Origin of the sequence: Micromonospora sp. NPDC048986 (assembly GCF_040649335.1) — a bacterium.
Classification (GTDB): domain Bacteria; phylum Actinomycetota; class Actinomycetes; order Mycobacteriales; family Micromonosporaceae; genus Micromonospora; species Micromonospora alfalfae.
Window position 1 is genome coordinate 232381 of the sequence record NZ_JBEZFJ010000005.1, and the last position, 113870, is coordinate 346250.

Annotated in this window: 96 protein-coding genes and 2 riboswitches (1 of these 98 running past the window's edge); of the genes, 44 read left to right on the plus strand and 52 right to left on the minus strand. The window is 71.0% G+C overall.

Annotated elements, in window-relative coordinates; genetic code table 11:
• The first annotated feature begins 14 nt into the window (after nt 1-14).
• Genes AB0B94_RS13350 through AB0B94_RS13360 form a run of 3 tightly spaced genes read left to right on the plus strand, consistent with a single transcriptional unit; the run spans nt 15 to nt 3491 of the window.
• Nucleotides 15-1028, plus strand: coding sequence for a Wzz/FepE/Etk N-terminal domain-containing protein (locus AB0B94_RS13350; protein ID WP_357275998.1), 1014 nt, complete (start codon nt 15-17; stop codon nt 1026-1028).
• Between the two features lie 31 nt (nt 1029-1059).
• Entirely contained in the window at nt 1060-2640 is a 1581-nt protein-coding gene (locus tag AB0B94_RS13355) for an oligosaccharide flippase family protein (RefSeq protein WP_357276010.1), read from the plus strand.
• On the plus strand, nt 2637-3491 hold the full coding sequence (locus AB0B94_RS13360) for a sulfotransferase (protein ID WP_357276017.1): 855 nt from the start codon (nt 2637-2639) through the stop codon (nt 3489-3491). Before AB0B94_RS13355 ends, AB0B94_RS13360 begins: the two co-directional genes overlap by 4 nt.
• 158 nt (nt 3492-3649) lie before the next feature.
• Here the strand turns inward: AB0B94_RS13360 and AB0B94_RS13365 are convergent, their stop codons facing one another.
• Genes AB0B94_RS13365 through AB0B94_RS13375 form a run of 3 tightly spaced genes read right to left on the minus strand, consistent with a single transcriptional unit; the run spans nt 3650 to nt 6862 of the window.
• Nucleotides 3650-5131, minus strand: coding sequence for a hypothetical protein (locus AB0B94_RS13365; protein ID WP_357276021.1), 1482 nt, complete (start codon nt 5129-5131; stop codon nt 3650-3652).
• Nucleotides 5128-5907, minus strand: coding sequence for a sulfotransferase (locus AB0B94_RS13370; RefSeq protein ID WP_357276028.1), 780 nt, complete (start codon nt 5905-5907; stop codon nt 5128-5130). Before AB0B94_RS13370 ends, AB0B94_RS13365 begins: the two co-directional genes overlap by 4 nt.
• Nucleotides 5900-6862 carry a hypothetical protein gene (locus AB0B94_RS13375; protein ID WP_357276042.1) on the minus strand — a complete coding sequence of 321 codons (963 nt, stop codon included), beginning with the start codon at nt 6860-6862 and terminating at the stop codon, nt 5900-5902. The genes AB0B94_RS13370 and AB0B94_RS13375 overlap by 8 nt, the downstream gene beginning before the upstream one ends.
• Nucleotides 6863-7120: 258 nt before the next feature.
• On the opposite strand from AB0B94_RS13375, the gene AB0B94_RS13380 reads away from it, so the two are divergent.
• From AB0B94_RS13380 to AB0B94_RS13440, 13 genes are all read left to right on the plus strand, one after another.
• Nucleotides 7121-8401 (plus strand): glycosyltransferase, encoded by a 1281-nt coding sequence (locus tag AB0B94_RS13380; RefSeq protein WP_357276050.1) that lies wholly within the window; start codon nt 7121-7123, stop codon nt 8399-8401.
• On the plus strand, nt 8398-9417 hold the full coding sequence (locus AB0B94_RS13385; protein WP_357276054.1) for a sulfotransferase: 1020 nt from the start codon (nt 8398-8400) through the stop codon (nt 9415-9417). Before AB0B94_RS13380 ends, AB0B94_RS13385 begins: the two co-directional genes overlap by 4 nt.
• 3 nt (nt 9418-9420) lie before the next feature.
• Entirely contained in the window at nt 9421-10332 is a 912-nt protein-coding gene (locus AB0B94_RS13390) for a sulfotransferase (RefSeq protein ID WP_357276061.1), read from the plus strand.
• Nucleotides 10333-10418: 86 nt separating this feature from the next.
• Nucleotides 10419-11096: a hypothetical protein gene (locus AB0B94_RS13395; protein ID WP_357276067.1), complete on the plus strand. Its 678-nt coding sequence runs from the start codon at nt 10419-10421 to the stop codon at nt 11094-11096.
• Nucleotides 11097-11272: 176 nt separating this feature from the next.
• Nucleotides 11273-12091: a basic amino acid ABC transporter substrate-binding protein gene (locus tag AB0B94_RS13400; protein ID WP_357276075.1), complete on the plus strand. Its 819-nt coding sequence runs from the start codon at nt 11273-11275 to the stop codon at nt 12089-12091.
• 77 nt (nt 12092-12168) lie between these two features.
• Nucleotides 12169-12963 (plus strand): amino acid ABC transporter permease, encoded by a 795-nt coding sequence (locus tag AB0B94_RS13405; protein WP_238668494.1) that lies wholly within the window; start codon nt 12169-12171, stop codon nt 12961-12963.
• A gap of 5 nt (nt 12964-12968) precedes the next feature.
• Nucleotides 12969-13775, plus strand: a complete 807-nt coding sequence (locus AB0B94_RS13410; protein WP_357276094.1) for an amino acid ABC transporter ATP-binding protein — start codon at nt 12969-12971, stop codon at nt 13773-13775.
• Nucleotides 13776-14086: 311 nt separating this feature from the next.
• Nucleotides 14087-15091 carry a multicopper oxidase domain-containing protein gene (locus tag AB0B94_RS13415; RefSeq protein ID WP_357276103.1) on the plus strand — a complete coding sequence of 335 codons (1005 nt, stop codon included), beginning with the start codon at nt 14087-14089 and terminating at the stop codon, nt 15089-15091.
• Between the two features lie 23 nt (nt 15092-15114).
• Nucleotides 15115-19053, plus strand: a complete 3939-nt coding sequence (locus AB0B94_RS13420) for a ThuA domain-containing protein (RefSeq protein ID WP_357276110.1) — start codon at nt 15115-15117, stop codon at nt 19051-19053.
• An 8-nt stretch (nt 19054-19061) separates the two neighbouring features.
• On the plus strand, nt 19062-20591 hold the full coding sequence (locus AB0B94_RS13425) for a plastocyanin/azurin family copper-binding protein (protein WP_357276114.1): 1530 nt from the start codon (nt 19062-19064) through the stop codon (nt 20589-20591).
• Between the two features lie 32 nt (nt 20592-20623).
• A complete protein-coding gene (locus AB0B94_RS13430) occupies nt 20624-21601 on the plus strand; it encodes a hypothetical protein (RefSeq protein ID WP_357276118.1) in 978 nt (325 codons plus the stop codon).
• A gap of 287 nt (nt 21602-21888) precedes the next feature.
• A complete protein-coding gene (locus AB0B94_RS13435; protein WP_357276124.1) occupies nt 21889-23100 on the plus strand; it encodes a helix-turn-helix transcriptional regulator in 1212 nt (403 codons plus the stop codon).
• Between the two features lie 511 nt (nt 23101-23611).
• The gene (locus AB0B94_RS13440; protein WP_357276755.1) at nt 23612-23890 is read left to right on the plus strand and encodes a hypothetical protein; all 279 of its coding nucleotides are present in this window, start codon (nt 23612-23614) and stop codon (nt 23888-23890) included.
• A gap of 204 nt (nt 23891-24094) precedes the next feature.
• Here the strand turns inward: AB0B94_RS13440 and AB0B94_RS13445 are convergent, their stop codons facing one another.
• Nucleotides 24095-25228, minus strand: coding sequence for a DUF1996 domain-containing protein (locus AB0B94_RS13445; protein WP_357276132.1), 1134 nt, complete (start codon nt 25226-25228; stop codon nt 24095-24097).
• A 229-nt stretch (nt 25229-25457) separates the two neighbouring features.
• Nucleotides 25458-25994, minus strand: coding sequence for a hypothetical protein (locus AB0B94_RS13450; RefSeq protein ID WP_357276137.1), 537 nt, complete (start codon nt 25992-25994; stop codon nt 25458-25460).
• A 203-nt stretch (nt 25995-26197) separates the two neighbouring features.
• On the opposite strand from AB0B94_RS13450, the gene AB0B94_RS13455 reads away from it, so the two are divergent.
• Nucleotides 26198-27448 carry a L,D-transpeptidase gene (locus AB0B94_RS13455; protein WP_357276141.1) on the plus strand — a complete coding sequence of 417 codons (1251 nt, stop codon included), beginning with the start codon at nt 26198-26200 and terminating at the stop codon, nt 27446-27448.
• A 140-nt stretch (nt 27449-27588) separates the two neighbouring features.
• The gene (locus AB0B94_RS13460; protein WP_357276144.1) at nt 27589-27972 is read left to right on the plus strand and encodes a MerR family transcriptional regulator; all 384 of its coding nucleotides are present in this window, start codon (nt 27589-27591) and stop codon (nt 27970-27972) included.
• Nucleotides 27973-28066: 94 nt separating this feature from the next.
• Here the strand turns inward: AB0B94_RS13460 and AB0B94_RS13465 are convergent, their stop codons facing one another.
• On the minus strand, nt 28067-29176 hold the full coding sequence (locus AB0B94_RS13465; protein WP_357276151.1) for an ROK family protein: 1110 nt from the start codon (nt 29174-29176) through the stop codon (nt 28067-28069).
• 41 nt (nt 29177-29217) lie between these two features.
• Between AB0B94_RS13465 and AB0B94_RS13470 the strand changes: the two genes are divergently transcribed.
• Nucleotides 29218-30438: an MFS transporter gene (locus tag AB0B94_RS13470; protein WP_357276158.1), complete on the plus strand. Its 1221-nt coding sequence runs from the start codon at nt 29218-29220 to the stop codon at nt 30436-30438.
• 60 nt (nt 30439-30498) lie between these two features.
• Here AB0B94_RS13470 and AB0B94_RS13475 read toward each other — a convergent pair whose 3' ends face one another.
• Nucleotides 30499-31827 (minus strand): alpha/beta hydrolase, encoded by a 1329-nt coding sequence (locus tag AB0B94_RS13475; protein ID WP_357276162.1) that lies wholly within the window; start codon nt 31825-31827, stop codon nt 30499-30501.
• Between the two features lie 86 nt (nt 31828-31913).
• Complete coding sequence (locus AB0B94_RS13480; protein WP_357276166.1) at nt 31914-33290, minus strand: serine hydrolase domain-containing protein; 1377 nt, start codon at nt 33288-33290, stop codon at nt 31914-31916.
• A gap of 237 nt (nt 33291-33527) precedes the next feature.
• Between AB0B94_RS13480 and AB0B94_RS13485 the strand changes: the two genes are divergently transcribed.
• Complete coding sequence (locus AB0B94_RS13485) at nt 33528-34904, plus strand: FAD-dependent oxidoreductase (RefSeq protein WP_357276171.1); 1377 nt, start codon at nt 33528-33530, stop codon at nt 34902-34904.
• Nucleotides 34905-34948: 44 nt separating this feature from the next.
• Here the strand turns inward: AB0B94_RS13485 and AB0B94_RS13490 are convergent, their stop codons facing one another.
• The 6 genes from AB0B94_RS13490 to AB0B94_RS13515 all read right to left on the minus strand — a co-directional run bounded on the left by AB0B94_RS13490 (nt 34949) and on the right by AB0B94_RS13515 (nt 41942).
• On the minus strand, nt 34949-35425 hold the full coding sequence (locus tag AB0B94_RS13490) for a heme-degrading domain-containing protein (protein ID WP_112584538.1): 477 nt from the start codon (nt 35423-35425) through the stop codon (nt 34949-34951).
• A 40-nt stretch (nt 35426-35465) separates the two neighbouring features.
• Nucleotides 35466-36926, minus strand: a complete 1461-nt coding sequence (locus AB0B94_RS13495; protein WP_091406888.1) for an SDR family oxidoreductase — start codon at nt 36924-36926, stop codon at nt 35466-35468.
• 131 nt (nt 36927-37057) lie between these two features.
• Nucleotides 37058-37963 (minus strand): siderophore-interacting protein, encoded by a 906-nt coding sequence (locus AB0B94_RS13500; protein WP_357276185.1) that lies wholly within the window; start codon nt 37961-37963, stop codon nt 37058-37060.
• Nucleotides 37964-37988: 25 nt separating this feature from the next.
• Nucleotides 37989-40088, minus strand: a complete 2100-nt coding sequence (locus AB0B94_RS13505) for an iron ABC transporter permease (RefSeq protein WP_357276760.1) — start codon at nt 40086-40088, stop codon at nt 37989-37991.
• Between the two features lie 5 nt (nt 40089-40093).
• Nucleotides 40094-41077 carry an iron-siderophore ABC transporter substrate-binding protein gene (locus AB0B94_RS13510; RefSeq protein ID WP_357276191.1) on the minus strand — a complete coding sequence of 328 codons (984 nt, stop codon included), beginning with the start codon at nt 41075-41077 and terminating at the stop codon, nt 40094-40096.
• 31 nt (nt 41078-41108) lie between these two features.
• Complete coding sequence (locus AB0B94_RS13515) at nt 41109-41942, minus strand: ABC transporter ATP-binding protein (protein ID WP_357276198.1); 834 nt, start codon at nt 41940-41942, stop codon at nt 41109-41111.
• A 113-nt stretch (nt 41943-42055) separates the two neighbouring features.
• On the opposite strand from AB0B94_RS13515, the gene AB0B94_RS13520 reads away from it, so the two are divergent.
• Nucleotides 42056-45235 carry a BTAD domain-containing putative transcriptional regulator gene (locus tag AB0B94_RS13520; RefSeq protein WP_357276204.1) on the plus strand — a complete coding sequence of 1060 codons (3180 nt, stop codon included), beginning with the start codon at nt 42056-42058 and terminating at the stop codon, nt 45233-45235.
• 1 nt (nt 45236) lies between these two features.
• Here AB0B94_RS13520 and AB0B94_RS13525 read toward each other — a convergent pair whose 3' ends face one another.
• Together AB0B94_RS13525 and AB0B94_RS13530 are read right to left on the minus strand one after the other, a co-directional pair.
• Nucleotides 45237-46064 carry an ABC transporter permease gene (locus AB0B94_RS13525; RefSeq protein WP_238668465.1) on the minus strand — a complete coding sequence of 276 codons (828 nt, stop codon included), beginning with the start codon at nt 46062-46064 and terminating at the stop codon, nt 45237-45239.
• The gene (locus tag AB0B94_RS13530; RefSeq protein WP_357276214.1) at nt 46061-47044 is read right to left on the minus strand and encodes an ATP-binding cassette domain-containing protein; all 984 of its coding nucleotides are present in this window, start codon (nt 47042-47044) and stop codon (nt 46061-46063) included. Before AB0B94_RS13530 ends, AB0B94_RS13525 begins: the two co-directional genes overlap by 4 nt.
• 286 nt (nt 47045-47330) lie before the next feature.
• Between AB0B94_RS13530 and AB0B94_RS13535 the strand changes: the two genes are divergently transcribed.
• The gene (locus AB0B94_RS13535; protein ID WP_357276220.1) at nt 47331-48272 is read left to right on the plus strand and encodes a hypothetical protein; all 942 of its coding nucleotides are present in this window, start codon (nt 47331-47333) and stop codon (nt 48270-48272) included.
• Nucleotides 48273-48641: 369 nt separating this feature from the next.
• On the opposite strand, the gene AB0B94_RS13540 is transcribed toward AB0B94_RS13535, so the two are convergent.
• The 11 genes from AB0B94_RS13540 to AB0B94_RS13590 form a co-directional block, all read right to left on the minus strand.
• Nucleotides 48642-49445, minus strand: a complete 804-nt coding sequence (locus tag AB0B94_RS13540) for a methyltransferase domain-containing protein (protein WP_357276224.1) — start codon at nt 49443-49445, stop codon at nt 48642-48644.
• 32 nt (nt 49446-49477) lie between these two features.
• A complete protein-coding gene (locus AB0B94_RS13545) occupies nt 49478-50248 on the minus strand; it encodes an ABC transporter ATP-binding protein (protein ID WP_238668461.1) in 771 nt (256 codons plus the stop codon).
• Nucleotides 50248-50991 (minus strand): ABC transporter ATP-binding protein, encoded by a 744-nt coding sequence (locus AB0B94_RS13550; protein ID WP_357276229.1) that lies wholly within the window; start codon nt 50989-50991, stop codon nt 50248-50250. Before AB0B94_RS13550 ends, AB0B94_RS13545 begins: the two co-directional genes overlap by 1 nt.
• Complete coding sequence (locus AB0B94_RS13555) at nt 50988-52007, minus strand: branched-chain amino acid ABC transporter permease (protein WP_357276234.1); 1020 nt, start codon at nt 52005-52007, stop codon at nt 50988-50990. Before AB0B94_RS13555 ends, AB0B94_RS13550 begins: the two co-directional genes overlap by 4 nt.
• Complete coding sequence (locus tag AB0B94_RS13560; RefSeq protein ID WP_357276238.1) at nt 52004-52900, minus strand: branched-chain amino acid ABC transporter permease; 897 nt, start codon at nt 52898-52900, stop codon at nt 52004-52006. Before AB0B94_RS13560 ends, AB0B94_RS13555 begins: the two co-directional genes overlap by 4 nt.
• Entirely contained in the window at nt 52897-54090 is a 1194-nt protein-coding gene (locus AB0B94_RS13565) for an ABC transporter substrate-binding protein (protein ID WP_357276242.1), read from the minus strand. The genes AB0B94_RS13560 and AB0B94_RS13565 overlap by 4 nt, the downstream gene beginning before the upstream one ends.
• Nucleotides 54091-54143: 53 nt before the next feature.
• Nucleotides 54144-54548: a roadblock/LC7 domain-containing protein gene (locus AB0B94_RS13570; RefSeq protein ID WP_030490280.1), complete on the minus strand. Its 405-nt coding sequence runs from the start codon at nt 54546-54548 to the stop codon at nt 54144-54146.
• Nucleotides 54549-54564: 16 nt separating this feature from the next.
• Nucleotides 54565-56952, minus strand: a complete 2388-nt coding sequence (locus tag AB0B94_RS13575; RefSeq protein ID WP_357276249.1) for a nitrate- and nitrite sensing domain-containing protein — start codon at nt 56950-56952, stop codon at nt 54565-54567.
• Nucleotides 56953-57205: 253 nt separating this feature from the next.
• Entirely contained in the window at nt 57206-57757 is a 552-nt protein-coding gene (locus AB0B94_RS13580) for a helix-turn-helix transcriptional regulator (protein ID WP_357276255.1), read from the minus strand.
• A gap of 194 nt (nt 57758-57951) precedes the next feature.
• Complete coding sequence (locus AB0B94_RS13585) at nt 57952-59244, minus strand: cytochrome P450 (RefSeq protein ID WP_357276267.1); 1293 nt, start codon at nt 59242-59244, stop codon at nt 57952-57954.
• A gap of 460 nt (nt 59245-59704) precedes the next feature.
• Nucleotides 59705-62059, minus strand: coding sequence for an AbfB domain-containing protein (locus AB0B94_RS13590; RefSeq protein WP_357276272.1), 2355 nt, complete (start codon nt 62057-62059; stop codon nt 59705-59707).
• Between the two features lie 255 nt (nt 62060-62314).
• Here AB0B94_RS13590 and AB0B94_RS13595 point away from each other — a divergent pair, with 255 nt between their 5' ends.
• From AB0B94_RS13595 to pdxY, 3 genes are all read left to right on the plus strand, one after another.
• A complete protein-coding gene (locus tag AB0B94_RS13595; RefSeq protein ID WP_357276280.1) occupies nt 62315-63331 on the plus strand; it encodes a LacI family DNA-binding transcriptional regulator in 1017 nt (338 codons plus the stop codon).
• Between the two features lie 163 nt (nt 63332-63494).
• Entirely contained in the window at nt 63495-64289 is a 795-nt protein-coding gene (locus AB0B94_RS13600; RefSeq protein WP_238668450.1) for a serine protease, read from the plus strand.
• A gap of 178 nt (nt 64290-64467) precedes the next feature.
• On the plus strand, nt 64468-65319 hold the full coding sequence (gene pdxY / locus AB0B94_RS13605; RefSeq protein ID WP_091406844.1) for a pyridoxal kinase PdxY: 852 nt from the start codon (nt 64468-64470) through the stop codon (nt 65317-65319).
• A gap of 91 nt (nt 65320-65410) precedes the next feature.
• Here pdxY and AB0B94_RS13610 read toward each other — a convergent pair whose 3' ends face one another.
• The 7 genes from AB0B94_RS13610 to AB0B94_RS13640 form a co-directional block, all read right to left on the minus strand.
• Nucleotides 65411-65743, minus strand: a complete 333-nt coding sequence (locus AB0B94_RS13610; protein WP_238668449.1) for a putative quinol monooxygenase — start codon at nt 65741-65743, stop codon at nt 65411-65413.
• A 9-nt stretch (nt 65744-65752) separates the two neighbouring features.
• Nucleotides 65753-68998, minus strand: coding sequence for a DUF87 domain-containing protein (locus tag AB0B94_RS13615; protein ID WP_357276298.1), 3246 nt, complete (start codon nt 68996-68998; stop codon nt 65753-65755).
• On the minus strand, nt 68995-69717 hold the full coding sequence (locus AB0B94_RS13620) for a hypothetical protein (protein WP_357276304.1): 723 nt from the start codon (nt 69715-69717) through the stop codon (nt 68995-68997). Before AB0B94_RS13620 ends, AB0B94_RS13615 begins: the two co-directional genes overlap by 4 nt.
• Complete coding sequence (locus tag AB0B94_RS13625) at nt 69714-70817, minus strand: DUF559 domain-containing protein (protein ID WP_357276309.1); 1104 nt, start codon at nt 70815-70817, stop codon at nt 69714-69716. The genes AB0B94_RS13620 and AB0B94_RS13625 overlap by 4 nt, the downstream gene beginning before the upstream one ends.
• 68 nt (nt 70818-70885) lie before the next feature.
• Nucleotides 70886-72304 carry a PQQ-binding-like beta-propeller repeat protein gene (locus AB0B94_RS13630; RefSeq protein ID WP_357276314.1) on the minus strand — a complete coding sequence of 473 codons (1419 nt, stop codon included), beginning with the start codon at nt 72302-72304 and terminating at the stop codon, nt 70886-70888.
• Between the two features lie 63 nt (nt 72305-72367).
• Nucleotides 72368-73327, minus strand: coding sequence for an acetamidase/formamidase family protein (locus tag AB0B94_RS13635; RefSeq protein ID WP_357276319.1), 960 nt, complete (start codon nt 73325-73327; stop codon nt 72368-72370).
• A 97-nt stretch (nt 73328-73424) separates the two neighbouring features.
• Nucleotides 73425-74447 (minus strand): polysaccharide deacetylase family protein, encoded by a 1023-nt coding sequence (locus AB0B94_RS13640; protein ID WP_357276328.1) that lies wholly within the window; start codon nt 74445-74447, stop codon nt 73425-73427.
• A gap of 450 nt (nt 74448-74897) precedes the next feature.
• Here AB0B94_RS13640 and AB0B94_RS13645 point away from each other — a divergent pair, with 450 nt between their 5' ends.
• From AB0B94_RS13645 to AB0B94_RS13655, 3 genes are all read left to right on the plus strand, one after another.
• Complete coding sequence (locus AB0B94_RS13645) at nt 74898-75977, plus strand: glycoside hydrolase family 19 protein (protein WP_357276333.1); 1080 nt, start codon at nt 74898-74900, stop codon at nt 75975-75977.
• A 273-nt stretch (nt 75978-76250) separates the two neighbouring features.
• A complete protein-coding gene (locus AB0B94_RS13650; protein WP_357276341.1) occupies nt 76251-81866 on the plus strand; it encodes a GH92 family glycosyl hydrolase in 5616 nt (1871 codons plus the stop codon).
• A gap of 94 nt (nt 81867-81960) precedes the next feature.
• The gene (locus AB0B94_RS13655) at nt 81961-82620 is read left to right on the plus strand and encodes a phosphotransferase (RefSeq protein WP_357276347.1); all 660 of its coding nucleotides are present in this window, start codon (nt 81961-81963) and stop codon (nt 82618-82620) included.
• A gap of 69 nt (nt 82621-82689) precedes the next feature.
• Here AB0B94_RS13655 and AB0B94_RS13660 read toward each other — a convergent pair whose 3' ends face one another.
• Entirely contained in the window at nt 82690-83322 is a 633-nt protein-coding gene (locus AB0B94_RS13660) for a TetR family transcriptional regulator (RefSeq protein WP_357276351.1), read from the minus strand.
• Between the two features lie 234 nt (nt 83323-83556).
• On the opposite strand from AB0B94_RS13660, the gene AB0B94_RS13665 reads away from it, so the two are divergent.
• Entirely contained in the window at nt 83557-85059 is a 1503-nt protein-coding gene (locus AB0B94_RS13665; protein ID WP_357276360.1) for an MFS transporter, read from the plus strand.
• A gap of 78 nt (nt 85060-85137) precedes the next feature.
• Here AB0B94_RS13665 and AB0B94_RS13670 read toward each other — a convergent pair whose 3' ends face one another.
• Genes AB0B94_RS13670 through AB0B94_RS13680 form a run of 3 tightly spaced genes read right to left on the minus strand, consistent with a single transcriptional unit; the run spans nt 85138 to nt 86695 of the window.
• Nucleotides 85138-85734: a histidine phosphatase family protein gene (locus AB0B94_RS13670; protein ID WP_357276367.1), complete on the minus strand. Its 597-nt coding sequence runs from the start codon at nt 85732-85734 to the stop codon at nt 85138-85140.
• Nucleotides 85731-86501, minus strand: a complete 771-nt coding sequence (locus AB0B94_RS13675) for a CbtA family protein (RefSeq protein WP_357276372.1) — start codon at nt 86499-86501, stop codon at nt 85731-85733. Before AB0B94_RS13675 ends, AB0B94_RS13670 begins: the two co-directional genes overlap by 4 nt.
• Entirely contained in the window at nt 86492-86695 is a 204-nt protein-coding gene (locus AB0B94_RS13680; protein ID WP_238668435.1) for a CbtB domain-containing protein, read from the minus strand. The genes AB0B94_RS13675 and AB0B94_RS13680 overlap by 10 nt, the downstream gene beginning before the upstream one ends.
• Before the next feature lie 58 nt (nt 86696-86753).
• A riboswitch (cobalamin riboswitch) is annotated at nt 86754-86830 on the minus strand.
• Between the two features lie 320 nt (nt 86831-87150).
• Here AB0B94_RS13680 and AB0B94_RS13685 point away from each other — a divergent pair.
• From AB0B94_RS13685 to AB0B94_RS13705, 5 genes are all read left to right on the plus strand, one after another.
• Nucleotides 87151-88029, plus strand: a complete 879-nt coding sequence (locus AB0B94_RS13685; protein WP_357276379.1) for an amidohydrolase family protein — start codon at nt 87151-87153, stop codon at nt 88027-88029.
• 321 nt (nt 88030-88350) lie between these two features.
• The gene (locus AB0B94_RS13690; RefSeq protein ID WP_091406814.1) at nt 88351-89358 is read left to right on the plus strand and encodes an ABC transporter permease; all 1008 of its coding nucleotides are present in this window, start codon (nt 88351-88353) and stop codon (nt 89356-89358) included.
• 40 nt (nt 89359-89398) lie between these two features.
• Entirely contained in the window at nt 89399-90454 is a 1056-nt protein-coding gene (locus AB0B94_RS13695; RefSeq protein WP_357276386.1) for an ABC transporter substrate-binding protein, read from the plus strand.
• Nucleotides 90454-91272, plus strand: a complete 819-nt coding sequence (locus AB0B94_RS13700; protein ID WP_357276390.1) for an ATP-binding cassette domain-containing protein — start codon at nt 90454-90456, stop codon at nt 91270-91272. The genes AB0B94_RS13695 and AB0B94_RS13700 overlap by 1 nt, the downstream gene beginning before the upstream one ends.
• Nucleotides 91269-92288: an aldo/keto reductase gene (locus AB0B94_RS13705; RefSeq protein WP_357276395.1), complete on the plus strand. Its 1020-nt coding sequence runs from the start codon at nt 91269-91271 to the stop codon at nt 92286-92288. The genes AB0B94_RS13700 and AB0B94_RS13705 overlap by 4 nt, the downstream gene beginning before the upstream one ends.
• 10 nt (nt 92289-92298) lie before the next feature.
• On the opposite strand, the gene AB0B94_RS13710 is transcribed toward AB0B94_RS13705, so the two are convergent.
• Both AB0B94_RS13710 and AB0B94_RS13715 read right to left on the minus strand, forming a co-directional pair.
• The gene (locus tag AB0B94_RS13710; protein WP_357276400.1) at nt 92299-93021 is read right to left on the minus strand and encodes a FadR/GntR family transcriptional regulator; all 723 of its coding nucleotides are present in this window, start codon (nt 93019-93021) and stop codon (nt 92299-92301) included.
• Between the two features lie 7 nt (nt 93022-93028).
• The gene (locus tag AB0B94_RS13715; protein WP_357276405.1) at nt 93029-94426 is read right to left on the minus strand and encodes an enolase C-terminal domain-like protein; all 1398 of its coding nucleotides are present in this window, start codon (nt 94424-94426) and stop codon (nt 93029-93031) included.
• Between the two features lie 431 nt (nt 94427-94857).
• Nucleotides 94858-95075: riboswitch (cobalamin riboswitch) on the plus strand.
• A 192-nt stretch (nt 95076-95267) separates the two neighbouring features.
• Here AB0B94_RS13715 and AB0B94_RS13720 point away from each other — a divergent pair.
• Entirely contained in the window at nt 95268-97586 is a 2319-nt protein-coding gene (locus AB0B94_RS13720; RefSeq protein ID WP_357276769.1) for a ribonucleoside-diphosphate reductase subunit alpha, read from the plus strand.
• A 56-nt stretch (nt 97587-97642) separates the two neighbouring features.
• Entirely contained in the window at nt 97643-98638 is a 996-nt protein-coding gene (locus AB0B94_RS13725; RefSeq protein WP_357276774.1) for a ribonucleotide-diphosphate reductase subunit beta, read from the plus strand.
• On the opposite strand, the gene AB0B94_RS13730 is transcribed toward AB0B94_RS13725, so the two are convergent.
• Nucleotides 98635-99549, minus strand: a complete 915-nt coding sequence (locus AB0B94_RS13730; protein WP_357276411.1) for a MerR family transcriptional regulator — start codon at nt 99547-99549, stop codon at nt 98635-98637. The genes AB0B94_RS13725 and AB0B94_RS13730 overlap by 4 nt on opposite strands.
• A 118-nt stretch (nt 99550-99667) precedes the next feature.
• Between AB0B94_RS13730 and eno the strand changes: the two genes are divergently transcribed.
• Nucleotides 99668-100933, plus strand: a complete 1266-nt coding sequence (gene eno / locus AB0B94_RS13735) for a phosphopyruvate hydratase (RefSeq protein ID WP_357276416.1) — start codon at nt 99668-99670, stop codon at nt 100931-100933.
• Here eno and AB0B94_RS13740 read toward each other — a convergent pair.
• Genes AB0B94_RS13740 through AB0B94_RS13750 form a run of 3 tightly spaced genes read right to left on the minus strand, consistent with a single transcriptional unit; the run spans nt 100915 to nt 102815 of the window.
• Nucleotides 100915-101355, minus strand: coding sequence for an arsenate reductase ArsC (locus AB0B94_RS13740; protein WP_357276420.1), 441 nt, complete (start codon nt 101353-101355; stop codon nt 100915-100917). The two genes, eno and AB0B94_RS13740, sit on opposite strands and share 19 nt — an antisense overlap.
• Before the next feature lie 18 nt (nt 101356-101373).
• Nucleotides 101374-102465: an ACR3 family arsenite efflux transporter gene (arsB, locus tag AB0B94_RS13745; RefSeq protein ID WP_357276424.1), complete on the minus strand. Its 1092-nt coding sequence runs from the start codon at nt 102463-102465 to the stop codon at nt 101374-101376.
• On the minus strand, nt 102462-102815 hold the full coding sequence (locus AB0B94_RS13750) for a metalloregulator ArsR/SmtB family transcription factor (protein ID WP_357276429.1): 354 nt from the start codon (nt 102813-102815) through the stop codon (nt 102462-102464). The genes arsB and AB0B94_RS13750 overlap by 4 nt, the downstream gene beginning before the upstream one ends.
• Before the next feature lie 96 nt (nt 102816-102911).
• Between AB0B94_RS13750 and AB0B94_RS13755 the strand changes: the two genes are divergently transcribed.
• Both AB0B94_RS13755 and AB0B94_RS13760 read left to right on the plus strand, forming a co-directional pair.
• Nucleotides 102912-103409, plus strand: a complete 498-nt coding sequence (locus tag AB0B94_RS13755; protein WP_357276434.1) for an N-acetyltransferase family protein — start codon at nt 102912-102914, stop codon at nt 103407-103409.
• 44 nt (nt 103410-103453) lie between these two features.
• Nucleotides 103454-104845 (plus strand): FAD-dependent oxidoreductase, encoded by a 1392-nt coding sequence (locus tag AB0B94_RS13760; RefSeq protein ID WP_357276438.1) that lies wholly within the window; start codon nt 103454-103456, stop codon nt 104843-104845.
• A gap of 46 nt (nt 104846-104891) precedes the next feature.
• On the opposite strand, the gene AB0B94_RS13765 is transcribed toward AB0B94_RS13760, so the two are convergent.
• Nucleotides 104892-105245 (minus strand): TraR/DksA C4-type zinc finger protein, encoded by a 354-nt coding sequence (locus tag AB0B94_RS13765; RefSeq protein ID WP_357276441.1) that lies wholly within the window; start codon nt 105243-105245, stop codon nt 104892-104894.
• 117 nt (nt 105246-105362) lie between these two features.
• Here AB0B94_RS13765 and AB0B94_RS13770 point away from each other — a divergent pair, with 117 nt between their 5' ends.
• Entirely contained in the window at nt 105363-105953 is a 591-nt protein-coding gene (locus AB0B94_RS13770; RefSeq protein WP_357276448.1) for a TetR/AcrR family transcriptional regulator, read from the plus strand.
• Nucleotides 105954-106076: 123 nt separating this feature from the next.
• A complete protein-coding gene (locus AB0B94_RS13775; protein ID WP_238668420.1) occupies nt 106077-106427 on the plus strand; it encodes a DUF1330 domain-containing protein in 351 nt (116 codons plus the stop codon).
• Here AB0B94_RS13775 and AB0B94_RS13780 read toward each other — a convergent pair.
• The 4 genes from AB0B94_RS13780 to AB0B94_RS13795 all read right to left on the minus strand — a co-directional run bounded on the left by AB0B94_RS13780 (nt 106400) and on the right by AB0B94_RS13795 (nt 108910).
• Complete coding sequence (locus AB0B94_RS13780) at nt 106400-106585, minus strand: hypothetical protein (RefSeq protein WP_357276454.1); 186 nt, start codon at nt 106583-106585, stop codon at nt 106400-106402. The two genes, AB0B94_RS13775 and AB0B94_RS13780, sit on opposite strands and share 28 nt — an antisense overlap.
• Nucleotides 106586-106608: 23 nt before the next feature.
• Complete coding sequence (locus tag AB0B94_RS13785; protein ID WP_357276460.1) at nt 106609-106953, minus strand: acyl-CoA dehydrogenase family protein; 345 nt, start codon at nt 106951-106953, stop codon at nt 106609-106611.
• 79 nt (nt 106954-107032) lie between these two features.
• Entirely contained in the window at nt 107033-107977 is a 945-nt protein-coding gene (locus tag AB0B94_RS13790) for an ion transporter (RefSeq protein ID WP_357276467.1), read from the minus strand.
• Between the two features lie 96 nt (nt 107978-108073).
• Nucleotides 108074-108910: an alpha/beta fold hydrolase gene (locus AB0B94_RS13795; RefSeq protein ID WP_357276477.1), complete on the minus strand. Its 837-nt coding sequence runs from the start codon at nt 108908-108910 to the stop codon at nt 108074-108076.
• Nucleotides 108911-108972: 62 nt separating this feature from the next.
• On the opposite strand from AB0B94_RS13795, the gene AB0B94_RS13800 reads away from it, so the two are divergent.
• Entirely contained in the window at nt 108973-109707 is a 735-nt protein-coding gene (locus AB0B94_RS13800) for a helix-turn-helix domain-containing protein (protein WP_357276482.1), read from the plus strand.
• 33 nt (nt 109708-109740) lie between these two features.
• Here AB0B94_RS13800 and AB0B94_RS13805 read toward each other — a convergent pair whose 3' ends face one another.
• Together AB0B94_RS13805 and AB0B94_RS13810 are read right to left on the minus strand one after the other, a co-directional pair.
• A complete protein-coding gene (locus AB0B94_RS13805; protein ID WP_357276488.1) occupies nt 109741-110253 on the minus strand; it encodes a GNAT family N-acetyltransferase in 513 nt (170 codons plus the stop codon).
• Between the two features lie 136 nt (nt 110254-110389).
• A complete protein-coding gene (locus AB0B94_RS13810) occupies nt 110390-111247 on the minus strand; it encodes an SDR family oxidoreductase (RefSeq protein ID WP_357276493.1) in 858 nt (285 codons plus the stop codon).
• A 96-nt stretch (nt 111248-111343) separates the two neighbouring features.
• On the opposite strand from AB0B94_RS13810, the gene AB0B94_RS13815 reads away from it, so the two are divergent.
• Nucleotides 111344-111739: a helix-turn-helix domain-containing protein gene (locus tag AB0B94_RS13815; RefSeq protein WP_357276779.1), complete on the plus strand. Its 396-nt coding sequence runs from the start codon at nt 111344-111346 to the stop codon at nt 111737-111739.
• Here the strand turns inward: AB0B94_RS13815 and AB0B94_RS13820 are convergent.
• Nucleotides 111736-112692, minus strand: a complete 957-nt coding sequence (locus AB0B94_RS13820) for a DMT family transporter (RefSeq protein ID WP_357276499.1) — start codon at nt 112690-112692, stop codon at nt 111736-111738. The genes AB0B94_RS13815 and AB0B94_RS13820 overlap by 4 nt on opposite strands.
• Between AB0B94_RS13820 and AB0B94_RS13825 the strand changes: the two genes are divergently transcribed.
• On the plus strand, nt 112691-113870 hold the 5' portion of the coding sequence (locus AB0B94_RS13825) for a PLP-dependent aminotransferase family protein (protein WP_357276506.1). 209 nt of this gene lie beyond the right edge of the window; only the first 1180 of its 1389 coding nucleotides appear in the window; it begins with the start codon at nt 112691-112693; its stop codon lies beyond the right edge, outside the window. The two genes, AB0B94_RS13820 and AB0B94_RS13825, sit on opposite strands and share 2 nt — an antisense overlap.

The window sequence follows — 113870 nt, forward strand, 5'->3', positions numbered from 1 at the left end:
CATTGGGGAAAAAGGTGGAGATCGTCGACTACCTGCGGGTCGCCCGGCGGCGCCTCTGGGTACTCGTGGGGGTGCCGGTTCTCGCCGCTGGCGCCGCGGCAGCCATCGTCCTGTTGGCGCCACAGCAGTTCAGCGGGACCGCCTACGTGGCGGCACCGGCCCTGGTGGGCGGCGTGGCCGGGACGCAGTACACCGGTACGCAGGCGGCGAACCAGTTCGTCGCGGCGTTCGGCGCGGCGGTCACCTCGCCCCGCGTCCTCGCCGACGTGGGCGCTGACACGGGGGTGCCGCCGGAGCGGTTGCGCGACGGGCTCGCCATCACCCAGGTCGGCGCGAGCAGCCAGTTGGAGGTGACGTACACCGCAGGCAACCGGGCGACTGTCGCGCCGGTGCTGACCGCGACCACCACCCGGGCGCTGGCCTTCCTCTTCTCCTCCCAGGTCGGCATCGCCACCGGCGAGGTCGAGGCGGCCAACGCCGACGTCACCGCGGCGACCAAGGCGATCGGTGAGTGGGAGAAGGCCAACAAGGTCTCCCAGCCGGACCGGATCTACCAGGCCACGCTGGGTGAACTGACCAGCCTGCGCCAGCAGCAGCTCTCCATGCAGGCGGTTGGCAACGGCCGGGGTGTCGACGCGGCGACCGCCGCGATCACCACCGCCCAGAAGAAGCTCGACGAGCTGGGGCCGAAGCTCCCCGATTACCAGGCCCTGCTCGCCCAGCGGGACGCGGCCACCAATGCCCTGTCCCAGGCGCGGGAGGGGTTGCAGGCGGCGCGGGCGCAGGCCCAGGCCGCCGATCCGAAGCAGGTGACCAGCATCGGCGAGACGCACGAGGTGAGCCGGATGACGGAGCTGGTGCGCACCGTCCTGCCGGTGGGCGGCGCGGGTCTGCTGCTCGGGGTGCTGCTGGTGGGCGTACTCGAACTGCTCTCGCGGGGTCGCGCCGCCGCCCGGCCGGTGGCCCCGGCGGCGAGCACCTCGGCCCCGTCGGCGTCGGCGGAGACCGTGACCGCGGCACGGCCGTGACCGTCGGAGAACGGGCCGCCGGGTGCGTGCGGTGACCGGCGGGTCGCCGGCCGCGCCGGAGGCCGGCGACCAGCAGGTACGCGGCATGGCCCGCGGCGGTGTGCTGAACCTGGGCGGCGCCGTGCTCAGCCAGGTGGCGCTGTTCCTGGTGATGCTGTTGCTGGCCCGGGTCCTGGGTGTACGCGAACTCGGCCGGTACGCCCAGGTCTACGCCGTGCTGTCGCTGCTGGGGCTGCTCTCGCTCTCCGGTTTCCGGGCCGGGTTGACCCGGTTCGTTGCGGTGCACCTCGCCGACGACGAGCCGGCCGCCCTGCGGGGCGCGATCCGGCTCGGGATCGGCATCTCGGCAGTGGCGTCCACAGTGATCGCCCTCGGTCTGGCGATCGGCGCGCCGTGGCTCGCCGACGCCCTGCACGATCCGCAACTCACCACCGGGCTGCGGTTGGCGGCGCTCTGCCTGCCCGCCGCCACCGTCTGCGAGGCCGCGCTCGCGGCCACCCGGGGTTGGCGCACGCAACGGGCCTACGCGCTCATCGGCCAGGTCTACGAGCCGGCCGCCCGGCTGGTGCTCACCGCGCTGGCGCTCGCCCTCGGTGCGGGCCTGACCGGCGCGTTCTGGGCGCTGGTGGCGGCGAGCTGGAGCGCGGCAGGACTCGCCGTCGTGGCGCTCGCCCGGTTGGTGCGCCGGGTGCCCGCCGCCCGGCCCGCGTACCGGCCGGGCGAGCTGTTCCGGTTCTCCACAGTCAGTTGGGTCTCCTCGCTGTCGTCCACCGGGCTGATCTGGGTGGACGCGTTGCTGCTCGGCTTCTTCGACTACGGTCCCGACGCGATCGGCGTCTACCACGTGGCGACCCGGCTGGTCACCATCGCGGTGTTCGTGCTCGCACCGGTCAACGCCTCGTTCGGTCCGCACCTGGCGCACCTCTACCACCAGGGTCGACTGGACGAGGTCCGCCGGATCTACCGGGTCGCCACCGGTTGGGTGCTCCGGCTGTCGCTGCCGGCCTTCGTGGCGTTGCTGGTCTTTCCGGAGCAGTTGCTGCGTCTGGTCGGCGGCCCGGGTCTGGCCGGCGGTGCGGCGGTGACAGTGGTGCTGGCGCTCGGCCAGCTCGTGAACGCCGCCACCGGGCCGTGCGGGACGCTGCTGAACATGTCCGGCCGGGTCTCGGTCAACATGGTGGACAACCTCGCGGCGTTGCTGCTCAACGTCCTGCTCAACCTCTGGCTCATCCCGGCGTACGGCATTCTCGGCGCGGCGGTGGCCTGGGCGGTGTCGCTGGCGGCGGTGAACGTCGCCCGGGTCTGGCAGGTGCGCGCGCAGGTGCACACGGTGCCGGTGACGGCGGGCATGGTCAAGGGCTTGGTCGCCGCGCTGGTCGCGATGGGTGTCGGGTTCGGTGTGCGGTGGTTGGTCGGGGGCGGGACCGCGCAGCTCGTTGTCGGTCTGGTCGCGGTAGTGGCGGGGTACCTCGCCGTGGTGCTCGCCCTCGGGCTCAGTCGGGAGGACGTCATGGTGTTGCGCTCGGTGACCCGCCGAGGTGGTCGACGCGCCCCGGCCGACCCCGCCGACGGTGCCGGTGTGCGAGCCGGCCGCCCAGTGGTCCGCTCGTGAGCGGCGTCGTGCGGCGTCAGGTCACCGACCGGCTGCGTCGGGGGGTTCGTGCGGCGCGGGCCTGGGGGCGCGCGGCGAGGCCGGGGGAGCCCGGTCCGTTGCCCGACTTCCTGGTGATCGGTGGGCAGCGCTGCGGCACCACGTCGTTGTACCACCACCTCGCCGCCCATCCGCGGGTCCGGGTGGCCAGCGGCAAGGAGTTGCAGTACTTCAGCGTCCACCACGCTCGGGGCACGCGGTGGTACCGGGGGCACTTCCCTCGTCTCGCCCCGGGTGAGCGCACGTTCGAGGCGAGCCCCTACTACCTGTTCCATCCGAGCGTGCCGGCCCGGGTCGCGGCGACAGTGCCGCAGGCCCGCTTCGTCGTCCTGCTGCGCGACCCGGTGCAGCGCGCCTACTCGCACTACCTGCACACCCGTTCGTACGGCGTCGAGCCGCTGTCCTTCGCCGCCGCGCTCGACGCGGAGGAGGAGCGGCTGGCCCGGGCAACGCGCGGTGGTCCGGACAGCGCCGCCGCGCACCGGGCGTTGCGTCATTACTCGTACGCGGCCCGGGGCCGCTACGCCGAGCAGTTGGACAGGTGGTTCGCGCAGGTCCCGCGGGAGCGGATCCACGTCGCCCGGACCGAGGACCTGCACACCGACCCGGCCGGCACGTACGGCGACGTGCTGCGCTTCCTCGGCCTGCCGGCCTTCACCCCCGACGCGTTCACCCGGCACACCCGTCGCGTCGAGCGCGGCCCCTCCCAGCTCACACCGGAGCTGCGGGAGCGCCTGAGCGGCCACTTCGCACCGCACAACGCCCGCCTGGCCACCCTGCTCGACTGGCCCGACCCCTGGCCCGCCGCCTAGCGCGCGTTCCCGACGTGCCGCCCCGTCCAGGCCGGGCCCACCCGCCGCCTGCACCCCCGCGATCTTGCACTTTCTGCCCCGACATAAGTTACAGAAGCCGTGAGACGGCAACAGAAAGTGCAAGATCGGCGGGGTGAGGTCGACACCTGCCGTTCGGGTTAGCGGACGGCGGCGAGGATCCGGTCCACCGGCTGGTCGGCGCGGAGCAGGACGGGGACGTCGGTCACTGTGGTGCCACCACCGGCCGCGCCCAGCGGGGCGCCCACCGCCCCGGTCCGTCCGCCCGGTGTCGCCGGCACTGTCACCGGCGTCTTCGACGCCGACCAGAGCACCAGCGTGCTCTGTCCACCGCTGACGAACGCGACCCCGTGCAGTTTGCCGGCCACCGGGGCGGGCAGCGGGGTGACCGTGGCGTCCCGGGCCGCGTCGACCAGGGCGGCCAGCATCCGGCCGGCCTCGCGTTCGGTGCCGTCCGGGTCGAGCAGGCCGTAGCGGACCTCGCTGCCGGCGGCGTTGTTCGGGTTGTACGCCAACGGCAGCCAACTGATCTCGCCGATCCCGCCGGCGGCCAGCAGGGTGACCGTCTTGACCATCTCCGCCGCCCGGCTGGCCGGGTCGCCGTCGCCGTCGCGCCAGAACTGCCCGACCTCCCATGCCTGGATCGCGGCACCCGGCGGTGTGGTGGCGCGCAGGTAGTCCAGCAGCGGGGCCACCCCGCTGAAGTGCTCGTAGAAGTGCACCTGACGGACGTCGACGGTGCGGTCGGTCAGCAGCGACTCGGTCACCGCCAGGAAGCGCAGGCTGCGGCTGTTGGTCTCGGTGCCGAGCGCCCGGCGCAGCTGCGCCTCCCCGGTCACCGCCGGGATCTGCTGCCCCCGGGTGCCGACCCGACGTTGGAAGTACGCCTGGTAGGCGGCGATGGCCTCCGGCACCCGGCCGGCGCGCACCAGCCGGTCGGCGACACCCATGCCGTACGCGACGCTGCTGATGCCGGAGTCGACCACCAGCGCCTTCGGGTCGGTCGCACGGATCGTCTCGGCGGCGGCCCGGACCAGCCGCGCGTACTCCTCGGGGCTGCCGGCCCAGTAGCTCGGCGCGTTGACCTCGTTCTCGACGGCGTACTCCCGCACCCCGTACGGGCCGTAGCGCTGCACCACCGAGCGGACGAACCGCTGGTACGCGCCGAGGTCGGTGGGCATCGCCGACTCGGTCTTCTTCGCCGCGCCCCGGGTGTAGCGGGCGGTGCCACCGGTCGCCCAGCACACGCCGGTGCGGATCTTCAGGTGCAGGGTGATGCCCAGCTCTCTGCTGCGTGCGGCGACCTCGTCCAGCCCGGACCAGTCGACCTGTCCCGAGGTCCGTTCGATCTCGCACCAGGAGATCTCCTCGTACGTCGCCGAACCGGCGAGCCGGCGCAGGTACGGCTCGAACTGCTGGTACCGCGACCAGTCCCAGTGCGCGCCGAACGGGTTGCTCACCTGGCCGGCGGTGCGTCCCGGCGTGCCGCCTGCGGGTGCCGCCGTCGCGGAGGGGGTGGCGGTCGGCGGTGGATCGTCGCCGCCGTCGGTGCAGCCGGCGGTGAGCAGCAGCGTGGCGGCGACGGCGGTGGCGACCGCGCGCAGCCGGCCGGGGCGGGTCACCGGTAGCCCAGCGCGCGCAGGGTCGGACCGGAGAAGACCCAGACCAGCAGGCGGAGGAACGGGTCGAGTTCGCGGCGGTAGCTGCCCACCCGGGAGCCGTAGATCGGCGCGGTGTCACCCACCGCCGCGCGTCGCCGCTCCGCCTCGGTGGTGTACTTCCGGGCCACGTCGTGCTGCTTGCTGTCGTAGTCGAGGATGCCGTCCTCCCACGGCTCGCCGAGGAACTCGAACAGCGCGCGCATCGTCTTCTCCGGCTCGCTGACCGCCTGCTCGTAGCGCAGCTCGTAGTAGCGGTCCGCGGGCAGGGTGGCGCCGACGGCCCGCGCGGCGCGGATGTAGCGCGGCCACTTCACCACGCACTTCACGGCGGACCAGTAGCCGAACCGTTTGCGGTGCGAGACCACCACGTCGCGTCCGTCCCGGATGAGGTGCACGATCTGGGCGTCCGGGAAGACCTCGGTGACGAAGTCGAGGGACATGGCGTACAGCGGGGTCTTGTCGGCCCACCGGGTCTTGCCGCGCGCGGCGGCGTAGTCGGCGTGCACACCGCCGAAGAAGTCCCGGATCCGGCGCAGCCAGTCCTCGCGCGGAAAACCGAAGCGGGCCAGTCGTTCCCAGTCCCGGCCGACGATCCGTCGCAGGTCCGGCAGGAACCGGGTCTCCGGGCCGCAACTGATCCGCGAGTGCGAGTCCAGGACGAGGCGCACCATCGTGGTGCCCGACCGCTGGCAGCCGACCAGGAAGATCGGCGCGGTACGGGTTCCGGTCTCAGCCACTGTCGACCGCCTTCGTCGTCTCGGGTCGGACGTCGGCAGCGGCGCGGTCGAGCCGGTCGGTCAGCTCGTCGCAGCGGGCCCGGACGCCCCTGTCGATCGGTAGCCGTCGGTGCCCCGCCGCGTGGTGCGACGCGCGCGGGGCGATGTGCGCGTGCAGCCGGGGATGGTAGGGAAAGTCGAGGAAGGCGCAGAGCCGTCGGAGCTGCGCGGCGGGCTCCGCGACCAGGCTGTCGTAGCGGCAGAGCAGCACGTCGGCCCGCTGGTCCAGGCCGAGTTGGAAGAACAGCGAGTTACGGACGTACCAGAACAGCGCCGCGCCGCTGTGCGGATCCAACCGCTGCGGGTCGTGAGCCCGGATCAGCTCGATGGTGTCGGCGTCGAGGCGCTGCCCCTGCCACCGGCGGCCGATGCTTCCGTCGGCGATCGCGCGCAGGGCCCGCAGGTTGGCGGCACCGAACTTGGCGACCTCGGAGCGGGCCCGGTCGTCGACGTCGCGGTAGACCCAGAGCGCGCGCCCGGGCGTCAGCCCCGGCAGGGCCAGCAGCTCGTCCACGCGGTGGCTCTCGCAGAGCGGCTTGACCAGGACGTACGCGTGCCGGCTGCGCTGGATTGCGGCGGTCAGCACCGGGTCCGGGCGCAGTTGGAAGCGATGGAAGACGGTGGCGTCGTTCTCGTTGCGGACCTCGACCTCTCCGGCGGCGTCCAGGCCCCGGACCAGCATGTTCGTGCCGGAGCGTTGCAGACCGACAAGGTAGACCGGCATCGCCGAGCCGGGCGTCCGGCCGGCCCGCCGTCGCCAGCGTCGCTTCGCCACTGCGGTGCCGATCCGGTCGATCGGGTTGAGGCGGTCCTCCTCGATCAGCCGTCCGATCCCCTCGGTACGCGCCCAGCGAAGATGCCGCCGGACCCGCCGCGCGGTGTACGCGAGCGCGGAGACCTCGTCGTCGGCTGTCACGGTCCTCCTCGTCGGACACCGTTGCGGCCCTGCACCAGAGCGGGTGTGACCGGCGGCAGCCAGGCTATCGGGAGATCATGGCGGGAGGCCAGGCCGCGGACCGCACGGGCAGACGAAGATCACCCGTTCAGCCACATGGCAAACGTGAGCTGGACTCGCCGACCTGCCCTGCATACCGTGGGCCCTGGCCGGGGCGGGCAGATCCCGGTCATCACCTCCGGGCCCGGTTCGCCCGAGCGACGTGAGCAGGGCGAGTCGATGCGCGTGCTGCATGTGAACAAGTTCCTCTACCGCCGTGGCGGCGCGGAGGGGTATCTGCTCGATCTCGCCGACCTGCAACGGGTTGCCGGCGACACTGTCGCCTACTTCGGCATGAGCCACCCGGAGAACCAGTCGCCGCTGCCGTACTCCGCGCGGTTTCCGTCCGAAGTGGAGTTGGAGCCGGCGCCGAGCGGGGTGCGCCCCCGCGCGGTGGCCGTCGGCCGGATGCTGTGGTCACCGACGAGCCGCCGCGGGCTGGCCCGGGTGATCGACGATTTCCGGCCGGACGTGCTGCACCTGCACAACATCTACCACCAGCTCTCCCCGTCGGTGCTCGCCGCGGCCCGCGCCGCCGGTGTGCCGTGCGTGCTGACCCTGCACGACTACAAGCTCGCCTGCCCGAGCTACCAACTGTTGGACCGGGGCCGCCCCTGCCAGGCGTGCGTCACCGGTGGCCCGTTGCAGGCGGCCCGTCGCCGTTGCAAGGACGGGTCGCTGTCGCGCAGTGGCCTGCTCGCCGTCGAGTCCTGGTTGCACCGGCAGTTCGACGCGTACGACCCGGTGCAGCTCTTCGTGAGCCCGAGCGAGTTCCTGGCCGACGTGATGCGCCGCGCGGGTGTCTACCCGGACCGGTTGCGGGTGGTCAACCACTTCGTCGACCTGACCGGTGTCGCGGCCAAGCAGACGCCCGGCGGCGGTGTCGTCTTCGCCGGGCGGCTGGCTCCGGAGAAGGGTGTCGACGTGCTGATCGAGGCGGCCGCCGCGCTGCCGGACGGGGTAATGGTGGACATCGCCGGAGACGGTCCGGCCCGCCCGGAGTTGGAGGCGCTCGCCGCGCGGCGGGTGCCCGGCCGGGTCCGGTTCCACGGCCGTCTCGACAAGCCGCGCCTGCACGAGCTGATCCGGTCGGCGGCCGTGGTCGCCGTGCCGTCCCGGTGGCACGAAAACCAACCGATGGCGGTGCTGGAGGCGTTCGCCTGCGGTGTGCCGGTGGTCGCCACCGACCTGGGCGGGCTTCCCGAGCTGGTCCAGCCCGAGGTGGATGGTCACATTGTCGCCGCCGATGCGCCGACGGACCTCGGCGCTGCGCTGAACGACCTCCTGGCCGACCCGGAGCGGGCTCACCGGATGGGCCGGGCCGGGCGGGCGAAGATCGCCGCCCAGTTCGCCCCGGACCGGCACCTGGACCGGATCCGTGGGCTGTACGCGGAGGCCGCGGAGGCGTCGCCGTCGCGGCGGCGCACCAACCGGGCCGCCGGTGGGGGAGCGGCCCGGTGAGCCCGGTACGGGTGCTCTACCTCGCCGGCAGCGGTCGCAGTGGCAGCACGCTGGTCACCACGGTCCTGGGACAGTTGCCGGGCTTCTTCGCGGCGGGCGAGCTGCGGTACCTGTGGCGGCGCGGCATCCTGGAGAACCGACAGTGCGGCTGCGGTGCCCCGGTCGCCGACTGCCCGCTCTGGGCGCGGGTGCGCGCCGACCTGACCGACGCCGACCCGGCCGCGATCGCCGCCCGGTTGGCCCAGCGGCTGCGGCTGCGCGGACTGCCCGCACTGCTGCGCCGCCAGCGTCGGGGGCAGCCGCCGGTCGCGGGCCACCCCGACGACACGCAACTGGCCCGGCTCTACGCCTCGATCGCCGAGCACGCCCTGGCCGGTCGGTCGGACGGTGTCATCGTCGACTCGTCCAAGCTGCCGCCGTACGGTGCCCTGCTCGGCAGCCTGCCCGGCATCGACCTGTACGTCCTGCACGTGGTGCGCGACCCGCGCGCCACCGCGTACTCCTGGCGTCGCCGACGCCGGCTGGACGGGCGCGCCGACGATGAGCTGATGAGCCGGCCACCCGTTGGCAAGGCCGCGCTGCTCTGGCTGGTCTGGAACACCGCGACAGTGCGACTGTGGGGCGACCGCCGTCGCGCGCCGGGCCGCTACCTGCGGGTGCGGTACGAGGACTTCGTCACCGACCCGGCCGGCGCCACCGCACGGATCGCCGGCTTCGTCGGCGCGACCCCCGACGAGCTTCCGTTTCCGACACCGGCCACGGTGCGGCTCACCCCCACCCACTCGGTCGCCGGCAATCCGTCGCGGCACCGCACCGGGCTGGTCGACGTGGTCGCCGACACCGAGTGGCTGACCGGGCTGCCCACCCGCGCCTACGTCGTGGTGACCGGGCTGACCGCTGTGGCCCTGTCCCGGTTCGGCTACCCGCTGCGCCGCCCGGCGGCCACCTCTCCCGCCGCCCGCCTCGCCGCGGACCCGGCCGGCTCCTCGTCACCCGCCACCCGGCAGGAAGGCTGAACGATGCTCTCACTGGTGGTGGGCACCGGTCGCTGCGGTTCGACACTGGTCCAGGAGTTGCTCTCCCGCCATCCCGCTGTCGGCTTCGTCTCCGGTCTGGACGACAAGCTGGCCCGGCTCAACCCGAAGGGCAGGTTCAACGGCGCGCTCTACCGGCGTTCGACGCCGCGCCCGGCGGGGATGACCTCGCTGCGGCACAGTCGACGGTTGCTGGAACGCGGCCGGCTCCGGGTGGCGCCGTCGGAGGCGTACCACCTGCTCGACCGGCAGGTGCTGGCCGGCTTCTCCCGACCGTGTCGGGACCTGATCGCCGAGGACCTGACCCCGTTCGTGGCCCGGCGGCTGCGGGCCTTCTTCGACGAGCGGATCGCGCGGCAGCGCTGTCAGCAGTTGGTGCAGCACGTCACCGGGTGGCCGCGGACCGGCCTGCTGCACGCCGCGTACCCGGAGCTGCGGGTGGTCAACGTGGTGCGCGACGGCCGGGCGGTGGCCAATTCGTGGCTCCAGATGGGCTGGTGGGACGGCTGGCGCGGGCCGGACAACTGGATCTATGGCCCGCTCCCGTCCGACCTGCGGGAGGAGTGGGTCGAGTCCGGTCGCTCCTTCCAGGTGCTCGCCGCGCTGGGCTGGAAGATGCTGATGGACGCCTTCGCGCAGGCCCGGCTGCGGCACCCGGCCGACCAGTGGCTGGACGTGCGCTACGAGGACTTGGTCGAGCAGCCGCGCGAGCAGGTCGGCCGGATGCTCGACTTCCTCGGCCTGAGCTGGTCGAGCGCCTTCCAGAAGGGCTTCTCCCGGTACGACTTCACGATGGGCCGGGCGGAGGCGTACCGGGACGAACTCAGCCCGGCGCAGCTCGCCGCGATCGAACGGGTGCTGGAGAAGTCGCTGGCCGAGTGGGGCTACCCCGTCTAGCGGGCGGGTGTCAAAGCCCTCGCTATCGACGGACGACACGGTGGCGGTTAATCTTTGGCCCCACACCATCGATGTGAGGAGATGCGATGGCGCGCCGCACCGGCCGACCCTCCTACCAGTTGGACAAGGCCGACGTGCGCCGCCAGCGCACAGTGCGCTTCGCGGCCGTCGCGGGCGTGGTCGCACTGGTCACCGCCCTCCTCGGTGGGTTGATCGGCTACCAGGTGGGCCGTCCGGACGCCACCGAGGCGACCATCGCGAGCATCAAACAGGAAGAGGCGAAGCGGGACGCCCAGCAGATCGTGGAGCTGATCGATACGGCTCGACGGGTCCGCGACCAGGTCGCCCCGGTCCTGGCGGGCATCAAGACGGAGACGACCGGCGGACGTGCGCCGGATCCGACGAAGGCCCGCCAGTGGCAGGAGGTCATGCGCCAGGCGGCCGAGCCGTTCGCCGACCCGCCGTCGGGGGCCACCGCCACCAACGTGGCGCGCGGAGGGTTGCGCGGAGCGGTCCAGCAGGCGTCGCTGGCCGTCGACGCCTACGCGCTGGCGGCCAGCGTTCCGGCGGCGCAACGTGCGGCAGTGCTGGACGTCACCGCGCGGCAGGCGGCCGAGGCCGCGACGATCTGGTCGGTCGCAGCGACCCAGCTCGATCAGATCAGCGTCGACTCCGGCAAGGGACACCAGCACGTGTTCCTGGACACAGATCCCCACGAGGGGGCCCTCACCCCGGACGGGGCGGCCGAGGGAACCGGTGGCTGAGGCACATTGCGGGGCAAGTGTCGGGTTTGCCGGCGGAGGCCGCCGGGTCGGGGCGGCCGAGTGGTCACTGTGTGATCTGGGGGCGGTGCGCCGGATCGGGTACGGTCGCTTATCGCAAAGTCTATGAACCAGATTGGCTTTCTGTGCAATGGAAGCCGAATCGGAGGGACACAGCCGTGAGGTTCCCAAGCGCCGTCCGTCAGGCCGGCCTCGTCGTGGCCGTCACCGCCCTCGCGTTGACCGCGGGTTGTGCGAAGAAGGACGACAGTGAGGTCCAGGCGAGCGGCGTCAAGCTGGTGGCGGCGGGCAAGTTGACGGTCTGCACCCACCTGCCGTACCCGCCGTTCCAGTCCAAGGACGCCAGCGGCACGGTGACCGGCTTCGACGTCGAGATCATGGATCTGGTCGCCAAGGAGCTCGGCGTCGAACAGACGATCATCGACACCCCGTTCGAGGGGATCAAGTCGGGCCAGGACCTCAACACCGGCAAGTGCGACGCGGCCGCCGCCGGCATGACCATCACCGAGGAGCGGCGGAAGGTGGTCGACTTCTCGGATCCCTACTTCGACGCCACCCAGGCGATGTTGGTGAAGACCGGCAAGACGTACAAGTCGCTCGACGACCTCAAGGGCAGGAAGCTCGGCGTCCAGGCGGCCACCACGGGTCGTGACTACGCCAAGAGGTTCGAGGCGGAGAAGGGCCTGAAGCTCGTCGAGTTCGAGGACCTCGCCGCCCTCCAGCAGGCCGTCTCCAACGGCCAGGTCGAGGCCGCCATCAACGACCTGCCGGTCTGGACCGAGTACCTGAAGAAGAACCCGGGCGGGTTCGAGGTCGCCGCCGAGTTCGACACCGGTGAGCAGTACGGCTTCCCCGTGAAGAAGGACGCCAACCCGGAGTTGCTCAAGAAGATCAACGAGGTGTTGGCCAAGGCCAAGCAGGACGGCACGTACAACACGATCTACGAGAAGTGGATCGGTAAGCGGCCGAGCGTCTGAGCGCCGCGCAGTACCGGAGGGCGCGCGTCCCGCGCGCCCTCCGACGTCGGTAACCTCCGGGAAGGCAACGAGCGAACGTGAAGCTGCGACGCCGCCAGCGGGAGCGGCTGTCCCTCGGGCTCCAGTACCTGGTCTTCATCGCCATCATCGCCACGGTGCTCGTCGCCGCGGACTGGGACAGGCTGGCCGACGCGTTCTTCCGCGTCGACATCATCAAGTCGATGTTCCCGACGATCATCACCGTCGCGCTGCGCAACACCATCCTCTACACGCTGGGCGCGTTCGCCTTCGGCCTCGTGTTCGGCACGGTCCTGGCGCTGATGCGCCTGTCCCGGGTGGCGCCGTACCGCTGGGTGGCGACGGCGTACATCGAGCTGTTCCGGGGGCTGCCCGCGCTGCTGGTGCTCTTCCTCGTCGGGTACGGCATCCCGATCGCCTTCCCGGAGCGGGAGATTCCGGGCGGGGTGTTCGGTTCGATCGCGATCGGCCTCGGGTTGACCGCCGCCGCGTACATGGCGGAGACGATCCGGGCGGGCATCCAGGCCGTGCCGAAGGGGCAGATGGAGGCGGCGCGAACCCTCGGCATGTCGCACTTCACCGCCATGCGCACGATCGTCATCCCGCAGGCGTTCCGGATCGTGATCCCGCCGCTGACGAACGAGCTGATCCTGCTCACCAAGGACTCGTCGCTGGCCTACGTGCTCGGCGTGACGGCACAGACGATCGAGATCACCAAGTTCGGTCGGGACATGCTCAACGACCGGGTGAACGCGACCCCGCTGCTGGTGGCCGGCCTCGCCTACCTGGTGATCACCCTGCCGCTGTCGCAGGTGGTACGACGCCTCGAACTCCGCTACGCCAAGGCTCGGTGACCCCGATGACGACCGCTCCCTCCCGCCCCGCCGTGGAGATCCGCGACCTGCACAAGTCCTTCGGGCCGCTCAAGGTGCTCAAGGGCATCGACTTCGAGGTCGGCCAGGGCGAGGTGGTCTGCGTCATCGGGCCGTCCGGCTCCGGCAAGTCGACACTGCTGCGCTGTGTCGACCTGCTGGAGGAGCCGACCGCCGGCAAGATCTGGGTGAACGGGGTCGAGATGACCGACCCGGACGTCGAGATCGACGCGGTCCGCCGCGGCATCGGCATGGTGTTCCAGTCGTTCAACCTGTTTCCGCACCTGACCGTTCTGAACAACCTCACCATCGCCCAGCGCCGGGTGCTCCGGCGAGGTCGGGTCGAGGCCGAGAGGGTCGCCCGGGACAACCTGGAGCGCGTCGGGCTGACCGACAAGGCCGACGCCTTCCCGGCGCAGCTCTCCGGCGGGCAGCAGCAGCGGGCGGCGATCGCCCGGTCGTTGTCGATGGAGCCGAAGCTGATGCTCTTCGACGAGCCGACCTCCGCGCTCGACCCGGAACTCGTCGGCGACGTGCTCACCGTCATGCGCAAGCTGGCCGAGGACGGCATGACGATGATGGTGGTCACCCACGAGATGGCGTTCGCCCGCGAGGTTGCCGACCGGGTCGTCTTCATGGACGGTGGCGTGGTGGTCGAGCAGGGGCCGCCGCAGGAGGTGCTGGGCGCGCCGAAGCACGAACGGACCCGCGCGTTCCTCGCCCGGGTCCTCGACCCGACCCACGTCGCGCAGCTCGGTGGGCCCGACCGGACGGGCCCGCAGTCGGCCGGCTGACCACGGCCACGATCTCTGACACAGCTTCCGCACGTCTGCCCGCCGGGCTGCCGCATTGACGGCAGCCCGGCGTCTGCTTGTGTGTCAGCTCTATGTCAATCGACGGACGTCGTGATGTCAAGGTAATCTTTTTGCAATCAGAGCTGTACTTTCATCGATGGATTACATAAGTTGCTGTCATCCATAGAAAGCTTTGAGTCTTCCGAGCAAAGATCGCGACGAGCCTCACCCTCAGTCGTGCCACCGCCCCCGTGCTCGGGTCGATGCACCCTGCCCTCGTCGCGTCTTCGCCCGGTTGGGAACGGAGACCCATGGACGATCACGCTGGTGGTCCTCACCGCCACCTGTCCCGCAGATCGCTGATCGCCACCGGCGCGCTCGCCGCCGGGGCGTTGGGCGCGTCCGCCCCAACCATCGGCACCGCGTTCGGCGGCAGCCCCGCCCGGGCCGCCGCCGGTGTCACCAAGAAGATCACCATCTACGCCGAGCAGTTGCCCGGCAACCTGTTCGGGTACGGCCTGGCACCCGGCCAGGCCACCGTTCCGGGCCCGGTCCTGGAGATGTACGAGGGTGACACGCTGGAGATCACCCTGGTCAACACCACCACCCAGCGGCTGTCCATCCACCCGCACGGGGTGGACTACAGCACCGAGTCCGACGGCAGCCCGTTCAACGCCTCGTTCAACAACCCGGGCGAGACGCGGACGTACGTCTGGCGTTCGCACGAGATGGTGGCGGCGGCGGGCCGACGGTACATGCCGGGCAGCGCCGGCTACTGGCACTACCACGATCACGCGATGGGCACCGACCACGGCACCGGCGGTGTCGCGAAGGGACTGTACGGGGCGCTGATCGTCAGACGGCGTGGCGACATCCTGCCGTCGAAGCAGTTCACCGCGGTGTTCCACGACATGATGATCAACAACAAGATGGCCCCGGCGACCCCGATGTTCGAGGCGAACCTGGGCGAGCGCGTCGAGTGGATCGCCATCGGCCACGGCAACCTGTTCCACACCTTCCACCTGCACGCGCACCGCTGGGCGGACAACCGCACCGGAATGTTGGAAGGGCCGAGCGACCCGAGCCTGGTGATCGACAACAAGGACCTCAATCCCGGCAGCTCGTTCGGTTTCCAGGTGCTGGCCGGGGAGGGCGTCGGACCGGGCGCGTGGATGTACCACTGCCACGTGCAGACGCACTCCGACGGCGGCATGGCCGGGATCTTCCTGGTGCGCAACGCCGACGGCAGCATGCCGCCGGGCGCCGAGGAGGCGATCCACCGGTTCCAGGGCCACACCCACACGCACGGAAGCTGACCGAACCGAAAGTGGGGACGGGCATGACCAGAAAACTACGACGAACCCTCGCCGCGGTAGCGGCCTTGGCGACACTGCTCCCGGCGACGACGGCCGCCGCTGCCGCACCACGAACGGCGGTCGCCCCGCAGGCGGCGCAGCCGCAGCAGACAGCGGTCCTGGTGTTCCACGGCCCGGTGGCCGAGCAACAGGACCCGGTTTCGCGCGCGGTGGACACCATCAAACAGCTTGGTGCCGTTCATGACATCGATGTCACGGCCACCACGGACCCGGGCGCCTTCACCGCGGCCGGGCTGTCCGCGTACCGCAGCGTTGTCTTCCTCTCCGCGACGGGCGCCGCGCTGAACCGCGACCAGGAGTCGGCGCTCCAGAACTACGTCAAGGCCGGCGGCGGTTTCGTCGGCATCGCCGACGCCGCCCGAGCCCAGGTCGACTCCACCTGGTTCACCGGGCTGATCGGCACCCGCCCGGCCGGCGCCATCCCGGTCGCCGAGCCGGTGACCCGGGTGACCGCCAGCGGCGAGAACCCGCCCAACGAGACGAAGGAGAAGCTGACCGACGGCGACGCCAACACCAAGTGGCTGGTCCGCACCCCGACCGCCTGGGTGGCGTACGAGTTGAGCGCACCAAAGAAGATCACCGGGTACGCGCTCACATCGGCCAACGACTCCTCCGGTCGGGACCCGAAGGACTGGACACTGCAGGGCTCCACCGACGGTCAGAGCTGGACCGACCTGGACCGCCGCACCGGGCAGACCTTCCCGGACCGCTACCAGACCCGACGGTTCGACATCGCCGCGCCGCAGGAGTTCACCCGCTACCGGCTGAACGTCACAGCGAACAGCGGTGAACCGCTGGTCCAACTCGCCGACCTGCGCCTGTTCACCGGCAGCACCACCGCCCCGGAGCCGCCCGCTGTGAACCGCGCGGTGGTGAACATCCTGGACCGCAAGCACCCGGCCACCGCGTCGCTGCCGCTGACCCTCACCCGGTCGGACCGCTGGGAGAACTGGGACCCGAACCCGATCGGCACCGTGCACACCCTCGCCCAGGTCGAGGAGCGGCACTACAACCCGGGGGCGGCCGCCAACGGCGCCTTCCACCCGGTGTCCTGGTGCCGGGACTACGACGGCGGCCGGTCGTTCTACACCGGCATGGGCCACACCGAGGGCAGCTACGGCGAGGAGGCGTTCCGCACGCACCTCGCCGGCGCTCTCAACTGGACCACCGGTCGGGTACGCGGCGACTGCCAGGCCACCATCGCCGCGAACTACAAGGTGGAGCGACTGACCGCAGCGAACCAGACCGGGCAGCTGGACCAGATCGGCGAGCCGCACGGGCTCACCATCGCGCCGGACGGCACTGTCTTCTACGTCGGCAAGGCGGCCTGCCCGAGCGGCCCGATCGCTGACTGGAACGACCCGAAGGTCGGCCTGGGCTGCGGCACCATCCACTCCTGGGACCCGCGAACCAAGCAGGTCAAGCTGCTCACCACCCTGGAGGTGATGGGCAACCGGGGCAGCGGCTCAGAGTTGGTCAAGAACGAGGAGGGTCTGCTCGGCATCGTGCCCGACCCGAAGTTCGCCGATAACGGCTGGCTCTACGTCTACTGGATGCCGCACGAGTCGGTCGACCGGGTGAAGCGGGTCGGTCAGCGGACCGTTTCGCGGTTCACCTACGACCGGCAGGCGCAGACCATCGACCAGGCCACCCGCAAGGACCTGTTGCAGTTCCCGGTGCAGGTCCACAGCTGCTGCCACGCCGGTGGCGGCATGGCGTTCGACGCCAAGGGCAACCTTTACGTCGGCTCCGGCGACAACAACTCCTCGGAGGGGTCGCAGGGCTACGCCGGCAACAACTGGACCCAGGAGTACCAGGGCATCTCGTTCCAGGACGCCCGCCGCACGTCGGGTAACACCAACGACCTCGCCGGCAAGATCATCCGGATCCACCCGGAGGCCGACGGGACGTACACCATCCCGGAGGGCAACCTGTTCCCGCCGGGCACCGAGAAGACCCGGCCGGAGATCTACGTGATGGGCGTGCGCAACATCGCCCGCCTCCAGATCGACCCGGTGCACCAGTGGCTGACCGCCGGCTGGGTCGGCCCGGACGCCTCGTCGCCCAGCCCCACCCTCGGCCCGGCGAAGTACGAGACGGCCACCATCATCACCTCCGCCGGCAACCAGGGTTGGCCGTACTGCATGGGCAACCGGCAGCCGTACCGCGACCGCAGCAACACCGACGCCACGGTGCTGACCGGCTGGTACGACTGCGACAACCTGAAGAACACCTCGCCGCGCAACACCGGACTGGAGGACATCCCGGCGGCCCGGGACAACATGATCTGGTATTCGCCGGACGGCGGCGGCCCGGTGTTCCCGAAGCGGACCGACGGCAGTGGCCTGCCCACCTACGTGGCGGCCGACGCCACCTACACGCAGCCGTACCTGCGCGGCGGCGGGCAGGCAATCATGTCCGGCCCGACCTACCACCGCAGCCTGGTCGACACCGCCAGCGGCGTGGCGTGGCCGGAGCACTGGGACGGCAAGTGGCTCATCGGCGACCAGTCGAACGCGTCCAACCGGATCGCTGTCACCGTCGACCCGGCCGGCGTGCCGCAGGCCGCCCCACCGGTGTACGCCGAGTCGCTGCGGGCCATCATCCCCGGCGGCAACGGCGACAACCGGTTGCAGAGCTGGATGGACGCCAAGTTCGGCCCGGACGGCGCGCTCTACCTGCTCGACTACGGCGGCGGGTTCTTCAGCCTGCACGCGAACCAGAAACTGATCCGGATCACCTACACCGGCGGGGCGCCCACCCCGGCGCCGGCGGCGACATCGGTCGCCGTGCAGAACAAGCCGCTGACCATCGCCTTCACCGGTTCCCGCTCCGGCGGCGTCAGCCACCGCTGGGAGTTCGGCGACGGCGCCACGTCGACCGAGGCGGACCCCCGGCACACGTACGCCACTGTCGGCACCTACACCGCGAAGCTCACCGTCACCTACGCCGACGGTCAGACCGCGACGGTGCAGACCACTGTGACGGTGGGCTGCGCGGTGCCCGACGACCGGTCGACGGTGTGGCTCGGCGACACCGACACCGGGGTGCCCAGTCGCACTGTCGGGCAGGGCTGCACCGCCAACGACCTGATCGACGACGAGAGCACCTGGGATGACCACAACGGTTTCGTCCGGCACGTCACCGCGGTGGCCCGCGCGTTGCAGGACGACGACCTGCTCAGCAGCCGCGAAGCGGGCACCCTCACCCGGCTGGCCGCCGCGTCGGAGATCGGCCGCGACGGGCACACCGGGTACGAGCCGCTCTTCGACGGCACCGCCGAGTCGCTGCGCGGTTGGCAGCAGGCGCCGTCGGGACAGTTCGGCATCCAGCCGGACGGGTCGCTGCGCTCCAGCGGTGGCCTGGGCATGCTCTGGCACACCAAGGAGCTGGGCGACTTCTCGCTGAAGTTGCAGTTCCGGGACATCGCGCCGGGCACCGGCCGGGCCAACACCGGGGTCTTCATCCGGTTCCCTGATCTGCGAACGCCCCTCGACCAGCGGCCACCGGACAGCTGCGGCACTGTCGGGTCGGCGCGGACCTCGCCGGCCTGGATGGCGATCTACTGCGGACACGAGATCCAGATCTACGACGGTGACACCGGTGAGCCGCAGAAGACCGGCTCGGTCTACAACTTCGACCCGGTGCCGCTGGCCCAGGCCGGCATCACCCCGAAGAACGAGTGGAACGACTACGAGATCCGCGTCGTCGGGCAGCACTACACGATGATCCGCAACGGCGTGGTGATCAACGAGTTCGACAACACACCCGGCAAGCAGTCCTCGCGTGCCGGCGACCCGCCGACCGACCTGCGGCAGTTCCTGCGTGGCTTCATCGGTCTGCAGAACCACGGCGACAACGACCTGGCCGAGTTCCGCAACGTCCGCGTACGGGAACTCTAGGAGAGACGATGACCCGACGACTGAAGGCCGCGCTGGCGGCGCTCCTGCTCACGGTGATCCCGTTGGCCGCAGTGCCCGCCTCCGCCGCCCCACGCGTCGCCGCCGACCAGGTGTTGACCTGGACCGCCGACGACAGCATCACCCGATACAAGTCCGCGCCCACCACGGCGGTGGCCGGAGCGACCACGATCATCTGGGAGAACAGCGCAGCAACCGGAAACACCACCGGGATGCCGCACACCCTGACCTTCGACACCAGCACCGAGGGCTACAACCACGACGTCACACTCAACATCCTGGCCAGCCCGTTCGACGCCAACGACGGCCGCCATCAGGCGACAGTGACGCTGACCCCGGGCCGGTACCGGTACTTCTGCTCGATTCCCGGCCACAGCTCGATGGTCGGTGAGCTGGTGGTCACCGAGGGCGGTGGCGGTGGCGACACCACCGCGCCGACAGTGACCGCCGTGGTCTCCGGTGACCAGGACCAGGACGGCAACTACCTCGGCGCGGCCACTGTGACAGTGACGGCCACCGACGCCGACTCCGGGGTCCAGACCGTCGAGTACCAGGTCGACGACACGAGCTTCCTGCCGTACACCGAGCCGGTGCGGGTGACAGCGATCGGCGACCACGCGGTGCAGTTCCGCGCCACCGACGAGGCCGGCAACACCAGCGCCGTCGGCTCGGTGGCCTTCCGGATCGTCGAGCCGGGGGAGGAGGACACCACCGCGCCGGTGGTCACTGCCGCACTGGCCGGCGACCGCGACGGCGACGGCAACTACATCGGTACGGCCACCGCCACGTTGACCGCCACCGACAGCGGATCCGGCGTCGCCACCATCGAGTACTCGTTGGACGGGGCGGCCTTCACCGCGTACACGAACCCGATCGTGGTCAACGCGGCCGGGATGCACATGCTGCACTACCGGGCCACCGACGTCGCCGGGAACACGTCGGCGGAGCAGATGGAACATTTCACGGTGGTCGAACCGCAGGCCGAGGACACGACTCCACCCACTGTCGCCGCCACCGTGGCCGGTGACCGGAACGACGACGGCGGATACGTAGGCGGCGCGACGGTCACCGTCACGGCCACCGACGCCGAATCCGGCGTGGCGAAGATCGAGTACGCGCTCGACGCCGGGGGCTGGACGGCGTACACCGCTCCGGTCGCCGTCCGCGCACCCGGCGCGCACACAGTGAAGTACCGGGCGACCGACACGGCGGGGAACTCCTCCACCGAGCAGTCGACGTCGTTCACAGTGGTGGTCGACGACGCCGACCGCTGCCCCGACTCGGACACCCGGGCCACCGTGATCATCGACGGCGGTGACACCGGTGTGGCCAACGTTGACACCGGCGACGGCTGCACCATCAACGATCTGATCGACGAACACGCCGACTACCCCGGCCACGCCGAGTTCGTCCGCCACGTCGAAGCGGTCACCGCCGCGCTCGTGACCGGCGGCACGCTCGACCGGCGGCAGCAGGGCGCCATCGTCCGGGCCGCGGCCCGATCGGACGTCGGCGCATGAGTCCTCGAACCTCACCGAAAGGGAGTACCCCGATGCCCGGACGTACCGTCGCCAAGCTCGCCACAGTGAGCGCCTTCATCGCGGCCTCGGTGCTGGCCGTGGCACCCACCGCGCACGCCGACCTGGTCACCCACTGCATCGGCACCGGCGGCGCGGTGACCGTGCCCAACGACCTGCTCGTCCCCGCCGGCGAATCCTGCGCGCTCACCGGCACCACGATCACCGGCAACGTCACCGTCGCAGCCGGGGGCAACCTGGTGGTGACCGGTGGCCGGGTCAGCGGTGAGGTACGCGTCGCCGCCGACGGGTACCTCGACGCCACCGACACGACAGTCGACGGCCAGGTGGTGCTCGCGGCCGGGGGGTACGGCATCTTCCTCTCCGACGCCCGGACCGGCACCGTGACAGTGCGGCCGAAGGGCAGCGCGACGATCGACAGCTTCCTGTTCGCCGAGGGGGCGACCGTCGCCGGGAACGTCACTGTCGGTGCCGGTGAGGTCCGGCTCGACGGGGGCACCCAGGTGGAGCGCAACGTCAGCAGCACCGGCACCTACTACACCGACCTGCACGACTCGTTCGTGGACGGCACGCTGTCGGTGCTCAACAGCGCCACCGGCAGTGTCGTGTGCGGCAGTGCGGTGCGCGGCAAGGCCACGTTCGCCGGCAACCTCGGCGGCGTGCAGGTCGGCCCGAACGGCGGGCTCGACAGCTGCGCCTCCGGTGGCTACTGGGGTGCTGACGTCAGCATCACCAGCACCACCGGTGGTGTCACGGTGGACGACAACATCATCAACGGCCAGTTGACTGTCACCGGCAACGACCCGGTCGCCCAGGTGGCCGCCAACAACCGGATCCGCGGTGGCGTGACCGGTGACCAGGCGGCGTCGACCACCAACCGGGCGGCGCGGGTGGCCGCTCCAAATCGTGAAGAGGCCGGCGACCAGCGGGCCGAGGTCCGCCGTACCTCGGCGGTGCAGGAGGCCACCGAGGCGGGCGCAGCCCGGCTCTGACCGATCGACGCGGCGGTGGCCGGTCACCCCGAACCGTGGGGGTGATCGGCCACCGCCGTCGTAACGGGTCGGACCGTCGCGAGCCGCGCTTGCGTGGCGGTGTGCCCACGACGCGGAGCTGACCAGCGACGGACAAACCCCAACGTCAGAGATGAGTGCGGACGGGGTCAGCCGGAGCGCCCAGAACGTTGAGGCGAGGGGTTATGAGGATCTTGGCTGGTCGGTAGCGTTGATGCAACGTTGGCCCTGGATACGGCTGGTGCTTTCGCCCTCTGAGGAGGTTCGGGATGGATTCCTTGCCGGAACTGACTTTCGGGCAGCGGTTGAAGGTCTACCGTGAGCGGTCCGGGAAGACCCGTGCGGTGCTCGGCGGGCTGGTCGGTCGCAGCGCCGAGTGGGTCAAGGCGGTGGAGACCGATCGGATCCTGCCGCCGCGCATCCACATGCTGGACCGGATCGCGCGTGCTCTCAAGGTCGAGGTGTCTGCCCTTGCCGGCGAGTTGGGGGCCCGGTCCGCTGTGGTCAACGGGCCGGAGCACCCGGCGCTGGCGTCCGTCCGGGACGCGGTGAACCGCTTCGCAATGTCCGACGAGCTTTCCCCGGAGTCGTTGACGAGCCTGCGGGGGCGGCTTGCGATGGCGTGGCGTGCGCGTCATCAGGCGTCGGATCACCGCACCGTGCTGGGCGGGTTGTTGCCGGGGTTGCTGCGTGACGTTCAGCGCGCCGCGTTGGCATACGAGGGTGATGAGCGTCGGCAGGCTCAGGCCCTGTTGGCGGAGACGTTTGGGCTGGCGCAGATGTTCCTTGCCTATCAGCCCGCCGCCGAGGTGTTGTGGCGGGTCGCGGACCGGGCGATGGTAGCGGCGCAGGAGTCCGGCGACCCGGAGGCGGTGGCGTGCGCGGGGTGGTTCCTGTGCCAGGTGCATCGGGATGCCGGTGACTGGGACACCGCGATGGCGGTGACAGTGGACCTCCTGTCGGCGCTGGAGTCGCGTGCTGCCGACGGGAACACGAATCTGTTCGCGCTCTGGGGTGCGTTGAACTTTGAGGCCGCCTACACCGCCGCCCGCGCTGGTGAGGAAGGTAGGGCCTGGCGGTACTGGGATCGCGCGGATCGGGTGGCGCAGCGCCTGCCAACGGCCTTCTATCAGCCGCAGACGTCGTTCTCGCAGGTCATCATGGGCGCTCATGCGGTGACAGTGGCGGTGGAGTTGCAGAAGTCCGGTGAGGCGGTGCGACAGGCGCGCCGTCATGATTCCGCGGCGATCCCGTCTAGGCCGCGCCGGGCACGCCATCTCATCGAGGTCGCGCGGGCGCACTACGGCAAAGACGACAAGGAAGCTGCCGTGTCGACCCTCCGACAGGCGTACGAGTCGGCCCCGGAGACGATTCGCTTCAATGGGTACGCCCGCCAGATCACCTTGGATCTGCTCGACGGCCCCCGTTCCACCCGTGACGACGCCCGTGACCTCGCAGTCAAGGTCGGGCTGCTCTCGTGATTCAGGGGTAGAAACCGTACCCATTCCGTCCCGCGACTCACCGTAGCTTCTTGCTCACGGGATGCGGCGGGTGGTGCGGGTATCGCCTGGTCGCCGCGTCCCCTCAGCGTCGAGGGCGGGAAGTCGTCCTCGTGCTCGAACGAGGGAGAGTCCGTGCGGCGCGTCTCGTATGACGAATACCTCTCGGCCACCGCGCTGACTCTCGCCCGCAGGCACAAGCCGGTGTGGTCGTGGCGGCTCTGGCGGCGTGTTTGCCGCTGCGGAGCAGACCTGCCATGCCGTGCCCGGCACCGGATTCCGATCAGTCGTGGTCACTGGCCACCGGAAGGTGAGCAGTGAGTAGTCGGCAGCAGAAGGCGTTGATCGCGGTCCGTGTCGGAGGGCTGGACGGCAGGAGTAGCGGCTGCCGGGCGACGTGGGCATGGCTCACGTCGTACCCCTGCTGGCAGGTCGGATGGGCGACCGGTCGGCGGACGCCGACGAGCGCCGCCGGCCTCCTGGCGGGTGCGCGATGACCGTCCACGGCCCGGTCATGCCGATCTGGAGCTGCGGTGGTTGCGGCCTGCCCTGGCCCTGCGCGACCCGCAAGCGTGAGTTGCGCGCGGAGTACGCGGATGCTCCGGTGTCGCTGGCGCTCTACCTCGGGTCCTACCTGGTGCAGGCGACCGAGGACATGCAGTGGACACCGGCCGGTGTACTGCACCGCCGATTCCTCGGATGGACCAGGGACGCCGAGCTGCCGAATCCAGCAGTGCAGCAACCGTGCCAGTCCGCCCGAGCCAAGCCCTAGCGACGGACGCCCTGGCCGGGCCCGTGTCGCCGCCGCCCGGCCCGTGCTTGCGGGGCGGTGCCGGCGTCGGACGGTCGGCCTGCCGCGCCAGTAGCTGGTCACGCGAGGTCTCCGGCGTCCGGTTCGACCTGGTAGCTGAACCGTGCACCGGAGACCTCGCCGCCCGCTGTCGCCGATCGGCGACGGCACTCAGGCCGGGTCAGCTCAGAAGTTGCCGGCCGAGTTGCACTTCACGCCCTGGTCGAGGCAGTTGCGCACCCGTGCGGCGAGCGCCTCGTCCTTCCAGGCGTTGAAGAAGTCCGCGTGCATCGAGAACGACGTGCCGGACGCGAGGGTGATGCCGTCGGTGTTCGCGCTCAACGGGTACGAGATCACAAAGGACACCGAGGGGACGGGCACCGGGTGGCTCTTCGGGCACGCCCCGGTGTGGTCCCCGTTGGCCATGTGCGCCTTGTGGTCGGGGCTGTCCAGGTGCTTGCCGTCCCAGCAGTCCGGGAAGGTGATCTGCCGGACGATGTTCGCGGTCTTGGCGCAGACCGGGAACGTCTTGTCGGCGCTGCGGCCGATCTCGCCGCCGATGCCGGCGCACCAGAAGTGGTTGCCCTGCTTGTCCGGGGTGTCGACCTGGTTCTTGGCGTTGCCGGTGATCATTCGCAGGCCGAACGGGAAGGGCTGAGTCCGGCTCGGGTCCTTCAGGCGGGAACCGTAGTAGACGGTCACCTCCTTCGGGTCCACGACCTTGCCGTTCTGGTACATCGTCGGCACCCAGTAGGCGGACTGGTCGTCCGGCGAGTTGCAGGTGGTCGCCGTGGACGCCCGCAGCGATTCGGCTGTCGAGTTGGCGTCGGTCGACTTGTTGCCCCAGAACGTGTGGTTGTGTGAGCCGCCCACCAGCTTCGGCAGCACGATCGGATCGTCGCTGTTGTGGTGGCTGGTCGTACAGCCGACGTTGAATTCGGGCACCTTGACGGGGTTGCCGGTCACCGGCTTGGGCTTGCGCGCGAAGAACGCCTTCGTCGCGGCGGCCTGCGCGGCGGCGTCGATGGTGATCCAGCCGCCGGACGCGGTGGGCGGGGCGGCGCTGGACGCCGGGCTTGGCTTGCCCGGCGCGGACGGGGTGGCCGAGGTGCCCGGGGCGCTCGGCGTGGCCGACGGGTCGCCCGGGGCGGTGGCCGTCGGCGGCTGAGGGTCGGACGAACCGATGCCGGTGTCGCTGGACGGGCCGGACGCGCCGGGCGTGCCCGGCGCCTCCTTGCATCCGCCGGCGAGCGCCACGCTCATCAGCAGCAGTGCGGTGACGGAACGACGGTGTCGAGGGGTGGATCGGAGATTTATCAACGGGGGCGCACCTTTCTTCCGAGAGGGAAGAATACGAGTCGACCCCCCGCTCGTTTCCAGGTGAAACGATTAATTCTCCCTTAAATAGCGCTCAGCGATTGCCTGGTCGGCGCTGTGGAGCCGGCGCGGTATCGGCTCAATCTCAATTCTTTGTTTTCTCTCCGAAAACCGTAATCGGCGGCCGCGGCGGCACTCTGCTTTCCTGCCGGATCCCCGACCGCCGTTCCGCTCAGCACTTGTCGCGTGCCTTGCGCAGGAAGGCGTCCCGGGACATGACCTTCGTGTCGTCATGCCCGCGTGGCGCCAAGACGTGGTCCGGGCCGATGCGCGGCAGGTCCGCGAGGGTGAAGTCCACCGAGATGGCCTTACGGCGACTTGACCCGTCGAGGGTGTAGGTGACTCCAGGGCGCAGTTCGGTGAGCAACTGGACGTCCACCTCCACGCCTGGTTCAGGCCCTGGGAAGTCGACCGGCTCGTCGACCTCCCAGCCCTCCGGTGGTTGACCGAACAGGGTGACTTCCACGACCTCGGTCGTGGGTTGGCCGCTGACGTCCCACTGGATCAGTGGTCGCTGGCCCGGTTCACCCTGGTGGTCGTTTTCGAACACGCCGAGCTGCGCGAAATCGTCGTCGCACGTGACCAGCACGCCGACCGGCCGGCCGTCCTGGACGGCGAGGGCGACCAGCGGCTCGTCCGGCGGGGTGCAGGCGGTAAAGAGGAGGAGGGGGAGCGCCAGCAGAATCAGTGGACGTCGTCTTCTGCCCATGTCGGCAGCCTTCCATCACAGCATCACGCTTCGATGGCCCGAGGATCACGAAAGGGAGGCGCTGCCGACGCGTGTCGCGGCGAAGGGTTCCCCCCTTCGCGGCCTGATTTCCGGAAACAGCGCAGCGCGCCGTCGACGCGGAGAGAATTGCCGCCACGGAACACGCGGAAGCCGGGGGACGTTCGATGGGTTTACGAAGGCGTATGGCGCTCGTGGCGGTGACCGTCGCGGCGACACCGCTGGTCCTCGGTGGGTGCACGACCGAGCGGAAGGCCGCCGTGCGTCCCGCCGAGCGGGTGGTGCCATCGCCCGAACTGACCCTCACGCCCGCCGATCTCTCCCGGAACGTGCCGCTCAGCGCCGAGGTGGTTCCGCTCGTCACGGGCGGAGAGATCACCGCCGTGCGCATCGTCGACGACACTGGCACGCTGGTCCGGGCGGAGCCGCGCGAGGACGGCTCGGCCTGGGTGCCTACCGCTCCGTTGCGGCCGCAGCGCACCTACACCGCGGCGGTGACCGCCACCGCCGACTCCGGGCGCACCACCACCCGAACCACCACCTTCACCACCGCGGCCGCGTCGACGAAGCCGCAGGTGACCAGCACCCTGTACTTCGCCGACGAGCAGACGTACGGCACTGCCATGCCGGTGACCATCGGTTTCGATCCGCCCATCGCCAGGGCAGCCCGCGCCGACGTGCAGCGTCGGTTGTTCGTCACCACGACGCCGGCCCAACCGGGCGCCTGGTCCTGGGTGGACGACGGCAGCCAGGTCTACTACCGGGCTCCCGACTTCTGGCGGCCCGGCACGACCATCAGTGTCCGGGCCGGCCTTGAGGGCCTGCCGATCGGCGAGGACCAGGTCGGCGACGCCGACCGCACCGCGACGTCCCGGATCGGACGGCAGGTGGCGCTCGAAGTCGACAACGCCACCAAGCAGATGCGCGTGCTGCGCGACGGCAAGCTGATCCGCAGGATCCCGGTCAGCCTCGGCAAGCGCAGCACGCCAACGTCCAGCGGCAAGATGGTGATCATGGAGAAGCACCAGAACACCACGTTCGACACGCGGGGCGAGCCGAACGGCGGCTACGTGGTGAACGTCAAGGACGCGCAACGGCTCACCTGGGGCGGCGAGTTCATCCACGGGGCACCCTGGTCGGTGTCGGATCAGGGACACCGCAACGTCTCGCACGGCTGCACGAACATCTCGGCGGCCAACGCCGACTGGTTGATGGGCGTCACCCAGGTCGGTGACCTGGTCACCGTCACCGGCACCGAGGTCCGGCTCCAGTCGGGCAACGGCTGGACGGCCTGGAACACCAGTTGGGGCCAGTTCGTCAAGGGCAGCGCACTGCCCGTACCCGCGGATCTTCGACCGGCCCCGGCCCCGGCCCCGCCTGCGCGTGCGGTCGCCGGTGGCGTGCCGGCGCCGGGGCCGTCCGGCTCCGGAGGGTGAACCACCGGGCACCCGGCGGGCTCTCGCCGGTTGCCCGGCAGCCCTACCCTCCGGGCCATGACGTACGAGCTACGGTGAACCTGACGCGTACGTGAGGGAAGAGGCTGTGTGGCTGGCGTCACCGGCCGGGGGAGGGGTCGATGCGGATCGGGGAACTCGCCACGAAGACCGGGGTGTCGGTACGAGCCCTGCGCTACTACGAGGAGCAGGGCCTCCTTTCTGCCGCACGCAGCAGTGGCGGCCAGCGCCACTACCTCGACGACGCGGTCGACCGGGTGTACCTGATCCAGATGCTGTACGCCGCCGGCCTGTCCAGCCGAACCATCCTGGACCTGCTGCCCTGCGTCGACGCCAAGGTCAACACACCGCAGTCGCGGGCCATGCTCCGCGCCGAACGCGACCGCATCGATCGGCAGATCACTCAACTCCGGCAGGCGCGCAAGCGGCTCGACGAGGTCATCGCGCTCAGCGAGAGCCCGGCCAGCGGTTGCACCCGAACGGACACCGCAGCCCCGGCGGCGTAACGACGCGGCCGATGGCGCTGTCGCCACCCGCCGCCGTCCGACCTCGCGGCGATCGGTGGCAGCTCGGCGGGCGTCGCTCGGCGCGTCGAGCTGCTCAGCCGCCAACGATCAAGGAATGGGCCAGCTCCGGGATGCCGTGATGCTGGTCGAGAACCTGCATGGCGGCGCCCGCGGCGATCACGTCGGCGCCGAGGCTGGACAGGGCCACCCTGGTGCTGAGCCAGTCCGCGCGCCGGGCGTCCGCGCCGACGGCCTCGGTGACCGCCGCGAGATAGGTCTGTGGGTGCCGGAGGAGGTCCGCGCCCGCCAGCACCACGTGGGCGAGGTCGAGGGTCTGGAGCAGGTTTACGACCCCGACGGCCAGCACGCGGGCGGCCTGTGCGACGTCTCCGGCCGCGGCGGCGCGCTGGTGCACGATCTCCAGGCATCCGTGCCGGCCGCAGACGCAGCGGGGGCCGGTCAGGTCGACAACAGTGTGGCCGAACTCGCCTGCGTTGGTGTGCGCCCCCCGGTGGGCCGCGCCGCCCAGCCAGAAGCCACCGCCGATGCCGGACTCGACCATGATGAGGGCGGCGTCGCCGAACGTCGCGCCGTGCCGCCAGGCCTCGGCCGTGATCCCTGCTGTGACGTCCTTGTCCAGGTGGACGGGGAGGCAGAGGCGCTTCTCGGCGATCTCGCGCAGCGGTACGTCGTGCCAGTGCCGCAGGCCGTGGGCGTCCCGGACCAGGCCGTTGGCGTGGTCGAGTGGGCCGATCATGCCGATGCCCAGCCCGGTGAGCCGGCTCCGCAGGTCGCCGATGCCGGCCATCGAGTCGATGCCGACGCTCAGGGCGTCGAGGAGCTGCTCCGGCGTGAAGTCGCGGGGCAGTGGGCTGACCGCCGAGTGGCGCACGGTGCCGGCCAGGTCGACCAGGACGAGCCGCAGCGTGCGTCGGGCCACGTGGGCGCCGATCGCGTACCGGCTGTCCGGGACGAGTTCGTAGACGGTCGCGGGCTTGCCGATGCCCGGCCGCCGGACGCCCGCGGGGCGGATCAGGCCGCCGGCGGTCAGCCGGGCGATGACCTTGGAGACCGCCTGTGGTGTCAGGCCGGTGGCCTCGACCACTGTCGAGCGCTCGAACGTGCGAGCCGTGCGCCCCACCGTCATGACCAGTGCCTCGTTGTAGCCGCGCAGGAAGCTGACGTCGGCAGTGACGCGAGTCATCTCACCACCCTATTACGCAACGCTGTTGCTAAATTTTTTCGGTGATCGAGTTGAGTAGAGGTCGACGGCTGGCGGCGCTGGCTGCTCTGGCACTGGGCGGCGTCGCTGTCGGCCTGACCGAGTTCGTGGCGATGGGGCTGCTGCCCGACATCGCCCGCGGTCTGCTCCCGCACGAGTACGCGCAGTCGTCGTCGGACGCCGTCGCTCGGGCGGGCTGGATGATCACCGCGTACGCGCTCGGCGTGGTCGTCGGCGCGCCTCTGATCGCCGCGTTGAGCGCGCGCCTGCCCCGCAAGAAGCTCGTCCTCGGGCTGCTCGTGCTGTTCGCCGTCGGCACTGTCGCGTCCGCGCTCGCCCCCACCTTCGACCTGGTGCTGGTGGCCCGGTTCGTGGCGGCGCTGCCGCACGGCGCGTACTTCGGTGCGGCCGGCCTGCTCGCGGCGACCCTGATGGGTCCCGGTAACGAGGCCCGTGGTTTCGCCACCGTGCTCGGCGGTCTGACAGTGAGCAACCTGGTCGGCGTACCCCTCATCACGCGGCTCGGGCAGGCCGTCGACTGGCGGGTCGCGTACCTGGTCATCGCCGGCTTCTTCCTGCTCACCCTGCTGGCGGTGCTGGCGGTCGTTCCGGAGGTCGCCGCGGCTGTCGACGGCTCGCCGGCCGCCGAGTTGCGGGCGCTGCGGACCTCGCAGGTCTGGCTGGTCGCCGCGACCGGCGCGGTCGGTTTCGCCGGCTTCTTCGCTGTGAACACCTACATCGCACCGGTCACCACCGACGTCACAGGCCTCTCCGCCGCGACGGTCCCGTGGACGTTGGTCGCCGTGGGTCTGGGAATGACCGTCGGCAACGCCCTGGGCGGCTGGCTGGCCGACCGCGACCTCCAGCGGAGCATGGTCATCGGGTTCGTGGCGATGATCGTGAGCATCGCCGTGTTCAGCCTCGTGGCGTCGACCCGCGTCGGTCTGTTCGTGGGCGCGTTCCTGGTCGGTGCGACAAGCCTGTATCTCGGTCCGGTCCTGCAGGCGCGCCTGATCACCGTCGCCCCGGGAGCGCAACTGATGGGCGCGGCGGTCAACCAGTCGGCAATGAACATCGCGAACAGCCTGGGCGCCGCGCTGGGCAGCGTCGCCATCGCCGCCGGACTCGGTTACCTCGCGCCGGCCCGGGTGGGCGTCGTCCTGGCGGTCGCCGGGTTGATCCTGGGGCTGGTCAGCTTCGCCGTCGGGCGACGCGTGCGCGAGCGGGTCCCGGCCACCATCTGACGCGAGCGGGTCCCGGCCACCGTCTCGACCGGAGGTGGCCGGGCCGTCCGCGAGACGCGGTCAGAAGTCGTCCACGCTGACCGTCACCCGGTCGGTGCTCGATCTCCAGTTGGGCACGTTGATCACCTCGTGTCCGCCGCCGCGTTGGCCCACTGTGATCCGGACCAGGCCGCTGTGTGCCGGCGTCGCCGGGATGAAGACGTCCATGCCGGTGATGAAGGTCTGGCTGAAGAACTCCGGCAACGGGGCCGTCAGGTCGGTGACGCCGTCGCTGCCGTCGTCGAAGGCGAAGATGCCGATCGTCCGCTTGGCGCGCGGCGTGTTCGCGGCGTTCAGGACATCCCTGCCGTTGATCCAGAGGCGGTCGCCGGCGTCGCCCTGGTCGCCCCACCACTCCTTCTGCCGTTGGATGGTGAGCGCCGTGTGCCGGTCGCTGGTCTCGACCAGGCCGCTGAGGCCCTCGCCCGGCTCGCTGGTCGCCAGGCGCAGGAACGAATCCGAGCGGAGGAACGGCTGGAAGTAGAAGTGGTGCGTCGCGGCGCCCGGGCGCACGATGGCGAACTCGTAGCGGGCCGTGGCGAGCACCGGGAGAGGGCCGAAGGAGCCGTCGCCGCCGAGTGGCAGCCGATGCGCGGGCCGGTGTGACAGCCGGCCGCCGGTCAGCGGGCTGACCGGGTAGACCTCAAGGGTCGCGCCGGTGACACCGACGTTGCTCGGGAAGAGCACGGCGCGGCCGGAGACCCGGGCGGCGCCGAAGAGTTGCGGCACGATCCGCGTCGTGTGGGGTGCTCGGCCCCGGAGGAAGCCGAAGATCTCGGTGAACGACTCCGCCGACGACACGGTCTGGGTGTGCGACTGCTCAGGCAGGTGCACGTTTGTCGCGCCGACGACGGCGCGGGCCGGGTCACCCTCCCCCCAGATGGCGAGGGTGGGCACACCACCGGGCGGGGAGGTCGCGGTGCGCCCGTCCAGGTTGACGTAGTGCGCGACCCGGAGGGCACGCTCCGGTGAGCTGTTGAGATAGCCCTGCGAGACGAAGGTGCCCAGCGAGTGCGCGACGAGGTCGACCCGGTCCGCGCCGGTGGCCGCCAGCAGGCGGGAGATCCGGGCGTCGAGTCCCGTGTACACCTGGGGAAGGATCGTCGCGACGTTCGGCGAGTCGTACTCGTGGGCTTCGACGATGTCGATCGGGTACCCGTTGCTGGCCAGCCGTTTGGCCTGGGTCTCGAACTGCGCCGCCGACCCGGCGCTGCCGTGCACGAAGATCACTGGACGGTGTGTCGGTGTGGCGGCGGCTTCGGCGGCGCGTGGAGCGGCGACTGCGGACAGGCTGGCCGCGAGGGCGACCCCGGCCACCACGGAGAGCAGGCTCCGGCGAGATGTGTGCATCGATCCTCCACCAGGACGGACGAAGTATTTGCACTACTAGCGCAAGTATCGTGTCAGGGTGGGGCGCGATGGTCCACACCTGCCAGTCAGTTCACCTTCGTGGCGAGCAGGTCGCCGACGGCGGCGCGGACCGGGTCGGGGTTCGACCAGCTCCAGTTGGGGTGCGCGCGGTTGGTGAGCAGCGCCAGGACGAGTTTGCGGTCGGGCGCGACCAGGAGCGAGGGGCCGGCGAATCCGGTGTGGCCGAAGGTCCGGGCCGAGGCGAGCTTCCCCATGAACCAGCTCTGGTCGAGGACGACGCCGAGGCCGTGCGCCGAGGTCCGGTTGGGGCGCTCGGGGTCGATGGCGGGTTTGCCGGCGTTGTGGTTGGTGAGCATCCGGCGCACCGTCGCCGCGGCGAGGATCCGCTTGCCCTGGTGGGCGCCCTCGTTGAGGAGCAGCTGACCGATGGCCGCGAGATCGGTCGCGGAGGCGAAGATGCCGGCGTGACCGGCGATGCCGCCGAGGTGGTTGGCGACGTCGTCGTGGACGACGCCACGGAGCAGCCCTCTGGACGAGCGGGCGTCGGTGGCGACCAGTCGGCTGGCCTTCGCGGCGCCCGACAGCCAGCTGTTCGGGTTGAAGCCGGTGTCGCGCAGGCCGAGCGGGCCGGTCAGGTTGGTCTTGAGCGCCTGGTCGAGCCGCTGGCCGGTGACCTTCTCGACGATCTTGCCGGCGACCATGAGCCCGACGCTGGAATAACGGAACGTCTTCCCCGGAACGGCGCCGGAGACCAGCGGCGTGCCGAGCACGGCGTTCCAGCGGGCCGCGTTGTCGGGCAGACCGGTGACAGTGGCGCCGACGGGAAGACCGCTGGTGTGGGTGAGCAGCATCTCGACGGTGATCCGCTCCTTGCCCGCGCCGGTGAAGGCGGGCAGGTAGTCGCGCACCGGAGCGCCGAGGTCGACACGGCCCTTGTCGACCTGCTGCAACAGCAGGATGGCCGTGTACACCTTGGTCACCGAGGCGAGGTCGAAGATGGAGTCCCGGCGCATCGCGACGCGCTGGTTCGCCGCGAGCAGCTTCGGGCCCGCCGCATAACGCAGCGCCTCACCGACCGCTGTGTGCACCGTCACCTTTCCGCCCACCACGACGAGAGCGACCGCACCGGGAAAACCCTTGTGTTGCACGGTCTGCGGGGTCGCGGGCAGGTGTCGGCGGAGCAGGGCTGTCACGTCCTGCGCGTAGCCGGCCTGACGGACTGGCGGGTTGCCGCCGACCGGTGCGTCCGGTGCCCTCAGTGGTGGCCCGGCGTCTCCCGCCGGACCAAATCCGACCCGGCTGCCGGTGGCGCCCGTCCCGGTCGTCGCGTCGCCAGGGCCGGCCGAACCGGGGTTCGGCGTGCCGGTGGCACCGCAACCGGTGAGGGCGGTGGTCGCGGCGGCCAGGCCGGCCCCGAGCAGAGTTCGACGTGCAACGGGCATGCCGGAGATCGTGACAGCCGGCCGGAGGACGCGCCACCTGACCGGTCCGAACGTCGGACGCGTCCGGCCCATCGGTCAACAGGTGGTCATCTGGCAGACACAGCCGGTTGCCGTTCAGATGATTGTGCGACGATCGGCGGGCAAAACGTCGACCTACCGTCCACCGGTCTGTCCGCGCACGGTCGCGGACAGTGACCGGGGGAGGGCACACACCCCGTTACCCCCTTGGAGAGCACGATGTCCCTCTCCCCGTCCCGGGTCTTCGCAGAGCTGAATGCGGCTCGACCCCCTGAGCAGCCGTCCCCGACGATGGGCACGGCCGTCGTGGTGGGCGGCAGTGTCGCCGGTCTCCTGGCCGCCCGGGTGCTGTCCGACCACGCCGACAGCGTCGTCATCATCGACCGGGACGACCCGCAGGTCACCGGCGCGCGGCCCGGCGTACCCCAGGGGACGCAGCTGCACGCGCTGCTGCCCGGCGGCCTCTTCCAACTGGAGCGCCTGTTTCCCGGATTCCGCGACGAGGCACTGAAACGCGGAGCGGTCGAGGCGCCGCCCACGGCCCGGCGCAACTACCTCGACGGGCGTCTGAAGGTCGTCGTCCCCGACGACGCCGACAGTCTGGCGGGCAGTCGACCGCTGCTGGAAGGCCTGATCCGCCAGCAGGTGCTCCGACTGCCCAACGTCAAGACGATCACCGCCCGCGCCACCGGCCTCGTGTTCGACGGCACCGCTGTCACCGGGGTCCGCTGTGAGGTCGGTGGGGTGCCCGGTGTCGAACGCGCTGACCTCGTGGTGGACGCCATGGGGCGGTCCAGCCGACTCTCGGACTGGCTGGAGCAGGCCGACTGGGACCGACCGGTCACCCGGCGGATGACAGTGCACCTCAACTACGCGACCGCCCTGTTCCGCCGCCCGGAGGTCACCCCGGCCTCGACCGTCGTACTGGCCCTGAACACGCCGAGGACGGCGGTGGACGTGGCCGGGGCCGCGTTCTTCGCCATCGAGGACGGTCGGTGGATGGCAATGATGGCCGGTTACGGCGACGACCGTCCGGGGCGAACCGCTGATGACTTCGTCCGCCGGCTGCGCGAGCAGTTCCCGCCGGAGTTCGGCGAGGTCGCCGACCAGGAGATGATCGGCGACGTCCAGACCTACCACCATGCCGACAGTCGACGACGGGACTTCCACGCGCTCAAGCGGTTCCCGGCCGGCCTGATCAGTGTCGGTGACGCCGTGGCGTCGTTCAACCCGGTGTACGGGCAGGGCATGACGGCGTCGGCCCTGCACGCGGCCTGCCTGTCGACGTACCTCCGGTCCGGCCCGGACCTGCGGGCGCCCGCGCGCCACTACCTGGCGCTCCAGAAGGTGGTGGTCGACGCCGCCTGGTCGCTCTCCACCTCGGCGGACCTGGCGTTGCCCCACGTGGACGGGCCCTACCCGCGCGGCTACCGGTTCTCCCGCTGGGCCAGCAGCCAGGTCATCGCCGCGACCATCACCGACGTGGCGACCGCGCGGCGGTTCAACGACGTCGTCTCCATGCGCGAACACCCGCACTCGCTGGCCCGCCCCGGCGTGCTCCTGGGCGCCCTGCGCGCCAACCGGCGCGCACGCTGAGCGAGTGACCCGGCGGCCTCGCCTGCGAGGCCGCCGGGAACGCTCTACCGGGGGAGCTTGCGGAGGATGTCGACCACGAAACGGTGATCGTCCAGCTGCGGCAGCCCGGAGACACCGACCCAGCCCACCACACCGGTGCCGCGAACCCGCAGGGGTACCGCGCCCCCGGCCGCCGCGTACCGAGAGGCCGGCAGGCCGAACCGCTCGGCCAGCGTCACCTGCTTGTCCTGGCACAGCCGGGCCATGTAGAGCGAGGAGTGCTCGAACCGCATCACCACCCGCCCCTTGCGGCGCAGCCACGCGTCGTTGTCCGCCGTCGACCCCGGCAGGCCACAGTGGAACAGCTGCCGCCCGGCCCGCCACACACCCACCGAGACCGGCAGCCGCTGCTCGGTCGCGGCGGTGACGGCGAGCATCCCCAGCTCGTACGCGTCGGTCTCGGACAGGCCCGCGAGCTCCAGCTCGTTCTCCTCGCGCAGCAGCTCGTCCAGCGTCGGCCACGACTCACGGTCAGCTGACATGTCTCTTCTCCTCATCGTGCGAAGGCGATCATCGGGGCGATCACCAGGCGCAGGGCGCGTAGTCCTTCAGGAAACAGCCGTACAGGTCCTCGCCCTGCTCGCCCCGGACGATCGGGTCGTACACCCGGGCCGCGCCGTCGACCAGGTCCAGGGGCGCGTGGAAGCCCTCGTCGGCCAGCCGCATCTTCGTCGGGTGCGGACGTTCGTCGGTGATCCAGCCGGTGTCGACGCTGGTCATCAGGATGCCGTCGGTCAACATCTCCTCGGCGCTGGTGCGGGTCAGCATGTTCAGCGCCGCCTTGGCCATGTTGGTGTGCGGGTGCCCCGGCCCCTTGTACCCGCGGCCGAACTGGCCCTCCATCGCCGACACGTTCACCACGTACTTGCGGCGGGCCGACGCGGCGGCCATCACCGGGCGCAACCGGCTGACCAGGACAAACGGCGCTGTGACGTTGCACAGTTGCACCTCGAGCAGCTCGACCGGGTCCACCTCCTGGACCCGTTGGACCCAACTGTTGACCGAGTCGAGGTCGGGCACGAGGCCGCCGGCGTCGATGGCCGTGGACGCCGCGATCCGTTCCGGCGAGGCCGAGCCGCTGGTGAGCGCCAGCGCGGTGAGCGCGTGCGGGGTGAGCGCTGTCGACTGTGGCCCGGCGGTCAGGCTGCCCACCGGGCCGCCCTGCCCGTCCGGCTTGGCGAACGTGATCAGCTCCGGCAGCGGGCCGTCCGGCAGGGCCGCGGCCTCGGCGGCGATGAGCTGCGCGTACGCCCCGGGGGACCGGCGGACGGTCTGCGCCGCGTTGTTGATCAGGATGTCGAGGGGGCCCTGGCTGCTGACGTCGTCAGCCAGGGCGATCACCTGGGCGGGGTCGCGCAGGTCGATCCCGACGATGCGCAGCCGGTGCAGCCAGTCCGCGCTGTCGGGCATCGCGGCGAAGCGGCGGACCGCGTCGTGCGGGAACCGGGTCGTCACCGTCGTGTGCGCGCCGTCGCGCAGCAGCCGCAGCGCGATGTACATGCCGATCTTGGCCCGGCCGCCGGTGAGCAGCGCACGCCGGCCGGTCAGGTCGGTGCGGGCGTCGCGGCGCTCCCGGTTCAACGCGGCGCAGGACGGGCAGAGCTGGTGGTAGAAGGCGTCCACCTCGCGGTAGCGCTGCTTGCAGACGTAGCAGCCGCGGGGATTGTGCAGGAAGCCGGCAGTCTCGCCGGCGACGGAGGACGCGAGCGGAATGCCCTGCGTCTCGTCGTCGATCCGCCCGGGAGCGCCGGTGGCGGTGGCCTCCGTCACCGCGCGGTCGGCGGCGAGGATGGCGTCCCGTCGCTCCTCCCGCCGCCGCTGCTTGATCACCTTGTAGAGCCGGGCGGTGGCCCGCTGCACCTGCACCACGTCGGGGTGGTCGGAGGGCAGCGCCTCCAACGCCTCGAAGACGCTGAGGCAGGCCTCCAGCCGGCTTCGGTCAATGCCCTCTTGACCGTTTTCGGTAATGTTGTCCACCGTCATGCGTCGTTGTCTCGTCCCGTATCCCGTGCCGGCTCCAGCCGGTCCGCCCCAAGTCCGACCCGAAACGGTACGCGCCTCACCGCCTCCGACGCACCTCACGGCCGTCCGGCGTGGTGCGCCTCGCGGCGCTGTCAGTCGGCGTCGGCGCGACCGAGACGCCAGTAGCCCATGAAGGCCACCGCCCGCCGGTCCAGGCTCCGCTCGGCGACCAGGTGCCGGCGCAGGGTACGGATGACGCCGGCCTCCCCGGCCAGCCACGCGGAGAGCGGTGCCGAGGCCGCCTGCTCGGGCACCTCCCACAGGAGTTCGGTGTCCACGTCGACGTCCGGCACTGGTTGGGCGGCCGTCGACGTGCCGGGGGCCAGCAGTTCCCCGGCGGCCGCGACGACGGCGGGCACCAGCCTGCTGCCGTACCCGTCGGCGCCCCGGGCCAGCCAGCGGACCTCGACGCCGGGCGGCGCGAGCAGCGGTAGCACGTCGGCGGCGTCGGGCACCTCCAGCACGACAGTGCCCCGGGCGTCGAGGGGGAGCCGCTCGCAGATGCTGCTGATCGCCGGCACGGCGGTCTCGTCCCCGGCCAGCAACAACGCGCCGCCGGTGGACTGTCGAAACTCGACCCCGCCGTGGTTGCCGTCGAAGCCGGCATCCGGCCCGACCAGCGCGATCTCGTCACCGACGCTGGCCCGCCGAGCCCAGCGCGTCGCCGGACCACTGTCGCCGTGCAACACCAGGTCGACGTCCACCTCGGCCAGGTGCGGGCGGACCGCCCGCACGGTGTAGGTGCGGATCGGGTTGCGCAGGTGCGCGGGCAGGGCCCGCCACGTCGCGTACCAGTCCGGGCCGTCCGGCAGGGTCGCCCGGTCCTGACCGGGCAGCGGCAGCGCCAGCTTGATCCGCTGGTCGTAGCCGTTGTCGGCGAAGCGGTCCAGGTTCGCCCCGGTGAAGGTCACCCGGGTGAAGGACGGGCTCAGGCGGCGTACCGCGCGGACGGTGACGGCGAACACGCGCCACGGGGCGATGGGCAGGGTCTCGGTCATGGTGCCTCTCTCGACTCGGGCGGCTCTACCGGGTGGTGCTCGCCACGGCGCGGGAGCGCCACAGCAGCCAGACGAAGTACGGGGTGCCGATCATGGCGGTGACCAGGCCGGCGGGGATCTGGGCCGGCGCGATGACCGTCCGGCCGAAGGTGTCGGCGATGCTGACCAGCGCCGCGCCGAGCAGCGCGGCCACCGGGAGCACCCGGGAGTGCCGGCCGCCGACGAGCGCCCGCGCGGCGTGCGGGGCGACCAGACCGACGAAACCGATGACCCCGACGGCCGAGACGGCGGTGGAGGTGAGCAGCGCCGCCGCGCCGAGCGCGATCAACCGGGTGCGTTCCAGCCGGACACCCAGCACGCGGGGGGTGTCGTCGTCCAGCGCCATCAGGTCGAGCTCCCGGCGGGCGGCGACAACCGCCGGGGTGAGCACCAGCAGGGCGATCAGCACTGGCAGCACCTGGGTGGGCGTCCGACCGTAGGTGGAGCCGGACAGCCAGGTCAACGCCTTCCCGGTGTTCCACGGGTCGAAGGCCACCACCAGGTAGGTGATGACCGCCATGCCGCCCTGCCAGGCCCCGAAGCCGATCAGCACCAGCCGGTCGGAGCTCAGTCCGCCGCGCCAGGCCAGGCCGTAGACCAGCGCGAACGCCAGCATCGCGCCGAGCCCGGCGACGCCGGAGACGGCCCACACCCCGGCCAGCGGCACGAAGGTGAGCAGGGAGACCGCCCCGAGCCCGGCGCCCGCTGTGATGCCGAGGATGCCGGGTTCGGCCAGCGGATTGCGGCAGACCGCCTGCACTGTGGTGCCGGCGACAGCGAGCGCCGCGCCGGCCAGGACCGCCGCGGCGACGCGCGGCCACCGCTGGTCCAGCACAAAGGTGTACGCGGGCCCGGTGGTGCCGTTGACCCAGTTGACGACGTCACCGAGCAGCACCCAGGTGTCACCGGCGAGCATGCCGACCGTCACGGCGCAGACGGTCAGGACGGCGGTGACGGCGACGACGACGCGGTGGAAGGCTGCGGAACGGACGGCCGCGTGCCCGCCCGGCGGACGGCGGGTGGGGCCGGCGTCGCGGTGCCGGCGGGCCAGCCAGATGAGGATCGCCGCGCCGAACACGGTGGTGACCACGCCGGTGGGGATGTCGACCCCGGCCTGCCCGCCCATCACGGCTCGCAGCAGCACGTCGGAGCCGAGCACGATGATGACCCCGGCGATGCCGGACAACGGCAGCAGGACGCGGTGCCGGTGCACCCCCGGCACCACCGGGGCGAGCAGCCGGACGATCACCGGTGCGCACAGGCCGACGAAGCCGACCGGGCCGGTGAGGGTGACTGCCGCGGCGGAGAGCAGCACGGCCAGCACCATGACGGTGAGCCGGGTGCGCCGCACGTCGAGGCCGAGCACTGTGGCGGTGTCGTCGCCGAGGGCGAGGATGTCGAGGCGGTGCCCGAGCAGCACGAGCACGACGACGGCGCCGACGATCACCGGGGCGAGTTGGGTGAGCGCGGTCAGGTCGCTCTGCACCAGCGAGCCGTTCCCCCAGGCGAACAGCCCGATGGTGGCCTGCTCGAACAGGAGCAGCAGCAGGGTGGTCACCGACCCGAGCGCCAGCGCGGTCGCCGAGCCGGCGAGGATCAGCCGGGTGGTGCCGGCCTGCCCACCCGAGGACATCGCCATCACCAGGCCGGCGGCGGCCAGCCCGCCGCAGAAGGCCAGGCCGCCGGCGGGCAGCGCGGGCAGTGCGAGGCCGAACGCGGCGACGGCGACGATCGCCAGGTGGGCGCCCGCGTTGACCGCGAGGGTGTCGGGGGACGCGAGCGGGTTGCGGGCGATCGACTGCAACGCCGCCCCGGCGAACCCGAGCGCCACGCCGATGGTGAGCCCGGCGAGCAGCCGGGGCAGCCGGGACGCGATCAGGACGCGGGCCGCCTCGTCGTCGGCGCCGGTCGTTAGGCGCAGCAGGTCGAGGGCGCCGACGTTCGAGGTGCCCTGGGTGAGGTGGACCGTGCCGACCACCAGCAGCAGCAGGATCGCGGCGACGAAGACGACGGCGATGCGGGGCACGGCCGGGCGTCCGCCCGGAGCCGGCCGGGTGGCCGGCTCCGGACGCGGGGGCGCGTTCAGCACGCTCACACCGTGTACGTCTTGACGAGTTCGTCGATGTACTGCTTGCCGGAGAGCGGACCGCCGAAGGTCCAGATGCCGTTGGGCATCCTGTGCAGGTTGCCCTTCCGCACGAAGGGCAGCGACGTCCAGATGGCGTTGCCGGCGAGGCCGTCGGCGAACACGTCGTCGCCGTCGGAGGCGTTGTAGAAGAGGTGCATGTTCGGGTCCTTCAGGACCGTCATGCCCTCGACGTCGGTCTGACCCAGGCCCCACACCTCGTCCGTCTTGCCGGTCCAGGCGTTGGTGAGGCCGAGTTGGATGCCGATCTGGGAGACCAGCGCGCCAGTGCCGAACATCCGGATGCTGACGGTGCTGCCCTCCTTCCAGCCGTCGGCGATGGCGAACGGACGGCCGGCGGCACCCGCGTCGGTGATCTTCTTCTTGCCGTCGGCGATGGCCGCGTCGAAGTCGGCGAGCAGCTTCTCCGCCTCGGTGGTCTTGCCGACCGCCTTCGCGATCATGTTGAGGTCGGTGCGCATCCGGGCGAGGTTGTCGGTGGCGTCACTGCCCTTGGCGACCACCACTGGCACGAACTTCTCCAGTTGACTGACGATGGCGCCGCCCCGGTCGTCCTCCATCACCACGAGATCGGGCTGGAGGGCGACGATCGCGTCGACGCTGGGTTCCCCGCGGACCCCGACGTCCTTGACGCCCGGATCGAGCTTCGCGGAGGTGACCCAGGTGCCGTAGCCCTTGGGGTCGGCGACACCGACGGGCATGACGCCGAGGCTGACCAGCAGTTCGACCTCGCCCCACTCAAGCCCGACGACCTTGGTCGCCGGCGTCTTGAGGGTGATCTCCTTGCCCCGGCTGTCGGTGACGGTGACCGGACCGCCGGACGCCGAGGCGGAGGCGTCGGGGGCCGCGGCGTTCTCGGTGGTGCCGCAGGCGCCGAGCGTCAGCGCGGCCACGACGGCGATGAGGGCTGTGAAACGGGTACGGGTCATGACGGTCTTTCTCTGCTGTGGATGGGGGTGTTCAGACCAGGGCGCGGATCTGGTGCCGCCCGACCGGCCGGGTGGTGACCAGTCCGTTGACCGGATCGGTGGTCACCTCGATGCGGATCCCGTATGTCTCGGTGAGGGCGTTCTCGGTGAACACCGTCGCCGGGGTGCCGGTGGCGCGGACCCGGCCCTGCTGCAACAGGACCACCTCGTCCGCCACGGCGGCTGCCTGGTTGAGGTCGTGCAGCACGACGCCGACGGCGACGCCGTGATCGTCCGCGAGGTCACGGACCAGGTCGAGGATCTCCACCTGGTAGCGCAGGTCGAGAAACGTGGTGGGTTCGTCGAGGAGCAGAACCGGGGTGTCCTGGGCGAGGCAGGTGGCCAACCAGACCCGCTGCAACTCGCCTCCGGAGAGTTCGTCGACGGGACGGTCGGCCATCGCGGTGACGCCGGTGACGTCCATGGCGCGTGCGATGGCGGCGGGACCGTCCGGGTCCTCGGTGCGCCAGCGCCCGCGGTAGGGGTGGCGGCCGTAGCCGACGACGTCGCGGACGGTGACCCCGCTGGGCACCGGCCGGCTCTGGGCGAGCAGGGTGACCCGCCGGGCGAACTCCCGGGCCGGGAGACCGGCGGCCGTGACGCCGTCGGCGAGATTCACGATTCCGGCCTCGATCGGGTGCAGCCGGGCCAGGGCCCGCAGCAGGGTGGACTTGCCGCTGCCGTTGGGCCCCACCAGTGCGGTGACGGCACCAGCGCGCAGGTTGATCACCGCACCGTGCACCACCGGCACACCGTGATAGCCCAGACGGAGGTCGACGCCGGACAGGCTGCGCTCCCCGTTGACCGACGCCAACTCGTTCTGCATGAGGTTAGGCTAACCTAACTGAATGCCGGCCTGTCAAGCCGGTCGCCGGACCGTGACAGGCCTGGCGTACCGGTGGTCGTCGGGTCAGTGCGCGCGTGGGGGATGCTGGGTCCGTGCACATCGCGACCCTCGGCCCACTCGCCGTCGACGGCCAGCCCGTTCGGGGTGAACGGCTCGCGGCGGTGCTCCGCGCGCTCCTCGACGCGCGGGGGCGGGCGGTCTCCGTGAGCCTGCTCATGGACGCCGTCTGGGACGGCGCGCCACCGGACGACGCGACCGGCGCCGTCCAGGCGCTCGTGTCCCGGGTACGCCGTCTCGGGCTGCCAGTTGTCGCGGTGCCGGGCGGATACCGCCTGCCCACCGAGCAGATCACCGTCGACGCGGTCGAGGCGCGCACGCTCGTCGATCAGGCCGGCACCATGCTCCGCTGCGGTGACGTCAGTGCCGCCCGCGGCCTGGCCGACCAGGCGCGGGCCCTGTTCCCCGAGGTGCCGGAGTTGGCCAGCGCCGAGGACACCCGCCTGTTCGCGGAGGTCGCCGCGCTGCGCGCGCAGGCGGCACTCGCCGGCGTGGGCCCGTTCGACGAGGTCGACCTGCGCCGACTCGCCGCCCGGACACCGCCGGACGAGCCGTCCGCCGCCCTGCTCGTCCGGGTGCTCGCCGCGCAGGGACGGGAGGCGCAGGCGCTGGAGGTCGTCGAGCGGCTGCGCGTCGACCTGGCCGACCGCTACGGCACCGACCCGTCGCCCGTGATCACGGGCGTCCACCTGGCGTTGCTGCGCGGTGAACTCACCGCACCACCCGTCGCGGCGCCGCCCCGGCAACAGGCGCGGATCACGCTGCCCGCCGCGTGGCGCCGCCCCATGGCCGCCCTCGTGGGGCGCGAGCGGGACGTCAAGGCCGTCACCGACGCGCTCGCCGAGACACCCGTCGTGACGGTCGTGGCGACCGGCGGGGCGGGCAAGACCCGGCTCGCCGCCGAGGTGGCCAGACGTACGGCAGCGGGTGGGCAGGCGGTCCGCGTGATCGAACTCGCTGGCCTGCGTTCGCCCGACGAGGTGCTGCCCACTGTGCTCGCCGCGCTCGGCGGTGCGGACACCACGGCGACCGGCGGCAACCTGGGCCTGGAGCGGCGGGTCCTCAGCCCCGAGGAGCGGCTGCGCGCCGTGGCGCCGGACCTCGACGGGCTGGTGGTGCTGGACAACTGCGAGCACGTGCTCGACGCGGTGGCGGTCGTCGTCGCGGACCTGGTCGCGGCGGCCTCGCCGGAGGTCGCGGTGCTCGCGACGAGCCGTGCCCCACTGGGCCTGGTCGGCGAGCTGGTGCACCGGCTGACCGCGTTGCCGGACGCCGACGCGCTCGCGCTGGTCGAGTCCCGGGCGCGGGCCGGTGGCGCCGTGCCGACCTGGGACACCGAGCGGGCGCTCGCCCTGTGCCACCGGCTCGACAACCTGCCGTTGGCCCTCGAACTGGCCGCCGCGCGACTGCGGCACATGCCGATCGACGACGTGCTCGCCGGGCTGACCGACCGGTTCGCGCTGCTCGACGACGCACTGCGCGGCCTGCCCGAGCGGCACGCGAGCCTGTGGGCGCTGGTCGACTGGAGCAGGGAACTGCTCGCCGAAGCCGACCGTGACCTGCTCCAGCGGGTCGCTGTCATCCCCGCGCCGTTCACAGCGGACCTCGCCGCCGCCGTCGCGCAGGCACCGGACGTCCGTCGCGGCCTGGCGACCCTCGTCGAACAGTCCCTGTTGACACTGGTCGACGGGGACGGTCCGCCGCGCTACCGGATGCTCGAAACGGTCCGTGAGTACGGCGAGGCCCGGCTGGACGCGGCCGGTGCCCGGGATCAGGCCATGGCCGGCCTGGTCCGGTGGGCGCGGGAGCAGGCCGTCGCGCTGGCCGCCCGCTTCATCGGCCCCGGCCAGGTCGAGGCGCTGCACCGGTGCGCCGCCGAGCAGGACAACCTGGTCGCCGGCCTGCGGTGGGCAATGGGAGCGGACGACGAGCCCGCCGCCGTCGACATCGCCACAGCGCTGTTCCACCTCTGGTCGGTGCGGGGCCTGCACCTGGAGGTCCTCGCCTGGGCGCGCGGGCTGCTGCACATCGACGACCCGCAGCGGCGGCTGCGGTCGGCGATCCTGCGCGGCGCGGCCAGCGGCCGGCCACTGCCCAACGCCGACCGGCTGGCCTGGATGTGCGTGGTGATCAGCGTGAACGCCGGCGTCAGCGCCGACCTGCGGCCCGCCGTGCTCGCCCGGCGGGCGCTACGGACCCTCCAGACCGAACGCCCCGACGAGGTGTCGTCCCGGATGACCGCCCTCGCGTCGGCGCTGCCCGGCTTCGACGCGTCCGATTTGGAGCAGAGCCTGAAGAGCGCTACCGAGATGGTCGCGCACCCGGACCCGTACGTGCAGGGGCTGGGGCTGTTCGCGCGCGCGGCGGTACGGGAGAACGGCGGCCTGCCGGAAGCGTCGATCAGCGACGCCGAGGAGGCTTACCACCGCTTCGAGGCCGCCGGCGATCACTGGGGCATGGCGATGGCGGCGGGTGCGGTCGGGCAGTTCCTGGTCCCGGGCGGGGATGCCCGGTCGGCCGAGTGGCTGACCCGCAGCGTCCGGCACATGGAGCTGGTCGGCGCCACGCAGGACGCGCGGTCGATCCGGGTGCGGCTGGACGTGCAGCTCGCCCTGACCGGCGACGCGGAGGCGGAGCGGCGACTGGGCGAGACGGCCGCGCTGGGCCAGGCCGAGCAGATCGACGCCGCGCAGGCGCTACTCGGCCTGGCCCACCTCGCCTGGCAGCGTGAGCGGTACGACGAGGCGCTCGCCCGCGCCGACGAGGTGACACGGGTCCTCGCCGGCTGGGTCGGGCCGCAGCCACAGCCGCGCGTGATGCTCCGGGCCACTGCGGCGATCATCTACCTGCGGGTGGCCCAGGTCGGGCGGGTGTCGGGCACCGATGCCACCGTCCAGGCGGCCGCGATGCTGTCGCTCGCCCGCGACGATGCGCTGACCTCACGGGACCTGCCGGTGATCGGGGCGTGGGCGTCGGGCGGCGCGGAGTTCGCGGCGTACCGCGGTGACGTCGACACCGCCCGCGAACTGGCGGTGCTCGCGAAGCGGATCGGCACCCAGATCGAGATGTTCTTCCCCTTTGAGAACGGCGAACGGCTCAACGCCATCCTCGGCAGCGAGGAGCAGCGTGAGCCGTTGCTGGCCGCGTGGCGCGAGCGGCCACCCGCCGCGGCCGTCAGCCGGGTCCGCGAGCTGATGGACGACCTGCTCGCATAGGTCAGATCTTCTTGCGGTACGCCCGCAGGGCCAGCGGCATGAACACCGCGACGAAGCCGGCGCACCAGGCGAGCGTCCACCACACGTGGTTGCCCAGTGGGGTGCCGAGGAACAGGCCACGGACCGAGGCCACCAGGTGGGTCATCGGGTTGACGTCCACGAACGCCTGCATCCAGCCCGGCAGGGTGTCGGCGCCGACGAACACGTTGGACGCGAAGCTCAGCGGCATGATCAGCGCGAACATCACACCCTGCACGGCACCCGCGGTCCGCACCTTCATCGACACCAGCACCGGCAGCCAGCTCAGGCAGAGCGCGAACAGCACCGCCAGCAGACACCCGGCGATCGCCCGGAACGGGTCGGTGTCGATCCGGAAACCCATCACGTAGCCGATCGCGAGGGTCGACACGGTGACGATGACGTACCTGACGACGTCGCCGAGGACCGCGCCGACAAGTGGTGCGGAGCGGGGGATCGGCAACGATCGGAACCGGTCGAAGATGCCCTTGGCGATGTCGGTGTTGAGGTTGACGCCGATCGCGATGGCGCCGGTCGCGATCGTCTGCGCCAGGATGCCGGGCAGCAGGAACTGCAGGTAGTCGTGGGTGGAGCCGGCGACGGCGCCGCCGAAGACGTACACGAAGATGATGAGGAACAGCACCGGTTGCAGTGTGACGTCGATGAGCGCCTCGGGTGTACGCCAGGTCTTGATGAGGCTGCGCTTGGCGAGCGCCAACGAGTGCCGGACCAGTCGGAACGGCCGAGGGTTCGGCGTGGTTGTCGACAGTGCGCGGCTTCGCGTGGGCGCGGTGTCGGTCAGAGTGCTCATGCCGCGACCTCCGTGGGGCGGGTGGTGGTGTCGTCAACGGATGCCGTACGTCCGGTGAGGGTGAAGAACACCTCGTCGAGGCTCGGCAGGTGCAGGGAGAGCTCGGTGACCGCGATGCCGGCCGTGGCGAACCGCGCGACGCTCTCGGTGAGGGCCGCGTCGTCGGTGACCGGCACCGCGAGCACGCCCTTGCGGATCTCGTCGGCCTGCGCGCCGGACCCGACCTGGGTCAGGATCTGCGCGGTGCGGGGCAACTGCGCCGGATCCGACGGTCGGACCTCCAGGGTCTGCCCGCCGACCACCCGCTTGAGCCCTTCGGGCGTGTCGTGCGCGATGACCCGGCCATGGTCGATCACCGTGATCGCGTCGGCGAGCGCGTCGGCCTCCTCCAGGTACTGGGTGGTGAGCAGCACCGTCGAACCGTTGTTGACAAGCGAACGGACGACGTCCCACATGTCCTCGCGCTTGGCCGGGTCGAGCCCGGTCGTCGGCTCGTCCAGGAAGATCACGTCGGGCGAGCCGACGAGGCTGGCGGCCAGGTCCAGCCGTCGCCGCATGCCGCCGGAGTAGGTCTTGGCCGGACGGTTCGCGGCATCGGTCAGGTCGAACCAGTCGAGCAGTTCGGCGGCCCGCCGCCGGGCACCGGCGCGCCCCAGCTCCAGCAGGGTGCCGAACAGCTCCAGGTTCTGCCGCCCGGTCAGGTCCTCGTCGACCGAGGCGTACTGGCCGGTGAGGCCGATGCTCTGCCGAACGCGCTCGGCGTCCCGTACCACGTCGAAACCGCTGATTCGGGCGGTCCCGCCGTCCGGGGTGAGCAGGGTGGAGAGGATGCGCACGGCGGTGGTCTTACCGGCGCCGTTGGGTCCGAGCACCCCGAGCACCGTCCCACGGGGTACGGCGAGGTCCACGCCCTGCAGCGCCCTCGTCTTCCCAAACGTCTTCACGAGGCCCTCGGCCTCGATCACCAGGTCAGCTGTCATGCGTCGAGTCTGCGCGGGCCCGCTGACACCGCCCTGACACGCCACCGACACGGGCCGACAGCGTCTGACACCGGGGCCGAGAGCGCGGGCGGTCAGATCCACACCGATGGTCGGCGTCACGATATGCTGGCCACGGCAGAGCGCCTGCCAGCGCCCGATGTGGTGGCCCACGCCTGACCGCATGCCTGGGGCCAAGAGTCTCCGACTCCGCGCCGATGTGTCGACTTCCGGCGTGCCGGTCACGTCGCCCGTTCGGTGGAGTGCGTGGGGCTGCACCGGAGGCGTCATGTCTGATCCCATCCCCCGACGGACCCCGGCCCCGGGACGCGCCCGCAAGCGCGCCATCCGGGAGCATGCAGCGCTGGCTGGCGTTGCCTACTCGGAGGCGGCCCGGCAACTCGACACGGTCGGTCTCCGGCCCGGCGAAACACTCTCCCGGTACGGGCGGACGATCTATCCGATCGGGTTCGACCCGCATCGCCAACTGCTCGTCGAACGCCGTGAGCGGCGGTCGTTCGAGGAGCGGGTGTCGGACACCAGGCGCGCCGCTGCCCTGCCTCATGGCCGCGCGCAGCACCTCGTCGAGCGGTTCCCGCCCAGCCGGGGGCGTCCCGGCAGCGGGGTGGGCCCGCTCTATCACGGCGAGGGCAGCGAGGAACTGCTCGCGATGCTGTACGTCGTGATCGTGGCCGATTCGCCAGGGTTGCTGCCCGAGGTGGGGGACCTCGCCTGGATCGCGGAACTCGGCGAGGACACAGCGCTCGACACGGCCTGCGCCGAAATCGACCGCGAGGCCCGCCGCCTGCTCGACCAGGAGCCCCTGGCCCTCTGGTCGAGCATCCAGAAGGCGCTGACCGTGGCCGAACGCAGCGTGGACGGGCTGGTCCGCCAGGAGGCGATCCGGCAGACCGCGCTGCTGAGCACGATGATGACGCCGCGACTGGGATACGCGGGTGAGCCGTGGGTTCCGGGGTTGCCCGTCGCCGGGGTCCGGCAGATCCTCGACGCGCTGCTCATCGTCGCCGACGACGGACACGCGCCGGGCACCCGGGTACGCCTGATCACGCAGCCGCAGGACGCGCGGTCGGCCACGATCGTCGGTGCCCGGTGGGGTTCCTCCGGTCCGCCGGTGGGCTATCTCGTGTGGCTCGACGGAGCGACAGCGCCGCTGTCGGCCCGCCCGGACGACCTGATTGTCCTGGCCGACCAGGAGACCACTCCGCGTTGAGCCACGATCTCCGACCATCGGTCCGAACCAGCACACCACCTCGTCGATCATGGAGTTGTGGTGGGCCACAAAAGTCGTTAAAGGTGCTACTTCAGGCACCACAACTCCATGATCCACGAGTCCAGCCCGCCCACGAGCCGCGATCTTGCGCTTTCTGTCCCGACACACTGTCGGCGACCGAAAGTGCAAGATCGGGCGGGTGCGGGTGCGGGTGCGGGTGCGGGTGCGGGCCGGCCGGGCTCCCTCGCGAGGGAGCCCGGCCGGTGCGATCGACGCCGTCGTAGAGCTGTCCGGAGCGCAGCGGGGGGAGGTGCTGCGGCGGGAGAGGTACGGACGGCGTGACCGCGCTCCGCGCGGTGGTCCACCTGCTCAGCTCGGTAGGCGGCCCCGCGTGGAGACGAAGTGGTACGACATGACGGCGAAGCCGGGGTCACTGAGCAGCCGCCGGAAGGCGTGCAGTTGCTGGGGTGACAGCCCGGCCGCCAGCAGGTCCGGCTCCAACTGGCGGGAGTTGGTCTCGTAGAGCGACGTTCCGGTCGATCCGCCGGCCCAGCTCTGCGAGTGCGTGATGGTGTCCAGGTCGGTCAGACCGGCGAGAGCCATCTCGGTGTGTACGTCCTGCGCCCAGCCCAGGTCAGCGCCGTGGTCCTCCAGGACACCCATCATGGCGTCCATGACCTGCGCGAAGAGCTTCGCGGCGTCGTCGCTGGGCGCGGTCAGCACCCGCTGCGGCGCGGTGCAGTCGAACTCCTCGACCACCAGCCACCCGCCGGGCGCGAGCGCGCCGGTGAGCGTGCGCAGGACCCGTCGTCGATCGGGGAGGTGCAGCAGCACCAGCCGGGCGTGGATCAGGTCGAACGCGTCCCCGGGTGGCGGTTCGGTGCGCACGTCGTGCTGGCGTACGTGCAGGTTGCCCTCGGCCACGAGGTGGGTGGGGTCGATGTCGGTGGCCAGCACGTGGCCGTCGTCGCCGACAGCGCGGGCCATCCGCCGGGCCATCGAGCCGCCACCCGCCCCGACCTCCCAGCAGGTGGCGCCCGGCTCCAGCACCGGACGGGCCAGCCGACGCGTCGTGATCGGATCCAGGAAGGACTCCAGGGCGTGCATCTGGGGCACGGCGTCCGGTGCGCCGTTGTCGAACGTGTACGTGTCATCGCTCGTAGCTGTTGTCATCGGTGTCTACCTCTCCATGAAGGGTCGGGTGACTACGGGGTGTCGGCCCAGAGCCGAGGGGTCGGTCGGTTGGCCGGGGGTGGCGCAACGGCGGCGACGCTCAACATCGCCGCCAGTGGGGCCGGATCGCGGCGGGCCTCCGCCGTCGGCCGGTCGTACACCACCCGGCCGTACTCCAGCACCGCCACCCGGTCCGCGAGCTCGATGGCGTGCTGGAGTTGCTGCTCCACGAGCAGCACGGTCAGGCCGTCGGCGGCGAGGCCGTTGACGAGTTCGCGGACCCGCGCCGCCAGGTCGGGCGAGAGCCCCTCACATGGTTCGTCGAGCAGCAGCACCCGGGGCTGGCCGAGCAGCGCACGGGCTATCGCCAGCATCTGCTGCTCACCGCCGGAGAGTTCGCAGCCGCGGTGTCGCAGCCGCACCGCCAGCCTCGGCAACAGTTCCAGGGTCCGGGCTACCGTCCAGCCCTCGCCGCCGGAGGTGGGGGCCCGCCACGGCGCGGCCGCCAGGTGCAGGTGCTCGGCCACCGTCAACCGGGAGAAGACCCGTCGGCCCTGCGGGACGAGACCCACACCGGACTGGGCGATGCGATGCGGTTGCCGGCCGGCGACGTGCACACCGCCGATCTCGACGCGACCGCTGGACGCCCGCACCAGGCCGGCGATGGTGTGCACGAGTGTGCTCTTGCCCGCCCCGTTGCGGCCCACCACGGCCTGGATGCTGCCCGGGCGTACCCGCAGGCTGACCTCGTGCAGGACGATTCCCCCGCCGTAGCCGGCGCAGAGACGATCCACAGTGAGCATCAGGCCACCCCGTCGGCGTAGGCCTGCCGCACCAGCGGCGAGGTACGGATCTCGTCAGGTGTGCCGGCGGCCAGCGTCTGACCGTCGCGCAGCACGGTAACCGTGTCGGAGAGGGCGTACACCAGGTCCAGTCGGTGTTCGACCAGCAACACGGCGACCGCCCGGGGCAGCGCCTGGAGCAACTCGACCAGCCGGCCGACCTCGACGGCGGACAACCCGGCCGCCGGTTCGTCGAGGAGCAGTAGGCGGGGGCGACCGGCCAGGGCCATCGCGATCTCCAACTGGCGTCGTTGCCCGTGCGCGAGGTGCCCGGCGGGCACCGTCGCGACGGCGGTGAGCCCCATCTGATCCAGCAGCGGACCGGCCAGGCGTTGTGCGGCGCGTCGGCGTCCGCCCGGCCACCACGAGCGGCGCGGGATGATCCGTGGCAGCGCGGCCACCACGACGTTCTCCGTCGCGGTGAGCGTCGGAAAGACCGCGGGTCGTTGGTGGATGCGGTTGATGCCCCGCCGGGCCCGGGCTGCCGGGCCGAGTCGAGCGACGTCCCGTCCGTCGAACCGCACCGTGCCGCGTTGCGGCCTGGTGGACCCGCCGAGCACGTTGAGCAGGGTCGTCTTGCCGGCCCCGTTCGGGCCGATCAACGCGTGCCGCTGGCCGTCGTGGATGCACAGGTCCACGCCGTCGAGCGCGGCGAGCGAGCCGTACCGCACGCTGATCTCCTGGGCTTCCAACAGGCCGGTCATCGGTGCAACTCCGCAACGGTGGCCTGATCAGGGGCGGCTGGCCGGTCCGGCCGCAGCGTCGGGACGCCCGGCGGGCGCAGCCGACCCCGGGCCCGGTCGACGCCGGTGGGCAGCAGGTAGACAGTCGCCACGAACAGCGCGCCCAGCACCAGTGGCGCGTGGCCGGGCAGCACCCCGAACAGCCAGTCCCGGACGGCGATGACCAACGCCGCACCCACCAGAGCGCCACCCACCGAGGCGGTGCCACCGATGACGACACCGAGCAGCAGCAGCGCGGACGTGTCGAAGCCGAAGTCGGCGGGGGAGATGTACTGCTGGGCGACGACCAGGAGCGAGCCGGCGGCACCGGCGATCGCCCCGGCGGCGATGTGCGCGCCGGACAGGTGCAGCGCCACCCGGTGTCCGCTGGCCCGCAGCCGCGTCTCGTCGTCGCGGCCGGCACGCAGCACCAGCCCGGCCCGGGTACGCAGCAGCACCAGCACCGCGCCGACCAGCGTGGCCACGACGGCCAGGGCGTACAGGTAACGGGCCTGATCGTCGGCCAGGGCCGGGAGCCCCCAGAACGGGCGGACCGCGGGGATGCCGGCCAGTCCGTCCGTGCCACCGGTCACCGACCGCCACCGCCCCAGGACGATGACGACGAGTTCACCGACGGCCAGGGTGATCATCAGGACGATCACCCCTCGGGCGTGCACGACGAGCGGCACTGTGAGCGCGGCCAGCAGCGCCCCTGCGGCCGCCGCGACGACGAGCTGCACGACGCCGACGTCGGAGACCCGGCTGCCGACCACGGCGCACGCGTAGGCGCCGGCCGCGTACGGTGCGGTCTGGCCGAGGGTGGGCATGCCGGCGACGCCGGTGAGCAGGGCCACGCTCACCCCGACCAGTGCCAGCGCCAGCGTCCGGGCGAGGATCGCCGTGGTGTAGTCGTCGACCATCCAGGGCGCCGCGACCAGGCCGACCAGGACCAGCGCCGCGATGCCGCCCCGAACCCGCCGGATCACCTCGCCTCTCATGCCGTCCTCCACCTGCCGGCCAGGCCGCGCGCCCGCACGGCCAGCACTGCCGCCATGGCGGCGAACAGCAGGAACGGCGCGGCGGACGGCAGCAGCGCCACTCCCAGCGTCTGGATCTCGCCGATCGCGAGCGCGGCCAGCAGGGTGCCCGCCATCGACCCGAGACCACCGAGGACGACCACCACCAGGGAGAGCAGCAGCACCGTGTCGGCGGTGCCGGTGCCGGGGCCGATGATGGGCGCGCCCAGGACTCCGGCCGCGCCGGCCAGCGCACCGGCGGCGGCGAGCACACCGGCCCGGATCCGTGCCGGACTCACGCCCAGACAGGCGACCATCTCCGGGTCGTCGACGGCCGCCCGGACCAGCATCCCGGCCCTGGTGCGTCGCACCACCAGGTAGAGGGCGACGGCGAGCACGGCGGCGACGACGATGAAGACCAACCGGTACGCGGCGTAGCGGTGACCGGCGACCATCACCGACCCCTCCAGGGCCGCGGGCACCTGAACCTGCGGATTGTCGGGCCCGAAGCCGGCGACGAGCAGGCTGCCGCCGGCCAGCGCCACCCCGAACGTCAACAGCGCCTGACTCAGGTGATTGCCGGTGGCGACCGGTGTGAGCAGGCCGGCCAGGAGCACCCCCGTCGCGGCGGCGGCCAGCACCCCGATCGCCAGCGCCAACGCCAAGCTCGCCCAGCCGCCGTCGAGCAGCGCCGCGGCGGTGTACCCGCCGATCGCGTAGAGCAGGCCGTGCGCCAGGTTGAGGATGTTGGCGACGCCGAAACAGAAGACCAGGCCCGACGCGGCGACGAACACGAGCAGCCCGTAGGCGACTCCGTCCAACGCCGGGATCAGGTACGGGTCGATCCGGTTCGTGCCGGCCGCCACAGCTATCACCGGCCGACGGTCGCGAGGTCACCCACGACGGTGTTGGACAGCGCCCGGCCGTCCTGGCGGACCTGCCGCAGGTACCACTTCTGCACCGGTGAGTGCGTGGTGGTGGAGAACTGCCAGGTGCCGCGCGGGCTGGCGATCTGACCGAGTTGGCCGATGGCGGTGTTGATGGCCTCGGGGGTCGGGTCGCTTCCGGCGGCGCCGATCGCCCGGTCCAGCACCGCCGCCGCGTCGTACGAGGCCAGCGCGTAGGTCGTCGGGGAACCGTCGTGCTTCGCCTTCCACGCGGCCACGAAGGCGCGGTTCTCCGCGTTGTCGAGGTCGGGCGAGTAGTTGAGCACCGAGTAGATGTCGCGGGCGGCCTCGCCCTGCGCGTTGAGCACGCCGCCCTCGGTGAGGAACCCGGCCGCGTACAACGGGATGTCCTTGATCTCGGACTGCGCGTACTGCTTCACGAAGTCGACAGCGGCGCTGCCGGCGTAGAAGGTGTAGACGGCCGCCGCTCCCGATGCCTTGATGCGGGCGAAGTACGGGAGGAAGTTGGTGGTGGCCGGGAACGGCGTGAAGGTCGTCTTGCCGTCGGCGTTCGCGAGCTTCCCACCGATCTTGCCGAACGCGTCGGTGAAGCCGCGCAGCTCGTCCCAACCGCCCTGGTAGTCCGGGCCGATCGCGTACACGGAGCCCTTCACGTTGTCGCGGACGTGCTGGGCGATCGCCGCCCCGGGCTCGTCGGAGAGGTACGAGGTGTGCCAGACCCGGGAGACGTCCTTGAGTTCCGGCCTGCCGTTGGAGCCGACCAGCGGCACCTTGGTCTCGTTGAGCACCGGGGTGACCCCGGCGACCGAGCCGCCACCGACGATGCCGGTCAGCGCGGACACCCGGTCCTGCTTGAGCAGCTTGGTCGCGGCCGGGACGGCGGTCTGCGCGCCGTTGCCCTCGTCCGCGACGACGAGGTCCACCTTCCGGCCGCCCAACTTGCCGTCGTGGGTGTCCAGGTAGAGCTGGAAGCCGTCGCGGATCTCCGTGCCGACCGCCTGGTACGTCCCGGACAGCGACGCGAGCAGGCCGATCTTTATCGAGCCGCCGGCGCTCGTGCCCGGAGCGTCGTCGCCGCAGGCCGTGCTGGTGGTCAACACGGCGGCGAGCAGCGCGGCGGTGAGGGCACGGCTGCGCCAAGGCGTGGTGAGAGGCATGTCTAACTCCAGAGGAAGGGGAAGGGGTCTCCGGCGTGGGGGCGCCGGGGTGGTCAGCGGCTGCGGGCGAGCGCCGCCCGGGCAGCGGGGGTCAGCGCGTCCCCGATGCGGTTGGCCAGCTCGGTCATCTCGTAGGACACCTTGCCCACGTCGCACTCGGGCGCGGCGAGCACCAGCAGCGATGCGCCGTCGTTGAAGGCCATGGAGAACATGAAGCCGCCCTCGAGCTGGGTGACGTTGGAGATCACCGCGCCGGCGTCGAAGAAGGCCGCCGCCCCCCGCAGCAGGCTGACCAGCCCGCTACCCGTGGCGGCCAACTGGTCGGCCCGGTCCGGTGGCAGGTCGCGGGTGGCGGCCACCATCAGGCCGTCGCTGGAAATGGCTATCGCGTGGCTGACCTCGGTCGCGCGCGCGGCGAAGTTGTCCAGCAGCCAGCCGAGATCCTGTTGGTCGGTCACGTGCTCTCCTGTCGCGTCATTTGTTACCGAGGTTGATCGGGGTGCGCCGGCGGTTCGCCACGCCCCGCGCGTACGCGGCCATCGCCGTCGCCACCTGCGCCGGGTCGCGGTACTCGGACCGTTGCTGCTGCTGGGGCACTGTCACACCGCCGGGCACGAGGTGCCGTTGCGGCTGCCGTTTGGGCAGGCCGGAGTTCGTGGTCGTGGCGACCTCGGGGGTGTGCGCCTGGGCGGCCGTTCGCCAGGCGTCGTCGGCGGGGCTGGACCACTGCTGGCCGTTCTGACCGTCGACGACGTCGCTCTGGAACCAGTGGTTGACCTGTTCGAAGATGAGCAGCTCCTCGGTGGGCGCGTCACCCCGGTCAGGGGGTGGGGGAGCCGGTCGGAAGACCGGCGCGGCCGGCAGGGTCCGTTCGGTCGGCTGGCGACCGGCGGTGGGCTCGGGGCGCGGCTGGTACGGCGGCGGGCTGGGCGTCCGCGCTGCCCGCCGCGACAGCCTGCCGGGCGCGAGCAGGTACTCCTCCGGCGGCAGCGACCGGATGATCGTCGCGGGCAGTGTCGCCTCGGCGAGGATGCCGCGTCGGGGGCCGCGTCGCAGTTGGACTGTGGCGCCCAGCCGGGCCGCGAGTTGACCCACGACGACCAGGCCCATCGCCCGTACGGCGGCCACGTCGATGGCCGGTGGGTGGGCCAGCAGGTCGTTGAGCTGCTGCATCCGTTGGGTGGACAGCCCCACACCCTCGTCGCTGATCTGGACGATGACGCGGTCTCCCAGGCTCCGGCCGCTCACCCAGGTCTCGCTGCCCGGCGGCGAGTACGTCGTGGCGTTGTCCATGAGTTCGGCGAGCAGGTGCACGACCTCGTCGACGGTCTTTGCGGCCACCGCGACGTCCCCGTCGATCATGCCGAGTCGGACCCGTGCGTAGTGCTCGATCTGGGACAGCGCTGCCTGGAGCACCTGTTGCAGCGGAACGTCGCGCTGGCGTACGCGACCCACGCCGACACCGCCGAGCACCAGCAGGCTGGCGTTGATCCGGCCCATCCGGGTCGCCAGGTTGTCGAGTGTGTACAGCTGGTCGAGCCGGTCGGGGTCGGTTTCGTCCCGCTCGACCAGGTCGACCTGGGCCAGGACGGCGTCGACCAGTCGCTGTTCGCGGCGGCTCAGGTGGATGAAGATGTCGGCGGTGTTGGCGCGCATGACCGCCTGTTCGGCGGCGGTCCGCACGGCGGCCTGGTGCACGGCGCTGAACGCCTGCCCCAGTTCGCCGATCTCGTCGTCGCTGGACGGTTCGAGGGCGGCGCTGGACTGCTGTTGGGCAAGCTTCTGTGGGTCGACGGCGGCGCTGCCGGGCTGTTGGAGCTGGGCCACCACGGCGGGAAGCTGTTCGAAGGCAACGGCGTTGGCCGCGTCCCGTAGCCGGCGCAGCCGTCGGGTGATCTGCCGTGCGACGGCCCAGGTCACCAACGCGGTCAGGATCAGGGCCAGGAGAACGCTGGCTGCCTCGGCCACGGCCCTGCGGCGCTGGTCGGCGTGCGCGGCCCGAACGTCGTCGCGGACCGCGTCGTCGACCCTGGCGCGCAGGTCGGCCAGCCGGGCGGCGCGCGTCTGGGTGGTGGACACCCAGGCGTCGGTCTCCAGTTTCAGCTGCGATCCCGGCTGCGCCCGGGAAACCTCGTCCTGCATCCGTTGCAGGGTCAGCGCCTCCTTGCCGGTGCCGGCCTGCTCCCACCAGATGCCCCACTCGGCTGGGGCAAGGGCCAGGAACGACAGGCTCGACTCGGTGTAGCTGGTGCGGGCCGCTGTGATGTCCTGCTGCATGGCTGGGGTCAGTTCGCCGCCCGCGACGGCGCGTAGCACGGCCACCTGCTGCTGGCCGATGGCCTCGGCAGTCTTCGACAGCGCCGCGGAGGCCCGGATCCCGTCGGCGAGTGGGGCGTCCACCACGCCGTGTGAGACGTTCTCCCGAAAGTTGATGAGGTCGGCGATCGCGATGCGGTAGCTGAAGGTCATCGCCGAGACCGACGCGTGCGTGGCGGTGCGCACCTGGGTGCGCAGCGGGGCGAGGCCGTCCAGAGCCGCGTCGATGCGCCGCAGGAGTGCCGAGCCGGTGCCGTCGTCGGTGGACAGTCGGTCACGCTGCCCGCGGTAGCGGGCGACGGCGTCATCGGTGGCGGCCATCTCCGCGCCGAAGGCGTCCTGCTGCTCCGGTCGGGCATAGGTGAGCAGGTCGGCGGCGGCGATGCGTTCGCGTTGCAGGCGGTAGGCCAGGTCGCCGGCCTCGGCACCGACCTGCGCCAGGATCTGCAGGTCGCTGGCGCGGGCGGTCTGGCGTGCGCTCTCGGTCAGTGCGAGACCGGCGAAGCCGATCACGGCGACGAGTGGGGCCACGACGATGAGGCGCATCCGGCCGGCTATCTTCCAGCCGCGTCGCCGGGTCGGGTAGGGTCTGGCCGCGTGGGACCGGGTGCTCGACGCCAAGATTGACTCCCACGACTCGTCGATGACGGTCTATCCGCACGTTGCCGAATGCAAGTCCCATTCGGCCGGAAGCCGCGCTCGTAGACCAGACCTGGCCGTGGTACAAACTGCCCGTACCAGCATCTGTACCCAACGTCAGCGACCGGTGACGCCGTGCGGTCGAACTGGATTCGCCGGGTCAGCGCTGGTTGTCGAGGGGTTCCACCGACGGGTGCCGCCGCTCCGGTTGATCCGGTTCAGGTTGACCGTTGAGCACCTGGCCGATCAACTCACGCAGCTCGTCGATCGCGTCCACCACGGCGCCCGGGTCGCGCGCGTCCCGCCGTCCACGCTGTCGCGGCACCTGCCGATCCAGTTGAGCTGGTTCCGCCGCGCGAGGGCCTCGGCGACCGTCGGCCGCCAACTGCTCGGCCGCGACCCGTGGCCACAGCGCGGCCAGTCGGCCGCCGGTGCCGAGCACGTCATCGCAGCGCAGTGCGAACTCGTGACTGCCGAACCGGCGACCTGACTCGACCGCCGCGACCGTCTCCCGGCTGAACCGCACCAGGTCCGCCAGGGCTCGTTGGGTAAGACCCCGTTGGACGCGGCAGTCGCGCAACTCCCGTCGGAACCGCTGACTGGCGGCAGAGTGAGCCGAGCTCGACGGGGACGTGTGCTCCATGCGCTCACCTTCGTGGAACGGACATTCAGCGGCGGACACCAGATCGAGATTGGCCGATGAGCTGAACATTCACAGAGGGCAATTCTTAACCCAGGACGTGATGGGTGTGAAGACGTTCACCGGCATGGATCGTCGGCGAAAGCGGGAAAGGTCCTCGCCGGACCCGGTGCCGGCGCTGAGGCGCGCCGGGTGGGGACCTGTCGGCGACGGCCCACCCACAGTCGACCCGTCAGCAGGTCAGCGCCGCTGGCACCCGTGCCCACTCAGGCCGCGTGCACTTCGGCCGTCGCGCCGTCGCGTGCCGCCGGCACGTCCGTGGGCGCCGGGACGTCGATTATCGCGAGCAGCGTGCGGTGCGCACGAAACGCGACATTGGGTTTGTACGAGCGATGTTGCTCCGGTGCCAACCTCAGCCCGGGAATGGCTTCGGCCAGCCGGCTGAGGGCGATTCCGGCCTCAAGTCGCGCCAATCCCGCACCGATGCAGAAATGTGGACCGTGGCCGAACGACAGGTGATTGCCCACATCGGCCCGGTGTGGGTCGAACCGGTCCGGGTCATGGAACGCCGCCGGGTCCCGGTTCGCCGCTCCGATCAACAGCAGGCAACGCGCCCCGGCGGGGATCGTCGCCGCCCCCACTGTGACATCCCGGGTGGTCACCCGCAGCCAACCGTCGATGGCGGGTGCGAACCGGAGCGTCTCGCTCACGAAGGCGGGGAGGAGCCCGGGGTCCGCGGTGATCGCCGACCAGCGCTGGGGAGCGGACAGGGCCTCATCGAGGGCGTGCGCGAGCAACCCGGCGGTGGTCTCGTGGCCCGCGACCAGGAGGTTGAAGGCAAGGCTCGCCACCTCGGGCACCGTCAGCACGCTGTCGTCGTCGTCCCGGTAGTCCAGGGCGCGGCTGATGAAGTCCTCGCCCCGGTGTCCACTGTCCACCCGCTGGCGGACCAGGTCCTCGCAGTAGTGCCAGAACTCCAGCAGGCCCTGCGCCAGGCGTACCTGCTCGGCCGGGTCCGGCTGCCCCCAGACGAGGGCGATCTGACCGTCCGCCCAGCTCCGGATCCGCCCGATGTCGGCGTCGGGCACCCCGAGGATGTCCAGGACCACCAGCAGGGGAAGCTCGGTCGCGAACTCCGGAATCAGGTCGACCTGATCGCCCTGACGGGCGGCGAGACGGGACACCAACTGGTCGACCCGGCGTCGGATGATCGCCCCGTACTCGGCCTCGACCCGCTCGGCGGTGTTCGCGAAGGTCGCCCGCAGGGCCCGCCGGGTGCGCGGGTGCGTCGGTGGATCGGCGGCGGCCGTCGTGGGTGGCGCGTCGATCTGCATGATGACGTTCAGTGCCGGTGGGCACACCTCGTAGACCGGGGCGAGGGTGAGGGCGTTGGCGAATGTCGTGGCGTCGGCGAGGGCCCGCCGGACATCTGCGTGCCGGCTGATCAACCACAGGCCCAGATCCTCGGCGTAGTGCGCCCCGTCGGGATGGTCGAGAATGCGCCGCCACATGCTTGCCGGATCGGTGAGATAGACTCCGGTGAACGGATTCAACCGCATGAAAGCCTCCTGATGCGCCCGGCGCGGAACCGGCAGCGCCCCCATTTAGCGATCCACTTCAGCCGGGCCGATAATGGCGTGCATCTGCCTCTGGCTTTTTACGGTGCGCTTACCGGCCGTACAAGTCAAGATTGATTCTTGTCTATTTATTGGTCGGCATAATTGCGTGTTGCAACAGCCGAGCGAACCTGGCCATATGCAAGTTGCGGCCCGGTCCTTGCCGTGAAGTCGACCCGGCCGAACCGTGCAATCAACGCGCCGCTCTCGCTCATGACCGGGGAAACGACCCCCGAGGCGACGAGTGACGCCGGAGTCCGGTCACCGACCGCGACGGAATTCGCCGGCGAGCCCGGGGCGGGCGGAGTCGGCCCGCGACACCGTCCACGCGTCGCGGGGGTTCCGGCCACACCGGAACCCCCGCGCTTCTTCTTGTCCTGACGGTGCGCTCAGCGCACAGCGGTCACGGTGCCCACGGCGCGGCGACGCTCCAGGTGCTGTCGGCCGTCCACGACGTCGGCGTGTTGTACGCGTCTCCGCCGGCGCCGTTGCTGAGCCAGACCTCCGCGTTGTAGTGCCGCAGGTACCTGCCTCTGAAGTTGTACGACTCCAGCGACACGCCGCTGCCGGTCAGCCCGGTGCGGGCGCACCAGGTGGCGTCCGCGCGCAGCAGCGCGGAGCCGTCGTCGGGCGAGTTGCGGACCCGGGAGTTCTGGTGGCGCAGGTACTGCCCGGGAAAGTTGACAGACTCGAACGAGTAGCAACCGGAACCGGCCAGGCCGGGCCGGATCGCGTACGTGGCGTCGGCCTTGAGCAGGCTGGAACTCGCCGCGTCGACCACCTCCGTGTAGGCCAGGCTGTCCTGGTGGCGTAGGTAGCGGTTGGTGAAGCCGGGCGTGGTCACCCGCAACGACCGGCGGGTGTTGACCGGCAGGGCGACGGGCGCCGAGCTGCCGATGGCCTTCGAGGCGTTGATCAGGGCGGTGTTGGCGGCGCGTACCCGCGCCTGATCCATCTTGATCACCTGTCGGTCGTAGGTGAGGAACCCGTTCAGCTCACCTTCCAGGTCGGTGATCTCGGTGTAGATCGAGGCGCTGAGCCCCTTGCCGAGCATCAGGTTCTGGGTGCCCTGCACCAGCCCCACGTACCGGTCGGTGAGGGCGTTCGAACTGGACTGCCACTCGTACGCGAAGAAGCTGCCGTTCGGGCTGTACTCGTGGCCCGGGGTGTGCAGGCCCAGGCCGCCGAACTCACCGAGCACCGCGATCCGGCTGCTCGACGGCACGGGGGAGTCCGGACCGAGGTAGACGTGCCAGTCGTCGATGTCGCCGTTGCCGGGGTTGCCCAGCGACTGGCAGCAGTTGTGGCCGCTGTGCGGGTTGACCAGACGTGTCGGGTCCTGGTTCTTGATGTTCTGCGCGACCCGCCGGGTGTCGGCGAGGGAGCGCTCGCCCCAGCCCTCGTTGTAGGGCGTGTACGCGATCACGGCGGGTGAGCTGCGATGCTCGTCGACGATCTCGCGTGCCTCGGCCTCGAACTGCGCCTGCTGGGCATCGGTGGGGTCGACGTCCTGTGCGGTCAGCGACGGGATGTCCTGCCAGACCAGCAGGCCGAGCCGGTCGGCGTGGTAGAACCAGCGCTGGGGCTCGACCTTGATGTGCTTGCGCACCATGTTGAAGCCCAGGTCCTTGTGCTTCTGCAGGTCGAAGGCGAGGGCGGCGTCGGTGGGCGCGGTGTAGAGCCCGTCCGGCCAGTAGCCCTGGTCGAGGGTGCCGACCTGGAACACGAACTGGCCGTTGAGCTTGGGGCGCAGCACCCCGTTGACCAGGCCGGTAGTGATCTCCCGCATGCCGAAGTAGTGCAGGGTCCGGTCCACTGCGGCACCGGTGGCGCCGCGCACTGTCACCCGGAGGTTGTAGAGGAACGGGTCGTCCGGTGACCAGCGGCGGGCGTTGGGCACCGGCACGCTGAAGTCGGTGAAACCGCCGGTGGCCGAGCCCACCACTGTGGTGCCGTTCAGCGTCTCGGCGAGCACGCTGTGGCCGCTCACGTCGCCCCGGGTGAAGACCCGGACCCGCACTGTGTTGTCGCTCAGGTTCGGGTAGACGTCCACGCTGCTGATCGAGGCGGCGGGCACCGGCTCCATCCAGACGGTCTGCCAGATGCCGGAGCTGGGGGTGTAGAAGATCCCGCCAGGTGTCTTGGTCTGCTTGCCGATGGCGGGCAGGCTGCCGTTCTGCCGGGTGTCGGTGGGATCCCAGACCTTGACGACGATCTCGTTCGTCCCGGTGGTGAGCTGGGGTGTCACGTCGAATGTGAAGGCGTCGTAGCCGCCGGTGTGCGCGCCGACGCGGACACCGTTGACCCAGACGGTGCTCTGCCAGTCGACCGCGCCGAAGTGCAGCAGGGTGCGCCGATCCGACCAGTTCGCCGGGATGGTGACGGTCCGTCGATAGAACAGGTAGTTGCGGTTGTCGTTGGCTGCCCGTTGGATGCCGGACAGGGCGCTCTCCACCGGGAAGGGCACGTTGACCCGCTCGGGCAGGTTGGTGCCGAACTGCGGGGCGTCGTCGGTCGTCGACTGGCGTAGTTGCCACTCGCCGTTGAGGTTGAGCCAGTCCGGCCGTGTCATCTGGGGTCGCGGGTACTCGGGCAGTGGTGTGCCGGCCAGCGCCTGGCTGGTCCAGGGGGTGCTCAGTGGCGGCGTCTTGGCCGGTGCGGCGTACGCCGGTGAGGCGGGCGCGGCGAGAACGCCGGCGACCAGGGCGATGGCGAGCAGCAGAGGCAGGGCGGGGCGGATGGGGACGTGACGTGTCATGCCGTCTCCGGGGGACGAGTCGCCGCGGGCGGTGCAGCCAGGCCCGAAGCGCGTGGGTGGTGGGCATCGGGTGGTCATTGACGGGGGGCGGGCGTCAGCGACGGATGTCGGTGGGATCTCCACGCGCCAACGGTGACCGGCATATTGACATCCATCATCACCTGTATAACGTTATAGAGCCGCGTCGACCCTCCCGTCAATGCTTGTTCATCAATGCCCGGTCGACCCGCCGGTCGAATTGCCGAAAGGCTGGGGATGGTCGTCAACCTGAAGGACATCGCCCAGCGCGCCGGTGTCTCGCTGGCCACCGTCTCGAACGTGGTGAACGGGTACCGGCCGGTGGGGGAGCGGACCAGGCAACGGGTGCAGCAGGCGATCGACGAACTCGGCTACAGCCCCAACCTCGGCGCCCGGCACCTCCGCCGGGGCCGTACCGGCCTGATCGCCCTGGCCATTCCGGAACTGACCAACCCGTACTTCGCCGAACTCGCCGAGATCGCCATCTCCGAGGCCGCCGCGCTCGGCTACACGCTGGTCATGGAGAACACCGCCGCGGACCGGGAGGCGGAGCTGGCGCTCCTCGACGGCTCCCGGCAGCGCATCATCGACGGCCTGATCCTCAGCCCGGTGCGCATCGGCCGGGAGGAGGTGCTGGCCCGGACGGCCGGCGGCCCGCTCGTGTTGATCGGCGAGGGCGTCTACGACGTGCCACACGACCACATCGCCATCGACAACGTCGCCGCCAGTCACGTGGCGATCCGGCATCTCGTGGCGATCGGCCGCCGCCGGATAGCGTTCATCGGCGCCACCCCGGGAGGTGACCGGCAGTCGGCCCATCTGCGGGTCCGGGGTTACCGGGAGGCCCTGGCGGCCGCCGGCCTGCCGTACCGACCACTGCTGGTCGCCGGCACCGAGGCGTTCGGCCGGCTCGACGGCCTGCGCGCCATGCGTGACCTGCTCGCCCTCGGTGACCCGCCGGACGCGGTGTTCGGCTACAACGACCTGGTCGCCATCGGCGCGCTGCGGGCGCTGGCCGAGGCCGGTCACCGGGTGCCCGAGGACGTCGCGGTGGTCGGGATCGACGACATCGAGGAGGGGCGGTTCACTGCCCCGACCCTCACCACCATCGCCCCGGACAAGAGGGAGATCGGCCGTCTCGCGGTGCGTCGCCTCGTCGCCCGCATCGAGGGCACGGAGGTTGCGGGGCCGCTGACCGTGCAGACCCCGTTCCGGCTTCTCCGCCGGGAGAGCACCGGCACGCCGGACGCCTGACCACCGGTCGCCCACAGGCTCCGCGCCGCACCGCGTGAGATCCATACCGCAGGTGGTACGACCCAGAGAGGATGACCCGTTAGATCTACATACCTCAATATGATGACCGCTATCTCGACTGCGGTGCGCTCACGAGGCGTGCCATCCTGATGCGGAGGAATGCATGGTTCGCTGGCGTACCCTCACTGGCCTGCTGGCCACCGCGTTGGCCGCGGTGACCGCGGCCAGCCTCACCCTCACCGCGCCGGCTGCCGCGGCCGACAGCCCCATGACGCCGAACGTCGTCGGCGGCACCCGCGCCGCTCAGGGCGAGTTCCCGTTCATGGTGCGTCTCTCGATGGGCTGCGGCGGGGCGCTGTACAGCGCCCGGCTGGTGCTCACCGCGGCGCACTGCGTGGGCGCTACCGGCACCAACACCAGCATCACCGCGACGCTCGGGACGGTCGACCTCCAGTCGTCCAGCCGGATCACCGTCCGGTCCAACTACGTCTACCGTGCCCCCGGCTACAACGGCGCCGGCCGCGACTGGGCGCTGATCAGGCTGGCCAGCCCCGTCACCGGGCTGAGCACGCTGCCGATCGCCAGCACCACCGCGTACGACAGCGGCACCTTCACGGTGGCTGGTTGGGGTGCCGCGCGGGAGGGTGGCGGCCAGCAGCGCTACCTGCTCAAGGCGAACGTGCCGTTCGTCAGCGACTCCACCTGCAACGCCAACTACGGCGGGGATCTCATCCCCGCGCAGGAGATCTGCGCCGGCTATGCCAGCGGCGGCACCGACACCTGCCAGGGTGACTCGGGCGGCCCGATGTTCCGCCGCGACGCCTCCAACGCCTGGATCCAGGTCGGCATCGTCAGCTGGGGCAACGGCTGCGCCCGGCCCAACTACCCGGGTGTCTACACCCAGGTGAGCTACTTCGCCTCATCGATCGCCTCGGCCGCGGCGAGCCTCGGCGGCTGACCGTACGACGGGGACGGCCGCCCAGCGTGTCGGTCGCCCCGCCACCGCTCGGGCGGCCCGGACGACACGGTCCGGGTCGCCCGTCAGTGCCGTCCCGCCGACCGGGCGGCGAGTGGGCCACCCGACAGATTCGGCGGGCCGTCGCTGCGCCGCCGGCCGTAGCGGCGATGATGGGCCGGTGAAGATCCTGTCCATCCAGTCGTCGGTCGCCTACGGTCACGTCGGCAACTCGGCTGCGGCCTTTCCGCTGCAACGCCTCGGGCACGAGGTCTGGCCGGTCCTGACTGTGCACTTCTCCAACCACACCGGGTACGGCGCGTGGCGGGGCCCGATGCTCCCGGCGGCGGACGTGGCGGAGGTGATCGCGGGCATCGAGGACCGCGGGGTCCTCGGCAGCGCCGACGCGGTGCTCTCCGGCTACCAGGGCGACCCCGCCATGGGCGCGGTGATCCTGGACGCGGTGGCGACGGTGAAGGCGACCAACCCGGCCGCGGTGTACTGCTGCGACCCGGTGATGGGCGACGCCGGCCGGGGCATGTTCGTCCGGCCGGGGATTCCGGAGTACCTACGCGACACCGTCGTGCCCCGCGCGGACATCATCACGCCGAACCACTTCGAGCTGGACTTCCTCGCCGGTCGCACCACGAACTCGCTGGCCGAGGTGCTGGACGCGGTCGACGTCGTGCGTGCGACCGGGCCTCGGCACGTCCTGGTGACCAGCGTGCTCCACGGCGATCTGCCGCCGGACTCGCTGGAGGTGGTGGCGGTCTCCGACGAGGGCGCCTGGGCGGTGACCACGCCGTTGCTGCCGATCAACCCGAACGGTGGGGGCGACGTCACGGCGGCGCTGTACCTCGCCCACCTGTGGACGACCGGCTCACCAGCTACCGCGCTGGAACGCACCATCGCCTCCGTCTACGCCGTGCTCGAGGCCACTCTCGCGGCCGGCACGCGGGAGATCCAGCTGATCGCGGCGCAGGACGTGATCGCCGACCCGCCGGCCCGGTTCACCGCCCGCCAGCTGCGCTGACGGCGGATAGCGGACCGCGGGCCGGCTGCGTCGACCGCGGCTCGCGGACCGGCTGCCGTGACGACTGTTCTGGACCGTTGGCCGGTGGCGGTCAGCGACCCTCGGGAACGGCCATCTCGCCGAGCAGCGACCAGTCCTCCTGCGGCACCGTGGCGTTCACGATCCGCGGCGTCTCGGCCAGGTACTGCGGCAGGGTCTCCTGAGCCGTGCGGAAGTGCGCGGACTGGACATGGGCTCCGCCGGCCTGGTCGTCGCGGAACGCCTCGACCAGCACGTACTCGGTCGGATCGTCCACGCTGCGGGACCAGTCGAACCACAGGCAGCCCGGCTCGGCCCGGGTCGCCTCGGTGAACTCGGCGGCGATCTGCGGCCACCGGTCGGCGTGCTCGGCCAGGATCCGGAACTTGGCGGTAATGAAGATCATGACCCCAGGCTACCCAGCCGGGCGGGCGCGGGCGACAACCTCCTCGGGGGTCAACGGCGCTTTCGGGTGGTGCGTCAGGCACAGCGGGGTTCGGACCTTCACGAACGAGAACCCCTCCCCGGCGGCGTAGAACTCGCCGCTGTTGAGCAGGCCGATGTCCGGCAGCCGCCCGCCCTTGGCCTCGGCGAGCTGCCGGGCCGCGTCGATCTGTGCCGGCGCGTTGAGCAGCCCGAAGAACTGCGTCGTCGCGTTGCCGGAGATCTGGTTGTGCAGACCCTTTGGCGCCTGGGTGGCGAAGACCAGGCCGAGCCCGTACTTGCGGGCCTGCGAGGCCAGCGCGATCGAGCTGGCCGTGCAGGCGGTGGTGCCGGTCGACGGCGCGAGCGTCTGCGCCTCGTCCATCACGAACAACCCGCCCAGCGGTCGGTCACCGGCGGGGTGCCGCTTGATCCAGGCGAAGAGCGCCATCTGCAACTGGTTGACGAAGCTCTGTCGCTCCTGGTCGGAGGTGAGGCCGACGAAACTGATCACCGACATCCGGGCCCGCCGCCCCGCCGAGGGCGTCAGCAGCAGCCCCGGGTCGGCGGGCGCGCCGACCCCGCCGAAGAGCGGATCGGTGACCATCGCCGCCTTGAGCGCCTCGGCCAACTCCTCGGCGAGCTTCCCGGCGCGGGCCAGCCGACTGACCCCCTCGGGCAGATCGGCGAGGAACTCGGTGAAGCCGGGCAGGCCGACCATCCCACTGCGCGCGTACGCCTGGAGGGCCTCGGTGAGGACGGCCTTGCCCTGCTGGGCGAGCCGGCTGGAGCGGTCCACGCCCGCCCGTGGCGCGAGCGCCTCCACGGCGGAGCGGACGGCCTGGTCGAACTCGTCGGGCCAGTCCCGCAGTGAGGTGAAGTCGGGCAGTGGCTGGAAGCTCAGCGGCCGACCGGCGGTGACCCGGGGCGTCCACACCACCACCTCGGTGTGCGCGAGGTAGTCGGCGGCGCGTTCGGCGTCGCCGGGGCCCCAGCCGCCCGGCGGGTCGGGCCACGGGTCGCCGAGCCGGGCCAGGTCGTTGTTGGGGTCGAGCACGATCGCGGAGACCCCCTCGCGGGCGCACTCCTCGACCAGCCGGCGGATCAGCACGGTCTTGCCCGAGCCGGACCCGGCGAACACGACGGCGTGGCGGCGCAACGACTCCAGGGCAACCGTGAAGGGGTGACCGCCGTCGACGGTCCGTCCCAGCCCGACGGCCCGACCGCCCTCGCCGACCGCGGGGTCGGCCGGGTCAGCGGGTACGGGCTCGGCTGCCGCACCCGTCGACACGTCGGCGGGGACGTCGGCGGCCGGCGCGTTCGTCGGGTCGGATTCGCTGCCGCCCGACGGTGGCTCGTCGTCGGGCGTCGGCGGCTGGTCACCGCCGCGGGTGCCGTCGGGCCCGGGCAGGACCGCGCGGAACAGCTCGGTGCCGCTGGCCGGGCGGCGGGCCACCAGCCACTCCTGCAAGGCGGTGGACGGTTCGGCCGCCATCACCCGCAGCGCCGCGAAGACCCGCAGGTCCGCCTCCGGCACCGCACACCGCAGGCCGCCGGCCGCGTCGAAGCCTGTCAACACCTCGGTCGTACGCTTCCCGGTGGGCCACGGACCGTTGCGCAGCAGGATCAGCCGCCGTTGTGGCAGGTCCCGGTCCAATCCCGCGAGGGTGCAGGCGGCCTTGACCCGGGCGGTGACGGCGACGGCATTGGGGTGCGCGACGGCCCGGAAGCACCAGTGCGCCTCGTTCTCGGTGGCCTCGTCGAGCACCTCGATGAGCCGCCCGTGCAGCGCCGGCTTGCGGCCGGGCGGCGGATCGTACTTGTAGGTGGCGCCGGTCGGCGCCTGCTCGGCGATCCAGGCGGCCAGGCCGGCGGCGAGCAGCGGCGGCATGTGCTCGTCCTCGCTCTTCGGGTCGACCGCGGCCGACACGTCGGCGGCCTCGACCAGTTCGGCGAACCGTACGTCCAACTCGTGCAGGCGGCGCTCGTCAGTCGTCGGATCGGCGGCGACGCCCCGGGCGGTGCTGACGGTCGGCGTCGAGTCGGCGCCGTCGATGAGCCGATCCAGCTCGATCACGTCGTCGCGATCACGGCACCAGGCGATGTGGCGGTCCACCCGGCGGAGCAGGGCGCGTGGCGTCAGGGTGGGTGCGTCGGCGAAGGCGGCGGGGGCGATCGGCCAGGTGGGGTGCGGTGGCCCGAAGAACATGCCGGCGAACGCGGCGGAGAGGCGCTTCGCCACGATCGCCTGCCCGATCTCCGGGGTGGGGATCCGGTCCGGCAGGGTCGCCGTACGGAAGCGGTCAGCGACCGGGGTGGGCGCGCTGCGGCTCATCAGCACCCAGGTGTCCGGCAGGCACGAGACGACGACAAGCGTGCGGCGGGTGATGTCGCGCAGCTTGAGCAGGCCGTCGGCGATCGGGCCGAGCACCCTGGCCTGGCCGTCCTCCAGACCCTGATGCTGGTTGAGCAGTGAGGTGCTGGTCTGGGCGAACAGCGTGTCGAGCTGGTCCACGGCGATGACAGTGGGGTCCAGGGTCAGGGCCATCAGTCGGGAGATGTCCTGCACGACCTGCTGGGGGGTGCGGATCGCGGCGCTCAACCCCCACGCCGCCCGTGCGGCCGGGTCACCGGCTTCGGAGATCAGGTGGGCGTAACCGACGTCCTGTGCCTCGAAGTCGATGGCGCCGTGCAGGACGAGCGCCCGCGCGGTGTCCTGGGCGTCCCGCCCGACCTCCCGGTCGCGCTCGCGCAGCGCCCAGATGAAGGTGTCGAGCTGCGCACGGGTCACCGGTTGGGCGCCGGCGACCGCGTCGCGAACCTCCACCGGCAGGCCGAGCTGGGGGGTGAGTCGACGCAGGAAGGTCTTCAACTGGGTGCCCCAGCCGACGTGGGGGCGGCCCATGCCCTCCACCAGGGCCAGGGCCACGCTCTCCCAGAACGTCTTGCCGCTGACCATGTCGACGAGGAAGAAGTAGCCGCCGTCGCCCTGGATCCGTTCCCGCACAGCGCCGAGCAGGTGCGTCTTGCCGGCGCCCGCGCGGCCCTGCATGGCCACGCCGAGTGGCATGCTCGTGTCGTCGGTGCGGGCCCGCGCCACCCCGCGCAGGATCTCCGCGGCCACCTTCTCGTGCAGCTCCGGCACGTTGTGCGGGCTGGGTCGCCAGACGTCGTCCGGGGTGACCGCCGGGTTGAGACTGACCGCTTCCAGCGCGGCCCGCTGGTCGTCCGAGATCATGCCGCGCCGATCGCCAGGGCGTGGTTGTCCTCGTTCCCGATCCGGACGGCCGCGGCCCGGTCCCGTGCGGTCAGTGACTTGGTGTTCGCCACCGGGATGATGCGGACGTCCTCCCGGCCGACCATCGCCCGCAACGCCGCGTCGAGGGCGGCCCGGTCGGTGTCGGCGAGCCGGTCGCGGACGTCCGCGAGGCCGACCCATGCGCCCGGCGCGGTGGCCAGATCCCGGTACGCCGAGCGAACCAGCGCCTCCACCGCTGGCACCGATGCCGGTGCCGGCACCGATGCCGGTGCCGTCACCGGTGCCGCAGCGGTCGGTGCTTGGCGCGGTGACTCGCTGGTCGCCGGTGCCGTCTCATCGGTCTGCTTGAAGAAGTCGCCGTGGCTGACCCGGAGCCGGTCCAGCGAACGGTGCAGGTTGGACAGGACGACGAACAGCGACCGGGTCGTCGAGCCGCCCTGCTTCGGCGGCGCGGCGGTGTGCAACTGACGTGCCACCCGCCAGCCCTCGTCGGTCAGCTCGTGGGCGAAGGGCCGGTGCGTCCGATCGGTGTCCACCAGGCCCAGGTCGACGAGCTTCTTGTTGTCCTTGCCGGTCAGCGTGAAGCCGGCCAGCTCTTTCAGCTCGACGTTGGTGAGTCGGCGTGCCTCGACCATCAGCACCACGAGGGCGTTGATCTGGTTCGGCGTCAGGTGCGGGACGTCCGCCGGGCTCGTCATGATGTCTCATCTCCGTGGGGGTCCGTGCCGCCCGCGCGCCGCCGGGCCAGCAGTCGACGGATCCCGTCGACCACCGCCGGCGCGTCGGTGAGCACCTGCTCGTTGGTGAAGCGGAGCACGTCCAGCCCGAGGAGTTGCAGCTGGACGTCTCTCCGCCGATCGTTGGCGAAAGCGATTCGCCCACGATGCTCCGGGCCGTCCACCTCGACCGCAAGACCCTCCGTGGGCCAAAACAGATCCAGACGGTACGCCGTGGCCAGGACGTGCCACTCGTAGGTCTGGTTCCACCGCCGGCCGCGCGCCCAGTCGTGCGGCGCGAGCGCGCGTTCCAGGGCCTGCTCGGCGGCGCTGTCCGAGCGGGGCACGCCAGCGATCGGCGGCCAGGCCAGCACCGTCGACTCCGGCGCGGCGGCGATGGCCGGGATCTGATCGGTCGGGCCGGCCAGCTCGGCGAATCGCGCCGGCACCGGCATCGGCACCGAGCGCACCCGGTCGGCGTGGCGCAACGGTCCGCCGGTCAACCACACAGTGAAGCCGCCGTGCCGCACGAGCCACTCGGCGGCGGCCACCAGCGTCCGCTCGGCGTCGGCGTCCAGGTCGGGCAGCGCCACGACGAGTACGCAACCTTCCCGGTCGTACGCGTCGGCGATCACCCGGGCGAGCCCGGCGGCGCGTACCCCCGGGGCGAAGCGGGACCGGCCGCCGGGGCGGTGCGGGCCGCGCAGCCCCCGCTCGGCGAGGTCGGCCAGGAACGGGCCGAAGTGCCGGGAGCGGGCGGCGGTACGGGCCGCGAGTGCCCGAACCGCCGCCACGCCCAGCATGCCTTCGCCATCGACATGGTCGGCCCCCGTCAGCCAGCGGGGGAACATCGCCAGGGCCGCGGTGTCCAACTGGTCGAGCAGTGTGTCCACCAGGTCACCGAGGGGGAGTGTCACGGTGGGCCGGTAGTGCACGATCGCGGGCGCCGCCGGTGGTAACGGGTCGAGTGCCACCCGCAGCAACTCCGGGTCGATGCCCGGCAGGTGACTCACTCGCCCCGTCGGCGGGGCAGCCCACCAGGCCCTGCTGGCGTCGCCGTTGGCCCGGACGGGGTGCGCCATGGCGGCACCCTACGACACTGACGGGCGCGACCGGGGACCCCTCGGTGGCGAGGCGGTCCGCTCGCCGCTCAGCGCAGCCGGCGGATGTCACCGTACGCGCGGTAGTAACCACCGCGGCTGGACTCGCGCACCTCGGTCACCAGGTAGCGGGCGCCCGGCTCGCGGATCCCCTTGGGGAACTGCACCGACCAGTCGCGCCGGTAGCCGTCGGAGAGCACCTGAACCCGCAGCCGCCCCCGATCGTCCAGGCACTGCACGACCACGCCCGCGCCCGAGTCGCTGGTCACCTCGACGATCGTCGGTTGCGCCTGCTGGGGCGCCTGGCGGGGGGCCTTGATGTCGCGTACCTCAGGCACGTTCCCGGCCTGCGCCGCGCGGATCGCCGGCTCGCTCGCGTCGATACAGGCCAGATGGCCGCCGGTGGTCACCACGTAGAGCCGGTCGTCGTGGTACTGCATGGAGTACGCCGAGCCGCAGCCGGTGCCGAGCTTCCACAGCCGGGTGCCCGCCGCGTCGAAGCAGTAGATCGAGGACTGGCTGTCACCGGCGAAGACGAACTCGCCGCCCTCGGCGGTGGCGCAGGAGAAGACCGGGGCGTCGCACAGGTAGGTGCGTTCGGGGCGGCCCGACTTGGACAGCCGCACCACCTGGCGGCTGCTGGTGCCGGCGAACACACTGCCGTGCTCCTGCCAGCCGAAGAGCACCGAACCGGTGGTGGTGTGCCACAGCTCGCTGCCGGTACGCCACTCGTAGCCGGTCACTCCCTGCGAGTGGCCGTGGTAGATGGCGTCGTCGTCGCACCGCACCATCCAGGCCGAACGCCCCCGACCGGGGCGACGCCACAAGAACTCGTCCTCGTGGTCGACGGCGGTGATCCCGCCGTCGGCGTCGGAGACGCCGAGGACGCCGTCGTGGATGTCCAGCCAGTAGATGTCGATCTCCGGCGCGATGGCGTACGCCACCCGGGGCACCTTGCCGGACAGGTCGTAGACGTTGCCGTCGTCGCAGCCGGCGTAGAGCCACGCGTCGTCGGCGACTATGCACTTCACTCCGTCGGGAAGGCGGACCTGGCTGCGCACCTGGGCGTCGTGGTCGAGCGTGGTGATGACCCCGTGCTCGTTGCCGACCATGCAGTGCCGCCCGTCGACGAAGATGCCGAAGGCGGGGGCGCCGGAGTCGTAGCGCCAGAGCACCGGGGCGGTGTGGGCGGTGGAGCGGGTGCTCACGATCTGCCGCCGCGACACTGTGCGCTTCTGGCGGACGCCGGGGACCGCCGGCGCGTAGCCCTTGCGGACCTTCTCACCGATCTTCTTCGCCGCGGCGGCCCGGGCCCGGGTGTTGTCCGGATAGGCAGTGGCCTTGACCTGCCCCTGGTCGCCGATCCGGCCGAAGCGCACAGTCAGCGTGGCGTTGTCGACGATGACCTCGTAGAATTTGTGCGCACCGTCCACTTCGGACAGTTCGAGGTAGGTCGTCTCCTGGGACATGGGGGGCCTCCGAGGGGTCAGCGAGCGGCGCGATCCGGCCGGCGCGGCGACAGTGAGCACACGCTAACGGCGCCCCCCGACAGAATCGGCGTCCGGCCAGCGCAGCGCGTCGTCACGGAGCACCGCGTGCGCGCCGACGCTCTGGTTGACGATCTGCGTCACCCGCACGTCGACAGCGACACTGGCCAGTGCCGCCGCGTCCGGGCGGCTGAGGCCGTGCAGCCGCTGCATCAGTGTCAGCATCGAGTCCAGCGCGGCGAACGTGGCGTCGTCGAGGGAGGCGCCGACGCCCAGGGTCAACCATGCGTCGGAGGTACGGGCCACCGGGCCGGTGACCGGAAAGTCGTCGCGCACGTCGAAGGTCAACGTCACCTCGTCCATCGGACACTCGATCGCGGTGCCGCCGACCTCGCCGTCACCCTGTGCGGCGTGCCCGTCCCCGACCGAGAACAGCGCGTCGTCCACGGGGATCGGCAGCAGGAGGGTGCTGCCGGCGGTGAGGTCCCGACAGTCCAGGTTGCCGCCCCAGGGGCGCGGTGGGGTCGTCGAGTGAAGCCCCGGCTCCGCGGGTGGCATGCCGAGCACTCCCATGAAGGGCCGCAGCGCGATCGTGTGGCCGTGCTGGTTGCGGCCGGTCATCGTCACCGGGTCCAGCGCCCAGGCGTGCACCACCTGTTGATCCTGCACGCCGTAGTGCTGGTTGAACCCACTCGGCCAGCCGCCGGCCACCGTGGTTCCCCAGCGGGCCGGGACGACCTCGTCGATGCGTACCGCGAGGGTCTGGCCGGCGCGCGCACCGCGGACCGCGACCGGACCGACCAGCGCGTGTCCGTGGTCGGGCCGGTGCTGCGCGACCCGGGGCCGGTCCCGGTTCGGCCCGCCCGGGTACGGGCCGGCGGACCACCAGCAGTCCAGGGTGCGATAGGTGACGGTGTCGCCGGGATCGATGGTGAGCACCGGCGGGAGGTCGGGGGAGAAGTGGCCGTGCAGGCTGTCGTCCCCGGGCGTGAGGCTGTGTCGCATCAGTGCAGGCTAGTGGCTGCTGGTCCGCGCGCCGGGTCGCCAGGGTGCGCGGTGGGTGCCGGGCGCACCCACCGCGCACGACTCAACCTGGGCGATGTCAACCCGAGGTGCAGGAGCGAATCTGTGGGCGGGCGCTGCTGTTTCCGTTCGTCATCGTGGTGAAGCCGAAGGTGTTGCCGCTGCCGTTGGACCGCATGGTCATGACGGTGCCACTGCTGTCCCAGGTGGCGGTGCCGTTCCAGATGGTGCTGACCCGTTGCGGCGAGGTGATGGCCACGACCACCGTCCACGTGCTGGCGCCGCTGACCGTCACCGACGTGTTGTACCGGTCGCCCCAGACGTTGGGGGTCGTGGCGGTCGCGGTGCAGGTGCCGCCGGCGGGCGGCGGGGTGGTGGTGGGCGGCGGGGTGGTGCCGTCGGGCGCGACAGCGCGGCCGGTGGACGGCGAGATCATGCCGGGGCACAGGTTGCGGCTGGTCAGGTTGGCCATGATCTGGGGGATGGCGTCGCGGGTGTTCTGGATCCCGTCGTGCATCAGGATGACCTGACCGGCCTGGAGTCGGCTCGCGTTGGCCACGATCTGGCTGACGCTGGCGCCGTTCCAGTCCTGGGAGTCCACGTCCCAGATCACCTGGCGCATGCCCAGCGACGACGCGACGGACTGCAACGTGGAGTTGGTCTCGCCGTACGGCGGCCGGAACAGCACCGGCCGGCTGCCGGTGGCCGACTGGATTGCCGAGCTGGTCTGGGAGAGGTCCGACTGCATCTGAGCCTGGCTCATCGAGGTCATGTGGGCGTGGTTCCAGCTGTGGTTGGCCACCCACATGCCGGCGGCCACCTGTGCCTGCGCCGCCGACCGGTTGTTCTGGACGTTCTGCCCGACGTTGAACATGGTGGCCCGTACGCCGTTGGCGCGCAGCACGTTGAGCAGTGCGCTGGTGCTGCCGGTCGGACCGTCGTCGAAGGTGAGCCCGACGTAGCCGTTGCAGGTGGCGGCGCTCGACGGGGTGGAGGTGGCGGCGAGGACGACGCCGCACATGGCGACGGCGGTGGCGAGGACGGCGAGCGCCGCGCGCAACCGCCTGGACCACAGGGCCGTGCGGGGGAAGAGCCTGCTCATCTGGTGCCCCTTCGCGCAGACCCGGACGTGCCCCTGCGTGCGGGCAGCGCAGTCCGGACAGGTGTGGACAAGTGGGTAGGTGGAGCGGAAACCGCAACGAAGCCGATCGCATTGACCCCAATGGATCGAAGTATTACAGCGAGAATTCCAACGCGTCAACAAGTTCCGGAAAATCCCCGGAACAACGCAGTGGGCTGTTTGGGGGCTGGCCAGGCGCGCCCCGGCTGAACCGACGATTCGTCGAACGAATCGGTTGGTCCGCATGCGACGTGATCCGGAAAGCGGCCGGAAATATCGACCCTGGGCAGCCGGGTCCGCCCGTCGCGCCGGGCGCGGTCCGTCGCCCTGGCCGCAGAGAATAGTAAAGGTTGTGAACAGAAGATGTTACAGTCACTGCTGTCGATATCCATCAGGGTTTCGGCCAGTGAGGTCCCAGGAAGGAGTGATCACATGACGAGACTGCGCGCGCTGGTCGCGCTGGCGGCACTGATCGTCACCGGCGGGCTGGTGGCGGTCATCCCGGCCACTGCCGCGTCGGCGGCGGCCTGCTCGGCATCGTGGCAGGCCTCGGCCGTCTACTGGGGAGACGCCCAGGTCTCCCACAACGGCCGCAACTACCGGGCGAAGTGGTGGACCCAGAACGAGGCGCCGCCGGGCACGACCGGTGTCTGGGAAGATCTCGGCGCGTGCGGCGGGGGCACCACGCCGCCCACCGGAGGGACCTGCTCCTACCCGAACTGGACCGCCGGGACCTGGTACGCCGCCGGGGCGATCGTGCGCTACACCAACGGTTCGTACTACATCGCCGAGCACGACAATCCGGGGTACGACCCCGTCGTCAGCACCTGGTACTGGGAGCCCTACACCTGTGGGGGTCAGCCACCGACGACTCCGCCGCCCACCAACCCCGGCGGCTTCGTGGTCACCGAGGCCCAGTTCAACCAGATGTTCCCGGGTCGCAACTCGTTCTACACGTACTCCGGGCTCGTCGCCGCGCTCAGCGCCTACCCGGCGTTCGCGCGCACCGGCAGTGCCACTGTCCAGCGCCAGGAGGCCGCCGCCTTCCTGGCAAACGTCTACCACGAGACCGGCGGGCTCGTGCACATCGTCGAACAGAACACAGCGAACTACCCGCACTACTGCGACCCCGGCCAGTCGTACGGCTGCCCCGCCGGGCAGGCCGCCTACTACGGGCGGGGGCCGATCCAGCTCAGCTGGAACTTCAACTACAACGCCGCTGGCAACGCCCTCAACCTGCCGCTGTTGACCAACCCGTGGCTGGTGCAGACCGACGCCGCGGTGGCCTGGAAGACCGGTATCTGGTACTGGATGACCCAGAACGGGCCGGGCACCATGACCGCCCACAATGCGATGGTCAACGGCGCCGGGTTCGGTCAGACGATCCGCAGCATCAACGGCTCGATCGAGTGCAACGGCGGAAACCCCGCCCAGGTGCAGAGTCGCGTCACCAGGTACCAGCAGTTCGTCGGCATCCTCGGGGTGTCCGCCGGAGCCAACCTCTACTGCTGATTCGTGGCCGGGCCTCGGCGTACGTCGTCGGACGGCGTCGAGGCCCGGCGCATCGACCGCCGTGGCCCGGTGCGGGCGGCGGCCGTTCGGCGCGATCAACCCGTTGACACGGCAGTGCTGCGCCCGGAACTATCAGCGGCAGTCCACAGGCCCGGCTCCCGTTGCTCACGAAGTCTCATGACAACGATGTCAGGGCTCGACCCACCACCGGCTCCACACTGCCCAGACGTTCGACGTACTCGACCCGGTTCGAGTCGAAAGGCTCCGTCCCTCATGTCGCACACCCCCCTTGCGCGTTCCCTCTCACCCCGCCTGATCGCGGCGACGACAGCCGCCCTGCTACCGCTGGGCCTGCTCGTCGCCGCGCCGCTGGCGAACGCCGCCCCCACCTCCGCCCCACCGGGCAACTTCACCTCCTCGTTCGAGTCCGCCGACCCGCAGCCCGCCACCAGCACAGTGGAGGTCGGCCCGAACGGAAAGCCGCTCCAGGCCAACCTGAGCGGCACCGTCGCCACCCTGCCCGGCAGCCTGCTCGGCCAGGTCAGCGCTGTGACCGCGAGCGCCGAGAACCAGCCGCGAGAGATCGCCGCGAACCTCACTGACGACGATCCGTCGACCAAGTGGCTCGCGTTCGCGTCCAGCGGCTGGGTGACCTACCAGCTCGCCAAGCCGGCGACTGTGGTGCGCTACTCGCTCACCGCGGCCGACGACGCGCCGACCCGCGACCCCAGGGACTTCGTCGTCCAGGGGTCGAACGACGGCAGCACCTGGACCGACCTGGACAAGCGTGCCGGTGAGAAGTTCAGCGGGCGCTTCGCCACCAGGACGTACAGCTTCACCAACCCGAACGCCTACGGCTTCTACCGGCTCAACGTCACCGCGAACTCCGGTGACTCGCTCCTGCAGCTCGCCGACTGGAACATCAGCGACGGCTCGGGCGTCCGCCCGCCGGCCACCCCCATGGTCAGCGAGGCGACCTCCGGTCCGAACGGCGGCTACACCACGAAGCCGGACGTCGGGTTCACCGGACTGGCCGCGCTGCGCTATGCCGGCGGCGCCGAGAACAACGGCCGGTCGTACGCGACGAACAAGCTCTTCGACGTCAGCATCCCGGTCGGGCCGAAGACCCGACTGTCGTACAAGATCTTCCCCGAGTTCACCGGCGGGGACGGCCGGTACCCGTCCACCTACACCGCCGTCGACCTGCACTTCACCGACGGCAGCTACCTGACTGATCGCTCGGCCACCGACCAGCACGGCTACCCGCTCACCGGCGCCGGTCAGGGTGCGGCGAAGGTGCTCTTCGCCGACCAGTGGAACCTGGTGCAGGCCGACCTTGGCGCCGTCGCGCGCGGCAAGACGATCGACCGCATCCTGCTCGCCTACGACAATCCGCAGGCCACCGGCGAGACCCGGTTCCAGGGTTGGCTCGACGACATCGAGCTGACGGCCGCGCCGGCGTCGATCGACGGCTCGAAGCTGACCAACTACGTCGACACCCGACGGGGCACCAACTCGACGGGCGGCTTCTCGCGCGGCAACAACCTGCCGATCACCGCCGTGCCGAACGGGTTCAACTTCCTCACCCCGGTGACCGACGCGACCTCCGACTCGTGGGAGTACGAGTACCACCGGATCAACAACGAGGCCAACCTGCCCATGCTCCAGGGCCTCGCGATCTCCCACGAGCCCAGCCCCTGGATGGGTGACCGCAACCAGATGTCGGTCATGCCGGTCGTCGGTGGCGGGCCGCTCACCGGTCAACCCGCCGGCCGTGCGCTCGCCTTCAGTCACGACGACGAGACGGCGCAGCCGGACCTCTACCGGGTCACGCTTCAGAACGGCCTGGTCGCGGAGATGTCGCCCACCGACCACGCCGGGATCATGCGGTTCACGTTCCCCACCGGGCAGCCGACCGGAAGCCTCGTCTTGCACAACGGCACGTTCACCATCGGCACTGACGGCACGTTCACCGGTTGGGTCGACAACGGCAGCGGCCTGTCCGCCGGTCGTAGCCGGATGTTCGTCTCCGGTGTCTTCGACCGGGCGCCGACGGCGTCCGCCGCTACCTCGGCCACCTTCGACATCTCCGGGTCGCGGGAGGTGACGATGCGTCTCGCCACGTCGTTCCTCTCCGTCGACCAGGCGCGCCGCAACCTCGATCTGGAGGTCACCGGCAAGAGCTTCGACCAGATCCACGCCGCCGCGACGGCCGCGTGGAAGGACCGGCTCGGCCGGGTTGAGCTGCGGGGCGCCTCCGAGTCGCAGCTTGTCACCATGTACTCGAACCTGTACCGGCTGAACCTCTACCCGAACTCGCAGTCGGAGAACACCGGCACCGCCGCCGCGCCGCGCTGGCAGTACGCGAGCCCGGTCTCGGCGCCGACCGGCGCGTCGACCCCCACCCGGACCGGCGCGAAGATCGTCGACGGGCAGATCTACGTCAACAACGGCTTCTGGGACACCTACCGCACCGTGTGGCCCGCCTACGCGCTGCTGTACCCGGACGTCGCCGCCAAGATCTCCGACGGGTTCGTCCAGCACTACCGCGACGGTGGCTGGATCGCCCGCTGGTCGTCCCCCGGCTACGCCGACCTGATGACCGGCACCAGCGCGAACGTGGCGCTGGCCCAGGCGTACCTCACCGGGGTCAAGCTGCCCGACCCGCTCGCGGCCTACGACGCGGCGGTCAAGGACGCGACAGTCGCGTCCGGGCGCAGCGCTGTCGGACGCAAGGGCATCGAGAGCTCCCTGTTCCTCGGCTACACGCCGACGTCCACCGGTGAGTCGGTGTCCTGGGCGTTGGAGGGCTACATCAACGACTTCGGCATCGGCAACATGGGTGCGGCGCTCGCCAAGGACCCGGCCACGCCGAAGTCGGAGCGCGCCCGGCTCACCGAGGAGTCGCGGTACTTCCTGGAGCGGGCCCGCAACTACGTCCACCTCTTCGACCCGAAGACGAAGCTCTTCCAGGGCCGCGACGCCGCCGGCAACTTCCTCGCCGGTGACCCGCTGGACTGGGGTGGCGTCTACACCGAGACCAACGGGTGGAACTTCGCGTTCACCGCCCAGCAGGACGGCCAGGGCCTGATCAACCTGTACGGCGGGCAGAAGGCGCTGCGGGACAAGCTCGACGCGTTCTTCACCACCCCGGAGAACGCTGACCGCCCCGGTGGGTACGGCGGCGTCATCCACGAGATGCTCGAAGCGCGCGCGGTCCGGATGGGTCAGCTCGGCATGAGCAACCAGCCGTCGCACCACATCCCGTACATGTACAACGTCGCCGGCGCGCCGGCCAGGACCCAGGAGACGGTCAGGGAGATCCTGCGGCGTCTCTACGTCGGCAGTGAGATCGGCCAGGGCTACCTGGGCGACGAGGACAACGGCGAGATGTCGTCGTGGTACATCCTCAGCTCGCTGGGCATCTACCCGTTGCAGGCCGGGTCGTCCGAGTGGGCGATCGGCTCGCCGCAGTTCACCAGGATGACAGTGCGCCGCAGCAGCGGCGACATCGTCGTCAACGCGCCGAACAACAGCGCGGCGAACGTCTACGTGCAGGGCGTGACGGTGAACGGCAAGAAGCAGCGCGGCCTGTCACTGGACGTCGCGACGCTCGCCAAGGGCGGCACCATCGACTTCCAGATGGGTCCCCGGCCGTCGTCGTGGGGCAGCGGCAAGAACGACGCGCCGCCGTCGCTGACCACTGGTGACGAGGCGCCGAAGCCGTTGCAGGACGTCACCGGCCCCGGTCTCGGCGCCGCGAGCGCGACCGGCGGTCAGGACGCGTCGAAGCTGTTCGACGACTCGTCGACCACGCAGTTGACCTTCACCTCGGCGACCCCGCAGATCACCTGGGCATTCCGTGGTGGCAAGCAGAAGCCGAAGTACTACACGGTCACGTCCGGGTCCGGTGCCGGCGATCCGGCCGACTGGCGCCTGCAGGGCTCCAACGACGGCCTGACCTGGACCACAGTGGACTCGCGCACCGGCCAGGTGTTCCCGTGGCGCAACCAGACCCGCCCGTACTCGATCGACAAGCCGGGACGGTTCGCCCAGTTCCGCCTCGCCGTCACGAAGACCGTCGGCGCCGCGCAGACCAACCTGGCCGAGGTCGAGTTGCTCGCCGGAGGTGACCTCGACCTCGGCGGCGGCGACATCACCGTCACCGCTGCGGACGGCGTGCCCGCGATGAGCGGCGTACCCGTCTCGGTGCCGTTGGCCACCGTCACCGGTGGGGACGCCAACGGCTACCAGGCCACCATCGACTGGGGTGACGGCACGCCGGTCACCGCGGGCACCGTGACATTGAGCTCGCGGGCCGTCTATCGCATCGCCGGGTCGCACGCCTACACCACTGCCGGCTACCACCAGGCGAACGTCACGGTGACCGACGGCGCAAGCCAGAGCTCCGCGACGGTCGGCGTCGAGGTGGCGTACGCCCCGGCCTCCGGTCTCACCGCCGCGTTCGACAGCGTCTGCGTCGGCGACGAAGGGGCCCTCGCGGCGGACTGCGACGCCAAGTCGTGGGCGTACTCGCGGGCCGCCCTGGCGGCCGGCGGTGTCACCCAGGGCCAGTCGCAGCAGGTTCCCGGGACCGGGCTGCGGTTCACACTGCCGGTGATCCCGGCCGGGCAGCCGGACAACGCCACCGGCAACGGGGCGACAGTGGTCCTCAACCTCCCGGCGGACGCGAAGAGCATCTCGTTCATCGGCGCCGGAACGCAGGGCAACCAGAGCACCACCGGCACTGCGACGTTCAGCGACGGCAGCACGGCCAGCATCCCGATCCAGATGAGCGACTGGACGCTGGGCGGCAACGCCAACGGCACCCCGTCCTACGGCAACGTCATCGTCGCCCGGACGGCGTACCGGTTGCAGGGCACCAGCCGCGACGGTGCCCAGCCGTTCCTCTTCGCCACCGCGCCGTACCAGATCCCGGCGGGTAAGACGCTGGCGTCGGTGACCCTGCCGACGCAGAGCGGTGACCCTCGCTCGGCGGGCCGCATCCACGTGTTCGCCGTGGCCAACGACGGAACGCCCGCCCCGGCGCTGGCGACAACCGTCCCGAAGAACCAGACGGCCACCGCCGGGCAGGCCCTCGCGGCGAACCTCGGTGCGGTGACCGGCGGCGTTCCCGCTACGACGGGCTACCGCGCCCGCGTCCAGTGGGGTGACGGCACGGTTCCGGACGACGTGACGATCGGCGAGTCCGGCGCGATGAGCGGCCGGCACACCTACCCACGGGAGGGCACCTACACGGTGCGCGTCACCGCGTGGGACACGCTGTCGAGCAGCACCGGGTCCTTCACGGTGACTGTGGCTCGGGGCGGATCGCAGCCGGCGATCGCGCTGTCCGCGTCCGGTGCCGTCACCACCGGTGACGCGATCACCGTCAACGGCAGCGGCTTCGCGGCCGGCGAGCAGGTGACAGTCAGCGTCGGCACCGACCCGGGCCGGAGCATGAAGGTCGCCGCCTCGTCGACGGGGACGGTCCGCGCCTCGGTGCCGACCTCCGGTGACGCGCAACCCGGCCGGTACGCCGTCACCGCGACGGGCGCGTCCTCGCGTACCCCGGCCACGGCCACCGTCCAGGTGACCGGAGAGCCGGAGGCGCGAACCTACCGGCCGCGGGTGGCGCTGTTGACCACCTCGGGCCCGCGTGGCACGTCGATCATGCTCGACGGTTCCGGGTTCGCGCCGAACGAGGTGGTAACGATCGCCTTCGGGACCGGACTGGCGGTCAGCACCGTGCGCGCGAACGGTGACGGCGTCATCTCCGGCGCGACGGTCAGCGTCCCGGGGGCGGCGAAGGCGGGCGCGACCAGCGTCACGCTGAACGGCGCCACGTCGGCGACGAAGGTGTCCCGACCGTTCACCGTCACCGGCTAGCACCGAGCCGGGACAACGCAACAGCGTGGGGCGGGCCGTGATCACGGCCCGCCCCACGCGCGTGTCGCGCACCCCACTGTTAGCGTCGTCCGCCATGGCCGATCACGCGCTGCTCGCGTCGGGGCGCGACGCCGACGTCTACGCGCTCGACGGGTCGCGGGTGCTGCGCCGCTACCGCCAGGGCGGGGACAGCACGCCCGAGGCGGCGTTGATGGCGTACGTCGCGGCGGCCGGCTACCCGGTGCCAGTGGTGCACGACGCCCAGGGGCCCGACCTGGTGCTCGAACGACTCGACGGCGAGACTCTCCTGGCGTCGATGCTCGCCGGGCGCACCGGCATCGGCGCGGCGGCCGAGCTCCTTGTGGGCCTGCACGACCGCCTCCACGCAGTGCCGGCCCGGTTCAGTGCCGACCCCACGGTGCGCGTCCTGCACCTCGACCTGCATCCACAGAACGTCATGGTGACCTCGCGCGGGCCGGTGGTCATCGATTGGCGTAACGCGAGCGAGGGGCCGGCCGATCTGGACGTGGCCATGACCGCTCTCATCCTCGCCGAGGTGGCGGTCAGCCCGGACCCGCAGCTCGCTGATCTTGCCCGGAACGGCCTCAATGCCTTTCAGCGGCGTGCCGAGCCGCCCCGGGCCAGTCAACTACGGCATGCCGTGGGCCTGCGCCGGGTCGACCCCGCGCTGTCCGCCGTCGAGAAGTCCGCGGTGGGTCGCGCCGCCGCCCTGGTCCACACCCGCGGCGGCTGACCGGCCGTGGTGGCGCTGGCGGCCCCGAGCGGCGTTCGCCGGGTCTCGGGGTCCGGCTCTCGGCCGGGCTCAAGAAGGCGGCAGTAGCGCGTCGACCAGGTCGCGCAGCGGCCCGACCAGGTCCTGTTCGGTGGCAGAACTCAGCGGTTCCAGCCGGATCGACGATCGCAGCACCGCGACGCCGATGCCGGCGGCGAGGACCATCTGGGCGCGGAGCAGAAGCTGTTCGCTGCCCGCTTCGCCGGGACGCCATCCGCGAGCCGCCGCCAGTTGTTCGCTGGAACGGATCAGGACGCCGCGTCGGATCTCGTCGGCCACCGCGTCCCCGGATGAACGCAACAGCAGTGACAGTTGGCTCGACAGGCCGGCCGCGCCGAGGTCGGCGATGTGCCCGGCGATGGCCTCGGGCACCCGGTCGGACGGCGTCTGACCTGTCGTTCGGCGCAGTTCGTCGCCCGCGGCTCGCAGGCACGCCTCGAACAGGCCCTCCTTCGAGGTGAAGTAGCGGCTGATCAGCGCCACGTTGACGCCGGCGTCGTCGGCGATGTCCCGGACCGTGGTGGCCGCGTAGCCGTCCCTGGCGAAGCGCTGGCGGGCGGCGTCGAGCAGCAGTTGTCGCGTCTCGGCCGCGTCCCGACGGCGACGCTGGGCCGGTTCGCCGTGGGTGTTACCGGTCGCGGGGACAGGCGGTTCGGCTGTCACGACGCGTCCTTCCTTCGCTCTGGCGCGGTGGCGGTGGTGTCGGCGTTCAGGCCGGCGGCCGGGACGTTGCGGGGCGACAGTGGTGCCCCTCAAGCCACAAGTAAACATATGTTGACTTGTCGGCGGGCGCAAGCTCCAGCCCGGCCGGGGGTGACGTAAACGACTGTTGACATGTTCTTCCGGCTGCGCATACTGGCTAAGTCAGCAAACGTTTACATCTAGTTCGGGGATTTCATGACCCACACGATCGAGGAGCCGACAGACCTCGGCTCCGCGTCCGGCGACACCCCGCGCGCCAACAGCACCCTCCTGGTGCTGTACCTGTCGCTGGGCGGCCTGGCGTTCGCGGTGCTCCAGTCGCTGGTGGCGCCCGCGCTGTCGACCATCGGAAGGGACCTGGGCGTCTCGACCGGAGACATCAGTTGGGTGCTCACGGCGTACCTGTTGGCAGCCTCGGTGCTGACGCCCATTCTCGGACGTCTCGGTGACATGGTCGGCAAGCGTCGCGTCCTCATCGGCGTCCTCGCGGCCCTCGCCGCTGGCACACTGCTCGCCGCCCTGGCCCCCAACCTGACCGTGCTGATCGTCGCGCGGGCGCTACAGGGAGCCGCCGGAGCGATCCTGCCGCTGTCGATCGGCATCGTCCGCGACCAACTGCCGCGGGAGAAGGTCGGCGTCACGGTCGGCCTGCTGTCGGCGATCTTCGGGGTCGGCGCCGGCGTCGGTATCGTGGCCGCGGGCCCGATCGTGGAGCACCTGTCGTGGCACTGGCTGTTCTGGCTGCCGCTGGTCCTCGTCGTCGTCGCGCTGCTCGGGACCATCTTCGGGATGCCCGAGTCGCGGGTCCGCACGCCCGGACGGCTCGACATGCTCGGCGCGACCATCCTGTCGGTTTCGCTGGTCTCGCTGCTGCTGGCCGTGAGCAAGGGGCAGGGCTGGGGCTGGACCGAGCCGAAGACCATCGGCCTGTTCCTGCTCGGCGTGGTGGCGATGGTGGTGTTCGTCCGGGTCGAGCTACGGGTACGCGAGCCGCTCATCGACATGCGCCTGATGCGAATTCGCGGTGTCTGGGCCACCGACCTCGTCGCCCTGATCCTCGGTTTCGCGATGTTCGGGACATTCGTGCTGGTACCGACCCTGCTGCAACTTCCCGCCGCCACCGGGTACGGGTTCGGCAAGACGGTGTCCCAGGCGGGCCTGTTCCTGCTGCCCACCGTCCTGATGATGGTGGTCTTCGGTCCCCTCGCGGGCCTGCTGGACCGTCGCTTCGGTCCCAAGGTTCCGATGTTCCTCGGCACTGTCGCTGTCGTCGTCGCGTTCGCGCTTCCGGCGTTCGCGCACGGCGCGACCTGGCAGGTGCTGCTCTCCGGGGTGCTCACCGGCGCCGGCATCGGCCTGGCGTTCGCGGCGATGTCCAACGCCATCATCGAGAGCGTCCCGGCCGGGCAGACCGGAGAGGCGAGCGGCGTCAACACCATCGCCCGCACCATCGGCAGCAGCATCGGCGCGGCGGTCGTGGCAGCGGTCATCACCTCGAACAGCACCCCCACGGGGCTGCCCACCGACGTGGCGTTCACCGCCGGGTTCTGGGTGTGCGCGGGCGTCGCGGTGCTGGCCGTCTTCGCGGCACTCGCCCTGCCCTCGGCGCGTCGCCGTCACGAACAGGCGGTCGCCGCCGGCGTTGACGACCTTCCGCCCGAGCCGGTCGAGCTGCACCTGCCCCACCGGCACCACTGAGCAGGCGGCTGACAGTCGCCGAGCGAGCGCAGGCCGTGTCCACTCTGGTGGGTGCGGCCTGCGCCGTCTGGTGCGATCTCAGGCTGCTCGCGGCGCACCGAGCCGGAGCTGCCAGCGCGTGCCCTGGCTGGTGAGCCGGACGACAGCCAACGGCTCCACGTCCACCTGCCGGTACGTCGCCACCGGGAGTCCGAGGGCGTGCACCACAGCGACCCGGATCACCAGTGGGTGGGTGACAGCGATGACTCGTCCGCCGGCTGCGTGCTGCTCGTCCAGCCAGCTGCCGACCCGGTCCCGCACGGCCGTGACGGACTCACCGCCGTGCGGGGCGGAGTCCGGGGCGGACAGCCAGTCGTGCAGCGCCTGCGGCTGCGATTCAGCGATCTCCTCAAGCGACCGCCCGGACCAGTTCCCGTAGTCACAGTCGGCCAACGCGGTCTCGATCGTCGGCACCAGGCCGAAGGCGTCGGCGGTCTGTCGGGCGGCCACCGCGGGGCTGGCCAGGCACGTGGCGTTCATGCCGAGGGCCCCGCGCCGGTCTGCACCCGAGCGGGCCTGGGCGAGTGCGGCGCGCAGGCCACCCTCGTCCAGCCCGACGTCGGCGCCGCCGAAGCGGGCACGGCGCAGCGCGGCGGTGTGACCGTGCGCGACCAGCCGAAGGCTGGTGCCGGTCACGTGCTCGGCAGTGCGGTGCCGGCCCGGCGACGCCGCTCCTGGTGCATCAGGGCCGCGAACAGCAGGCCGATGCCGGTCCAGAGCACGACCTGGGTGCCGAGCGAGGCCAGTCGGAAATTCCACAGCAGGGTCGCCGGGAAGTCCGCCGGAACCTCCTGGAAGGACGGCATCACCACGTACGACACTGCCGTTACCAGCAGGAACCCGCCCACGGCCGCAGCGGCACGCAGCCACGTCGGTGCCTGGGCGCCGACCGACCGGTAGCCCAGCGAACCGGCCCACACGGCCACCAGCCCGAGCACCACCATCAACAGGTAGGTGACCGTCCGTTGGTTGATGGTGGCCGGGTCGCCGACCGCCGGCGGGTTCGCCGGGTACTTGAGGAACGGCACGATCACCGCGCCGAGCAGCGCCGCGCCGGCCAGCAGCAGACCCGACCGCCCGTCGTCGTCGCCGCGCCGCCGCCGGGACAGCAGGACGTACGCCGTGGCCAGCAGGCCACCCATCGCGGCCCCGAACAGGCCGGTGGCCAGGAACAGACCGCCGCGCTGACCCGTCCGGCCGACCAGGGCGTCCTCGTGGTCGTGGGCGCCAGCGGCGGGCTCGGCGTGCGTCGACGCCTCCTCGATGGCGATGGCCGCCTCGACGTGCGGTTCGCCAGCCACGTACGCGAACACTCCGGCGAGCAGGCCGGCGATCAGGCCGGCCAGCAGCCCGCGAACGAGGACGGCGACGAACGGGGGAGTGGTGGTGGTGTTCAGTGGCACGGGACGCCCAGCAGGTGCCTGCCGTCGTGCATCAGCTCGTGCAGGTACATCCCGCTGCGCGACACCGCCCCCTGGTCGAAGGCGACGAGGTACGCCAGGAGGGTGAGCACGGCAACGGTCGCGAGAACCGTCCACAGCAGACGAGCGCTGCCAACGGGGTGCACCACCGGCTGGCTGGAAGCGGAGCTTGACATGAATACACGAACCTCCCCAGGGATGACGCGTCCCCATCGCAAGGCTGCGGACGACCGAGCGTCCTGGCTCGCGGCCCCCGGTTGGGTGGGAACCGCTCACAGTGGCGCGACCGCGCCGGAATCACACCGGCTTCCCTCGCGTCGCCGCAGATAGTGGGTCGACGGTATCGGTGCCGCCGCAGCCGGGTCAACCCGAACTTCGCTCGCCCGTCCGGTGTCCGCATACCGGGACGTCAGCGAGGAGGACCAGCCGCAGTTGCCGGCGGATTCGTCAGACCAAAAGGCGACACTGCCCCAAGGCGGTGGTGGGGCGCGTTCCGGTACTCAACAACTGTCTGTTACCGCTAACATGGTCAACCTGCCAGATCGACTCTGTGGCTCCGGGCTGACCCGGAGGGCTCGATCAGCGGCTGGGCGGGGTGTGGGGTGGACGAGAACGCGCCAGGACGAGTCCGGTGACGACCGGCGAGGTCGCGCGCCGACCGGGCATCGTCGACGCGCACCATCACCTCTGGGTCCGGGCACGGCACCCACAGCCCTGGGTCGATCCGTACACAATGGCCGCGATCGACGACGACTTCACGCCGGTCGAGCTCGCCCCGGCGACCCGGGCCGCCGGTGTCACCCAGACCGTTGTCGTCCAGTCCGTCGCCGTTCGGTCCGAGACGCCCGAGCTGCTCGGCATCGCGGCCGACGACCCGCTCGTCGGCGGGGTGGTCGGCTGGGTCGACCTCACCGCCGCCGATGTCGACCGCCGCCTGGCCCGACTACGGAGAGCGCGCGGCGGCGAACGGCTGGTTGGCATCCGGCACCTGGTCCAGTCCGAACCCGACCCGACCTATCTCGACCGTCCCGACGTGCGGCACGGCATCGCCACGGTCGGTGCCGCCGGCCTCGCCTTCGACCTTCTGGTGGGCCCTCGTCAGCTACCGGCGGCGGCTCGGCTCGTCCGCGACCTGCCCCAGGTGCGGTTCGTCCTGGACCACCTCGGCAAGCCCCCGCTCGGGCGCGCCGATCTCGCTGACTGGCAGCGCGACCTGCGGGCGCTCGCGGCCGAGCCCAACACGACGGCGAAGCTCTCCGGTCTGGTGACCGAGGTGGACGGGGGGTCCTGGACGACAGCTCACCTGCGGCCCGCGGTCGAGCACGCCCTCGACGTGTTCGGGCCGGATCGGCTGATGTTCGGCTCGGACTGGCCGGTGTGCCTGCTCGCCACTTCTTACACGGGCTGGGTCGCCGCCCTGGGTGACCTGCTGGATGCGCTGTCCGACGACGAGCGGGCCGCGATCTGGCGCGGGACCGCCGGCCGGGTCTACCGGCTGGCCCCATCCTGAGACGGCAGCGTCGTCCGAGCTGGGGACATAGTGTGTTATCGATAACATGCTTGCGGTGGCAGTCGATGTCGATTTGGTCGGACGTATGCCTTCGGTGGCGCAGGTAACGATGGCAAAACATGCCCGCAAGACCTTGGCAACATACGTGAATGCGTGGCAAGGTAACGCCTGATCGTGGGAAACATCCGACCTATCTCCAGCGGATGTGCGGGCACCTAGCCGCACCGCCGTCCGGACGGGATCGGTCGCTCACAGGCGTTCGGCTCGTCGGCGGGTCCCCGCCGGACGCCGACGCCACGCTTGGGGAGGTCAGGTCCGACGATGAGTAGCGCCGAGGCAACCGCCGGCACGCAGCGCGGCGAACTCAGCGACTGGTTCCGGGAACGGATCTCCCACGCCGTCTCCGAGTTCACCGCCGCGACCGCACTGGTCGTCCTGTTCATCGCCTTGACCTTCGCGAGTCCCTACTTCCTGACGGCGGACAACCTCTTCAACATCGGGGCCCAGACGGCGGTGATCGCCATCATCGCCACGGCCCAGACGATGGTCATCATCACGAAGGGCATCGACCTGTCGGTGGGGTCGGTCGCCGCGCTCGCCGGCGTGCTGGGCGCGATGGTCGTGCGCGACCTCGGCTTCTCGCTCTGGGCGGCGACGGCGGTCGCGATCGGCGTCGGCGCGCTGGCCGGGCTGTTGAACGGGCTGCTGGTCACTGTGGCCCGGATTCCGCCGTTCATCGCGACGTTGGGGACGATGTCAGTGGGCCGCGGCCTGGTCTTCATCATCACCGGAGCGGTCGGCGTCTACGGCCTGCCCCGGTCCTTCCAACTGCTCGGCAACGGGCAGATCCTCGGCATTCCGTTCGCCGTGGTGATCACCGTCCTGGTCGCCGTCGGGGTCGCCTTCCTGCTCTCCCAGACCCGCTTCGGTCAGTACACCTACGCGATGGGCTCCAATCTGGAGGCGGCCCGCCGCTCCGGCATCCGGGTCGGGCGGCACCTGACCGGGGTGTACGTGCTGGCCGGCGTGCTGGTCGGGCTGGGCGGCATGATCGCCGCCTCCCGGGTCAACTCCGGTCAGCCCAACTACGGCATCTCGCTGGAGCTCGACGTCATCGCCGCCGCGGTCATCGGCGGAGCCAGCCTGTTCGGCGGGCAGGGCCGGATCGTCGGAACCATCATCGGCGCGTTCCTCATCGCCCTGGTCCGCAACGGCGCCGTCCTGCTCGACATCAGTATCCACTACCAGCAGGTGATCGTCGGCGTGATCATCTGGGCCGCCGTCTACTTCGACCAGTACCGCCGCCGGCGGCTGGAATCACGGGGTTGACATGCCATTCCGAGAGTCCGAACGAGGAAGGACACACACCATGGCACACACCACCACCAGCCGGCGGACGCGAGGCCGACTCCTGCGCGCGCAGGCGATCCTGGCCGCCGCGGCGGCGACCGCCCTGCTCAGCGCCTGCGGCGGGGTCGAGGTCCGCGACGGCGGCGGCGACGGCGCGACCACTGACGCGAGCGGCCCGTTGAAGCTCGCCGTCGTGCCGAAGGCGGTCGGGGCCGACTACTGGAACACGGTCAAGGCGGGCGCGGAGTGCGCCGCGCAGCGCGCGGGGGACGTCACCGTCCAGTGGGACGGGGTGACCACCGAGACCGACGTCGAGGGCCAGGTCAACCTGATCCAGAACTTCGTCACCAAGAAGGTCGACGGCATCGTCTACGCGGCGACCGACTCCAGCGCGCTGGCGCCGGCCACCGACAAGGCGCTCAGCGCCAACATCCCGGTCGCCATGATCGACTCTGGCACCAGCCCGCAGCCGTCGAACGTGCCCCTCTTCGCCACCGACAACCGGGCGTCGGCGACCGAGGCGGCGAAGCTGCTCGCCACCGAACTCGGCCCCGGCAACCACGAGGTGGCGCTGGTCGAGTTCCAGCCCGGATCGCAGACCAACACCGAGCGGGTCGACGGCTTCAAGGCCGGCCTGGCCCAGTACCCCAACCTGAAGCTGGTCGGCCAGCAGCCGAGCAAGAGCGACGTCAACGAGGCGCGACGGGTCACCGAGAACATCCTCACCGCCAACCCCAACCTGAAGGGTGTCTTCGCGGCCAACGAGCCGAGCGTGCTCGGTGCCGCGCAGGCCATCCAGGCCGCGGGCAAGTCCGGCAAGGTGGTCATCATCGGCTGGGACGCCGCCCCGGACGAGATCGCCGGGGTACGCAATGGCCAGATCTCGGCGCTGGTCGTGCAGAACCCGTTCAAGATGGGCTACTTCGGCGTCGACAAGATGGTCAAGCACCTCCGGGACAAGGCGCCACTGGCGTCGGCCGACACCGGCGTCACGTTCGTCACCAAGGAGAACATCGACTCGGCGGAGATCAAGGCGGTGCTCGAGCCCAGCTGCGCCAACCCGCCGGTGCAGTGATGGGCGTGAACCCCACGGCCACCGCGACCAGCGACCCGCAACCCACCGACGCGGAGCCGCCGGTCCTCGAAGCCCGCGGCGTCGTCAAGCGGTTCGGGCACGTCGAGGCGTTGCGTGGCGCCGACTTCACGGTCCGCCGAGGTGAGGTCGTCGCGCTGATCGGTGACAACGGCGCCGGCAAGAGCACCCTGATCAAAACCCTGTCCGGTGTGCACCCGCCCGACGAGGGTGAGATCCGGGTGGGCGGCCGCCCGGTCCAGTTCTCCACTCCGGTCGATGCCCGACGGGCCGGGGTGGAGACGGTCTACCAGGATCTCGCCGTCGCCGACGACCTCAGCGTGGCCGCCAACCTGTATCTCGGCCGGGAGATCCTCCGCTCCGGGCCACTCGGCCGGCTCGGGCTCTTGGACAAGCGCGCCATGCGCCAGGGCGCCGCCGCCGCCCTCGACGAACTCGGCGTACGGATCCCCCGGGTCACCACCCCGATCGCGATGCTCTCCGGCGGGCAGCGGCAGTGCGTGGCGGTGGCCCGCGCCATCATCTGGGCGACCAACGTGGTCATCCTCGACGAGCCCACCGCAGCCCTGGGGGTGGTCCAGACCGGGCGGGTGCTCGACGTCGTGCGGCGGGCCCGTGACGCCGGCATGTCGGTGGTGCTGGTGAGCCACAACATGCCGCAGGTGCTCGAGATCGCCGACCGGGTCGAGGTCCTGCGCCTCGGTCGGCGCGCTGCCCAACTCCGCGCCGACGAGGTCACCACCGACGATCTGGTCGCGGCGATGACCGGCAGCACCAACGTGGACCGGGACGAGCGGTGACCGCTGTCGTCCAGCGGGGTGCGCGCGACCCCGCCCGTTCGGCGGCCCGCAGCGGCGTTGGGCCACCGCTGCGGCTGAGCCCACTGGGTTTCGGCGCCTCCCAGGGCGGCAATCTCTACCGGGCGACGTCGGAGGAGCAGTTCGCCGCCGCCGTGGACACCGCGTGGGCAGGCGGCATCCGATACTTCGACACGGCGCCGCACTACGGGCTGGGCCTGTCCGAACGGCGCCTGGGCGGGGCCCTGCGCTCCCGTCCGCGCGGCGAGTACGTGGTGTCGACGAAGGTCGGCCGGCTGCTCGTGCCGTCACCGGAGACGGCACACCGGCGGGATCCGGAGGGGTTCGACGTTCCCGCCGACCATCGCCGGGTCTGGGACTTCAGCCGCGACGGCGTACGCCGTTCGCTGGAGGCGAGCCTTCGGCGCACCGGCCTGGACCGGATCGACGTGGTGTACCTGCACGATCCGGACGAGCATTGGGAGCAGGCCGCGCGCGAGGCGATCCCGGCGTTGGTGGAGCTGCGGGAACAGGGCGTGATCGGCGCCGTCGGGGCGGGGATGAACCAGTCCGCGATGCTGGCCCGCTTCGTGGCGGAGACCGACGTGGACGTGGTGATGTGCGCCGGCCGGTACACACTGCTGGAGCAGGGCGCGCTGACCGACCTGCTACCCGTCGCGCAGGCCCGCCACGTCGGTGTGGTGGTCGCCGGTGTCTACAACTCCGGGCTGCTGGCCCGGGACGTTCCGCCGTCCGACGCCGTCTACGACTACCAGCAGGCGCCGGCGGAGGTGATCGATCAGGCCCGCCGGATAGCGCGGGTCTGCCGGATGTACGGCGTCACGCTGCCCCAGGCGGCGTTGGCGTTCGTCCGTCGTCACCCGGCCGTGGTCTCGACGGTCGTCGGCATGCGTGACGAGGCCCAGGTGACCGAGACCCTGCGTCGAACTCGTGTCGACGTCCCGGATCAGCTCTGGACGGCGTTGTACGACGAGGGGCTGCTCGACGTGCAGTCGTGAGGGTCGGCGGTTACGACCGGGCCGTCTCGACGCCGGCGTCAGCGTCCTCGGGTAACCCCTGCAACGACTCCTCCACACCGATGAGGTGGTTCGCCATCCGGGTGCGGGCCCGCTCCGGGTCGCGCGCCACGAGGGCCTTCAGGATCGCCACGTGTTCGTGGTGGGTGCGCAGGTCCGCGCCCTCTTCGTGCAGACTCCGCCAGAGCCGGCCCCGGATGGTGCGCCCGGCGAAGGCTTCGATCAGGCCGACGAGCACCGGGTTCTCGGCGTGCACCGCGATGATCCGGTGGAAGGCGATGTCGATCTCCATGATCCGCTCGTGGTCCGGCGGTGACTGGCCGATCAACCGGGCTGCCTCTTCGAGCAGGTCACCCGCCTGGGCCAGGGCCTCGTCGGTGATCCTGGTCGCCGCCAGGCAGGCGGCCTCGCACTCCAGCAGCCGGCGAACGGTGTGGATGTGCCGGGGGTCGCCCTGGCCCTGGAAGTCCACGACGAAACCCATCGGGGCCAGCAGTTGTGGCGCGTCGAGGTTGGTGACGTAGGTGCCGTCGCCCTGGCGGATGTTGACGATGCCCAGGATCGACAGGGCCGACATGCCCTCGCGCAGGGACCCCCGCGATACTCCGAGCTGCTCGGCGAGGTCCTTCTCGATGGGCAACCGGTCCCCGGGCCTGAACTGCCCTTCGAGGATCATCCGCTTGATGCCGTTGACCACTTCGTCAGTGCGAGACATGATCCCCCTAACGGCCGGTGGGGGTGGCCTTCCCACCCGCGATCACGTACGCCGCCTCCGGAGATGACACGGTAGTCGGGTCTGTCGCCGCCCAGTAGTGGCCGTCGGGAAAGCGGTAGAGCGCCACCGACTCCTGACGCATCCGGGTGGAGTAGCCGGGCTGGCTGGGAAGGACGTATCCGCTGCCCGTGCCGGTGTCCCGGATGATGCAGGGATCGGTGAAGTGCTCGTGCAGGTGGTCGACGAACTCGGTGACCCGGTTGGTGAGGTCCCCCGAGATCGCGACGTAGTCGAGCACCGACACGTGCTGGACCATCTCGCACAGCCCGACACCGCCGGCGTGCGGGCACACCGGGACGTCGAACTTCGCGGCGAGCAGCAGCACGGCGACGATCTCGTTGATGCTGGCCAACCGGCCGGTGTCCAGTTGGCAGAAGTCGATGGCCTCGGCCTGGAACAGCTGCTTGAACATCACCCGGTTGTGGCAGTGTTCGCCGGTGGCGACGCCGATCGGAGCGACGGCGCGGCGGACGGCCGCGTGGCCCAGGATGTCGTCGGGGCTGGTCGGCTCCTCGATCCACAGTGGTTTGAACTGGGCGAGGGCGGTGACCCAGTCGATGGCCTGACCGACGTCCCACACCTGGTTGGCGTCGATCATCAGGTTGCGATCCGGCCCGAGGATCTCCCTCGCGATCGCGCATCGCCTGATGTCGTCGTCGAGGTTGGCGCCCACCTTGAGCTTGACGTAGCCGTAGCCGGTGTCCACCGCCTCCTGGCACAGCCGGCGCAGCTTGTCGTCGCCGTAGCCGAGCCAACCCGCCGAGGTGGTGTAGGCGGGGTAGCCGGTCCGGTCGAGCTCGGCGAGGCGGGCCGCCTTCGTGCCCTCCTTGGCCCGCAGGATGGCCAGTGCCTCGTCCCGGGTCAGCGCGTCGGACAGGTAGCGCAGGTCCGCGATGTCGACGAGTTGCTCGGGGGACATGTCGACGAGCAGCCGCCACAGCGGCTTGTCGGCGACCCGGGCGACCAGGTCCCACGACGCGTTCAACACGGCCGCCAGGGACAGGTGGACGACACCCTTCTCCGGCCCGAGCCAACGCAGTTGCGAGTCGGAGGTGAGGAGGCGGTAGACCGCGCCCATGTCCGCTGCCATCGTCCCCACGTCCAGGCCCACCAGAAGCTGTGCCTGGTGGACTGCCGCCGCCGCGACGATGTCGTTGCCTCGACCGATGGTGAACGTCAGGCCGTGCCCCGCCAGTGGCGCGCCCACGCCGTCGACGCCGTCGGTGTGCAGGACGACGTAGGCCGCCGAATAGTCGCCGTCCTTGTTCATGGCGTCTGACCCGTCAGCGGTCAGGGAGGTGGGGAAGCGGACGTCTTCGACGGTGACGGCAGTGATCTGCGGCATGCGTTCCTCGCCCGGCTAGGCTAAAGATCAGATGATCACAGGGAGTATACGGAGCGGCGCTCCAGCACGTCAACGATGTCGATCACCGTGGGGCCGCAGACGTATGATGTTTGCCTCGCCGGGTCGATCCGCCTCACTGTCCATCGTGCCCGTTGACGGGCGAAGGTGGCGGGGTGGCGAGCCCGTGAAGATCGGGCGTTCGCCCCACCCCAAGGCATTGACAGTGGCATATGGGTCCGGTCTGCGGCACCGTGGCCTCGATACGCCACATCCCTGTCGACTGTCGACACCGGCGCGCAGGGCCCCGTCCCCGGTGCCTGGCGTCGGTCGACGGGATGTTGTCGGCCGGGGTGGTGACGGTGGTCACCGAGTCGGCCACCGACACGCCCGAGACCGACATGTGGGGTGTGACAACGGCTGCGTCCCTATATATGGTGTCGAGCGCAGCTGGTTCGGCCGCTCATCCGGGGCGGTCGAGGCAACAGGGAACCCGGTGGAAATCCGGGACTGTCCCGCAGCGGTGAGTGGGAACGACCGCCGTCATCAGCACTGGGCCACCAATCGGCCTGGGAAGCGACGGCCAGTAGGAGACCGGCGAGCCCGGTCGTGCCCGCGAGTCCGAAGACCTGCCAGCGCGCCGCGTACCCGCATCCGGGTGACGCGGCGGTCCGAGGCCGCGTGGGACGGCTGACGCCACCTGACCCACGCCGGGCTGGCGTGGCGTCCGTCGGTGTCTGTCTCCTCGCGTCCGGGCCACCAGGTCTCGAACTCCGAGGAGCGAGTGGTGACAGTCACCGAGGTAGTCCCGGCCAGCGGCGACGCGACAGTGCGGCGCACGCCGATGCAGGTCCGCAAGCGCGACGGCGGCACCGAACCCGTGGACGTGAACAAGATCGTCCGGGCGATCGAGCGGTGGGCCGACGACCTGACCGACGTCGACCCGATGCGGGTGGCCACCCGCACCATCAGCGGGCTCTACGACGGCGCGACCACCGCCGAACTGGACCGGCTGTCCATCCAGACCGCCGCCGAGATGATCGGTGAGGAGCCGCAGTACTCGCGCCTCGCCGCGCGGTTGCTGGCCGGCTACGTCGACAAGGAGGTGTGTCGACAGGGCATCACCTCGTTCAGCGCGGCGATCAGGATCGGCCACGCCGAGGGTCTGATCGGTGACGACACCGCCGCGTTCGTCGCCGCACACGCCGCGACCCTCGACCACGCCATCGACCCCGACGGCGACCGCCGGTTCGAGTACTTCGGCCTGCGCACCGTGTACGACCGCTACCTGCTGCGCCACCCCATCAGCCGACTGGTGCTGGAGACCCCGCAGTACTGGTTGCTGCGGGTGGCCTGCGGCCTGTCCCGGACGGCGGACGAGGCGGTCGACTTCTACCGGCTGATGTCCAGCCTGGCCTACCTGCCCAGCTCACCGACCCTGTTCAACTCCGGCACCCGGCACACCCAGATGTCCTCCTGCTACCTGGTCGACTCCCCGCTCGACGAGCTGGACTCGATCTACCAGCGGTACGCCCAGGTCGCCAACCTGTCCAAGTTCGCCGGTGGCATCGGCATCGCGTACTCCCGGGTCCGCTCCCGGGGAGCGCTGATCCGGGGCACGAACGGGCAGTCCAACGGCATCGTGCCGTGGCTGCGCACGCTGGACGCGAGCGTCGCCGCTGTGAACCAGGGTGGCCGACGCAAGGGCGCGGCCTGCGTCTATCTGGAGCCGTGGCACCCGGACATCGAGGAGTTCCTGCAACTGCGGGACAACACCGGCGAGGACGCCCGACGCACCCACAACCTCAACCTGGCCAACTGGATCCCGGACGAGTTCATGCGGCGGGTCGAGGCCGACGAGCCGTGGTCGCTGTTCGACCCGCACGAGGTGCCCGAGCTGCCCGACCTGTGGGGCGAGCGGTTCGACGCCGCGTACCGCCAGGCCGAGGCGCGGGGTCTCTACGTGCGGCAGGTCCCGGCACGGGAGCTGTACGGGAAGATGATGCGGACCCTCGCCCAGACCGGCAACGGCTGGATGACCTTCAAGGACGCCGCCAACCGGCTCTGCAACCAGACCGCCGAGCCGGGCAACGTGGTGCACCTGTCGAACCTCTGCACCGAGATCGTCGAGGTGTCCAGTGACACCGAGACCGCCGTGTGCAACCTCGGCTCGGTGAACCTCGCCGCCCACCTCACCGCCGGCGGCATCGACTGGGAGCGGCTGCGCGCCACGGTGCGCACCGCGGTGACCTTCCTCGACCGGGTCATCGACATCAACTACTACCCGACCGCGCAGGCGGCGGCGAGCAACCCCCGCTGGCGGCCGGTCGGACTCGGGCTGATGGGCCTACAGGACGTCTTCTTCGCGCTGCGGCTGCCGTTCGACGCGCCGGCCGCCCGGGAGCTGTCCACCCGGATCAGCGAGGAGCTGTACCTGACCGCGCTGGAGACCTCGGCCGACCTGGCGCGCGACTTCGGCGCGCATCCGGCGTACCCGCAGACCCGGGCCGCGCGCGGCCAGCTCCAGCCCGACCTGTGGGGTGTCGAGGGTACGCAGACCGCGCGGTGGGACGCGTTGCGCGAGCGGGTCGAGGCGTACGGGCTGCGCAACTCGCTGCTGGTGGCGGTCGCGCCGACGGCCACCATCGCCTCGATCGCCGGGTGCTACGAGTGCATCGAGCCGCAGGTGTCCAACCTGTTCAAGCGCGAGACCCTGTCGGGGGAGTTCCTCCAGGTCAACACCGCTCTGGTACGCGAGCTGAAGGCCCGCGGTCTGTGGACCGAGCGGATCCGCTCGGCGATCAAACGGGCGGAGGGGTCGGTGCAGGAGATCGCCGAGCTGCCGGCCGCCGTACGGGAGCTGTTCCGCACCGCGTGGGAGCTGCCGCAGCGGGCGCTGATCGACCTGGCCGCCGCCCGCGCCCCGTTCATCGACCAGTCCCAGTCGCTGAACCTGTTCCTGGCCGCGCCGACGATCGGCAAGCTCTCCTCGATGTACCTCTACGCCTGGAAGGCCGGGCTGAAGACCACCTACTACCTGCGCTCGCGCCCCGCGACGCGGATCCAGCAGGCCACCGTCAGCGCTGTCGCGCCGGTCGTCGTCGACACGGAGGCGCTGGCCTGCTCGCTGGAGAACCCCGAGTCGTGCGAGGCCTGCCAGTGACCACCGTCGAAGCCGCCATCACCGACCCCAGCACCACCGACACGAGGACCACGCACATGCTGCTCGACCCCGGGATGGACCTGACTCTCCGCCCGATGCGCTACCCGCACTTCTTCGACAGGTTCCGCGACGCGATCCGCAACACCTGGACGGTCGAGGAGGTCGACCTGCACGCCGACCTCGCCGACCTGGACAAGCTGTCGCCGGCCGAACGGCACCTGGTCAGCCGCCTGGTGGCGTTCTTCGCCACCGGTGACACGATCGTCGCCAACAACCTGGTGCTCAACCTCTACCAGCACGTCAACAGCCCGGAGGGTCGCCTCTACCTGTCCCGCCAGCTGTTCGAGGAGGCCGTGCACGTCCAGTTCTATCTCAACCTGCTCGACACGTACGTGCCCGACGAGACCGAGCGCTTCGAGGCCTTCGCGGCCATCGAGAACATCCCCTCGATTCGTCGCAAGGCCGAGTTCTGCTTCCGGTGGATCGACTCCCTGAACGACCTGCGGGAGCTGCGCTCCCGCGAGGACCGGCGCACGTTCCTGCTCAACCTGATCTGCTTCGCCGCCTGCATCGAGGGACTGTTCTTCTACGGCGCGTTCGCGTACGTCTACTTCCTGCGTTCGCGCGGTCTGCTGCACGGCCTCGCCTCGGGCACCAACTGGGTCTTCCGCGACGAGTCCATGCACATGGCGTTCGCGTTCGACGTCGTCGACACCGTTCGCGCCGAGGAGCCGGACCTGTTCGACGACGACCTCGCCGACCAGGTTCGCCTGATGCTCACCGAGGCGGTCGAGTGTGAGGTGCAGTTCGCCGAGGACCTGTTGGGCCATGGTGTGCCCGGCCTGACGTTGGCCGACATGCGGGAGTACCTCCAGCACGTCGCCGACCGCCGGCTCGCCCAGCTCGGCATCGAGGCGCACTACGGGTCGAGCAACCCGTTCGGCTTCATGGAGTTGCAGGACGTGCAGGAGCTGTCCAACTTCTTCGAGCGGCGGGTGTCGGCGTACCAGGTCGGGGTGACCGGCACCGTCGCCTTCGACGACGACTTCTAGGCCGCAACCGATCCGGGGTCCTGGCGTCGCTTCGTGAGCCACCGCATCACGTGCAGGGGGTGCGACGCCGGGTCCGGGATCGGGTGGAAGACGTGTTCGACGGCCCCGTCGGCGACGATCAGGGTCAGCCGCTCGTAGAGCGTCATGTCGCCGGCGGTGCGGGTCGGCAGCCGCAGCGCGTCGGCCAGGGTCAGCCTCGGGTCGGGGATCAGCGGGTAGGGCAGTCGCAGCCGGTGGGCGAGTTCCCGCTGGTAACCGGTCGACTGCGCGGACAGGCCGTAGACCCGTGCGGCCCCGGCCGCGCGGAGTTCCGCGTGGTGGTCGCGGAACCAGGCGGCCTGCTCGGTGCTGCCGCGCGCGCCGTGGATCTCCAGCAGCCCGTTGGGCAGGTCGACGCCCGGTCGTCCGGTCAGCGGGTAGACGAAGATGACGCTGCGTCCGGCGCCGAGCGCGCCGAGATCGACCGGGCGGCCGTCGGTGCCGTAGAAGGACAGCGGTGGCAACCTGACGCCGACCAGCGCGGTGGGGTCGGCGCCCTCGGCGGGACTGCCGGGTACGACCTGGGTCGCGGCGGCGTCCAGGCGGGCGTCCAGCGCGTCGCGCTGGGCGGTCAACTTGCCGATCCGTTCCTGCAGGTTGCCGATGGTGCTGCGGTACGTGGCCACCGCCGCCGCGCACACGTCGGCGTCATCGGCGCCACCGGCGATCGACTCGACGAACGGGCGGGTCTCCTCGACGGTGAGGCCGAGCGCCATCAGCTCGCGGATCTGGGCCACCAGCCGCACCGCGATCGGGTCGTACTCGCGGTAACCGTTGCTCAGCCGCCGGGGCACGACCAGCCCGGCCGACTCGTAGTACCGCAGTGCCCGGACCGTGGTTCCGGTCCGTCGTGCCAACTCACCCACCCGCATCCCGCGACCCTAAACCCGCACCCCGGGGTACGGGTCAACGTGTCCATCGTCGCGGTGTCAGGGCCGCCGTTTCCTGCCAGTCTGGCTGCGAACAGGCAGCTTGAGCAGGGAGTGTGTGATGACGGCTATCAGTCGCGTGCGTGGTCGGCAGATCCTCGACAGCCGGGGCAACCCGACGGTGGAGGCAGACGTGGTCCTCGCCGACGGGTCGAGCGGGCGGGCGGCAGTGCCGTCCGGCGCGTCGACAGGAGCGAACGAGGCGGTCGAGCTGCGCGACGGGGACCTGACGCGTTTTCACGGCAAGGGGGTCGGCACTGCCGTCGCCGCGGTCAACGGCGAGATCGCCGACGCGGTGCTCGGGCTCGACGCGGAGGACCAGGCCCTGATCGACGAGACGATGATCGCTCTCGACGGTTCGAAGGACAAGGGTCGACTGGGCGCCAACGCGATCCTGGCGGTGTCTCTGGCGACCGCGAAGGCGGCGGCGTTGGCCCACCGGCAGCCGCTCTACCGCTATGTCGGTGGTGTCGGCGCCCGCCTGCTGCCGGTGCCGATGATGAACATCATCAACGGCGGCGCGCACGCCGACAATCCGCTCGACTTCCAGGAGTTCATGATCGCCCCGGTCGGAGCGCAGACCTTCGCCGAGGCGGTCCGGATGGGTTCGGAGGTCTTCCACACCCTCAAGGCGTCCCTGGCCGCCGCCGGGCACAACACCAACGTCGGCGACGAGGGTGGCTTCGCGCCACACTTCAAGGGCGCTGACGAGGCGCTGCGGTTCGTGTCGCGGGCCATCGAGGAGAGCGGCTACCAGCCCGGCGCCGACGTGCTGATCTGCCTCGACCCCGCCAGTTCGGAGTTCTTCCGCGACGGCGTCTACGACTACGTCGGCGAGGGCCGTCAGCGGACCGTCGACGAGCACATCGACTACCTGCTCGACCTTGTCTCCCGGTACCCGATCAGCTCGATCGAGGACCCGATGGCCGAGGATGACATCGCCGGCTGGAAGCGGCTGACGGCGGCGGCGGGGGAGCGCGTGCAACTGGTCGGCGACGACGTCTTCTGCACCGATGTCGACCGGCTGCGCGACGGGATCGACGGTGGTTACGCCAACGCGATCCTGGTCAAGGTCAACCAGATCGGCACGCTCACCGAGACCCTGGAGACGGTGGACGCCGCCCACAGGGCCAGGTACCGGGTGGTGATGTCGCACCGGTCCGGGGAGACCGAGGACACCACCATCGCCGACCTGGCCGTGGGCGTGGGCTGCGGGCAGATCAAGACCGGCTCGCTGTCGCGCTCCGACCGTACGGCCAAGTACAACCAGCTCATCCGCATCGAGGAGGAACTCGGCGGCCGCGCTGTCTACGCCGGAGGTCGCTGACGGCTGTGCTCCGGTCGATTGGCGGGGTTCAGTTCGGTGAGGAGCTTCTCCACCCGGTCCCGGATCTCGTCGCGGATCGGGCGGACGGCGTCGACGCCCTGGCCGGCCGGGTCGTCGAGCTTCCAGTCCTCGTAGCGTTTGCCGGGGAAGACCGGGCAGGTGTCGCCGCAGCCCATGGTCACGATGACGTCGGAGGACTGCGCTGTCGCGTACTCCAGAAGTTTGGGGGTCTGGTCGGTGATGTCGATGCCGACCTCGCGCATGGCCTGCACGGCGGCGGGGTTGATCGTCTCGGCCGGCGCGGAGCCGGCCGAGCGGACCTCGACGGTGTCGCCGGCGAGGTGGCGCAGCCAGCCGGCGGCCATCTGGGAGCGGCCGGCGTTGTGGACGCAGACGAACAGGACGCTGGGTCTGTCGCTCATCTCGGGGTTGCCTTCCGGTTACGCGGTCGCGGACTGCGGGGGAGTGAAGAAGCGGCGGCGCGCCCACAGGGAGACGTAGACGAGCCCGACCAGGACGGGCACCTCGATCAACGGGCCGACGACCCCGGCGAGGGCTTGGCCGGAGGTGACGCCGAAGGTGCCGATCGCGACGGCGATGGCGAGTTCGAAGTTGTTGCCGGCGGCGGTGAACGCGAGGGTGGTGGTGCGTTGGTAGCCGAGACCGATGACCCGGCCGAGGGCGTAGGAGCCGGCCCACATGAGCGCGAAGTACACCAGCAGGGGCAGGGCGATGCGGACGACGTCCAGGGGCCGGCTGGTGATGGCGTCGCCTTGCAGGGCGAACAGGATCACGATCGTGAACAGCAGCCCGAAGAGGGCGGCCGGGCCGATCCTGGGCAGGAAGCGGGCCTCGTACCAGGCGCGCCCCTTGGCGCGCTCGCCGAGGCGGCGGGTGAGGTAGCCGGCGAGCAGCGGGATGCCGAGGAAGACGAGCACGTTGGCGGCGATGTCCCAGGCCGAGATCGTCACCTCGGTGCCGGGAAGCCCCAGCCACTGGGGGAGCACGGAGAGGTAGAACCAGCCGAGTACACCGAAGGCGACGACCTGGAAGACGGAGTTGAGGGCGACCAGGACGGCGGCGGCCTCCCGATCACCGCAGGCGAGGTCGTTCCAGATGATGACCATGGCGATGCACCGGGCCAGGCCGACGATGACCAGGCCGGTGCGGTACGCGGGCTGGTCGGCCAGGAAGATCCAGGCCAGGGCGAACATCACGGCGGGGCCGACCAGCCAGTTGAGGACCAGCGAGGAGATCAGCAGCCGGCGGTCGCCGGTGACGGTGTCGAGTCGGTCGTAGCGGACCTTCGCCAGGACCGGATACATCATGATCAGCAGGCCGATCGCGATCGGTAGCGAGATCCCGCCGATCTGCACCGCGTCCAGAGCGTTGTTCAACCCGGGTATCAGCCGACCGAGGAGCAGGCCGGCGGCCACCGCCAGCCCGATCCACACGGGCAGGAACTGGTCGAGTCGGGAGAGTCGGCCGACGACGGCGCTCTCGGCCGGCTCGCTGTGCAGGGTCGTTGTCATGTCGTCGGCGCCGCGGTGAGCAGTGCGGCGAGCTGGCGCAGGACGCCCGGCCGGGCGCGGTAGTAGACCCAGGTGCCCCGGCGTTCGGCGTCGACCAGCCCTGCCTCGCGCAGCGTCCTGAGGTGGTGCGAGATGGTCGGACCGGTCAGGTCGAACGCGGGGGTCAGGTCGCAGACGCAGATCTCCCCGGTCTCGGCGGAGGCGATCATCGACAGCAGTTGCAGCCGCACCGGGTCGCCGAGGGCCTTGAACGCGGGCGCGAGCAGCGCGGCGGCCTCGGCCGGTACGCGTCGCTCGGCCAGCGGGGCGCAGCACGACACGTCAGCGGCCGGACCTGCTTGATTCGACATCGCTCTAGGTTGACACTTCTCTAATCAGTGTGCAACTGTCTGATTCGATGGACGTCGAGACAGTCCTGTGATCTCCTCCGGAAGGGAAATCCGCTGATGGTCGACATCGCCGTGCAGCCGATGACCGACGCCCATGCCGACCGGGTCCTGGCGATCTACCAGGCCGGTCTGGACGCCGGCAATGCCAGCTTCGAGATCACCGCCCCGACCTGGGCGGTGTTCGACGCCGCGCGCCTGGCTGCGCACCGCTTCGTGGCCGTCGACAGCGACGGGGTGGTGCTCGGCTGGATCGCCGTCGCACCGACCTCGACCCGCGCGGTCTACGCCGGAGTGGTCGAACACTCCGTCTACGTCGACCCGGCGGCCCAGGGGCGGGGCATCGCCCGACTGCTGCTGAGCGCGCTGATCGCCTCCACCGAAGCCGCCGGCATCTGGACCATCCAGTCCGGAGTCTTCCCGGAGAACACCGCCAGCCTCACAGTCCACCAGCGGGCCGGCTTCCGGGTCATCGGCGTACGCGAGCGGGTCGGTCGCCATCACGACCGCTGGCGCGACGTCGTCCTGCTGGAACGCCGCAGCCCCACCATCGCCTGACCAGCCGTGGCCTCGACCCGGGCCACCACACCGAGGAGCCACTGATGACCGCTCTGGACGACCTTCGCACCATCGTCATCGGCGCCGGTCCGACCGGTCTCGCCGCCGCCGCGCACCTGCACGAACGCGGACTGCCCTTCACCGTCCTCGAAGCCGGCGACACCCCGGGCGCCGCGGTACGCCAGTGGGGGCACGTGCGGGTCTTCTCGCCGTGGCGTTACAACATCGACCAGGCCGCCCGTCGGCTCCTCGACGAGGCCGGTTGGGTGGCCCCCGACCCGGGGACACTGCCCACCGGCGCGGAGCTGGTCGACGACTACCTCCGACCCCTCGCGCAGCTGCCGCAACTGAAGCCACACGTGCGGTACGGGGCACGGGTCGAGGCGATCAGCCGGCTCGGCCTCGACCGGCTGCGTACCGCCGGGCGCGACACCGCACCGTTCCTGCTCCGCCTCGCCGACGGCGACGAGCTTGTCGCCCGCGCCGTCATCGACGCCTCCGGCACCTGGAGCACGCCGAACGTCCTCGGCGGGTCTGGTCTGCGCGCGCGAGGGGAGGCGGAGGCGGCGGCGTACCTGGAGCACGCGCTGCCGGACGTCCTCGGCGCCGACCGAGGGCGGTTCGTCGGCCGGCACACACTGGTGGTCGGCGCCGGTCACTCGGCCGCGAACACCCTGCTGTCCCTGGCCGAGCTGGCCGCCGTCGAGGCCGGCACCGAGGTGACCTGGGCCATCCGGGCCGCCGCGCCGACGCGTACCTACGGTGGTGGCGACGCCGACGCCCTCCCGGCCCGGGGCGCGCTCGGCGCACGGCTGCGTGCGCACGTCGACGCCGGACGGATCCGGCTGCTCACCGGCTTCTCCGTGCGGGCGCTCACCCCGACGGACGGCCGGGTGAGTGTGGCAGTGCGGCACGGCGACGGCAGCGCCGAGTCGATCACCGTCGACCGTGTTGTCGCGGCCACCGGCTTCCGCCCCGACCACAGCATCGCCGCCGAGCTGCGGCTGGACCTCGACCCGGTGCTGGGCGCGACCCGTGCCCTGGCCCCGCTGATCGACCCCAACGAGCACTCCTGCGGCACGGTGCCGCCGCACGGCGTGGACGTGCTCGCCCACCCGGAGCACTGCTACTTCGCCGTCGGCATGAAGTCCTACGGCCGGGCGCCGACGTTCCTCATGGCCACCGGCTACGAGCAGGTCCGCTCCGTGGTCGCCGCGCTCGCCGGTGACTGGGCGGCCGCCCGCGACGTCCAGCTCGACCTGCCCGAAACCGGCGTGTGCAGCAGTGATTCCGCCGTCTCGGCGGGCGACGACTGCTGTGGGTCGCAACCGGCGGGGCGTGGACTGTCCACAGGCGTCTCCGGTGGGCTGCGGTCCGCGCCGATCAGCCTCGTCGCCCTCGACGCCGCGCCAGCAGGAGGTTGTTGCGCCAGCTGATCACCGGTACGACGGTGTCCACCGCACTCGCGGTCGGCGGGCGCCGTCACCGTCGGTTGGCGCAGGCCACGCAGGTACGCGCGGACGGGCGGGCGACGAGCCGCTCGGCGGGAATCGGACGGGAGCACCGTTCGCACACGCCGTAGCTGCCGTCGTCGACCCGTCGCAGCGCGACGTCCAACTCGGCCAGGCGTCGGCGGGTGGCGTCCAGGACGGCGGTGAGCTGCGCGCGTTCGAAGGCGATGGTGCTGCCCTCGGGGTCGTGTTCGTCATCGGCGTTGGACGACCGGGACGCCTCGAAAAGACTCCGCAGGTCGCCGTCCAGGGCGGTGGCTTGCGCCTCGGTCTGCTCGCGAAGCCGCAGCAACTCCTCGCGGACCGCGCTGAAATCGCTGTTCATGACCGTCCCACAGTACCTGGGGGATGACAGCGGTCACATCCCTGGCATTCCGAGACGACTGGTCATATTGTGGTGCTGTCAGTCAGCCGGAACCCCGGGCGAGAGGAGGGCCACGAGATGCCACGACCGAAGTCGGCGGCCTCCGTCGGAACCCGGCAACGGTTGTCCGACGCGGCGTTGGACCTGTTCCACCTGCGCGGCTACAACGGCACGAGCGTCCAGGACATCGTCGCCGCCGCCGGGGCGCCCAAGGGCACCTTCTACAACCACTTCGCCAGCAAGGAAGACCTCGCCCTCGACTCGGTGGCGAGATACTCAGCGGCGATGGGGCTGGAAATGCTCGACGAGAAGCGGGGCGGCACGCCGCTGGAGCGGATCACCGTTCACCTGAGATACATCACCGGCCTCGGCGACACCATGGGTGATCGCGGATGCCTGCTCGGCAACTTCGCCACCGAGATCCCGGCACACAGCGATGTTCTGCGCAACGCGGTCGACGCCGGCTTCGGCCGCTGGGTCGCCGCGCTCGCCACGGCGATCGAGCAGGCGCGGACCGCCGGTGAACTGCACGGCGACGAACCCGCCGCCGATCTCGCCGGCTTCGTCGTCTCCAGCTACGAGGGCGCGGCAGCGCGGGCGAAGGCATCCGGTGACCCGGCCGCTCTCCAGGAGTTCTTCACGATCACCACGGCCCGGATCCTCACCTGATCCGGATCCGAGCCCAGCGGTGACAGCCCGCGTCGTCCCATCCGCGCGGCGCGTACCCAATCCAAGACGACCGGTCGTACGCCTTCGACCGGGAAGCAGCACCCCGCACCTGAGGAGTGAGACATGAGCACCTACCTGATCAACCACCTGCGTATCCCGGGCGGAGTGCCGACCGAGGATTCCCTGCGTTACCTGGAGCAGGTGCAGGCCACCACCGAGGCGTACGGCGCCAAGTGGCTCGTCCTGGACGCCGAGGTGCAGGTCCTCGAGGGCAGTTGGCCCGGTTCGGTCGTGTTGATCGAGTTTCCGGACGCGGAAACCGCCAGGACCTGGTACAACTCGCCCGAGTACCAGGCCATCCTGTCGCTGCGCGTCGATCACACCATCAACGACCTGGTCCTGGTGGACTCGGTCGGCCCGGACTTCACTGTGGCGGGCTACGCGCGTCAGATCCGGACCCTGCTCGGCCAGTGACCAGCGCTCGCTGACCTGCGTACCGCGCTCCCCGCGCACGCCGTGCCGTGCGCGGGGATCGGCCACATGAAGTTGCGGGTGCGCAGGGCGGAGAGCGCCGCCGCCTCGTCGGCCCGGAAACCCAGCCGGACGAGGCGGCGCTGACGGCCCTGATCCATCGCGAGCCAACAGATCCGGCGGGTCAGGCCGTCAGCCCCTCCAGGTCGAGCAGTGGACGCACCTGCGCGGACCGTGCGCCTCGACGACGGCGGTCGCCGCGTAGTGCATGAGCACCACCATCGCTGTCGGCGGCCAGCCGCTCGATCACCTCGGCGACCGTCCGCATGCCGTGGCCGGCGCCGCCGACCTCGGTCGAGGAGGCCAGGCCGAGCAGTCCGGCTGCGGCGAGAGCGTCGACACCCGGCCGGGGAAAGGCTCCGTCCCGGTCGACGATCGGCGCCTGCGGGCGGATCACGTCGTCGATCACCGTGCCGAGCGTGTCAGTGGGATCGGTGGCGGTCTGGGCATTGTCGACACTGGTCGTCATGCTCGGTTGCCCCTTCAGGCCGGCCGATGGGACCGCCGTCGACACCATCCGAGCCCGTACACGCAGCGCGAGCGTCGGATCACCGTCTGGCGCGGGCGTTGTCCCGATGGGGTCGGCCGTGCCCGTCGTCCCGGTCGATGCGCAGCTCGCGCTCCAACTCGGCGATGACCGCCCGCAGGTCGTCAAGCCGTTGGGTGAGCGCGATCCGGTCCACCTCGTCCGGTACGCCGTCGCCGTCCTCGTCGTATCCGGGAGCCAGTCGCTCGGTCATCTCCAACCGGCGGGCCTCCTCCATGGAGTTCACGATGACCGCGATGAGGATGTTGAGCAGCAGGTTGACGGTGATGACCACGTAGCTGACGTAATAGAGCAGCGTCCATGGTGAGATCGCCAGGCCCTGCTCGATGAGGTCCGGCAGCGTCTCCAGCGACAACAGCACGAACAACGTCAGCAGCGACCGGCCGATGTCGCCGTACTCCTCCGGATACCTGTTGCCGAAGATCAGCCAGCCGGCCATGCCGTACACGTAGAGCGTCACCACGGCCAGGGCGAGGAACCCGGTCACGCCCGGCAGGCTGCGCCACAGCGCGGAGACGATGGTGCGCAGACCCGGCGAGAACCGCACCAGGCGGACCATGCGGGCGACCCGGACGACCCGCAGCAGCGCCGGATCGCCGTGCAGACCCGGGATGAAGATCGCCGCGATCACCACGAAGTCGAAGACGTTCCAGCCGTGCCGGAAGAAGTCCTGTGGGCGTCTGCCGTAGGCGGCCAGCCGGACGGCTATCTCGACGACGAAGACGGCCCGGAAGAGCAGTTCCAGCCCGTGCAGCGCGGTGCCCGCCGGGCTCAGATCGTCGTACGTCTCCAGGCCGAGAACGATGCCGTTGGCAAGGATGACCACGACGATGGCGATCTCGAAGGGCCGTGACCGGGCGAGTTGGTCGCATCGGTTGGCCCAACCCGAGCGGTTGCCCGGTGTGGACGGCCCACCCCGCGGGGCGGGCACTGCCGCGTCGCTCACCAGTCGACCGGCTCGATCGTGTGACGGCGCGGGTGGTGTGCGGGCATGCCTACCAGCCTAGCCAAGATCAATGACGGTGCGCGATCGCGCGACCGCTCAGGTGTGCGGCCTCCGCTGCGTCGTCACGGGCGCCGCGAAGAAGTCGGCGAGCGGTTCGACGATCCTCGGGTGTGCCCGGTTGATGGCGTCGTGGCCACTGCGCGGGATCGTCAGTGTCCGGGCGCGCGGCAACGCACGGGCCAGCGCCGCGTTCTGTTGCACGTAGTAGGGCGGGCCGTCGGCTCCGCAGGCCAGCAGCACCTCGGCGCTCACTTCGGCCCACCGGGTGGCCGGGCCGTCGTGCGCCAGGATCAGCGCCGCCTCGTCCAACGTCGTCGGCAGCAGTTCGCCCATCGTCCGGCCGATGGGCGTACGCAGGAACGCGCGGATGATCGCCACCCGGACGGCGAGGGGGAGTCTCGCCGCCGCCATCTGCGAGTTGATTCCCGCAGTTGTGATGGCGAGGCTTCGGGCGGTGTCGCCGGCTTGTAGTGCCGCCCGGGCGGGCGCGAGCCACGCCGACGGGAAGCTGCCGTCGATCGAGACCGCGGCGTCGTAGAGGGCGATCCGATCGATCGGCAGTCGGGGCGCGGCTTCGAGCGCCAGGAAACCGCCGCCACTGTGGCCGATGACGTTGCCGGACCCGGTGCGCTCCAGCACCGCGCCGAGGTCGTCGACCTCCTGCTCGACGGTGTAGGGAATCGACCTCGGTGGTGCGTCGGCCCGTCCCCGTCGGTTGTAGAGGTGCACCGTGAAACGGTCGGCGAGCGCCGCGGCCAGCCGCCGGTAGATGTCGATCGTCACGCCGCCACCGTGCACCACGACGATCCCCGGCCCCGCCCCCGTCGAGTGCAGCACGATCGTCGCGCCGTCCCGTGCCGTGACCTGCTCCATGTCCGGTCCCCTTCCCACGCCGACAACAACTGCAAACGCCGTTCGCAGTTTACAGTAGATCAGTGAGTGATGCACCCGCGAGTACCGGTGACGCCAGCCCGGACCGGCAACCGATCTGGAGCAGACCCGAACGCGGCAGCCGCGGCCCCGCGCCGGCGCACAGTCGGGACGCCATCGTCGCGGCCGCCATCGCCCTGGCCGACGCCGAAGGACTGGCGGCGGTGTCGATGCGCGCCGTGGCCGCCGCGCTCGGCACCGGCGCCGGATCCCTCTACCGCTACCTGACGTCCCGAGACGACCTGCTGGACCTGATGGCCGACCGGGCGGTGGGGGAGCTGCGTCCGTACCCGCAGGTGGAGGACGACTGGTTGGAGACGATGGTGCTGCTGGGGCGACGGCAGTTGGCGCTGTTCGGCACCCACCCGTGGTTGCTCGACGTGATCCACCGGCCCTCCGGCATCGGCCCGGAGGGCCTGGCCTGGTTCGACAACTGCATCCGGGTGCTGGAACCCGTGCGTTGCCCGGTCGCCGCCAAGTTCGAGGCCATCGCGATGATGACAGGCGTGGTGAGCCTCTTCGCCCGCCGTGAATCCGCCGCTGGAGCGTTCCGCTTCGCCGGGGTGGATCCCGCGGCATACCCGTACCTGGTCGCGGCGTTCAGTCAGCCCTCCGGACCTGCCCCCCGCGCGGACCTCGTCGAGCGGACCCTGCGCAGTCTGCTCACTGGCTTGCTGATCGACAAGGACGCCGCTGACCAACTGGCCGAGCTCAGCGAAGAGCAGGACGAGGCGGAGTAGTCGGCCGCGACGCGGAAGCGCCGGTACCCGGTGTCACGTCGCCGTGCTGAGGTATCTGCGGTAGCCGAGGGCAGACTGCGTGAACCCGATGGACGCGTAGAACCGGTGGGCGTCGGTCCGCGCCGCGTTCGACACCAGTTGGACCTTGTAGCAGCCGGCTGCCGTCGCCTCGTCGAACGCTGCCAGCATGAGGGACCGGGCAACGCCACGGCGGCGCCAGTCGGGCGCGACCACCACGTTCTCCACCACCATGTACGGTCGCGCGCCGTGGGTGAGGTTGGGGGCGACCAGGGTGTCAAGGGTGCCTACGAAGGTGTCCCCGGCGACGGCCAGCAGGAGCCGGCGGCCGGCTTGGGCGTGCAGGTCACGCCAGGCGGCGGCGAGCCGGGCGGGGTCCGGCCGCGCGTCGTCGGGAGCGAGCTGCCACAGCACGTCGAAGACCAGTTCGGGGTCATCCTGCGCCACGGCGGCCCGGACGACGAAGTCGCCGCCGCTCACCGGGTCGCCGCCGGACTGTCCAGGTCGGACGGCACGGCGTGCCGACATGGCGGCCCGACGGGCCCGGGGAGCTGCTCATCGACGTGCCTCACCATGTCGTCGAGGATACGTGGGCGGTTTCACCGGGTTGACGGGCGACGGTGAACGGAGGCCCCGCCGCCCGCTTCGGTGATGGATCCGGTGTTCAGGCCCGCGCGGCCCGGATGGCGTCGCGCAGTGGGGTGCTCGGCCGGCCGAGCAGCCGGCTGAGGTCGTCGCTGTCGGTTGCCAGCTCGCCGTTGGCGATCGACTGGTCGAGCGCGGCGACGAAACCGGCCGTGCCCGCGTCCAGGCCGACGTTCTCCAGGGCCGAGGCCAGCTCGGCGGCGGACATGTCCTGGTGGACGACCCTGGTGCCGGTCACCTCTGTGACGGCCTCGGCCAGCTCGTCGAAGGTGAACGCGGTGCCGCCCAGTTCGTGGACGGCGTTGCCGTCCTCGTCGCGGGTCAGCGCGGCCACGGCCGCCCCCGCGTAGTCGGCCCGGGTCGCGGTGGAGATCTTGCTGCCGCCGGTGGCGCCGAGGATCGTGCCGGATTCCAGGTACTGCGGGAGTTGGTCGGTGTAGTTCTCGGTGTACCAGCCGTTGCGCAGCACTGTGTAGGTCAGACCGGACGCGGCGAGGACCTCCTCGGTGGCCTTGTGCTCCGGGGCGAGCGGGTTCGCTGTGGTGTCGGCCTTCAGGATGCTGGTGTAGACGAGACGCTCCACTCCGGCGAGCTTGGCGGCGTCGATGACCGCGGTGTGCTGCGCGACGCGCTGGCCGGGGGCGTCGCCGGAGATGAGCAGCAGGCGGCGTACGCCGGCCACGGCGCCGGGCAGCGTCGACGGGTCGTCGTAGTTGGCCTTGCGGATCTCGACCCCGCGCGCGGCCAGGTCGGCGGCCTTCTCCGGGCTGCGGACGATGGCGGCGATCTCGGCGGCGGGCACGCCGCTGTCGAGCAATTGCTCGATCACCAGGCGGCCCAACCGGCCGGTGGCGCCGGTGACGGCATAGGTGGGCATGGGAACCTCCGGAGGGTGAGGACAATTTGGTAAGCACTTACGAATCTACAGCACTAACCGATAGGAGGCATGAGATAGGCTGGTGAGGTGAGCGACATGCCGGCCCAGGACCCGGCGGGGCCTACCCAGGATTTCGTCAGCGATGTCTTCGCCAGGGGTTGCACCTCCCGGGCGGCCTTCGAGGACGTCACCTCGAAGTGGGCCTCGCTGGCCCTGTTGGCGCTCGGCGAGGGCAGCTACCGGTTCAACGCGCTGCGTCGCCGCATCGACGGGGTCAGCGAGCGGATGCTCTCCCAGACCCTGCAGACCCTCGAACGCGACGGGATGCTCACCCGCGAGGTGCTCACGGCGATCCCACCGCGCGTCGAGTACTCGCTGACCCCGCTCGGTGCCCGGGTCGCCGAGCAACTGCGTGGCCTCGCCGATCTGCTGGAGGCCTCGGTGCCCGAGTTGCAGACCGCCCGCGACAGCCGCGAACGCGACCGCGGCTAGGGCGATCCCGCGCCGGCCTCGCGTCGCGCCACGACCGTCCTCGGGCTCTGGCGGATGCGCTGGGTCGCCACGACGCATGCCAGCACCACCAGCGCCGCCGCGATCGAGGCCGGGGAGACCACCTCGCCGAGCAGCAGCGCCGACCACAGCAGGGTCAGCACCGGTTGGGCGAGTTGAACCTGGCCCACCTGCGCTATACCGCCCCGGGCCAGGCCCGCGTACCAGGCGAAGAAGCCCAGGAACATCGAGACCCCGGTGAGATAGCCGAACGCCGACCAGGCGAGAGCGTCGGCCCGCATCGGGCTGGTGGCGGCGGCAACTGCCGTGACGGGAACGGTGATGGGCAGCGAGAGCAGCAACGCCCAGCAGATCGTCCGAGCGCCGCCCAATTCGCGGGCGAGGGCGCCGCCCTCGGCGTAGCCGAGGCCGCAGAGCACCACCGCCGCGAGCAGGAACAGGTCGGGCACTGTGAGGGCTCCGCGTACCGCGCCGCTGACACCGAGAAAAGCGAGGACCGCCAGCAGTCCGCTCGCGCTCACGATCCAGAACAGCGGCGGTGGGCGTTCGCCGGCCCGCAGCACCGCGAACACGGCCGTCATCGCGGGAAGCGCGGCGATGACGACAGCGCTGTGCGCGGAGGTCTGGGTGAGAAGCGCCATTGAGGTGAACAACGGAAAGCCGACGATGACGCCGAGGGCGACGATCGGCAGCCGTTGCCACTGACCGCGGGTGGGCCGCGGTGCGCCGGTGAGACGCAGGTACGCCAACGCCAGCAGCCCCGCGCCGACAGCCCGGCCGAAGGCGACGAACCACGGGTCGAGCTGCTGCACGACGATGCGGGTGGCCGGAAGCGACAGGCTGAAGCCGAGTACGCCCAGGGCGCCGAGGCCGAGCCCGAGGATCCGATCCGCTGTTACCGTGTTTCGGGCAGTAGCGCTACTCTTGTTTCTCATGGAAAACGGTAACGCAGCCCAGCGCGTTATCCAAGATCTGCGGGGTCTCGCGGTCGCCGCCGGGCCCGGTGCCCGGCTGCCCTCGGTACGCGAGTTGACCGCCCGACATCAGGCGTCGCCGGTCACCGTCGCCGAGGCGATCCGTCAGTTGGCGGCCGAAGGGCTGATCGAGGCGCGACCCGGCCGAGGCACCTTCGTGGCCACTTCACCGGACGAGCCGGGGGTGCCCGACCTGTCCTGGCAGACCGTCGCGCTCGGGCCCCGCCGGTTCGGTCAGGACGAGATGCGGTCGCTGTTGGCGCTGACGCCCGCCGGAACGATCCCGCTGTCCGGCGGCTACCTCCACGCTGACCTCCAGCCTGCCGCTGCGCTCGGCGCCGCCCTCACCCGGGCCGCCCGCCAGCCCGCGAGCTGGCAGCGTGGGCCGGTCGAGGGTCGCACGGACCTGCGCGCCTGGTTCGCCCGCGAGGCCGGTGCGGGGCTGCACGCCGAGGACATGCTGATCTGCCCCGGTGGGCAGGCCGCTCTGTCGTCCGCGCTGCGGGCGCTCACCGCGCCCGGCGACGCCCTGCTCGTCGAGTCGCCGACCTACCTGGGTGCGTTGGCCGCAGCCCGCGCGGCCGGGCTGCGGGTGGTGCCCGTGCCAGCCGACGCCGACGGGGTACGGCCCGACCAGCTCGCCGCCGCGTTCGCCCGCACCGACGCCCGGCTCTTCTACTGCCAGCCTCTGTACGCCAACCCGCATGGCGCCACACTGGCGGAGCACCGCCGGGCGCAGGTCGCCGAGGCGGTACGCGACGCGGGGGCGTTCCTGATCGAGGACGACTACGCCCGTGACCTCACCATCGACGATCCGGTCCCGCCACCACTGGCCAGCGACGATCCCGACGGCCACGTCATCTACCTGCGCTCGCTGACCAAGTCGACAGCCCCCGGGCTGCGCGTCGCCGCCATCGGAGCCCGGGGCCCGGCCGGGGCGCGACTGCGCGCCGCCCGGCTGCTCGACGACTTCTTCGTCGCCGGTCCACTGCAACAGGCGGCGATCGACTTCCTCACCTCTCCGGCGTGGTCGCGGCATCGCCGGGCACTGCGCGCCGCCCTGCGGACACGCCGGGACGCGTTGCTGACCGCGCTACGCCGGCATCTGCCAGGCCTCGCCCCGCAGTCGATCCCACGTG

Excerpts from the sequence above, each read along its gene's own strand:
- AB0B94_RS13380 (WP_357276050.1), top strand. The coding sequence starts at position 7,121 with ATGCGCGTGCTGCATGTGAACAAGTTCCTCTACCGCCGTGGCGGCGCG.
- AB0B94_RS13390 (WP_357276061.1), top strand. The coding sequence starts at position 9,421 with ATGCTCTCACTGGTGGTGGGCACCGGTCGCTGCGGTTCGACACTGGTC.
- AB0B94_RS13395 (WP_357276067.1), top strand. The coding sequence starts at position 10,419 with ATGGCGCGCCGCACCGGCCGACCCTCCTACCAGTTGGACAAGGCCGAC.
- AB0B94_RS13410 (WP_357276094.1), top strand. The coding sequence starts at position 12,969 with ATGACGACCGCTCCCTCCCGCCCCGCCGTGGAGATCCGCGACCTGCAC.
- AB0B94_RS13415 (WP_357276103.1), top strand. The coding sequence starts at position 14,087 with ATGGACGATCACGCTGGTGGTCCTCACCGCCACCTGTCCCGCAGATCG.
- AB0B94_RS13420 (WP_357276110.1), top strand. The coding sequence starts at position 15,115 with ATGACCAGAAAACTACGACGAACCCTCGCCGCGGTAGCGGCCTTGGCG.
- AB0B94_RS13425 (WP_357276114.1), top strand. The coding sequence starts at position 19,062 with ATGACCCGACGACTGAAGGCCGCGCTGGCGGCGCTCCTGCTCACGGTG.
- AB0B94_RS13430 (WP_357276118.1), top strand. The coding sequence starts at position 20,624 with ATGCCCGGACGTACCGTCGCCAAGCTCGCCACAGTGAGCGCCTTCATC.
- AB0B94_RS13435 (WP_357276124.1), top strand. The coding sequence starts at position 21,889 with ATGGATTCCTTGCCGGAACTGACTTTCGGGCAGCGGTTGAAGGTCTAC.
- AB0B94_RS13440 (WP_357276755.1), top strand. The coding sequence starts at position 23,612 with ATGACCGTCCACGGCCCGGTCATGCCGATCTGGAGCTGCGGTGGTTGC.
- AB0B94_RS13450 (WP_357276137.1), bottom strand. The coding sequence starts at position 25,994 with ATGGGCAGAAGACGACGTCCACTGATTCTGCTGGCGCTCCCCCTCCTC.
- AB0B94_RS13455 (WP_357276141.1), top strand. The coding sequence starts at position 26,198 with ATGGCGCTCGTGGCGGTGACCGTCGCGGCGACACCGCTGGTCCTCGGT.
- AB0B94_RS13460 (WP_357276144.1), top strand. The coding sequence starts at position 27,589 with ATGCGGATCGGGGAACTCGCCACGAAGACCGGGGTGTCGGTACGAGCC.
- AB0B94_RS13465 (WP_357276151.1), bottom strand. The coding sequence starts at position 29,176 with ATGACTCGCGTCACTGCCGACGTCAGCTTCCTGCGCGGCTACAACGAG.
- AB0B94_RS13475 (WP_357276162.1), bottom strand. The coding sequence starts at position 31,827 with ATGCACACATCTCGCCGGAGCCTGCTCTCCGTGGTGGCCGGGGTCGCC.
- AB0B94_RS13480 (WP_357276166.1), bottom strand. The coding sequence starts at position 33,290 with ATGCCCGTTGCACGTCGAACTCTGCTCGGGGCCGGCCTGGCCGCCGCG.
- AB0B94_RS13485 (WP_357276171.1), top strand. The coding sequence starts at position 33,528 with ATGTCCCTCTCCCCGTCCCGGGTCTTCGCAGAGCTGAATGCGGCTCGA.
- AB0B94_RS13490 (WP_112584538.1), bottom strand. The coding sequence starts at position 35,425 with ATGTCAGCTGACCGTGAGTCGTGGCCGACGCTGGACGAGCTGCTGCGC.
- AB0B94_RS13495 (WP_091406888.1), bottom strand. The coding sequence starts at position 36,926 with ATGACGGTGGACAACATTACCGAAAACGGTCAAGAGGGCATTGACCGA.
- AB0B94_RS13500 (WP_357276185.1), bottom strand. The coding sequence starts at position 37,963 with ATGACCGAGACCCTGCCCATCGCCCCGTGGCGCGTGTTCGCCGTCACC.
- AB0B94_RS13510 (WP_357276191.1), bottom strand. The coding sequence starts at position 41,077 with ATGACCCGTACCCGTTTCACAGCCCTCATCGCCGTCGTGGCCGCGCTG.
- AB0B94_RS13515 (WP_357276198.1), bottom strand. The coding sequence starts at position 41,942 with ATGCAGAACGAGTTGGCGTCGGTCAACGGGGAGCGCAGCCTGTCCGGC.
- AB0B94_RS13525 (WP_238668465.1), bottom strand. The coding sequence starts at position 46,064 with ATGAGCACTCTGACCGACACCGCGCCCACGCGAAGCCGCGCACTGTCG.
- AB0B94_RS13530 (WP_357276214.1), bottom strand. The coding sequence starts at position 47,044 with ATGACAGCTGACCTGGTGATCGAGGCCGAGGGCCTCGTGAAGACGTTT.
- AB0B94_RS13535 (WP_357276220.1), top strand. The coding sequence starts at position 47,331 with ATGTCTGATCCCATCCCCCGACGGACCCCGGCCCCGGGACGCGCCCGC.
- AB0B94_RS13540 (WP_357276224.1), bottom strand. The coding sequence starts at position 49,445 with ATGACAACAGCTACGAGCGATGACACGTACACGTTCGACAACGGCGCA.
- AB0B94_RS13545 (WP_238668461.1), bottom strand. The coding sequence starts at position 50,248 with ATGCTCACTGTGGATCGTCTCTGCGCCGGCTACGGCGGGGGAATCGTC.
- AB0B94_RS13550 (WP_357276229.1), bottom strand. The coding sequence starts at position 50,991 with ATGACCGGCCTGTTGGAAGCCCAGGAGATCAGCGTGCGGTACGGCTCG.
- AB0B94_RS13555 (WP_357276234.1), bottom strand. The coding sequence starts at position 52,007 with ATGAGAGGCGAGGTGATCCGGCGGGTTCGGGGCGGCATCGCGGCGCTG.
- AB0B94_RS13565 (WP_357276242.1), bottom strand. The coding sequence starts at position 54,090 with ATGCCTCTCACCACGCCTTGGCGCAGCCGTGCCCTCACCGCCGCGCTG.
- AB0B94_RS13575 (WP_357276249.1), bottom strand. The coding sequence starts at position 56,952 with ATGCGCCTCATCGTCGTGGCCCCACTCGTCGCCGTGATCGGCTTCGCC.
- AB0B94_RS13580 (WP_357276255.1), bottom strand. The coding sequence starts at position 57,757 with ATGTTCAGCTCATCGGCCAATCTCGATCTGGTGTCCGCCGCTGAATGT.
- AB0B94_RS13585 (WP_357276267.1), bottom strand. The coding sequence starts at position 59,244 with ATGCGGTTGAATCCGTTCACCGGAGTCTATCTCACCGATCCGGCAAGC.
- AB0B94_RS13590 (WP_357276272.1), bottom strand. The coding sequence starts at position 62,059 with ATGACACGTCACGTCCCCATCCGCCCCGCCCTGCCTCTGCTGCTCGCC.
- AB0B94_RS13595 (WP_357276280.1), top strand. The coding sequence starts at position 62,315 with ATGGTCGTCAACCTGAAGGACATCGCCCAGCGCGCCGGTGTCTCGCTG.
- AB0B94_RS13600 (WP_238668450.1), top strand. The coding sequence starts at position 63,495 with ATGGTTCGCTGGCGTACCCTCACTGGCCTGCTGGCCACCGCGTTGGCC.
- AB0B94_RS13610 (WP_238668449.1), bottom strand. The coding sequence starts at position 65,743 with ATGATCTTCATTACCGCCAAGTTCCGGATCCTGGCCGAGCACGCCGAC.
- AB0B94_RS13615 (WP_357276298.1), bottom strand. The coding sequence starts at position 68,998 with ATGATCTCGGACGACCAGCGGGCCGCGCTGGAAGCGGTCAGTCTCAAC.
- AB0B94_RS13620 (WP_357276304.1), bottom strand. The coding sequence starts at position 69,717 with ATGACGAGCCCGGCGGACGTCCCGCACCTGACGCCGAACCAGATCAAC.
- AB0B94_RS13625 (WP_357276309.1), bottom strand. The coding sequence starts at position 70,817 with ATGGCGCACCCCGTCCGGGCCAACGGCGACGCCAGCAGGGCCTGGTGG.
- AB0B94_RS13630 (WP_357276314.1), bottom strand. The coding sequence starts at position 72,304 with ATGTCCCAGGAGACGACCTACCTCGAACTGTCCGAAGTGGACGGTGCG.
- AB0B94_RS13635 (WP_357276319.1), bottom strand. The coding sequence starts at position 73,327 with ATGCGACACAGCCTCACGCCCGGGGACGACAGCCTGCACGGCCACTTC.
- AB0B94_RS13640 (WP_357276328.1), bottom strand. The coding sequence starts at position 74,447 with ATGAGCAGGCTCTTCCCCCGCACGGCCCTGTGGTCCAGGCGGTTGCGC.
- AB0B94_RS13645 (WP_357276333.1), top strand. The coding sequence starts at position 74,898 with ATGACGAGACTGCGCGCGCTGGTCGCGCTGGCGGCACTGATCGTCACC.
- AB0B94_RS13650 (WP_357276341.1), top strand. The coding sequence starts at position 76,251 with ATGTCGCACACCCCCCTTGCGCGTTCCCTCTCACCCCGCCTGATCGCG.
- AB0B94_RS13655 (WP_357276347.1), top strand. The coding sequence starts at position 81,961 with ATGGCCGATCACGCGCTGCTCGCGTCGGGGCGCGACGCCGACGTCTAC.
- AB0B94_RS13665 (WP_357276360.1), top strand. The coding sequence starts at position 83,557 with ATGACCCACACGATCGAGGAGCCGACAGACCTCGGCTCCGCGTCCGGC.
- AB0B94_RS13680 (WP_238668435.1), bottom strand. The coding sequence starts at position 86,695 with ATGTCAAGCTCCGCTTCCAGCCAGCCGGTGGTGCACCCCGTTGGCAGC.
- AB0B94_RS13690 (WP_091406814.1), top strand. The coding sequence starts at position 88,351 with ATGAGTAGCGCCGAGGCAACCGCCGGCACGCAGCGCGGCGAACTCAGC.
- AB0B94_RS13695 (WP_357276386.1), top strand. The coding sequence starts at position 89,399 with ATGGCACACACCACCACCAGCCGGCGGACGCGAGGCCGACTCCTGCGC.
- AB0B94_RS13700 (WP_357276390.1), top strand. The coding sequence starts at position 90,454 with ATGGGCGTGAACCCCACGGCCACCGCGACCAGCGACCCGCAACCCACC.
- AB0B94_RS13710 (WP_357276400.1), bottom strand. The coding sequence starts at position 93,021 with ATGTCTCGCACTGACGAAGTGGTCAACGGCATCAAGCGGATGATCCTC.
- AB0B94_RS13715 (WP_357276405.1), bottom strand. The coding sequence starts at position 94,426 with ATGCCGCAGATCACTGCCGTCACCGTCGAAGACGTCCGCTTCCCCACC.
- AB0B94_RS13720 (WP_357276769.1), top strand. The coding sequence starts at position 95,268 with ATGCAGGTCCGCAAGCGCGACGGCGGCACCGAACCCGTGGACGTGAAC.
- AB0B94_RS13725 (WP_357276774.1), top strand. The coding sequence starts at position 97,643 with ATGCTGCTCGACCCCGGGATGGACCTGACTCTCCGCCCGATGCGCTAC.
- AB0B94_RS13730 (WP_357276411.1), bottom strand. The coding sequence starts at position 99,549 with ATGCGGGTGGGTGAGTTGGCACGACGGACCGGAACCACGGTCCGGGCA.
- eno (WP_357276416.1), top strand. The coding sequence starts at position 99,668 with ATGACGGCTATCAGTCGCGTGCGTGGTCGGCAGATCCTCGACAGCCGG.
- AB0B94_RS13740 (WP_357276420.1), bottom strand. The coding sequence starts at position 101,355 with ATGAGCGACAGACCCAGCGTCCTGTTCGTCTGCGTCCACAACGCCGGC.
- arsB (WP_357276424.1), bottom strand. The coding sequence starts at position 102,465 with ATGACAACGACCCTGCACAGCGAGCCGGCCGAGAGCGCCGTCGTCGGC.
- AB0B94_RS13750 (WP_357276429.1), bottom strand. The coding sequence starts at position 102,815 with ATGTCGAATCAAGCAGGTCCGGCCGCTGACGTGTCGTGCTGCGCCCCG.
- AB0B94_RS13755 (WP_357276434.1), top strand. The coding sequence starts at position 102,912 with ATGGTCGACATCGCCGTGCAGCCGATGACCGACGCCCATGCCGACCGG.
- AB0B94_RS13760 (WP_357276438.1), top strand. The coding sequence starts at position 103,454 with ATGACCGCTCTGGACGACCTTCGCACCATCGTCATCGGCGCCGGTCCG.
- AB0B94_RS13765 (WP_357276441.1), bottom strand. The coding sequence starts at position 105,245 with ATGAACAGCGATTTCAGCGCGGTCCGCGAGGAGTTGCTGCGGCTTCGC.
- AB0B94_RS13770 (WP_357276448.1), top strand. The coding sequence starts at position 105,363 with ATGCCACGACCGAAGTCGGCGGCCTCCGTCGGAACCCGGCAACGGTTG.
- AB0B94_RS13775 (WP_238668420.1), top strand. The coding sequence starts at position 106,077 with ATGAGCACCTACCTGATCAACCACCTGCGTATCCCGGGCGGAGTGCCG.
- AB0B94_RS13780 (WP_357276454.1), bottom strand. The coding sequence starts at position 106,585 with ATGGATCAGGGCCGTCAGCGCCGCCTCGTCCGGCTGGGTTTCCGGGCC.
- AB0B94_RS13785 (WP_357276460.1), bottom strand. The coding sequence starts at position 106,953 with ATGACGACCAGTGTCGACAATGCCCAGACCGCCACCGATCCCACTGAC.
- AB0B94_RS13795 (WP_357276477.1), bottom strand. The coding sequence starts at position 108,910 with ATGGAGCAGGTCACGGCACGGGACGGCGCGACGATCGTGCTGCACTCG.
- AB0B94_RS13805 (WP_357276488.1), bottom strand. The coding sequence starts at position 110,253 with ATGTCGGCACGCCGTGCCGTCCGACCTGGACAGTCCGGCGGCGACCCG.
- AB0B94_RS13810 (WP_357276493.1), bottom strand. The coding sequence starts at position 111,247 with ATGCCCACCTATGCCGTCACCGGCGCCACCGGCCGGTTGGGCCGCCTG.
- AB0B94_RS13815 (WP_357276779.1), top strand. The coding sequence starts at position 111,344 with ATGCCGGCCCAGGACCCGGCGGGGCCTACCCAGGATTTCGTCAGCGAT.
- AB0B94_RS13820 (WP_357276499.1), bottom strand. The coding sequence starts at position 112,692 with ATGAGAAACAAGAGTAGCGCTACTGCCCGAAACACGGTAACAGCGGAT.